This window comes from Intrasporangium calvum DSM 43043, from assembly GCF_000184685.1.
GTDB lineage: Bacteria > Actinomycetota > Actinomycetes > Actinomycetales > Dermatophilaceae > Intrasporangium > Intrasporangium calvum.
Genome location: NC_014830.1, coordinates 1369635 through 1483081 on the forward strand (window position 1 = coordinate 1369635; position 113447 = coordinate 1483081).

The 113447-nt window shown below is 71.2% G+C and carries 109 protein-coding genes, 1 other RNA gene, 1 pseudogene and 1 riboswitch (2 of these 112 cut by a window edge); of the genes and pseudogenes, 68 read left to right on the forward strand and 43 right to left on the reverse strand.

All coding sequences use genetic code 11. The features are described from left to right. On the reverse strand, positions 1-410 hold the 5' portion of the coding sequence (gene deoC, locus INTCA_RS06145) for a deoxyribose-phosphate aldolase (protein WP_013492056.1). The gene continues 577 nt to the left of window position 1, outside the view; 410 of the gene's 987 nt are visible here — the first part of the coding sequence; it begins with the start codon at positions 408-410; the stop codon falls past the left edge of the window. A 121-nt stretch (positions 411-531) separates the two neighbouring features. Here deoC and INTCA_RS06150 point away from each other — a divergent pair, with 121 nt between their 5' ends. Further along, positions 532-1200, forward strand: coding sequence for a PH domain-containing protein (locus INTCA_RS06150; protein ID WP_234424013.1), 669 nt, complete (start codon positions 532-534; stop codon positions 1198-1200). A gap of 302 nt (positions 1201-1502) precedes the next feature. Here the strand turns inward: INTCA_RS06150 and INTCA_RS06155 are convergent, their stop codons facing one another. Further along, entirely contained in the window at positions 1503-3191 is a 1689-nt protein-coding gene (locus tag INTCA_RS06155; RefSeq protein ID WP_013492058.1) for a phospho-sugar mutase, read from the reverse strand. After that, entirely contained in the window at positions 3191-4024 is an 834-nt protein-coding gene (locus INTCA_RS06160; protein ID WP_013492059.1) for a purine-nucleoside phosphorylase, read from the reverse strand. Before INTCA_RS06160 ends, INTCA_RS06155 begins: the two co-directional genes overlap by 1 nt. 114 nt (positions 4025-4138) lie before the next feature. Here INTCA_RS06160 and INTCA_RS06165 point away from each other — a divergent pair, with 114 nt between their 5' ends. Continuing rightward, positions 4139-5548 (forward strand): NAD(P)H-quinone dehydrogenase, encoded by a 1410-nt coding sequence (locus tag INTCA_RS06165; RefSeq protein ID WP_041307325.1) that lies wholly within the window; start codon positions 4139-4141, stop codon positions 5546-5548. Between the two features lie 97 nt (positions 5549-5645). Further along, positions 5646-6053, forward strand: a complete 408-nt coding sequence (locus tag INTCA_RS19820) for an antitoxin (RefSeq protein ID WP_013492061.1) — start codon at positions 5646-5648, stop codon at positions 6051-6053. Positions 6054-6168: 115 nt separating this feature from the next. On the opposite strand, the gene INTCA_RS06175 is transcribed toward INTCA_RS19820, so the two are convergent. Next, positions 6169-7971, reverse strand: a complete 1803-nt coding sequence (locus tag INTCA_RS06175) for an acetyl/propionyl/methylcrotonyl-CoA carboxylase subunit alpha (RefSeq protein WP_013492062.1) — start codon at positions 7969-7971, stop codon at positions 6169-6171. Between the two features lie 117 nt (positions 7972-8088). Here INTCA_RS06175 and INTCA_RS06180 point away from each other — a divergent pair, with 117 nt between their 5' ends. Next, a complete protein-coding gene (locus INTCA_RS06180) occupies positions 8089-8958 on the forward strand; it encodes an aldo/keto reductase (RefSeq protein WP_013492063.1) in 870 nt (289 codons plus the stop codon). 62 nt (positions 8959-9020) lie between these two features. After that, positions 9021-9557, forward strand: a complete 537-nt coding sequence (locus tag INTCA_RS06185; protein WP_013492064.1) for a DUF3806 domain-containing protein — start codon at positions 9021-9023, stop codon at positions 9555-9557. Positions 9558-9677: 120 nt separating this feature from the next. On the opposite strand, the gene INTCA_RS06190 is transcribed toward INTCA_RS06185, so the two are convergent. From INTCA_RS06190 to INTCA_RS06200, 3 genes are read right to left on the reverse strand one after another with little or no spacing between them, the layout of a single operon-like run. Next, positions 9678-10133 (reverse strand): SufE family protein, encoded by a 456-nt coding sequence (locus INTCA_RS06190; protein ID WP_013492065.1) that lies wholly within the window; start codon positions 10131-10133, stop codon positions 9678-9680. Then, positions 10130-11008, reverse strand: coding sequence for a sulfurtransferase (locus INTCA_RS06195; protein WP_013492066.1), 879 nt, complete (start codon positions 11006-11008; stop codon positions 10130-10132). Before INTCA_RS06195 ends, INTCA_RS06190 begins: the two co-directional genes overlap by 4 nt. A gap of 12 nt (positions 11009-11020) precedes the next feature. Further along, a complete protein-coding gene (locus INTCA_RS06200; RefSeq protein WP_013492067.1) occupies positions 11021-11416 on the reverse strand; it encodes a MerR family transcriptional regulator in 396 nt (131 codons plus the stop codon). Positions 11417-11579: 163 nt separating this feature from the next. Here INTCA_RS06200 and INTCA_RS06205 point away from each other — a divergent pair, with 163 nt between their 5' ends. The 3 genes from INTCA_RS06205 to INTCA_RS06215 are packed head-to-tail and all read left to right on the forward strand — an operon-like array spanning position 11580 to position 15662. Continuing rightward, positions 11580-12767 (forward strand): acyl-CoA dehydrogenase family protein, encoded by a 1188-nt coding sequence (locus tag INTCA_RS06205; RefSeq protein ID WP_013492068.1) that lies wholly within the window; start codon positions 11580-11582, stop codon positions 12765-12767. A gap of 32 nt (positions 12768-12799) precedes the next feature. Continuing rightward, complete coding sequence (locus INTCA_RS06210) at positions 12800-14401, forward strand: acyl-CoA carboxylase subunit beta (RefSeq protein WP_013492069.1); 1602 nt, start codon at positions 12800-12802, stop codon at positions 14399-14401. Continuing rightward, positions 14355-15662, forward strand: a complete 1308-nt coding sequence (locus INTCA_RS06215) for a hypothetical protein (protein WP_234423943.1) — start codon at positions 14355-14357, stop codon at positions 15660-15662. Before INTCA_RS06210 ends, INTCA_RS06215 begins: the two co-directional genes overlap by 47 nt. Before the next feature lie 145 nt (positions 15663-15807). On the opposite strand, the gene INTCA_RS06220 is transcribed toward INTCA_RS06215, so the two are convergent. The 8 genes from INTCA_RS06220 to INTCA_RS06255 all read right to left on the reverse strand — a co-directional run bounded on the left by INTCA_RS06220 (position 15808) and on the right by INTCA_RS06255 (position 24736). Further along, the gene (locus tag INTCA_RS06220; protein ID WP_013492071.1) at positions 15808-16461 is read right to left on the reverse strand and encodes a Maf family protein; all 654 of its coding nucleotides are present in this window, start codon (positions 16459-16461) and stop codon (positions 15808-15810) included. Positions 16462-16533: 72 nt separating this feature from the next. Beyond that, the gene (locus tag INTCA_RS06225) at positions 16534-18264 is read right to left on the reverse strand and encodes a DUF885 domain-containing protein (RefSeq protein WP_013492072.1); all 1731 of its coding nucleotides are present in this window, start codon (positions 18262-18264) and stop codon (positions 16534-16536) included. Positions 18265-18327: 63 nt separating this feature from the next. Next, positions 18328-20085, reverse strand: coding sequence for a protein kinase domain-containing protein (locus INTCA_RS19825; protein WP_013492073.1), 1758 nt, complete (start codon positions 20083-20085; stop codon positions 18328-18330). A gap of 48 nt (positions 20086-20133) precedes the next feature. Further along, positions 20134-20430: a hypothetical protein gene (locus INTCA_RS06235; RefSeq protein ID WP_013492074.1), complete on the reverse strand. Its 297-nt coding sequence runs from the start codon at positions 20428-20430 to the stop codon at positions 20134-20136. Beyond that, on the reverse strand, positions 20427-22394 hold the full coding sequence (gene feoB, locus INTCA_RS06240) for a ferrous iron transporter B (RefSeq protein WP_013492075.1): 1968 nt from the start codon (positions 22392-22394) through the stop codon (positions 20427-20429). The genes INTCA_RS06235 and feoB overlap by 4 nt, the downstream gene beginning before the upstream one ends. After that, positions 22391-22714, reverse strand: coding sequence for a FeoA family protein (locus tag INTCA_RS20100; RefSeq protein ID WP_199921659.1), 324 nt, complete (start codon positions 22712-22714; stop codon positions 22391-22393). Before INTCA_RS20100 ends, feoB begins: the two co-directional genes overlap by 4 nt. A gap of 76 nt (positions 22715-22790) precedes the next feature. Further along, complete coding sequence (locus tag INTCA_RS06250) at positions 22791-23027, reverse strand: acyl-CoA carboxylase subunit epsilon (RefSeq protein WP_041307328.1); 237 nt, start codon at positions 23025-23027, stop codon at positions 22791-22793. A gap of 74 nt (positions 23028-23101) precedes the next feature. Continuing rightward, positions 23102-24736, reverse strand: coding sequence for an acyl-CoA carboxylase subunit beta (locus INTCA_RS06255; RefSeq protein WP_013492078.1), 1635 nt, complete (start codon positions 24734-24736; stop codon positions 23102-23104). Positions 24737-24759: 23 nt separating this feature from the next. Here INTCA_RS06255 and INTCA_RS06260 point away from each other — a divergent pair, with 23 nt between their 5' ends. The 8 genes from INTCA_RS06260 to purE all read left to right on the forward strand — a co-directional run bounded on the left by INTCA_RS06260 (position 24760) and on the right by purE (position 31968). After that, a complete protein-coding gene (locus INTCA_RS06260; RefSeq protein WP_013492079.1) occupies positions 24760-25644 on the forward strand; it encodes a biotin--[acetyl-CoA-carboxylase] ligase in 885 nt (294 codons plus the stop codon). Then, positions 25641-26789 carry an adenylate/guanylate cyclase domain-containing protein gene (locus INTCA_RS06265; protein ID WP_013492080.1) on the forward strand — a complete coding sequence of 383 codons (1149 nt, stop codon included), beginning with the start codon at positions 25641-25643 and terminating at the stop codon, positions 26787-26789. Before INTCA_RS06260 ends, INTCA_RS06265 begins: the two co-directional genes overlap by 4 nt. Positions 26790-26867: 78 nt before the next feature. Beyond that, on the forward strand, positions 26868-27650 hold the full coding sequence (locus INTCA_RS06270; protein ID WP_052337979.1) for an enoyl-CoA hydratase/isomerase family protein: 783 nt from the start codon (positions 26868-26870) through the stop codon (positions 27648-27650). A gap of 147 nt (positions 27651-27797) precedes the next feature. Then, complete coding sequence (locus tag INTCA_RS06275) at positions 27798-28475, forward strand: response regulator transcription factor (RefSeq protein WP_013492082.1); 678 nt, start codon at positions 27798-27800, stop codon at positions 28473-28475. Between the two features lie 2 nt (positions 28476-28477). Continuing rightward, complete coding sequence (locus tag INTCA_RS06280; RefSeq protein ID WP_013492083.1) at positions 28478-29509, forward strand: sensor histidine kinase; 1032 nt, start codon at positions 28478-28480, stop codon at positions 29507-29509. A 59-nt stretch (positions 29510-29568) separates the two neighbouring features. After that, the gene (locus INTCA_RS06285) at positions 29569-30225 is read left to right on the forward strand and encodes a GtrA family protein (protein ID WP_114609595.1); all 657 of its coding nucleotides are present in this window, start codon (positions 29569-29571) and stop codon (positions 30223-30225) included. 11 nt (positions 30226-30236) lie between these two features. Further along, positions 30237-31430 carry a 5-(carboxyamino)imidazole ribonucleotide synthase gene (locus tag INTCA_RS06290; protein ID WP_013492085.1) on the forward strand — a complete coding sequence of 398 codons (1194 nt, stop codon included), beginning with the start codon at positions 30237-30239 and terminating at the stop codon, positions 31428-31430. A 7-nt stretch (positions 31431-31437) separates the two neighbouring features. Then, on the forward strand, positions 31438-31968 hold the full coding sequence (gene purE, locus INTCA_RS06295) for a 5-(carboxyamino)imidazole ribonucleotide mutase (protein ID WP_013492086.1): 531 nt from the start codon (positions 31438-31440) through the stop codon (positions 31966-31968). Positions 31969-32117: 149 nt separating this feature from the next. On the opposite strand, the gene INTCA_RS06300 is transcribed toward purE, so the two are convergent. Further along, positions 32118-32576, reverse strand: coding sequence for a CoA-binding protein (locus tag INTCA_RS06300; protein ID WP_013492087.1), 459 nt, complete (start codon positions 32574-32576; stop codon positions 32118-32120). A gap of 70 nt (positions 32577-32646) precedes the next feature. On the opposite strand from INTCA_RS06300, the gene INTCA_RS06305 reads away from it, so the two are divergent. Next, positions 32647-33666, forward strand: a complete 1020-nt coding sequence (locus tag INTCA_RS06305) for an LLM class F420-dependent oxidoreductase (protein ID WP_013492088.1) — start codon at positions 32647-32649, stop codon at positions 33664-33666. Between the two features lie 27 nt (positions 33667-33693). Here INTCA_RS06305 and INTCA_RS06310 read toward each other — a convergent pair whose 3' ends face one another. The 3 genes from INTCA_RS06310 to INTCA_RS06320 are packed head-to-tail and all read right to left on the reverse strand — an operon-like array spanning position 33694 to position 36227. After that, positions 33694-34479 (reverse strand): SDR family oxidoreductase, encoded by a 786-nt coding sequence (locus INTCA_RS06310; RefSeq protein WP_013492089.1) that lies wholly within the window; start codon positions 34477-34479, stop codon positions 33694-33696. Between the two features lie 3 nt (positions 34480-34482). Continuing rightward, positions 34483-35229: an acylneuraminate cytidylyltransferase family protein gene (locus INTCA_RS06315; protein WP_013492090.1), complete on the reverse strand. Its 747-nt coding sequence runs from the start codon at positions 35227-35229 to the stop codon at positions 34483-34485. Continuing rightward, on the reverse strand, positions 35226-36227 hold the full coding sequence (locus tag INTCA_RS06320; protein WP_013492091.1) for a Gfo/Idh/MocA family protein: 1002 nt from the start codon (positions 36225-36227) through the stop codon (positions 35226-35228). Before INTCA_RS06320 ends, INTCA_RS06315 begins: the two co-directional genes overlap by 4 nt. A 40-nt stretch (positions 36228-36267) precedes the next feature. On the opposite strand from INTCA_RS06320, the gene INTCA_RS06325 reads away from it, so the two are divergent. From INTCA_RS06325 to INTCA_RS06365, 9 genes are all read left to right on the forward strand, one after another. After that, a complete protein-coding gene (locus INTCA_RS06325; protein ID WP_013492092.1) occupies positions 36268-37686 on the forward strand; it encodes a lipopolysaccharide biosynthesis protein in 1419 nt (472 codons plus the stop codon). A 106-nt stretch (positions 37687-37792) separates the two neighbouring features. Continuing rightward, a complete protein-coding gene (locus INTCA_RS06330) occupies positions 37793-39205 on the forward strand; it encodes a hypothetical protein (RefSeq protein WP_013492093.1) in 1413 nt (470 codons plus the stop codon). Then, a complete protein-coding gene (locus tag INTCA_RS06335) occupies positions 39202-40011 on the forward strand; it encodes a PglD-related sugar-binding protein (RefSeq protein ID WP_013492094.1) in 810 nt (269 codons plus the stop codon). The genes INTCA_RS06330 and INTCA_RS06335 overlap by 4 nt, the downstream gene beginning before the upstream one ends. Next, positions 40008-41045, forward strand: coding sequence for an N-acetylneuraminate synthase family protein (locus INTCA_RS06340; protein ID WP_013492095.1), 1038 nt, complete (start codon positions 40008-40010; stop codon positions 41043-41045). Before INTCA_RS06335 ends, INTCA_RS06340 begins: the two co-directional genes overlap by 4 nt. Further along, positions 41045-42262: a UDP-N-acetylglucosamine 2-epimerase gene (gene neuC / locus INTCA_RS06345; protein ID WP_013492096.1), complete on the forward strand. Its 1218-nt coding sequence runs from the start codon at positions 41045-41047 to the stop codon at positions 42260-42262. The genes INTCA_RS06340 and neuC overlap by 1 nt, the downstream gene beginning before the upstream one ends. Further along, a complete protein-coding gene (locus tag INTCA_RS06350) occupies positions 42259-43326 on the forward strand; it encodes a sugar phosphate nucleotidyltransferase (RefSeq protein WP_013492097.1) in 1068 nt (355 codons plus the stop codon). The genes neuC and INTCA_RS06350 overlap by 4 nt, the downstream gene beginning before the upstream one ends. Before the next feature lie 54 nt (positions 43327-43380). Further along, a complete protein-coding gene (locus INTCA_RS06355; protein ID WP_013492098.1) occupies positions 43381-44436 on the forward strand; it encodes an SDR family NAD(P)-dependent oxidoreductase in 1056 nt (351 codons plus the stop codon). After that, entirely contained in the window at positions 44433-45635 is a 1203-nt protein-coding gene (locus INTCA_RS06360) for a DegT/DnrJ/EryC1/StrS family aminotransferase (RefSeq protein WP_013492099.1), read from the forward strand. Before INTCA_RS06355 ends, INTCA_RS06360 begins: the two co-directional genes overlap by 4 nt. A 53-nt stretch (positions 45636-45688) precedes the next feature. Beyond that, the gene (locus INTCA_RS06365; protein WP_013492100.1) at positions 45689-46822 is read left to right on the forward strand and encodes an aminotransferase class V-fold PLP-dependent enzyme; all 1134 of its coding nucleotides are present in this window, start codon (positions 45689-45691) and stop codon (positions 46820-46822) included. Positions 46823-47051: 229 nt separating this feature from the next. Here the strand turns inward: INTCA_RS06365 and INTCA_RS06370 are convergent, their stop codons facing one another. Beyond that, complete coding sequence (locus tag INTCA_RS06370; protein WP_013492101.1) at positions 47052-47849, reverse strand: hypothetical protein; 798 nt, start codon at positions 47847-47849, stop codon at positions 47052-47054. A 139-nt stretch (positions 47850-47988) separates the two neighbouring features. Further along, positions 47989-48324, reverse strand: a complete 336-nt coding sequence (locus INTCA_RS19485) for a hypothetical protein (RefSeq protein WP_148236501.1) — start codon at positions 48322-48324, stop codon at positions 47989-47991. Positions 48325-48376: 52 nt separating this feature from the next. Here INTCA_RS19485 and INTCA_RS06375 point away from each other — a divergent pair, with 52 nt between their 5' ends. Next, on the forward strand, positions 48377-48613 hold the full coding sequence (locus tag INTCA_RS06375) for a hypothetical protein (protein ID WP_148236503.1): 237 nt from the start codon (positions 48377-48379) through the stop codon (positions 48611-48613). A gap of 118 nt (positions 48614-48731) precedes the next feature. Here INTCA_RS06375 and INTCA_RS06380 read toward each other — a convergent pair whose 3' ends face one another. Together INTCA_RS06380 and INTCA_RS06385 are read right to left on the reverse strand one after the other, a co-directional pair. After that, positions 48732-49787: a S66 family peptidase gene (locus tag INTCA_RS06380; RefSeq protein WP_013492103.1), complete on the reverse strand. Its 1056-nt coding sequence runs from the start codon at positions 49785-49787 to the stop codon at positions 48732-48734. A 65-nt stretch (positions 49788-49852) separates the two neighbouring features. Then, the gene (locus INTCA_RS06385; RefSeq protein WP_013492104.1) at positions 49853-51175 is read right to left on the reverse strand and encodes a bifunctional o-acetylhomoserine/o-acetylserine sulfhydrylase; all 1323 of its coding nucleotides are present in this window, start codon (positions 51173-51175) and stop codon (positions 49853-49855) included. A 14-nt stretch (positions 51176-51189) separates the two neighbouring features. Next, a riboswitch (SAM riboswitch) is annotated at positions 51190-51305 on the reverse strand. Between the two features lie 166 nt (positions 51306-51471). Here INTCA_RS06385 and INTCA_RS06390 point away from each other — a divergent pair. Together INTCA_RS06390 and INTCA_RS06395 are read left to right on the forward strand one after the other, a co-directional pair. Beyond that, complete coding sequence (locus INTCA_RS06390) at positions 51472-52641, forward strand: acyl-CoA dehydrogenase family protein (RefSeq protein ID WP_013492105.1); 1170 nt, start codon at positions 51472-51474, stop codon at positions 52639-52641. Between the two features lie 52 nt (positions 52642-52693). After that, complete coding sequence (locus INTCA_RS06395; protein ID WP_013492106.1) at positions 52694-53680, forward strand: glycosyltransferase family 2 protein; 987 nt, start codon at positions 52694-52696, stop codon at positions 53678-53680. Between the two features lie 88 nt (positions 53681-53768). Here the strand turns inward: INTCA_RS06395 and INTCA_RS19490 are convergent, their stop codons facing one another. Together INTCA_RS19490 and INTCA_RS19495 are read right to left on the reverse strand one after the other, a co-directional pair. Beyond that, complete coding sequence (locus tag INTCA_RS19490; RefSeq protein ID WP_013492107.1) at positions 53769-54407, reverse strand: CoA transferase subunit B; 639 nt, start codon at positions 54405-54407, stop codon at positions 53769-53771. 3 nt (positions 54408-54410) lie between these two features. Continuing rightward, complete coding sequence (locus INTCA_RS19495) at positions 54411-55220, reverse strand: CoA transferase subunit A (protein ID WP_013492108.1); 810 nt, start codon at positions 55218-55220, stop codon at positions 54411-54413. Between the two features lie 264 nt (positions 55221-55484). On the opposite strand from INTCA_RS19495, the gene INTCA_RS06410 reads away from it, so the two are divergent. Next, positions 55485-57524, forward strand: a complete 2040-nt coding sequence (locus tag INTCA_RS06410; RefSeq protein ID WP_013492109.1) for a peptidoglycan-binding domain-containing protein — start codon at positions 55485-55487, stop codon at positions 57522-57524. 127 nt (positions 57525-57651) lie between these two features. On the opposite strand, the gene INTCA_RS06415 is transcribed toward INTCA_RS06410, so the two are convergent. From INTCA_RS06415 to INTCA_RS06430, 4 genes are read right to left on the reverse strand one after another with little or no spacing between them, the layout of a single operon-like run. Then, complete coding sequence (locus tag INTCA_RS06415; RefSeq protein WP_013492110.1) at positions 57652-58422, reverse strand: TIGR03089 family protein; 771 nt, start codon at positions 58420-58422, stop codon at positions 57652-57654. A gap of 7 nt (positions 58423-58429) precedes the next feature. After that, a complete protein-coding gene (locus INTCA_RS06420) occupies positions 58430-59641 on the reverse strand; it encodes an LCP family protein (protein ID WP_013492111.1) in 1212 nt (403 codons plus the stop codon). Further along, on the reverse strand, positions 59631-60047 hold the full coding sequence (locus INTCA_RS06425) for a DUF2304 domain-containing protein (RefSeq protein WP_013492112.1): 417 nt from the start codon (positions 60045-60047) through the stop codon (positions 59631-59633). The genes INTCA_RS06420 and INTCA_RS06425 overlap by 11 nt, the downstream gene beginning before the upstream one ends. Next, positions 60044-60730: a glycosyltransferase family 2 protein gene (locus INTCA_RS06430; protein WP_052337980.1), complete on the reverse strand. Its 687-nt coding sequence runs from the start codon at positions 60728-60730 to the stop codon at positions 60044-60046. Before INTCA_RS06430 ends, INTCA_RS06425 begins: the two co-directional genes overlap by 4 nt. 94 nt (positions 60731-60824) lie before the next feature. On the opposite strand from INTCA_RS06430, the gene INTCA_RS06435 reads away from it, so the two are divergent. Then, a complete protein-coding gene (locus INTCA_RS06435; protein ID WP_013492114.1) occupies positions 60825-62813 on the forward strand; it encodes a glycosyltransferase family 4 protein in 1989 nt (662 codons plus the stop codon). Continuing rightward, positions 62814-63779 (forward strand): lysylphosphatidylglycerol synthase domain-containing protein, encoded by a 966-nt coding sequence (locus INTCA_RS06440; RefSeq protein WP_013492115.1) that lies wholly within the window; start codon positions 62814-62816, stop codon positions 63777-63779. It abuts the gene before it with no gap. Between the two features lie 49 nt (positions 63780-63828). On the opposite strand, the gene INTCA_RS06445 is transcribed toward INTCA_RS06440, so the two are convergent. Together INTCA_RS06445 and INTCA_RS06450 are read right to left on the reverse strand one after the other, a co-directional pair. Then, complete coding sequence (locus INTCA_RS06445; protein WP_013492116.1) at positions 63829-64263, reverse strand: nitroreductase family deazaflavin-dependent oxidoreductase; 435 nt, start codon at positions 64261-64263, stop codon at positions 63829-63831. Continuing rightward, positions 64260-65003, reverse strand: a complete 744-nt coding sequence (locus INTCA_RS06450; RefSeq protein ID WP_013492117.1) for a DUF3105 domain-containing protein — start codon at positions 65001-65003, stop codon at positions 64260-64262. Before INTCA_RS06450 ends, INTCA_RS06445 begins: the two co-directional genes overlap by 4 nt. A gap of 95 nt (positions 65004-65098) precedes the next feature. Between INTCA_RS06450 and INTCA_RS06455 the strand changes: the two genes are divergently transcribed. Further along, entirely contained in the window at positions 65099-66025 is a 927-nt protein-coding gene (locus tag INTCA_RS06455) for a DNA-3-methyladenine glycosylase family protein (protein WP_013492118.1), read from the forward strand. A 138-nt stretch (positions 66026-66163) separates the two neighbouring features. Here the strand turns inward: INTCA_RS06455 and INTCA_RS06460 are convergent, their stop codons facing one another. Then, positions 66164-70591, reverse strand: coding sequence for a type VII secretion EssC family protein (locus INTCA_RS06460; protein ID WP_169312906.1), 4428 nt, complete (start codon positions 70589-70591; stop codon positions 66164-66166). A gap of 294 nt (positions 70592-70885) precedes the next feature. Here INTCA_RS06460 and INTCA_RS06465 point away from each other — a divergent pair, with 294 nt between their 5' ends. From INTCA_RS06465 to INTCA_RS06495, 7 genes are read left to right on the forward strand one after another with little or no spacing between them, the layout of a single operon-like run. Further along, on the forward strand, positions 70886-72124 hold the full coding sequence (locus tag INTCA_RS06465) for a TadA family conjugal transfer-associated ATPase (protein ID WP_013492120.1): 1239 nt from the start codon (positions 70886-70888) through the stop codon (positions 72122-72124). Continuing rightward, a complete protein-coding gene (locus INTCA_RS06470) occupies positions 72124-72999 on the forward strand; it encodes a type II secretion system F family protein (protein WP_013492121.1) in 876 nt (291 codons plus the stop codon). Before INTCA_RS06465 ends, INTCA_RS06470 begins: the two co-directional genes overlap by 1 nt. Continuing rightward, positions 72996-73940, forward strand: coding sequence for a type II secretion system F family protein (locus INTCA_RS06475; RefSeq protein WP_013492122.1), 945 nt, complete (start codon positions 72996-72998; stop codon positions 73938-73940). Before INTCA_RS06470 ends, INTCA_RS06475 begins: the two co-directional genes overlap by 4 nt. A gap of 52 nt (positions 73941-73992) precedes the next feature. Then, the gene (locus tag INTCA_RS06480) at positions 73993-74220 is read left to right on the forward strand and encodes a hypothetical protein (protein ID WP_013492123.1); all 228 of its coding nucleotides are present in this window, start codon (positions 73993-73995) and stop codon (positions 74218-74220) included. Between the two features lie 22 nt (positions 74221-74242). Next, the gene (locus INTCA_RS06485) at positions 74243-74668 is read left to right on the forward strand and encodes a TadE/TadG family type IV pilus assembly protein (protein ID WP_280513534.1); all 426 of its coding nucleotides are present in this window, start codon (positions 74243-74245) and stop codon (positions 74666-74668) included. Then, the gene (locus tag INTCA_RS06490) at positions 74665-75135 is read left to right on the forward strand and encodes a hypothetical protein (RefSeq protein ID WP_013492125.1); all 471 of its coding nucleotides are present in this window, start codon (positions 74665-74667) and stop codon (positions 75133-75135) included. The genes INTCA_RS06485 and INTCA_RS06490 overlap by 4 nt, the downstream gene beginning before the upstream one ends. Further along, positions 75132-75611, forward strand: a complete 480-nt coding sequence (locus INTCA_RS06495; protein WP_013492126.1) for a pilus assembly protein TadG-related protein — start codon at positions 75132-75134, stop codon at positions 75609-75611. The genes INTCA_RS06490 and INTCA_RS06495 overlap by 4 nt, the downstream gene beginning before the upstream one ends. 85 nt (positions 75612-75696) lie before the next feature. Here INTCA_RS06495 and INTCA_RS06500 read toward each other — a convergent pair whose 3' ends face one another. Continuing rightward, complete coding sequence (locus tag INTCA_RS06500; RefSeq protein WP_013492127.1) at positions 75697-75918, reverse strand: hypothetical protein; 222 nt, start codon at positions 75916-75918, stop codon at positions 75697-75699. Positions 75919-76191: 273 nt separating this feature from the next. Here INTCA_RS06500 and prfB point away from each other — a divergent pair, with 273 nt between their 5' ends. From prfB to ligD, 7 genes and pseudogenes are all read left to right on the forward strand, one after another. Then, complete coding sequence (gene prfB / locus INTCA_RS06510; RefSeq protein WP_013492128.1) at positions 76192-77304, forward strand: peptide chain release factor 2; 1113 nt, start codon at positions 76192-76194, stop codon at positions 77302-77304. A 181-nt stretch (positions 77305-77485) separates the two neighbouring features. Beyond that, the gene (gene ftsE / locus INTCA_RS06515) at positions 77486-78376 is read left to right on the forward strand and encodes a cell division ATP-binding protein FtsE (RefSeq protein ID WP_013492129.1); all 891 of its coding nucleotides are present in this window, start codon (positions 77486-77488) and stop codon (positions 78374-78376) included. A 12-nt stretch (positions 78377-78388) separates the two neighbouring features. Beyond that, positions 78389-79294, forward strand: a complete 906-nt coding sequence (gene ftsX / locus INTCA_RS06520; RefSeq protein ID WP_013492130.1) for a permease-like cell division protein FtsX — start codon at positions 78389-78391, stop codon at positions 79292-79294. Positions 79295-79499: 205 nt separating this feature from the next. Continuing rightward, complete coding sequence (locus INTCA_RS06525) at positions 79500-80915, forward strand: peptidoglycan DD-metalloendopeptidase family protein (protein ID WP_013492131.1); 1416 nt, start codon at positions 79500-79502, stop codon at positions 80913-80915. A gap of 107 nt (positions 80916-81022) precedes the next feature. Further along, positions 81023-81502, forward strand: coding sequence for an SsrA-binding protein SmpB (gene smpB, locus INTCA_RS06530; protein WP_013492132.1), 480 nt, complete (start codon positions 81023-81025; stop codon positions 81500-81502). Positions 81503-81608: 106 nt separating this feature from the next. Then, positions 81609-83522, forward strand: coding sequence for a DUF2207 domain-containing protein (locus INTCA_RS06535; RefSeq protein ID WP_148236504.1), 1914 nt, complete (start codon positions 81609-81611; stop codon positions 83520-83522). Between the two features lie 159 nt (positions 83523-83681). Next, positions 83682-83873, forward strand: a pseudogene (gene ligD / locus INTCA_RS20570) (non-homologous end-joining DNA ligase LigD); the annotation flags it as partial. 17 nt (positions 83874-83890) lie between these two features. Here ligD and INTCA_RS19830 read toward each other — a convergent pair. Further along, positions 83891-84103, reverse strand: a complete 213-nt coding sequence (locus INTCA_RS19830; protein ID WP_041307349.1) for a hypothetical protein — start codon at positions 84101-84103, stop codon at positions 83891-83893. Positions 84104-84224: 121 nt separating this feature from the next. Next, positions 84225-87599: a pyruvate carboxylase gene (locus INTCA_RS06550; RefSeq protein ID WP_013492134.1), complete on the reverse strand. Its 3375-nt coding sequence runs from the start codon at positions 87597-87599 to the stop codon at positions 84225-84227. 271 nt (positions 87600-87870) lie between these two features. Here INTCA_RS06550 and ssrA point away from each other — a divergent pair. Together ssrA and INTCA_RS06555 are read left to right on the forward strand one after the other, a co-directional pair. Then, positions 87871-88237, forward strand: a transfer-messenger RNA (tmRNA) gene (gene ssrA, locus INTCA_RS19055). Positions 88238-88369: 132 nt separating this feature from the next. Then, positions 88370-89188, forward strand: coding sequence for a hypothetical protein (locus INTCA_RS06555; protein ID WP_041307351.1), 819 nt, complete (start codon positions 88370-88372; stop codon positions 89186-89188). 15 nt (positions 89189-89203) lie between these two features. Here INTCA_RS06555 and trxA read toward each other — a convergent pair whose 3' ends face one another. After that, a complete protein-coding gene (gene trxA / locus INTCA_RS06560) occupies positions 89204-89593 on the reverse strand; it encodes a thioredoxin (protein ID WP_013492136.1) in 390 nt (129 codons plus the stop codon). Between the two features lie 60 nt (positions 89594-89653). Then, complete coding sequence (locus INTCA_RS06565) at positions 89654-90313, reverse strand: SIMPL domain-containing protein (protein WP_013492137.1); 660 nt, start codon at positions 90311-90313, stop codon at positions 89654-89656. 109 nt (positions 90314-90422) lie between these two features. On the opposite strand from INTCA_RS06565, the gene INTCA_RS06570 reads away from it, so the two are divergent. Further along, positions 90423-90770, forward strand: a complete 348-nt coding sequence (locus tag INTCA_RS06570; RefSeq protein ID WP_013492138.1) for a VanZ family protein — start codon at positions 90423-90425, stop codon at positions 90768-90770. Between the two features lie 412 nt (positions 90771-91182). Here the strand turns inward: INTCA_RS06570 and INTCA_RS20280 are convergent, their stop codons facing one another. Then, positions 91183-91929 (reverse strand): hypothetical protein, encoded by a 747-nt coding sequence (locus tag INTCA_RS20280; protein WP_244859878.1) that lies wholly within the window; start codon positions 91927-91929, stop codon positions 91183-91185. A 111-nt stretch (positions 91930-92040) separates the two neighbouring features. Between INTCA_RS20280 and INTCA_RS20285 the strand changes: the two genes are divergently transcribed. From INTCA_RS20285 to INTCA_RS06600, 6 genes are all read left to right on the forward strand, one after another. Then, positions 92041-93459 carry a DEAD/DEAH box helicase gene (locus tag INTCA_RS20285; protein ID WP_244859879.1) on the forward strand — a complete coding sequence of 473 codons (1419 nt, stop codon included), beginning with the start codon at positions 92041-92043 and terminating at the stop codon, positions 93457-93459. Positions 93460-93502: 43 nt separating this feature from the next. Beyond that, positions 93503-94063, forward strand: coding sequence for a YqgE/AlgH family protein (locus INTCA_RS06580; RefSeq protein WP_013492140.1), 561 nt, complete (start codon positions 93503-93505; stop codon positions 94061-94063). A gap of 29 nt (positions 94064-94092) precedes the next feature. Next, positions 94093-94923, forward strand: coding sequence for a glutamate racemase (locus INTCA_RS06585; RefSeq protein WP_041308478.1), 831 nt, complete (start codon positions 94093-94095; stop codon positions 94921-94923). Beyond that, positions 94920-95249 carry a DUF3039 domain-containing protein gene (locus INTCA_RS06590; protein WP_013492142.1) on the forward strand — a complete coding sequence of 110 codons (330 nt, stop codon included), beginning with the start codon at positions 94920-94922 and terminating at the stop codon, positions 95247-95249. The genes INTCA_RS06585 and INTCA_RS06590 overlap by 4 nt, the downstream gene beginning before the upstream one ends. A 91-nt stretch (positions 95250-95340) precedes the next feature. After that, positions 95341-97098, forward strand: coding sequence for a DEAD/DEAH box helicase (locus INTCA_RS06595; RefSeq protein ID WP_041307354.1), 1758 nt, complete (start codon positions 95341-95343; stop codon positions 97096-97098). Between the two features lie 112 nt (positions 97099-97210). After that, the gene (locus INTCA_RS06600) at positions 97211-99067 is read left to right on the forward strand and encodes a bifunctional metallophosphatase/5'-nucleotidase (RefSeq protein WP_013492144.1); all 1857 of its coding nucleotides are present in this window, start codon (positions 97211-97213) and stop codon (positions 99065-99067) included. A gap of 111 nt (positions 99068-99178) precedes the next feature. On the opposite strand, the gene INTCA_RS06605 is transcribed toward INTCA_RS06600, so the two are convergent. Then, the gene (locus INTCA_RS06605; protein ID WP_013492145.1) at positions 99179-99694 is read right to left on the reverse strand and encodes an Lrp/AsnC family transcriptional regulator; all 516 of its coding nucleotides are present in this window, start codon (positions 99692-99694) and stop codon (positions 99179-99181) included. Positions 99695-99802: 108 nt separating this feature from the next. Here INTCA_RS06605 and hppD point away from each other — a divergent pair, with 108 nt between their 5' ends. The 5 genes from hppD (at position 99803) to INTCA_RS06630 (ending at position 104437) form a co-directional block, all read left to right on the forward strand. Continuing rightward, positions 99803-101035 carry a 4-hydroxyphenylpyruvate dioxygenase gene (hppD, locus tag INTCA_RS06610; protein ID WP_013492146.1) on the forward strand — a complete coding sequence of 411 codons (1233 nt, stop codon included), beginning with the start codon at positions 99803-99805 and terminating at the stop codon, positions 101033-101035. A 99-nt stretch (positions 101036-101134) separates the two neighbouring features. Continuing rightward, a complete protein-coding gene (locus INTCA_RS06615; RefSeq protein ID WP_083807871.1) occupies positions 101135-101566 on the forward strand; it encodes an LLM class flavin-dependent oxidoreductase in 432 nt (143 codons plus the stop codon). A gap of 56 nt (positions 101567-101622) precedes the next feature. After that, positions 101623-101814 carry a hypothetical protein gene (locus INTCA_RS18605; protein ID WP_052337982.1) on the forward strand — a complete coding sequence of 64 codons (192 nt, stop codon included), beginning with the start codon at positions 101623-101625 and terminating at the stop codon, positions 101812-101814. Further along, on the forward strand, positions 101811-102668 hold the full coding sequence (locus INTCA_RS06625) for an RDD family protein (protein WP_013492147.1): 858 nt from the start codon (positions 101811-101813) through the stop codon (positions 102666-102668). The genes INTCA_RS18605 and INTCA_RS06625 overlap by 4 nt, the downstream gene beginning before the upstream one ends. Positions 102669-102844: 176 nt before the next feature. Further along, positions 102845-104437, forward strand: a complete 1593-nt coding sequence (locus INTCA_RS06630) for a DHA2 family efflux MFS transporter permease subunit (RefSeq protein WP_013492148.1) — start codon at positions 102845-102847, stop codon at positions 104435-104437. A gap of 16 nt (positions 104438-104453) precedes the next feature. On the opposite strand, the gene fahA is transcribed toward INTCA_RS06630, so the two are convergent. Together fahA and INTCA_RS06640 are read right to left on the reverse strand one after the other, a co-directional pair. Then, entirely contained in the window at positions 104454-105683 is a 1230-nt protein-coding gene (gene fahA, locus INTCA_RS06635) for a fumarylacetoacetase (RefSeq protein ID WP_013492149.1), read from the reverse strand. Further along, positions 105680-106549: a hypothetical protein gene (locus INTCA_RS06640; RefSeq protein ID WP_013492150.1), complete on the reverse strand. Its 870-nt coding sequence runs from the start codon at positions 106547-106549 to the stop codon at positions 105680-105682. The genes fahA and INTCA_RS06640 overlap by 4 nt, the downstream gene beginning before the upstream one ends. A gap of 91 nt (positions 106550-106640) precedes the next feature. On the opposite strand from INTCA_RS06640, the gene INTCA_RS06645 reads away from it, so the two are divergent. Further along, on the forward strand, positions 106641-107912 hold the full coding sequence (locus tag INTCA_RS06645) for a homogentisate 1,2-dioxygenase (protein WP_013492151.1): 1272 nt from the start codon (positions 106641-106643) through the stop codon (positions 107910-107912). Further along, the gene (locus INTCA_RS06650) at positions 107912-108619 is read left to right on the forward strand and encodes an IclR family transcriptional regulator (RefSeq protein ID WP_013492152.1); all 708 of its coding nucleotides are present in this window, start codon (positions 107912-107914) and stop codon (positions 108617-108619) included. Before INTCA_RS06645 ends, INTCA_RS06650 begins: the two co-directional genes overlap by 1 nt. 13 nt (positions 108620-108632) lie before the next feature. On the opposite strand, the gene INTCA_RS06655 is transcribed toward INTCA_RS06650, so the two are convergent. Then, entirely contained in the window at positions 108633-109343 is a 711-nt protein-coding gene (locus INTCA_RS06655; protein WP_013492153.1) for an isochorismatase family protein, read from the reverse strand. A gap of 2 nt (positions 109344-109345) precedes the next feature. Beyond that, positions 109346-110596 carry a nicotinate phosphoribosyltransferase gene (locus INTCA_RS06660; RefSeq protein ID WP_244859895.1) on the reverse strand — a complete coding sequence of 417 codons (1251 nt, stop codon included), beginning with the start codon at positions 110594-110596 and terminating at the stop codon, positions 109346-109348. Positions 110597-110712: 116 nt separating this feature from the next. Between INTCA_RS06660 and clpS the strand changes: the two genes are divergently transcribed. The 5 genes from clpS to rdgB all read left to right on the forward strand — a co-directional run. Then, positions 110713-111036: an ATP-dependent Clp protease adapter ClpS gene (clpS, locus tag INTCA_RS06665; RefSeq protein WP_013492155.1), complete on the forward strand. Its 324-nt coding sequence runs from the start codon at positions 110713-110715 to the stop codon at positions 111034-111036. Next, positions 111036-111662, forward strand: a complete 627-nt coding sequence (locus INTCA_RS06670; RefSeq protein ID WP_013492156.1) for a DUF2017 domain-containing protein — start codon at positions 111036-111038, stop codon at positions 111660-111662. The genes clpS and INTCA_RS06670 overlap by 1 nt, the downstream gene beginning before the upstream one ends. Before the next feature lie 100 nt (positions 111663-111762). Continuing rightward, entirely contained in the window at positions 111763-112530 is a 768-nt protein-coding gene (locus INTCA_RS06675; RefSeq protein WP_013492157.1) for an MBL fold metallo-hydrolase, read from the forward strand. Positions 112531-112643: 113 nt separating this feature from the next. Beyond that, positions 112644-113396, forward strand: coding sequence for a ribonuclease PH (gene rph, locus INTCA_RS06680; RefSeq protein WP_041307360.1), 753 nt, complete (start codon positions 112644-112646; stop codon positions 113394-113396). Further along, on the forward strand, positions 113393-113447 hold the 5' end (the start) of the coding sequence (gene rdgB / locus INTCA_RS06685; protein ID WP_013492159.1) for an RdgB/HAM1 family non-canonical purine NTP pyrophosphatase. Its footprint extends 578 nt past the window's final position; 55 of the gene's 633 nt are visible here — the first part of the coding sequence; its start codon is at positions 113393-113395; the stop codon falls past the right edge of the window. Before rph ends, rdgB begins: the two co-directional genes overlap by 4 nt.

Here is a 113447-nt window from a genome sequence, read left to right on the forward strand (position 1 = left end):
GTCGCCACCGCCGCCACGTGGATCCCGCTGTCGCCGAGAGCCTCTTTGGCAGTGGCCACCATGTCGCCGTAGACGCAGATGGCGGCTGGGTGCGGTGTCGTGGGATCGAGCGGGTCGGGCACCCGAGCCTTGGCACACAGGGAGCGAACCTTCCCGCGCGTGTCCGCACCCTCGAGCGTGGTGAGGTCGATCATCGAGATCGCGGTGTCGATGGCCCAGGCCTTGGCGGTCGTCTTGATGGAGCGCGTGGCGAGTGAGGCCGCTCGCGCTTCACAGCCGACCTGGTCGACGCCGGGAAGCCCGTGGAGCCAGGAGGTGAGCGCCCGGTTGGTCAGCCGCGAGACGCCGAGCAGGTCCCGCGCCCCAGCTGTGAGGTCCTGGACGGCGTGTGCCGTGGTGCTGACTGTCACCCCGGGAGTCTACCGGTGAGTCGGGTGGGCCGCTCCCAAGTCGGGGGCCGCCAAGGTCCCGCGAGCGGTGGCCGTCGTGAGACAGTCGAAGGAGAGCGCGGGGAAGGACGAACGAGTGACGATGAGCGGGGGCGGGCCGTCGCCGATCGACCCCCAGCGCCCGGGGTCCGCCGACGGGGCGGGCACTGCGACCTTGCGCCCCGCATCTTCTGTTGCTGTGGGCGCGGTCGGTGCCCTTGCTGGGGTGGCTCTGCTCGTGCCGGCCCTCGCCACCCCGGACCGGGACTGGGTGGTGGTCGCCTCCATCGTCCTGGCCTTGGTTCTCTTGTGGCTGTTCGTCGTGCGCCCTCGTGCCCAGCTGAGCCCCGACGGCATCCGGCTGGTCAACCCGCTGCGCGTCGTCGACCTGACCTGGCCTGCCATCGAGGAGGTCCGGTCCCGGTGGGCGCTGGAGCTCCTGTCGGCCGGGCGACGCTACACGGCTTGGGGCGTACCAGCTGACCCGGGGCGTCCCCAGCACGGCAGGTCGACGCTCGCCTCCGCCTCGAACGCCGTGACCACCCACGCGGTGGAGGCGGGGACTGTGCGGCCCGCCGAGCACCGACCCAAGGCCGAGGCGCAGACGGTCGCCGCCGAGATCGAGCGGCGGATCGCCGCCGACCGGCTCCGGCCACGCGAACGGCCCTCCCCGGTGGTGCCACCGGGGAGGGTCCAGTCGTGGGACGGCTTCGCCGTCGCGCTCCTCGTGGGGGCGGTCGCGTTCTTCGTCGTGGCTGTGCTCGTCCTCTGACGAGTGCGTCCCGTCGGATGCCGCTGGGCTCGCTCCCGGAGTCCGGCGCTCCTTCGGCGTCGGCCGCGGGATGGCAGAGGACGCGGCAGAGGACGCGGCAGGAGACCGGCAGGGGAATCGGGATGGGTCATGTTCGCGAACCACAGATGCTGGCCGGCCTGGTTGGCGCTCAGGGCGGGGGGCGCGGGCTGGGAGGAGCAGCGTGGGGGTCGACGTGGACCCACACCGAGCGCGGTCTGGGCCCGGACCGTCATCGCGGTCTGGGCGCGGACCGTCAGCGCGGACACCGACGCATCCGGACCTTAGGGCAGTGCGGTGAGCTGCTCGAGCTCCGACCGGATCGTGGCCAGCCGGCCGGCGGCCGCCGCTTGTGCCTCCCGCAGCCCGGCGCGGTCCGGGACCGGCTCGATCACCTCGAGGTAGATCTTCACCTTGGGCTCGGTCCCGCTCGGCCGGACGATGATGCGCGAGGCGTCGTCGAGGTGGTAGCGCAGTCCTTCAGTGGGCGGGAGGGCTCCGAGACCGAGGGACAGGTCGTCCATCCGGGCGACGTCCCGGGCCGCCAGGGAGGTGACTGGAGCCTCGCGGAGTCGGCGCAGCAGGAGCTCGGACTGGGCCAGGTCGGACACGCGGACGGAGAACGAGTCGGTTGCATGGACACCATGGGCGACGGCCAGGTCGTCGAGGAGGTCGGTCAACCCCCGACCCTGCGACTTGAGGGTCGCCGCCAGCTCGGCCAGGAGGAGAGCCGCGCTCACGCCGTCCTTGTCGCGGACGAGGTGCGGGGCGACGCAGTACCCCAGAGCCTCCTCGTAGCCATAGCGCAGGCCCTCGACCCGAGAGATCCACTTGAAGCCGGTCAGTGTCTCCTCGTGCCGGATCCCCGCCGCGGCGGCGATGGCGCCGAGGAGTCGAGACGAGACGATCGAGCTGGCGAAGACGTCGCCGGGCTCGACGCCGCGGTTCACCAGGTGCGCGCCGAGCAGTGCTCCGACCTCGTCACCACGCAGCATCCGCCAGTCGCCGAGAGCGGGGTCGAGCACCGCTGCGGCGCACCGGTCGGCATCGGGGTCGTTGGCGATGACCAGGTCGCAGGCCTCGGAGCGGGCCAGCTCCAGGGCGAGGTCGATGGCGCCCGGCTCCTCGGGGTTGGGAAAGCGGACGGTGGGAAAGTCCGGGTCCGGCAGGGCCTGCGCGCCCACCGGTGTCGGCGGTCGGAAACCCGCCCGCACGAAGGCGGTCGCGAGCGTGGTGTGCCCGACGCCGTGCAGGCTCGTGTGGACGCAGCTGAGCTCTCGCGGGGAGTCAGGGGCGACCACGGTGACGATGGCTGAGATGTAGTCCTCGACGATGGAGTCGTCGAGCGTTCGCCACCCCTCGGTGGCTCGCGGAACGCTGGCAACGGACGGCACGGCGGCGATCCGCGCCGCGATCTCGCGGTCCGACGGAGGGACGATCTGGCTGCCGTCGCCGAGGTAGACCTTGTAGCCGTTGTCCTCGGGCGGGTTGTGGCTCGCGGTGACCATCACCCCCGCATCGGCGTCGAGGTGACGGATGGCGAAGGCGAGGACCGGGGTGGGCAGGGGCCCCGGGAGGAGGATGGCCCGGCCACCCATGCCCTCGACGACCGCGGCCGTGTCGCGGGCGAAGACGTCGGAGCTGTATCGCGCGTCATATCCGATGACGACGGTCGGAGCCGCCCCCGGCCGCCCCACCGCCTGCAGGTGCGCGACGAGCCCGGCCGCCGCGCGGATCACGACACTGCGGTTCATCCGGTTGGGACCGGCGCCGAGGGCACCTCGCAGACCAGCAGTGCCGAACTGCAGCATGCCGGAGAACCGGTCGGCCAGCTCGAGCCGTGACTGCGCCGACCCCAGCTCGACCTGGTCGATGAGCCCGTCGAGCTCGGCCCGGGTGGTGGCGTCGGGGTCGTCGTCGCGCCACGTGCGGGCGGACTGAACCAGGTCCGGCGCGCTGGCCGCCGTCCGCATCACAGCCTCCCCACGATGCCGGCGAGGAGCCGGGCGCAGCGGCCCGCCGCAGCCTGGCCTGCTTCGAGAACCTCCTCGTGGCTCAGCGGACGGTCGCTGATCCCGGCCGCGAGGTTCGTCACGAGCGAGATACCGAGGACGTCGAGCCCCACCTGACGGGCTGCGATCGCCTCGAGGCTCGTCGACATGCCGACGAGGTCACCGCCGAGGATCTTCGCCATCCGCACCTCCGCGGGCGTCTCGTACTGCGGTCCGCGGAACTGGACGTACACGCCCTCGTCCAGGGACGGGTCGACCTCGCGGGCGACCTGCCGCAGGCGTGGCGTGTAGAGGTCGGTCAGGTCGACGAAGTCGGCGCCCTCGATCGGCGACAGTCCCGAGAGGTTCAGGTGGTCGCGGATGAGGACCGGCGTGCCCGGCTCCCACGCCGGGTTCAGCCCGCCACAGCCGTTGGTGAGCACCACCGTGGTGCAACCCGCTGCGTGTGCGGTCCGGACGGCGTGCACCACCGGCCGGACGCCCCGCCCCTCGTAGACGTGCGTGCGGGTGCCGTAGACCAGCGCCCGTCGCCCCGTGTCGCCGATCGCGATCGACCGCATGGTGCCGGAGTGACCGGCGACGGCGCCCGCGTGGAAGCCGGGCACGTCCGCGTGGTCCACCGTGGCCAGGGTCTCGCCGATGAGCTCGCCCGCCTCGCGCCACCCCGACCCGAGCACGAGAGCGATGTCGTGGCGGTCGGCGCCGGTGCGCTCGGCGATGACCCCGGCGGCGTGTCGGGCCACCTCGAAGGGATCAGTGGTCGGGTCGTTCAGGTCGATGGCGCTGATGCTCACCCTCCGGACTCTAGCGACGCCAGCCGCACGGAGGTGATGGCCACGGCCCGGAAGGTGGCTTCTGCCGGGACCGAGCCCAGCGGCATACGGCTGCGTCGGTGGTTGGATGGACGGGTGATCACCCGAGAGACGTCCGTTGTCATCATCGGAGGCGGCCCCGGCGGCTACGAGGCGGCGCTCGTCGGCGCCCAGCTCGGCGCCGACGTCACCATCATCGAACGCCTGGGACTCGGCGGTGCGGCCGTGCTCACCGACTGCGTGCCGAGCAAGGCGCTGATCGCCACGGCTGACTACATGTCCGACTTCGAGGTGGCCGGCGGGCTCGGTGTCCACCTCACCGACCACGAGGGCGACGTGGTCGAGGACGTCGTCGCCCAACCCCAGCTGGTCAACGAGCGGATCCTCTCGCTCGCCGCGGCCCAGAGCGAGGACATCCACGGAAGCCTGACCGACGTCGGCGTGCGGTTCATCCGCGGCGCCGGTCGGGTGACAGCCAGGGACCGGGTGGTCGCCCGACCCGACGCGCCGGACGAGGCGACCCAGGAGCTCGCCGCCGACGTCATCCTCGTCGCCACCGGCGCGACGCCCCGCATCCTGCCCTCGGCCGTGCCCGACGGGGAGCGCATCCTCACCTGGCAGCAGATCTACTCGCTGACCGAGCTGCCCGAGCGCCTCGTCGTGATCGGCTCCGGCGTCACCGGCGCCGAGCTGGCCCAGGCCTTCCTCGGGCTCGGCTCTCAGGTCGTGCTCGTCTCCTCCCGCGACCACGTCCTGCCCGGGGAGGACACCGACGCCGCCACGGTGATCGAGGAGGTCTTCCGCAAACGCGGTATGGAGGTGCTCAGCCGGGCCCGCGCAGCCGGGGTCGACCGCACCGAGAGCGGAGTCGTCGTCCGCCTCGAGGACGGCCGGACCGTGGTCGGCAGTCACGCGCTGCTCGCCGTGGGAGCGATCCCCGCGACCCGTGGCCTCGGTCTCGAGGAGGTCGGCGTCGACCTCACCGACTCGGGCCACATCACCGTCGACCGCGTCTCGCGGACGTCCGTCCCGGGGATCTACGCCGCAGGCGACTGCACCGGCGTTCTCCCGCTCGCGTCGGTCGCGGCGATGCAGGGCCGGATCGCGATGTGGCACGCACTGGGCGACGCCGTCACACCCCTCAATGTCCAAGGGGTCGCCGCGACGATCTTCACGGAGCCCGAGATCGCGACGGTCGGCATCGGGCAGGTGGCCGCGGACGCCGAGCCCGACGTCGAGTCCGTCATGCTTCCGCTGGCGCGCAACCCCCGGGCCAAGATGCAGGGGATCACCGACGGCTTCGTCAAGCTGTTCTGCCGCAAGGGCTACGGGACGATCCTGGGTGGGGTCGTCGTCGCGCCGAAGGCGTCCGAGCTGATCCACCCGGTCGCGCTCGCCGTCCAGAACCGCCTCAACGTCGACCAGGTGGCCAGCACCATCACCGTCTACCCGTCGCTCTCGGGCTCGATCGCGGAAGCCGCGCGGCAGCTCCACCAGTCGCAGTGACGCGGTCGGCGAAACCCGGGTCAGGACGAGGGCCCCTGCAGTCCCGCGGCAGCGTAGCGTCAGGGTGACCCGAACCCGACACCAGAAGGCGGACACCATGAGCGGCTGGATCGACAAGGCCAAGGACTTCATCAAGGGCCATCCCGAACAGGCCCGAGACGCCCTCGAGAAAGGGGAGGACCTGGTCAACGAGCGCACTGGCGGGAAGTACTCCGAGCAGGTCGACCAGGGATCCGACGCCCTGGGGGACCAGCTGGGGCTCCCGCCGGAGGCCGAGGACGTGCCCGCACCTGCGCCGGCACCCGAGCCGGCACCCGAGCCGGCACCTGAGCCTGGGCCCGCGCCGGCACCGGAGCCCGTGCCGGCCCCGACCCCCACCGAGGCCGGCCCTACGGGGAGTGACACCGGCACGGCTCCGGGGACCGGTACGGCCGGGGGAGAGGTGCCGGACCTCCCGTCACAGGGCGACATCACCCTCGGCGACCCGCCGCCGTCCAGGTCCTGAGCCTCGAAGAGCACTTTGTCCCCCGACACGCGCCGGCCGAGACGGCCAGCGAGGGGACAACGTGCTCGTTCGAGGTGCGGTCAGCGAAGGGACGAAGTGCTCTTTCGATAGGCGGTCAGGCCTCGGGGGCGGCGTCCTTGATCTCGGCCAGGACGGCGCCCGAGGTGACCGTCTCGCCGACCGCAGCCTTGAGGCCGGTCAGGACCCCGGAGCGGTGGGCGTTGATCGGCTGCTCCATCTTCATCGCCTCGAGGACGATCACCAGGTCGCCCTCGGCGACCGTCGCACCCTCCTCGACGGCGATCTTGACGATCGTGCCCTGCATCGGCGCCGTGAGCGAGTCGCCCGAGGCCGCGGCGCCGCCCTTGCTGCTGCCGGAGCGCTTCGGGGCCTTCTTCTTGCCCTGGCTGCCCGCACCCGCGCCGCCGCCCAGGCTCAACCCTCCGGGCAGTGAGACCTCGAGCCGCTTGCCACCCACCTCGACGACGATGGTCTGTCGCTCAGCCACGTCCTCACCGTCGGTGTCCGCGGCAGCCGGCCCAGCCGCATACGGCGGAACGGTGTTGTCCCACTCCGTCTCGATCCACCTGGTGTGCACCCGGAACGGCGACCCGTCGGAGGGCGCGAACGCGTCGTCGGCGACGACGGCGCGGTGGAACGCCGTCACCGTCGGCATGCCCTCGATGACCAGCTCGTCGAGCGCGCGGCGGGCCCGCTCGATCGCCTGGGTGCGGTCTCGGCCGGTCACGATGAGCTTGGCGATCATCGAGTCGAACGCTCCAGCGACGGTGTCGCCCTCGACGATGCCGGCGTCCCAGCGGACACCCGGACCCTGCGGCACGACCATGCGGGAGACGGTGCCCGGGGCGGGCAGAAAGCCGCGCCCGGCGTCCTCACCGTTGATCCGGAACTCGATCGAGTGGGCGTGCGGCTCGGGGTCGGTGAAGGTCAGGGCCTCACCGTTCGCGATCCGGAACTGCTCGCGGACCAGGTCGACACCCGTGACCTCCTCGGTCACCGGGTGCTCCACCTGCAGGCGCGTGTTGACCTCGAGGAAGCTGATCCCGCCGTCCTGCCCGACGAGGAACTCGCACGTGCCGGCGCCGACGTAGCCGGCCTCGCGGAGGATCGCCTTGCTGGCCCGGACCAGCTCGGCGTGCTGCGCCTCGGAGATGAACGGGGCCGGGGCCTCCTCGACGAGCTTCTGGTTGCGCCGCTGCAGCGAGCAGTCGCGGGTCGAGACGACGACGACGTTGCCGTGCTGGTCCGCCAGGCACTGGGTCTCGACGTGCCGCGGCTTGTCGAGGAACCGCTCGACGAAGCACTCGCCCCGACCGAAGGCCGTGACCGCCTCGCGCACCGCCGACTCGTACAGATCCGGGATCTCCTCGATCGTCCGGGCCACCTTGAGCCCACGACCGCCACCGCCGTAGGCCGCCTTGATCGCCACCGGCAACCCGTGCTCCTCGGCGAAGGTGACCACCTCGTCGGGCCCCGCGACCGGTTCCTTCGTGCCCGGGACCAGGGGCGCGTCCGCCTTCGTCGCGATGTGCCGTGCCTTGACCTTGTCGCCGAGCGCATCGATCGCGGCCGGCCCCGGCCCGATCCAGATGAGGCCGGCGTCGATGACGGCCTGGGCGAAGCCGGCGTTCTCGGCGAGGAAGCCGTAGCCGGGGTGGACCGCGTCCGCGCCTGCCTGCTTCGCCACCTCGAGCAGCTTCTCCTGCACCAGGTAGCTGTCGCCGGGCGTGGACCCGCCCAGCGCGTACGCCTCGTCGGCCACCTTGACGTGCAGCGCATCACGGTCCGGATCTGCATAGACCGCGACGGAACCGATGCCCGAGTCCTTGCACGCGCGCGCAATGCGGACAGCGATCTCACCACGATTAGCGATCAGGACCTTGCTGATGGAAGCCATGCGAGGGACTCTAGCGCCTCGGCGGTGCCCCAAATTGGGCCGTCCCCGCCATACCCGGCCCGGTGAAAGTGAGGTCCGGCACACCGCCGGGATCCCGCACCGCCTACCGTGGAGCGCATGTCCCCAGACCATGAGGTGCCCACCAGATCCCCCCTCTCGCTGGCTTCAACCGTCCCGCTTCGCCACGCGTCGGCCCCCGGCCTGGCCGTCCCCGTGCTCGGGTTCGGGGTGTGGGAGGTCCCGGACGAGGTGGTCGACTCGGCCTTCGCTCAGGCGCTCGAGATCGGCTACCGACACATCGACACCGCTCGCCTCTACCGGAACGAACCGGGGGTGGGGCGCGTCCTTGCCTCCACCACCGTGCCGCGCGACGACATCTTCGTCACGACGAAGGTGTGGAACGACGACCACGACAACGTGCCGGCCGCGTTCGACGCCTCGATGGCCCGCCTCGGGATCGACGTCCTCGACCTCTACCTGATCCACTGGCCCGCCCCGGCCCAGGACGAGTACGTCCGAGCCTGGACGGCCCTGCTCGAGCTGCAGCAGTCGGGCCGGGTCCGCTCAGTGGGGGTGTGCAACTTCCAGGTCGCGCACCTCGAGCGGCTCCGGGCCGAGACCGGGGTGCTGCCCTCGGTGAACCAGGTCGAGCTGAGCCCCTACCTCCAGCAGGAGGAGCTGCGCGCGTTCCACGCCGAGAACGGGATCGTCACCGAGGCGTGGAGCCCCCTGGCCGCACGGGCCGGCCTGCTCGAGGACCCGGACCTCGCCGCGGTCGCCGCCAAGCACGGGGTGTCGCCGGCGCAGGTGGCGCTGCGCTGGCAGCTCCAGCTCGGCCACGTCGTGCTGACCCGGTCGGTCCAACCCCGGCGCATCGAGGCCAACGCCGACCTCTTCGGCTTCGAGCTCGACGAGGAGGACCTGACGACGATCACGAGCCTGGACCGCGGGCTGCGCACGGGACCGGACCCGGACGCGTTCGGCTGACGTGTCCGGTGTCGCCGCGGCGGCCCCTAGGCCACCGGAGGCTCCGGCAGTACGTTGGCGCCATGGGCTTCTTCTCGCGCAGGAGCAAGGAAGAACGGGCCGGTGCTGACGACGCGCCGCGGCGGGCCGGCACCGAGGACGATGCGACCGGGGGCGTCGCCGCCGGACCCGGCCCGACCGTCGAGCTCGTCGACGGCCGGCCCGTCTCCTCGCCCTTGACGAGTGCCGAACGAACCCGGATCGCCCACGGCCTCGAGGTGTTGCGCGGCCAGGGCATCGAGATCGACGACCTCGCAGCCCTGGACGAGGCGTACGACCGCGCCTTCTCGGCGTACCGCTCCGGCGTGGGCCAGGACCCGGCTGACGTGGTCGAGACGTTCGGCATCGTGATCGGCGAGTACCTCGCTCGCCACAGCCACCGCGACTGGGCCGTCGTCACCGATGTCTTCGGCACCGACCTCGGTCTGGTCGACGCACGCGCCGACACGGTCATCGTGCCCCACAACATCGTCAGCGCCCGATGGATGCGCGGCGAGACCCGCTGGATCCCCGGCGTCGTCGAGCACCTCGTGAGCCTGCGCCCCCGCCCACCGGCTTAGGCTGGCATCCCGGGCGCAAGGGGAGCTGCGTGACCCCGTGGCTTGAGAAGGCCGTATGCCGCTGGGCTGGGCTGCGCTGGAAGCCAACCCAGCGGCATACGGCTGAGCTGGGTTGAGCCGTCAGGCGGCTGACTTCTCGCGCACCTGTCGCTTGATCCGGGCGAGCATGGCGGCCATCCCGCGCAGCCGCAGCGGGGAGACCGCCTCCGCGAGGCCGAACCGCATCGGCGCGTCGTCGGGCACCGCGAGGACCTCCTCCGGCGACAGCCCGTCGAGTCCCGCATGGAGGATCCCGGCGAACCCGCGCGTGGTCGGGGACTCGGCGGGTGCGTCGAAGAAGAGGTGGACGCGCCGCTCGGCCGCAGCGGAGGACTGCTCGACCTCGACGACGAGGAAGAGCGGCGTCTGGCACTCGTCGACCCGCTCGAGTCGGTCGAGCTGGCCGGCGTAGCGCTCCGGAAGGGCCGGCAGCTCGTCGCTGAACTCGAGGAGCAGCTGGAGCTTGAGGTCGTTGCTCGCGGACCGGAAGTCGTCCGCGATCTCGGCCAGGGGCCCGGGGAGCTCGGTCGCGGTCACTTCTCGATGGGGACGCGGACGGCGTTGCCCCACTCCGTCCAGGAACCGTCGTAGTTGCGGACCGACTCGAAGCCGAGCAGGTGGGTCAGCACGAACCACGTGTGCGACGAGCGCTCGCCGATCCGGCAGTAGGCGACCACGTCGTCGTCGGGGGACAGGCCCTGCTCGGTCAGGTAGATGGCCTCGAGGTCCTCGCGGCTCTTGAAGGTCCCGTCGTCGTTCGCCGCGCGAGCCCACGGAACTGACGCGGCGCCGGGGATGTGTCCGCCGCGCATCGCGCCCTCCTGCGGGTAGTCGGGCATGTGCAGCAGCTCGCCGGAGTACTCGCCGGGGGACCGGACGTCGACGAGGGGCTTGCCGAGGTGGGCCAGGACGTCGTCCTTGAAGGCCCGGATCGGGGCGTCGTCCCGCTCGGCGACCGGGTACGTCGCCTGCTTCGGCGTGGGGAGCTCGCGGGTCACCTCACGGCCCTCGGCGACCCACTTCGCGCGCCCGCCGTCCAGCAGGCGCACGTCCTCGTGGCCGAAGAGACTGAACACCCACAGCGCGTAGGCGGCCCACCAGTTCGACTTGTCGCCGTAGATGACGACCGTGGTGTCCCGGGCGATGCCGCGGGAGCCCATCACCTCGGCGAACCGCGCTCCGTCGACGTAGTCGCGGGTCACCGGGTCGTTGAGGTCGAGGTGCCAGTCGATCTTCAGCGCACCCGGAATGTGGCCGGTGTCGTAGAGGAGGACGTCCTCATCCGACTCGAGCAGGGCGATCCCGTCCGGTCCGCCGACCCGTCCGGCCTCGATCTGCTCGGCCAGCCACTCGGTGGTGACGAGGCGCTCCGGGTGCGCGTAGGCCGAGGTCTTGCGGTCGTCGCCAGTCATGACCCCATCGTGTCACGGACGGGGCGGAGCGAGCCGGTCGAGGTCGGCCCGGCAGCTGCGCTCGAAGTCGCCCAGCTCGGCGATCGCATCCTGGACGTCCTTGAGCCGCTGCTCGAGGTCCGTGCGCCGCGCGTCGATCTGGTCGAGGACGTACTCGAGCTGGGCCCGGCGGCCGCGCGGGGCATCGAAGAGGTCGACGATGGTCCGGATCTCCTCGAGCGGGAAGCCGAGGCGTTTGCCGCGGAGGATGAGCTTGAGCCGGGTGCGGTCGCGGCGGTGGAAGATCCGCTGCGTGCCACGCCGCTCGGGGGACACGAGACCGAGGTCCTCGTAGTGGCGGATCGTCCGGTGGGTCACGCCGAACTCGTCCGCGATCTGCGCGATCGTCCACTCGGGCCCACTTGTCATGTCCGCGATTCTGCTTTACGTTTACGTTAACGTCAACCGTCAGGGGTCCGCCCCCCGACTGCCCCCCGACTGGCCGCGTGGCTGGGTCGGACTTCCTCCCGGCTGCAAGCCGGACCCCGGAGAGCACCGAGAAGCCCCTGTGGGCGTGGATGTGGAGAGAGCGATGTTCGAGCTGAGCCAGGAGCACGAGGACTTCCGCAAGGTCGTCCGGGACTTCGCCGAGAAGGAGGTCGCGCCCCACATCGCCGAGTGGGACCGCGCGTCGCACTTCCCGACCGACCTCGTCCCCAAGATGGGTGAGCTGGGGCTCTTCGGGCTCGTCGTCCCCGAGGAGTACGGCGGCAGCGCGGGGGAGGGGCAGGGAGACTTCACCAGCCTCTGCGTCGCGATCGAGGAGCTCGGGCGGGTCGACCAGTCCATCGGCATCACGCTCTCCGCCGGCGTCGGCCTCGGCATCAACCCCATCCTCACGTACGGCAACGAGGAGCAGAAGCAGCGCTTCCTGCCCGATCTCGTCGCGGGACGCGCCCTCGCAGGGTTCGGGCTCACCGAGCCCGAGGCGGGCTCGGATGCGGCGGCGACGAGGACGCGTGCGGCAGCAGACGGGCACGAGTGGGTCGTCAACGGTTCCAAGGCGTTCATCACCAACTCCGGCACGGACATCACGTCCGTCGTCACCGTCACGGCCCGCACCGGGACGAACGGCGACGGCACTGCGGCGATCTCCGCGATCATGATCCCGTCCGGAACGCCTGGCTTCACCGTCGAGCCGGCGTACCACAAGCTCGGCTGGCACGTCTCCGACACGCACGGTCTGACGTTCGAGGACTGCCGGGTCCCGCTCGAGAACCTCCTCGGCGACGAAGGGCAGGGCTTCAAGCAGTTCCTCAAGACCCTCGACGACGGCCGCATCGCCATCTCCGCGCTCGCGGTCGGCTGCGCGCAGGCCTGTCTCGAGCTCGCCACCGACTACGCCAAGACCCGGATCGCCTTCGGACGGCCGATCGGCGTGAACCAGGGCATCTCGTTCCAGCTCGCCGACCTCGCGGTCATGGTCGAGGCGTCCCGGACCCTGACGTACAAGGCCGCCTGGCTCAAGGACGAGCTGCACGAGGGCCGGCGCTCGGTCAAGGAGGTCAAGCACGCGGCCGCGATCGCGAAGCTGTACTCGACCGAGGCGGCCGTGTCGGCCACCCGGATCGCGACGCAGGTCTTCGGTGGGAACGGCTTCATGGAGGAGTTCCCCGTGGCCCGGTTCTACCGCGACGCGAAGATCCTCGAGATCGGCGAGGGCACCTCGGAGGTCCAGCGCATGCTCATCGCGCGCGGCCTTGGACTCCCGCAGTCCTGACCCCGCGCCCCCGAACCGGAAGGATGAGCCGTATGCCGCTCAGTGACCCGCCTGCCCAAGGACCCTTCGCCGTCGACTCCCCGGGCGACGACCCTCGGGTCGCCGACGTCCGGACCCGCCTCAACGCGGCCTACGCCGCCTCCGCCCGGGCGCCGGAGAAGGCCCAGGCCAAGCTCGACGCGCAGGGCAAGATCTACGTCCGCGACCGGATCGCCCTGCTCTTCGACGAGGGGTCCTTCGTCGAGGACGGCAGGTACGCGAACGCGCTGCAGCGCGGGCTGCCGGCCGATGGAGTGGTGACCGGTCGCGGCACCGTCGACGGCCGGCCGGCGATCGTCATCGCCAACGACCCGACGGTCAAGGCCGGCTCGTGGGGCGCGCGCACGGTCGAGAAGATCGTCCGCGCGACCGAGATGGCGCTGCGCGAGGAGCTGCCGGTCTTCTGGTTCGTCGACTCGGCGGGGGCTCGGATCACCGACCAGGTGGAGATGTTCCCGGGGCGGCGCGGGGCGGGACGGATCTTCCACAACCAGGTGGCGCTGTCGGGCAAGGTGCCGCAGATCTGCTGCCTGTTCGGGCCGTCGGCTGCCGGTGGCGCCTACATCCCCAGCTTCTGCGACCTGATCATCATGGTCGAGGGCAACGCCTCGATGTACCTCGGCAGCCCGCGGATGGCCGAGATGGTCGTCGGGGAGAAGGTCTCGCTCGAGGAGATGGGCGGTGCCCGGATGCACTGCACCGTCTCCGGGGTGGGGGACCTGCTGGCCCAGGACGACGTCGAGGCGATCGAGCTGGCCAAGCTCTACTTCTCCTACGTGCCCGGCAGCTGGCGTGACCGGCCCCCGAGCTACCACGCCGAGGCGCCGAGCGAACCGCTGACGAAGCACACCGTCCCGGAGCGCGAGTCGGTCCCGTTCGACATCCACTCGGTCATCGACGGACTCGTGGACGAGGACTCGTTCTTCGAGCTGAAACCACTCTGGGCCGCTGAGCTGGTCATCGGCTTCGGTCGGATGGACGGCGAGACCGTGGGGATCGTCGCGAACAACTCGATGGTCAAGGGCGGTGTCCTGTTCACCGACAGCGCCGACAAGGCGGCCCGGTTCATCTGGCTGTGCGATGCGTTCACCATCCCGCTGATCTACCTGGCCGACGTCCCCGGGTTCATGATCGGCTCCGAGGTCGAACGCGGTGGCATCATCCGGCACGGCGCGAAGATGGTCAGCGCGGTGTCGTCAGCGACGGTGCCCCAGGTGTGCGTCGTGGTCCGGAAGGCCTACGGTGCCGGGCTGTACGCGATGGCGGGCCCGGGCTTCGGCCCCGACGCGACGATCGCCCTGCCGACGGCGCGCATCGCCGTCATGGGGCCGGAGGCGGCGGTCAACGCCGTCTACGCCAACAAGATCGCCGAGATCGAGGCCTCCGAAGGCAGCGAGGCGCGGGAGGCCTTCGTCGCGGCCCGCCGTGCCGAGTACGAGGAGGACGTCGACATCGAGCGCCTGGCTGCCGACCTCGTCCTCGACTCGATCATCGAGGCGGACGAGTTGCGTGCGGACCTCATCCGCCGACTGTCCTATGCTGCCCGGCGTGACCGTCACTTCAGCGAACGACGCCGCTCCGTCCCCCCGGTCTGACCCCCGGCTGGTGGAACGGCTCGAGCGCGTGGACCGCGACGCCGAGGCGCGTCAGGCCTGGTGGCGCCGGTTCGGCTTCTGGTTCCCCGTCGCCGTCTACGCCGTCTCGCGGCTCTACGTGCTCGTCGCCGGCATCCTGCTCGCCAAGGGACAGATCGCCCTGCCGATCGGGTTGGAGCGGATCCGGATCTCCTACCCGCTCCCTGAGGACCCGGGCTACCTGGCGGCGATGACCAACTGGGACGGGCAGTGGTACCGCGTCATCGCCGAGCAGGGCTACCCGAGGGTCCTGCCCCGCGTCGGCCACGGCGGTATCGACATGAACCCGTGGGCCTTCTTCCCCGTGTTCCCGCTCACCGTGGGCGGGATCATGAAGGTGACCGGCCTGCCGTTCGACGTCGTCGGCCCGGTCCTGTCCACGCTCCTCGGCTTCGTGGCGATGTACCTGCTCTTCAAGCTGGTCGACCAGGTCGTCGGTCGCTGGGAGGCCATCGTCGCCGTCGTCGCGACCTGCTTCTACATGGCCTCGCCGGTCTTCTCGGCCGCCTACACCGAGTCGGCTGCCCTGCTGCTCGTCACGGCGATCCTGCTGTTGCTGCGGGCGCGCCGGTACTGGTGGGTCGCCGCGGCGCTCGTCGTCCTCTCTCTCACCAGGAACGTCGTCATCGCCATGGTGCCGGTGATCATCGCGCACGCGGTCGTCCGGTGGCGGCAAGAGGACGAAGGCTCGCACCCGGTCCGACTCCGCTGGGGGCTGGCCGCGCTCGCCGCGTGGGCCGGGCTGTTGACCTGGCTCTGGCCCACGATCGTCTCCGCCGTGACGCAGACCCCGGACGCGTACAACCAGACGATGCTGGCCTGGAACATCCAGACCAAGGTGAAGCTCTACATGTGGTGGGACCTGCTCTACGCCTACTGGGGCGTCATGGGGCAGGTCCTCGGCGTGCTCGGCGTCGTCGCGTTCGCGTGGTTCATGCTCTCGAGGCACTCGTGGCGGTGGGGCCCGGAGATCTGGGGCTGGGCCGGCGCCTACCCGGGCTACATCCTGCTCGTCACGAGCACGACGCCCAGCCGGGTCCGCTATGCCCTGCTCGCCTTCCCGTTCACGCTCATCATCGCGTGGTTCCTCAAGCTGCGGTGGTGGAGCCGATGGCGCTACTGGATCCTCGGGGGGATCGTCATCGTCGGCGCGATCCTCATGTGGTGGTGGCTCGAGCACTACCTCATCATCAAGGACCTCACCGACGACCTGTATCCGTAGCCCATCGCCGCCGGACCAGTATCGAAAGAGCACTTTGTCCCCCGGCCCGGAGTCGCAGAGCCCGGTGACAACGGGGGACAAAGTGCTCTTTCGATTGGGGGGCGAAGTGCTCTTTCGATTGGGGGGGCCGTGCTCTTGCGGCTGCTCAGCGGTTGACGATGTCGAACCAGCTGATGCCGGCGTCGGCCAACAGGTCCCGTAGCAGGGGCAGGGACAGCCCGACGACGTTGTGGTGGTCTCCTTCGATGCCGGCCACGAAGGGACCCCCGAGGCCGTCGATGGTGAAGGCGCCGGCGACGCGGAGCGGCTCGCCCGTCGCCACGTAGGCGTCGATCTCCTCGTCGGACAGGGCCGCGAAGTACACCGTCGTCGAGGCGGTCGCGCCGATCGTCGCGCCCCCCGACTCCCGGTCGTCGACGAGCCAGTGGCCGGTGTGCAGGATGCCGGAGCGGCCCCGCATCCGCCGCCACCGAGCGGTTGCCTCCCGCGCATCGGCCGGTTTCCCATGGACCTCACCCTCGAGCTCGAGGACCGAGTCGCACCCCAGCACCACGGACGGGGACTCCGTCCGGCTCGTGACGTCCTCGGCCTTGGCCCGGGCAAGGAGCAGCGCGATGTCGGGAGGCTCGATCGGCCCGTACCGGTCGATCGCCTCGGCCACGACGAGGTCCTCGTCGACGTCGCTCACCAGGACGACGGGCTCGACGCCCGCGCCGCGCAGGGTCTTCAGTCGTGCCGGTGAGGCGGAACCCAGCACGAACGGGACGGGAGAGTCAGGCGGGAGCGGGCTGAGCGGCATACGACGGAAGATACGGCACCTGACGCCGACGGCGCCGCTCCCACCAAGGGGAGCGGCGCCGGAGGGCGGTGCTCAGATCTCCCGGAGGACCGCGGACCGGAGCGTGTCCAGACCCACCCCGCCGATGTCGAGCGCACGCCGGTGGAACGCCTTGAGGTCGAACGCATCTCCCTCGCGGCGCTGGGCCTCGTCACGGAGCTGCAGCCAGAGGCGCTCGCCGATCTTGTACGACGGGGCCTGTCCGGGCCAGCCGAGGTAGCGGTTCAGCTCGAAGCGCAGCGTCTTCTCGTCCATGAACCCGTAGCGCGTCAGGTACGTCCACGCCTTGTCGTAGTCCCACGCCCCACCGCCCACCTCCGACGGCGCGTCGAAGCCGCAGTGCACCCCGATGTCGAGGACGACCCTCGCGGCTCGAAGGGACTGCCCCCCGAGCCAACCCATCCGGTTGCCCGGGTCGTCCATGTAGCCCAGCTCGGCCATGAGCCGCTCGGCGTAGAGCGCCCAGCCCTCCGCGTGCCCGGACGTGAACGACTCGAGGCGGCGCCACGCGTTGAGCAGCCCGGAGCGGTAGACGGTCTGCGCGATCTGCAGGTGGTGACCCGGAACGCCCTCGTGGTAGACGGTGGTCAGCTCGTTCCACGTCTGGAACTCGGTCTTGCCCTTGGGGACCGACCACCACATCCGCCCGGGACGGCTGAAGTCGTCGCTCGGGCCGGTGTAGTAGATGCCGCCGGTCTGGGTCGGCGCGATCATGCACTCGATCCGTTGGACCGGACCGGGAATGTCGAAGTGGACGTCCTTGAGGCTGCGGATCACCTCGTCGGCCCGCTCCTGCATCCAGGCCTGGAGCGCATCGGTGCCGTGGAGCTGGTAGCGCGGGTCGGCGTCGAGGATCTCGACCCCCCGCTGGACGGTGGCGCCCGGCTCGAGCCCCTCGGCGATCTCCCGCATCTGCGCGTTGAGGTCGGCGACCTCCTGCTGGCCCCAGGCGTACGTCTCCTCGAGGTCGACGGTCGCGCCGAGGAAGTAGCGCGACTCGAGCTGGTACCGCTCCCGCCCGCAGGCGTCGGTCTCCGGGGCGTGCGGCAGCAGCTCTCGCTCGAGCCAGTCGGCCATCTCGCCGTATGCCGCTGACGCCGCCTTCGCCGCGTCGGTGAGCTGGGCCGTGACGTCGCCGTCGAGCGGGCCGTCCGTGGTGCGGGCGCGGGCGACGAGGGTGGCGAAGTACGCGTCCTCGGAGGTCAGGTCCCTCGACTGCTCCGCGCACGCGGCGACCTGGCGGCGGGGGGACACGAGACCCCGCTCGCGAGCGGCGAGCAGTGACGCCTGGTAGGTGTCCAACGCGGCCGGGATCTGCGCCATGCGCGTGGCGAAGGTGCGCCAGTGCGCCTCGGTGTCCTGCGGCATGAGGTCGAAGACGTCGCGAACGGCCTGGAGGGGGGAGGCAAGGACGTTGAGTGACATCTCGTCGAGGCCCGCCGCGTAGCGCTCCTCGGCCAGCTCGAGCCGGTCGACGAGAGCGGCGAGGGTGACGCGGTCGACGTCGTCGACGGGGGTGGCCGTGGCCAGCTCGGCCAGTGTCCGCCTGCGCAGCTCGCTGTGGGCGGCGTGGCCGGCCGGCGACAGGTCGTCCAGCTCGTCCTCGCGCCCCGGGAGGCCGAGGTAGGTGGCCTGCATGGGGCTCAGCTCGACCGTGCCGTCGAGGTACCGCTCGGCGATGCGGTCGATCTCGGTCCGGGGGCGAGCATCGGGTGCTGTGGCAGTGGGGCTCGAAGGCGGGGTCGGAGTCGGGGTCTCAGTCACCGACCGAACGTATCCCACGCGGCAGTGCTGCCCGCCACTGGAATACGGTGGCGCGGCGACCGGCTAGTCGTCGCTCTTCTTCTTCTTGTCGGCCCCGCCCTTGCCATCGGTCTTGGGGTCGCCGGCGTCGCCGCTGCCGGCGGGGCCGTCGGACACGATGAGCACGACGACGCCGTCCGAGGCGGGCTCGCCGCTGGACGGCCAGCTCCCGAGGACCGTGCCCGGCGCGGCGTCCGACGGGATCGGCGCGGTGCTGAAGCGGAGCCCGGCGCCCTGCAGCGTTGCCGACGCCGCGTCCGCCGTGTTGCCGACGAGGCCGGCCGGCACGTCGATCGGCTCCACTCCGTCGGGGAGCTGTCCGCGGCTGACGATGATGACTGCCGTCTCCCCGCGCTGCATCGTCTCGCCGACCCGGGGGAAGGTCCCGATGACCGAGCCTTCGGGGGCTCCGGACCGGACGAGGGCCCAGCGCACGCTGAGGCCGCGCTCGTTGAGCTCCTTGACGACGTCGTCGCGCTCGCGGCCGACGGCGTCGCGGGGCATGGCGGGGCCGTCCGGGGTGACCGGCTCCTCGGCGGAGGGCTGCTCGGTCGGTGTGCCGGCTGTGGTGGGAGCGGTCGTGGGGGGAGGGGTCTCGTCCCCTCCGGACAGCGCGAAGGTGAGGGCGGCCGCCATGGCGACGGCACCGAGACCCGCCCCGAGCCAGCGGAGACGGGAGCGACGGTCGCCCCCAGCGTGCGTCGGGCGCACGCGGTCACGGCGTGTCGCAGGCGCAACGGCGGCCGCCGCGAGACCTTCCGAGCCGTGGGCCGGCCCAGGGCCTTGAGGGGGCCGAGTGGGGATGAGCGCCGGAGTCCGGTCGGAGATCGCCCGGGTCGCCGGGTGGGACTCCGGGTAGGACCCCGGGTGGGACTCCGGGTGGGACTGCGGGAGGGGGAGGACGCTCGTCGCCACGGCGTGGGCCGGCCGCCGGGCCGGTTCCGCCGCCGCCGCGCGAAGGGCGAGGGCCATCGTGCGGGCGTCCGGGAAGCGGTCCTCGGGGCGCGCCGCGGTGGCCCGGGCGACGATCTCGTCGATCGGTGCCGGGATGCCCGGCACCAAGGAGCCCGGCAGTGGGACCTCGCTGTCGAGGTGCCGGAGCGCGATGGTCACGGGCGAGTCCCCGTCGAAGGGGACCCGGCCGGTCAGCATCTGGAAGAGGAGCACCCCCACCGAGTAGATATCGGACGCCTGGCTCGCCGGCTCCCCGCGCACGATCTCGGGGGAGACATACTGAGCCGTTCCCATGATGGTGCCGGTCTGGGTGAGCGACGACCCGCCGAGGGCCCGGGCGATGCCGAAGTCGGTCACCTTGACGGACCCCTCGCGGTGCACGTCTGCCGCCCCGTCCCGGTGCGGGTGCGGGGTGGTGATGATGACGTTGCTCGGCTTGATGTCGCGGTGGACGAAGCCTGCGTCGTGGGCCGCCGCAAGGGCATCGCAGACCTGGGCGGCGATGCGGGCGGCCTCTGGAGCGGTGAGGGAGCCGCGGTGCGAGAGGAGCTGTGCGAGGTCCTGCCCCTCGACGAGCTCCATGACGATGAAGTGGGTGCTGCCGTCCTGGCCGTAGTCGAGTATCCGTGCGACGGAAGGATGGGTGAGGCGGGCCGACATGAGCGCCTCACGCCGAAAGCGCTCGATGAAGTCGCCGGACTCGGCCAGCTCGGCTCGGAGCAGCTTGACCGCCACCTTGCGATGCAGTCGCTGGTCGGTCGCGACGTGGACCTCGCCCATGCCTCCGGCGGCGATTCGGGACTCGAGCTGGTAACGGCCTGCGAGCATCACGACAGTTTGACCGGTAGAACGGGCACAAGCAGAGAGGCTAGACCACTAGGGCGTCCGGAGTGACATCAGCACGGCGCCACTTCCCGACCGCGGGCTGCCCGGGCCGGGACAGCTCCGGCTGGCCTCCGAGGAGAGGAAGCACGATCCGCACCCGGTGGCGGGACAGCCGAGCTGGACCGGCTCGCTCATGAGCCTGCCGAGGCGGCCGAGGTGGTCCACCACCGCCTCGACGACGTCGCGTGGCATGCCCGTGGCGCGCTCCAGTTCTGCGATCGTGCCGGATCCAGCCCGGATGGCTGCCACGACGGCCGTCAGCGGGCGGGTGGGAGCCGCCGTGCTCATGTGAGGAGCCGTCCTACCTGGAAGACGGCCACGGCGAGGAGCCAGGCCACGCTCAGCTGGACCCCGATCCCGAAGGCTGTCCAGCGGAGCCCGACTTCCCGTTTCTGAGCAGCGAGGGTGGCCACGCACGGCGTGTAGGCGAGGATGAAGACGAGGAAGGCGAGGACGGCGGGGATGGGGTGTCCTCCGGAAGAGTGGTCGAAGGCCTGACGCAGCTCCACGGCCAGGCCACCGGGCTGGGCGCTGCTCTCGGGCTGTGCGGTGGCGTAGGTCTGCGCCCACGACGACACGACGGCCTCCTTGGCGACGAAGCCGACCATGAGGGCGCCCGTCGTCTGCCACTCGCCGAAACCGGCCGGCTCGAAGACCGGAGACACCGCCTGCGCCGTGGCTGCATAGAGGCTGTCGCCCGGCGGGACCTGCGCGAAACCGGCGTCCCCGCGCACCGGCACCGACTGGAGGAGCCAGACCACGGTGACGGCGGCGACGATGATCCCCCCGGCGGTGCGGAGGAAGCCCTTGACGCGGATCCAGCTGACCATCCCCACGACGCGGAGGGTGGGTCGCTGGTAGGGCGGCAGGTCGATCATGAGCGGCTCACCGCCCATCGTGCGCCACAGCGTCGCGCGCAGGGCGAGCCCGACGAGGACCACGAGCAGGATCGAGACGACGTACATGCCGAAGACGACCAGTCCTGCTTGCGCCGGCATGAAGGTCGTGGCGAGGAGGACGTAGACGGTGAGCCGCGCGCTGCACGAGGTGAAGGGGACGAGGAGCACCGTGAGGATGCGGTGCCGGGCGTTGGGCAGGGCCCGGGTCGCGCTGATCGCCGGGACGTTGCACCCGAAGCCGACGACGAGTGGGAGGAAGGCCCGACCCGGCAGGCCGACGAGCCGCATCATCCGGTCGGTCACCACGGCGGCGCGAGCCATGTAGCCGGAGTCCTCGAGGATGGACAGGAGGATGAACATCAGGCTCATGACGGGGAGGAACGTCAGCAGCATCCCCACTCCGGCCACGAGCCCGTTGACGACGAGCCCGTGCACCGGCGTGCCCGCGAGCCCGACGGCCTCGAGCAGGGCCGTGGCAGCCGTGGTCACGGGACCGGAGAAGAGCGAGTCGAGCGCCGCCTGGAAGGGCGCGGCGACCGTCGTCGTCGTCTGGAAGACGACGAACATGGCGGCCAGGAACAGCAGCGGGCCGGAAACCGGGGCGGTGGCCCAGCGGTCGATCCGGTCGGTCCAGGTGCGCCGGCCTGCGCCGGCCGGCCGCGTGGTCCGGTCGACGACGCCGAGCACCCACGCGAAGCGCTCATCCGCGCGCTCGAGCTCGTCGCCGTCAGGGTCCGGGAGATCCGGCCGGGGCGGCGGTGCAGGGTGGTCGAGCACCCGCGCGACCGCTGCCTCCAGGGCGGCGCTGCCGAGGCGTCGGCGCGGGTCGACGACGACGACCGGCAGGCCCAGGGTCTCCTCGAGGGTCCGGTCGTCGATCTCGATGGCCCGCCGCGCGGCCAGGTCGGTCATGGTCAGCGCGATGACGACCCGCAGCGAGTGCTCGCGCAGCTGCGCCACCAGGTGGAGGCTGCGCGAGAGGTGGGCTGCGTCGACGACGGCGACGACGACGTCGGGCCGGTCCGCGACCGGGACGTCGACGAGGAGCCGGCGGGTCAGCTCCTCGTCCGGGGAGGCCGGGTCGAGGCTGTAGGCGCCGGGGAGGTCGAGCAGGGCAACCTCCCTGCGCGTTTCCTCCGTCCCGAGGAACCAGGCGCCCTCTCCGACCTCCACGGTCGTACCGGGCCAGTTGCCGACGGAGCGGCGAGCTCCGGTGAGCGCGTTGAAGAGCGTCGACTTGCCGGAGTTCGGAGCGCCGACCAGGGCCACCTCGGGGGACCCGGTCGACGCCTGCGCCTTGGCGGCCTGGCTCGCACAGGAGGGGCAGGCCGGCGCCGTGTCGTGCGTCGTCATCGGGCGACCTCCGCCGGCCAGGCGTCCAGGGTGGCCCGGTCCAGTGCGATGCGGGTCGTGCCGGTCGCGATGACCCGCCCGCGCCCGGCAGTCCGGTGGAGGATCACCACCTCGGTGCCCGAACGCAGCCCGAGCTCGCCCAGACGGCGGATGGCGGCCGTTCCGAGGCGAGGGGTGGCCAGGACCACCGTGCTCCCCAACGGGTGTCGCGCCAACGTGGGACTCCGGTCTGACCCCGGGGTGGGTGCGGATGGGTGGTCGCTGCCGGCGGGAGGCTGGGTGTCCGGCTGGCTCCGCCGGGTCAGCCCGATGAGGTTCACATCGCGGACGATACTCCCGCAGTTAGGTGTGCCTAACCTCTGACGGCCAGAAGTGGCCGGTATCACTCCCGCGACGTCAGCGCGGCAGGCTGGACCCGCGCCAGCCGCCGCGTCTCGCCTGCGGACCGACGAGGCGCCAGGCGGGGTCCGACCAGGCCGACCGGGCGCGCGGGAGGCCCGCTTCCTCGCCGCCACCGACCGCGGAGAGGACCGCGACCAACGCTGCGATCTCCTCCGCAGCCGGGTTCCCGCGCAGCACCCGCACCGCGTCACGCGCCTCGCCGGGCTCGCGCTGCTCGCGCTGCGCGCGCAACTGCTCGGAGCTCGCTTCGCTCGCGCGACCTCCTGTTCCGCCCGAACCAGGCTCGTTCCTCGCGGTTCGGGCGGTCACAGCGGAATGTTCCCGTGCTTCTTGGGCGGAAGTGTCTCCCGCTTGTTCTTCAGCGCCCGCAGGGCGCGGGTGACGTTCATCCGCGTGTTCGACGGGGTGACGACGGTGTCGATGTAGCCGCGCTCCGCCGCGATGTAGGGGTTGGCGAGGGTCTCCTCGTAGTGCGCGATGAGCTCGGCCCGCTTCGCGTCGACGTCGCCGCCCTCCGCCGCGACGGCGGCGAGCTCCTTGCGATAGAGGATGTTGACCGCTCCCTGTGCGCCCATGACGGCGATCTGCCCGGTCGGCCAGGCGAGGTTGATGTCGGCGCCGAGGTGCTTGGAGCCCATCACGTCGTAGGCGCCGCCGTAGGCCTTGCGCGTGATCACCGTGATCTTCGGGACGGTGGCCTCGCCGTAGGCGTAGATCAGCTTCGCGCCGCGGCGGATGATGCCGTCCCATTCCTGGGAGGTGCCGGGCAGGAACCCCGGGACGTCGACGAACGTCAGCACCGGCACGTTGAAGCAGTCGCAGGTCCGCACGAACCGGGCCGCCTTCTCCGAGGCGTCGATGTCGAGTGTGCCGGCGAACTGCATCGGCTGGTTGGCCACGACGCCGACGGACATCCCGTCGATCCGCGCGAAGCCGGTGATGATGTTCGGGGCGAAGAGCGGCTGCACCTCGAGGAACTCACCGTCGTCGACGATGTGCTCGATGACCTGGTGCATGTCGTAGGGCACGTTCGGTGAGTCCGGGATGCACGTGTCGAGCCACCGGTCCTCGTCGGTGACGGTCAGGTCTGCCTCGCCCTCGCCGTAGGACGGCGGCGTCTCCATGTTGTTGCTGGGCAGGTAGGACAGCAGCGCCTTGACGTAGTCGATGGCGTCCTGCTCGTCGGTGCCCATGTAGTGGGCGACCCCCGACTTGGTGTTGTGCGTCTTCGCGCCGCCGAGCTCCTCGAAGCCGACGTCCTCACCGGTGACGGTCTTGATGACGTCCGGGCCGGTGATGAACATGTGGCTGGTCTGGTCGACCATGACGGTGAAGTCGGTGATCGCGGGGGAGTAGACGGCCCCGCCGGCGCACGGCCCCATGACGAGGCTGATCTGCGGGATCACGCCGGACGCCCGCACGTTGCGGAAGAAGATCTCGCCGTAGAGCCCGAGGGACACGACTCCCTCCTGGATCCGAGCGCCACCGGAGTCGTTGAGCCCGACCACCGGGCAGCCGATCTTCATCGCGAAGTCCATCACCTTGACGATCTTCTCGCCGAAGACCTCGCCGAGCGACCCGCCGAACACGGTGAAGTCCTGCGCGAACACGGCGACCTGGCGGCCGTCGACCGTGCCGTAGCCGGTCACGACGCCGTCACCGTAGGGACGGTTCTTCTCCTGGCCGAACTGGTTGGACCGGTGGCGGGCGTACTTGTCCATCTCGATGAACGTGCCCTCGTCGAGGAGCATCGCGATCCGCTCGCGGGCGGTCTTCTTGCCGCGGGCGTGCTGCTTGTCGATCGCTCGCTCGGAGCCGGCATGCGCCACCTCGGCCACCCGACGCTTGAGGTCGGCGAGCTTGCCCGCCGTCGTCGTCAGGTCGATGGTCTGATCTGCCTGGTGGTGATCTCCCTCGGCGGGGGCCTGCTCCGTTGCCATGGCGGCACTCTAGCCTTGGAAGGGTGCGCGAACCGATCGACCCCGACGTCATCCATGCGGCATTGGTCACGTCCGGCCAGCCCTGGCGGTCAGTCGAGTTCCATCCGTCGATCGGGTCGACGAACAGCCGGGCTGCCGAGCTCGTCCGGACGCCTGATCCCCCCCCGGGCGCCGGTTCCAGTCAGTCCGCGAGGCCGTATGCCGCTGGGCTCGCTCCCCACGGCAGCCCCCTCTGGCGCATCGTCCTCACCGACGACCAGACGGGTGGCCGTGGCCGGCTCGGGCGGTCCTGGCAGGTGCCCCCGCGGGCCTCCGTGGCCGTCTCGGCGATCGTCCCGGCGCCCGCCGACCTGGGCTGGGCCCCGCTTCTGGCCGGGGTCGCGCTCGGGCGCGCCATCGGGGGCGTCACCACGGCGACCGGAGCCCGACTCCGGCCCCGGCTCAAGTGGCCCAACGACGTGCTGCTTCCGGAGGACGACGACCGCAAGGTGGCGGGGATCCTCTGCGAGTTCGCCGAAGGGCCCCACGGCCGGGCGGTCGTGGTCGGTGCCGGGGTGAACGTCGACCAGACCCGCGCCGAGCTGCCGGTCCCGACGGCCACCTCGCTCCGGGTCGCCGGCGCCGTCGTCGCACGGGAAGACCTCGTCATCGCCTTCCTCAAAGAGCTGGCCGCCGTCCTCAACAGCGGGTCGTCGGCTCGGTCCGCGTACCGCTCGCTGTGCGCCACCGTCGGATCCCAGGTCGACGTGCACCTCCCGACGGGTGGTCTCGTCTCGGGGCGGGCGGTCCGGGTGGACGACTCGGGGGCGCTGGTCGTCGAGGTCGCCGGGAGCGAACGGGCCTTCTCGGCGGGCGACGTGGTGCACGTGCGGCCCGGTGCTGAGGCGGCTGGCATGATCGGGCCATGACCCAGGCCGGCGGCTCCGAGGGCACCGGGCCGTGGCCGGCAGAGCCACCGCCTGCCTCCCTGCCTGAGACAGCGCCTGAACCAGAGCCCGAGCCGCTGCCCGGCGTCGACGTCGACGCGAAGGAGGTCATCGAGCGGCTGCTCGGGCAGACCCTCGAGATGGGCCGCAGGGACGTGACCCGCGAGGCCGGCGTCTCCCTCCTGTCCGCCCAGAAGTTCTGGCGCGCCCTCGGCTTCCCGGTCGTCTACACGGACGACGAGCTGTTCACCGGGGCCGACGTCGACGCGCTGCGGGCCGTCGCCGGGATCGTCCGGGACGGGGACATCGACGAGACGCTCGCGCTCGCGATGACGCGCGCCGTCGCCCGGTCCGCCGACCGGCTCGCCGTGTGGCAGGCCCAGCTCGTCGCCGAGGCGGTCGAGACCGAGAAGTCCGAGCAGCGGGCCACCGAGTCGGTGGCCGGGGCAGAGACGCGGGTCGTCCCGTCCCTCGGAACGGCCGCCGAGACGGCCCAGCGCATGGCCGACCTGGCCGACCGGTTCGAGCCCCTGCTCGTCTACGCCTGGCGGAGGCACCTCAGCGCCGCGATCTCGAGGATGCTCGCCGACGCCGATCCCGCGAGCTACGGCCTGGTGAAGATGCGCTCGGTCGGGTTCGCCGACCTGGTCAACTTCACCTCGCTCGTGCGCAAGATGTCCGAGCGCGACCTCGCCCGGCTGGTACACCGCTTCGAACGGCTGTCGGCCGATGTCATCACCGCGCACGGTGGTCGCCTCATCAAGACCGTCGGCGACGAGGTCCTCTTCACCACCGTCCAGGCAGCCCCCGCTGCCGCGATCGCCCTCGACCTCGTCGAGACGATCTCGCAGGACGACGTGCTGCCCGAGGTCCGGTGCGGGATGGCACGCGGCCCGATCGTCTCCAGCCTGGGGGACGTCTTCGGCACGACCGTCAACCGCGCGTCGCGCCTCACGGCCGTGGCGCAGTCCGGGAGCGTACTCGTCGATGCCCCGATGGCCCGCGAGCTCGCCACGTTGTCCGGGTTCCAGCTCACGGGCCAGCGCCGCCGGATCCTGCGCGGCGTCGGACCCGTCTCGCCCTCGATGCTCCGCCGGGCCCCCGCCGAGGGCCGCCGGCCGACCTGACCACCCTCGCCCACCTGCACCCCAACCGAACCCCACCCAGAGGAGCCCGCCGTGACCCAGCCCGCCAGCCATAGCCTCGTGCGTGTCGAACGGTTCGACGAGCCGGGCCTCGCCCACGTCGCGGAGCTCGTGCTCGACCGCCCGGAGTCCCTCAACGCCGTCTCGACCGCGATGGCCGAGGCCATCCGCGACGCGACCTCCTCGCTCGCGGCCGACGACGGGGTGCGCTGCGTCGTTCTCACCTCGAGCCATCCCAAGGCCTTCTGCGTCGGCGCCGACCTCAAGGAGCGCAACGCGTTCACCGACGCGGACCTCGTGCAGCAGCGACCGCTCGCTCGCTCCGCCTACGGCGGCGTCCTCGCTCTCCCGATGCCCGTCATCGCCGCGGTGGACGGTTTCGCCCTCGGCGGCGGCTTCGAGCTGGCCCTCTCGTGCGACGTCATCATCGCCGGGGAGGGGGCCCTCGTCGGGCTGCCGGAGGTCGGCGTCGGTGTCATCCCCGGTGGCGGTGGGACCCAGCTGCTCGTGCGCCGCGTCGGCTGGTCCAAGGCGGCCAAGGCGATCTTCTCGGCGGCCAAGATGCCGGCCACCGAAGCCCTCGGGATGGGTGCCGTCGACGAGGTCGTCCCCGCAGGTCGGGCCCGCGACCGCGCCCTCGAGCTCGCCCGCGCCATCGCCGCGAACTCGCCGGTCGGCCTGCGCAACGCCAAACGAGCCATGCGCCTGGGGTCCGACGTCGACCTCGCCTCCGGACTGGAGATCGAGGACGCCTGCTGGCGCGCCACGGCCTTCTCCGGTGACCGCAAGGAGGGCGTGGCCGCCTTCGCCGAGAAGCGCACGCCCAACTGGCCCGGCCGCTGAGGACGGGCCGCTGGGAGCGAGCCCAGCGGCATACGGCATCCCGGACGGGTGGCGTCGGCCCGCGATGTCGGTAGGCTGCGGTCGGGCCCCGCCCACGGGCCGCGGATCCTGGCGAGACGCAGTTCGACGTTGACCGAGGACGGTGACATGACGCGAGTTCTCCTGGCGGAGGACGATCCGGCGATCTCCGAGCCGCTCGCCCGGGCCCTGCGACGCGAGGGTTACGACGTCGACGTCCGCGAGGACGGCGCCGAAGCGCTCGAAGGAGCCAAGGACAACCCGGACCTCGTGCTCCTCGACCTCGGGCTGCCCAAGGTCGACGGACTCGAGGTGTGCCGCCGGCTGCGGGCGGAGGGACGCAGCATCCCGGTCCTCATCCTCACCGCGCGGGCCGACGAGGTCGACACCGTCGTCGGTCTCGACGCCGGCGCCGACGACTACGTGACCAAGCCGTTCCGGCTCGCCGAGCTGCTCGCCCGCGTGCGGGCCCTGCTCCGGCGCACACCCACCGATGTCGGACCGACCGGAGAGCTGGTCCGGATCGACTCCGACGGTCGACGCGCCTGGTTCAAGGGCGAGGAGCTGCAGCTGACCGCCAAGGAGTTCGACGTGCTCCGCGTGCTCATCCGCGAACAGGGCAAGGTGGTGCCTCGCGAGCAGCTGATGCGCGAGGTCTGGGACACGGCATGGTTCGGCTCGACAAAGACCCTCGACATGCACATCTCGGTCCTGCGCCGCAAGCTCGGCGACGACGCGACCTCGCCGCAGTACATCGCCACCGTGCGTGGCGTCGGCTTCCGCTTCGAGCGACCCAAGCCCGACTGACCATGCGGCGGACGCTCGAGCGGGTCGCGCTCGTCACCGCGACGACGACAGCCGGCGTGGCCGCCCTCGGGACCACCGGGGTCATCGCCTACCTCATCACCCGCCGGCCCGACGTCATCAGCGGGTGGCTCTCCGAGGAGCCGTCCGTGGTGACCGCTCGCTTTGCCGCCGCCGCCGCCGCCGCCGTCAGCCTCGTCGCGCTCGCCATCGGACACCTCGCGAGCCGGCCCCTCCGACGCCAGCTCGAGGCCGCCGCCCACGCACTGGTCGTGCTGGCCGACCGGTTCGCCGACGGCGAGGCCAGGCTCAAGCCGCTGCGTTCCGGCACGGCCGAGCTCGACCACGTCTCCGACGTCATCACCCGGCGGGCCCACGACATGACTCGCTCCCTCGCCGCGGAGCGCGACTTCGCCGCGGACGCCTCGCACCAGCTGCGCACCCCGCTCACCGCTCTCCTCATGCGACTCGAGGAGATCGCCGAGACCGACGACGTGGCCGCGGTGAAGGAGGAGGCCAACATCGCCATCGCCCAGGTCGAGCGGCTGACCCGGGTCGTCGACGACCTCCTCGGGCGCTCTCGGGCGACGGGTGGGCCGGTGCCTGCCGTCTCGCTCGACTCGGTCATCGCAGCCCTCCAACGTGAGTGGCAGCCCGCCTTCGAGCAGGCGCGGCGCTCGGTGCGGGTGCGTGGGGAGCGGGGGCTCTTCGTCCGGTCGACACCCGTCGCGCTCTCGCAGGTGCTCTCCACGCTCCTCGAGAACTCCCTCGTCCACGGACGCGGCACCGTCGACGTCCATGCGCGTCGCTCCGGCCCGTCGGTCATCGTCGAGGTGAGCGACCAGGGGGAGGGGGTGGCGCCCGCGATCGCCCCGCACATCTTCGAGCGGTCCGTGAGCAGCGGCGCCGGTGGCAGCACCGGCCTGGGCCTCGCCCTGGCCCGCGACCTCGCCGAGGCAAACGGCGGCCGGCTCGACCTCGTCCAGGCCCAACCCGCACGGTTCGCCCTCTTCCTCTCCGAGGCGGAGTCCGACTGACGAGGGCAGTGCGCTCTCAGGTTCCGCGGGGCTCGCCGGACCGGCGTTACGCTGCGCGGGTGAGTCGGCTCCGGGAGTACCTGTTCGTGCGCCATCGGCACAACTGGCTCCTGCTCGTGAGGTTCGGCCTGGTCGGCGCCTCCGGCGTCGTGGTCAACCTCGCGACGCTCATTCTCGTCAAGCGGCTCGGGACCGACCCGGACCACGCCATCATCGGCCTGCCCTGGTCCGACTACAACCTGCGTTGGTACCACGCCTACTCGACCGTCGCCTTTCTCGTCGCGAACCTCTGGAACTTCCAGCTCAACCGGACCTGGACCTTCCGGAGCGAACGCCATCCCGCGTGGTGGCGCGAGTACTGGCCCTTCCTCACGGTCGGGCTCCTGGGGCAGGTTGCCGGGTTGCTGCTCCTGACTCTCCTCATGCACCCCCACTCGCCCCTCGCCCTGCCGACGGACCTCCTCGACGACACGACCGGACTCCGGACCCGGCTCTACTGGGCCCAGCTCCTCGTCATCGCCGTCGTCACGCCGCTGTCCTTCGTCCTCAACAAGCTGTGGACCTTCGCCGCCGTCCGCACCCGGCACAGCGAGCTCGCCGACCCCGTGCACACCGAGGCGGTCCTGCACGGGTCGATGGCTGACTCGGTCGGCGAGGCGGACGCTGACCTGGGAGAGCCGACCGACACGCAAGCGACTGAACCGGCGGCCCACTAGGCTTGGGCGTCGTGACCGAGCCGAAGCGCGCCCCCGGAGGATTTCCCGTCGTCGGTGTCGTCGGCGGCGGCCAGCTCGCCCGGATGATGCAGGGCCCCGCGATCGAGCTCGGCATCCAGCTGTCCGTGCTGGCCGAGGACGAGGTGGCCGCCGCCGCTCTCGTCGTCCCCTCGTCGCCGGTGGGTCGGCACACCGAGCTCGACCACGTGCTCGAGTTCGCGCGCTCGTGCGACGTGGTGGCGTTCGACCACGAGCACGTGCCCCAGTCCGTCCTCGAGTCGCTCGAGAACGAGGGCATCGTCATGCACCCCAGCCGGACGGCACTGCGGTTCGCCCAGGACAAGCTCGCGATGCGCCGCCGGCTGACTGACCTCGGCATCGCCTGCCCCCGGTGGGCCGTGGCCCGCGTGGCAGCAGACGTCGACCGCTTCGGCGCGGAGGTCGGGTGGCCGGTCATCGTCAAGACACCGCGCGGCGGCTACGACGGCAAGGGAGTCATGCTCGCCTCGTCGAGCGCCGACGTCGCCGACTGGCTCACCCACGTCGGCGAGCCGGGTCCCATGTCCGAGGGTCTACTGCTGGAGGAGCGGGTCGACTTCACCCGCGAGCTCGCCGCCCTCGTCGCCCGCAGCCCCTCGGGACAGGCGGCCGCCTGGCCGGTGGTCGAGACGGTCCAGACCGGCGGCATCTGCACCGAGGTCCTCGCGCCGGCGCCCGGCATCGACCCCGACCTCGCGGCGGTGGCGACCGAAGCGGCCCTCCGGGTGGCCGGCGAGCTGGGAGTCACCGGCGTCCTCGCAGTCGAGATGTTCGAGGTGCCCGGGCCGGACGGTCGCCCCGGGTACGTCGTCAACGAGCTGGCCATGCGCCCCCACAACAGCGGCCACTGGTCCATGGACGGCGCAGTCACCGGCCAGTTCGAGCAGCACCTGCGGGCGGTCCTCGACCTGCCGCTGGGCGACCCGCGACCCCACGCTCCGTGGACGGCGATGGCCAACGTCCTCGGCGGCGACTACCCCGAGCTCTACCCGGCCTACCGGCACATCATGGCCAGGGACCCCCAGGCCAAGGTGCACATGTACGGCAAGGGGGTCCGGCCGGGCCGCAAGCTCGGGCACGTCAACGTCAGCGGGCCGGACCTGGCCGAGGTGCGGGACCGGGCGCGGCACGCGGCCGACTTTCTCCAGGGCGTGATCACGGAATGAGGCGAGGATGACCGAGCAGAGCAAGCAGCCCGTGGTGGGCATCGTCATGGGCAGCGACAGCGACTGGCCCGTGATGCGCGAGGCCGCCGCGGTGATGTCGGACTTCGGGATCCCCTACGAGGCGGACGTCGTCTCGGCGCACCGGATGGCCGAGGAGATGATCGCCTACGGCACGTCCGCCGCCGACCGTGGGCTGCGAGTTGTCATCGCCGGAGCCGGGGGAGCGGCCCACCTGCCCGGAATGCTCGCCTCGGTCACGCCGCTGCCCGTCATCGGCGTGCCGGTGCCGCTCAGGTACCTCGATGGCATGGACTCGCTGTTGTCCATCGTCCAGATGCCGGCGGGGGTGCCGGTCGCCACGGTGTCCATCGGGGGCGCTCGCAACGCCGGACTGCTCGCCGCCCGGATCATCGGGACGTCCGACGACGACCTCGGGCGCGCGGTCCGCGACCGGATGCGCGACTTCCAGGGGGCACTCCGCGACCAGGCTCACGCGAAGGGAGCAGCGCTGCGCGACGAGGTCGCCCGCGGCCTCTGACCAGCAAGCCGATCGAAAGAGCAGTTCGTCACACCTCGACGGGGAGAATGCCCCGGCCGGGTCACGAAGTGCTCTTTCGATTGTGACGAACTGCTCTTTCGATTGGGACGAACTGCTCTTTCGATCGTGACGAAGTGCTCTTTCGATGGTCAGCCGGAGAGCGCGCCGGCCGAGTCGCCGGGCTCGATGCGCGGCCACTCGATCTTGGGGCAGGTGTCCATGACGACCGCGAGCCCCGCCTCGACCGCGCGGGCGGCGGCGTCCTCGTCGACGACGCCGAGCTGGAGCCAGAGCGCGCCGATGCCGAGGCGCTCCTTCTGCGCGATGGCCTCGTCGACGCAGGCGCCGACTCGTGAGCTGTTGACGTAGAAGTTGACGACGTGGACGGTGGTGCCGTCCGGGATGTCGGCGAGGCGGGCGTGGCCCTGGAAGCCGTGCACCGTGGGCGCGCTCGGATGGATCGGGATGACGTTCATCCCGATCTCGCGGGCGAGCCACAGCGAGACGCTGTAGGCGGTGCGGCTCGGGTTGTCACCGAGACCCACCACGGCCCAGGTCGCGGGGGTGTGCAGCAGGTCCCTGATCACGGCTGGGTCGTTGTGGTGCATGCCTCATCCTCACACGCCGACCGGCGCCAGTGTCGTGAAGGGGCCCGGGGGGCGTGACAGGATGACCGGCATGAGATTCGGACTCTTCGTGCCGCAGGGCTGGCGGATGGACCTCGTCGGGATCGAGCCGGACCGCCACTGGGAGACCATGGCCGGTGTGGCGAAGCACGCCGACGACGGTGACGTCTTCGAGTCCATCTGGGTCTACGACCACTTCCACACGGTGCCCGTCCCGTCCGACGAGGCGACCCACGAGGCGTGGACCCTCATGAGCGCCTTCGCTGCGTCGACCAGCCGGGTTCGGCTCGGCCAGATGTGCACGTGCATGAGCTACCGCAACCCGGCCTACCTCGCCAAGGTGGCCGCCACGGTCGACATCATCTCGGGCGGCCGCCTCGAGATGGGCATCGGCGGTGGCTGGTACGAGCACGAGTGGCGGGCCTTCGGCTACGGCTTCCCGTCGGCAGGTGAACGGCTCGGCCGGCTGCGCGAGGGCGTGCAGATCTTCCGTGACATGTGGACCACGGGATCGGCGACGCTCGACGGGAAGTACTACCAGGTCGACGGAGCGCGCTGTGCTCCCCGCCCGCTGCAGGGCACGTCGCGGCCCGGTTCCGAGAGCAACGGCATCCCGATCTGGATCGCCGGCGGCGGCGAGAAGGTGACGCTGCGGATCGCGGCGCGCTACGCGGACTACACCAACTTCTTCGACGACGCCGAGACCTTCTCGCGCAAGAGCGACGTCCTGGCCGGGCACTGTGCTGACGTCGGCCGCGACTTCGGCTCGATCGTGCGGACCGGCAACTTCAACGTGGTCCTCGGCGAGAACGACGCGGAGGTTGAGGACCGGCTGCGCTTCCACGGCGACCTGCTGCGCCGGGCCGGCGTGTCCGACGAGCGAGTCGAACGGCACGTCGCCAACCTCCGCACGCAGCCGGCGGTGGGCACTCCCGAGCAGGTGGTCGAGGTGCTTCGTGACATGGCGGGCCGCGGGATGGCCTACGGGATCCTCTACTTCCAGGAGGCCGCCTACGACCGGTCGGGCATCGAGCTCTTCGAGAGCGCGGTGGCGCCCGAACTGCGCGGCTGAGGGCGCGGACCGGCCCAGCCGCCGGGCCTACCAGGCGGTCCAGCCGCCGTCCACCGCGATGACCTGTCCGGTGACGTAGGCGGCGGCGTCGGAGGCGAGCCAGGCCGCCACACCCCGGAAGTCGTCCTCGGTCCCCATCCTGCCGAGCGGGGTGAGGCGCTCGTACCGCGCGACGAAGGCTTCGTCCTGCCCCCGCGCGATGCCGCCCGGGGCGAACGCGTTGACGCGGACGTCCGGGGCCAGGACGGTCGCCAGGTAGCGGGTGAGCTGCGCGATCCCACCCTTGGAGGCGGCGTACGCGGCCGGGTTGCCCATCCGCGTCCCCTCGTAGAGTCCCATGTTCGGCCCGACGAGGCCGTAGATGCTCGAGACGTTGATGACGCTGCCGTGCCCCCCGGCGCGCAGCAGCGGGGCGAGCTGCCGGGTCAGGGAGAAGGGCGCCGTGAGGTTGAGCGCGAGCGCCAGGGCGAAGGCCTCGTCGGTCTGCTCGTCGAACGGCACCGCGTAGCCCGGCACGCCGGACGTGCCGGTGAAGGCGGCGTTGTTGACGAGGACGTCACACGCCCCGAGCTCGTGGAGGGCGTCGACCACGGTCGAGATGCCCTCGGGCTCGAGCAGGTCCGCTGCGAGGGGGAGGTGGCCACGGCCCGGGAGGGCGCCGGCTGTCGCGGCGCAGCGCTCCTCCTCGACGTCGCAGACGACGACGCGCGCTCCGGCCTCCGCGAGTGCCGCCGAGAGGACGGAGCCGAGCGGTCCCGCTCCACCCGTGACGACGGCAGTGCGTCGGCTGAGGTCTCCCTGGGATGTCGTCACGGGCTAGCTCCTCTCGAGCCAGGGCAGGGTGATGATGTCGGCGGCCACGAGCGCCTCGATGAGGCGGAACTCGTACTCGTCGTCGATCGAGAACGCCTGCGCCTCCGGGATCTCCGCGCCCGCATGGCGTCCCTCGTCGAACCAGGACTGCTCGAGCCGCCGCACGAAGTCCGCTCGCCACAGGTAGAAGTTGCCGTTGATGCGCCGGAAGCGCTCGGTGTCCTGGCGGCGAGTCACCCCGGTGCCGGCCGCGAAGTAGCGTTCCAGCGCCCCGTCGGGGGACGACCCGGGGCGCACGCCCACCCAGACCGGGTTGAACGTCGGCTCGGAGACGCTGATGACGCCGTCGAGGCCGTCACTCGAGAACAGCAGGTCGGCGGCGGCAGCGAGCTGCTGGGGGACGCGCGCGGGGGAGGTGGGGTCGAGAAGGAGCACAGCGGCATACGGCTCGCCCTCCTCCCGCTCACACCACTCCAGGGCGTGCCGGACGACGGGAGCCATGGGGGTGTCGTCCCGCGCGAGCTCCGCCGGGCGGAGGAACGGGACGTCGCCGCCGGACTGGCGGGCGACGGCGGCGATCTCCGTCGAGTCGGTGGACACAACACACCGCGACACCTGCGGCGTCAGGGCGGCGGCGCGGATGCTGTGGGCGATGAGGGGGAGCCCGGCCAGGGGTCGGATGTTCTTGCCCGGCAGGCCCTTCGAGCCGCCACGGGCCGGAACGACGGCGAGGATGCGAGGCCGGGTCATGACATCGCCCTTGCGCGGTCGCAGAGCTCGAGCGTGGCCAGCCCTTCGGCGAGGGTGGCAGGAGCCCCGGCCGTATGCCGCTGGGCTCGGTCGGCGTCCGGCGTGAGCTCGAGTGCCGCGCGGGCCTGCGTCGCCATCACGGTGTCGCGCTCGAGGTCGGCCGCGAAGGTCTCGGTCGTGGCGTTGCCCGCGGCATCTCGCCTCGTCACGGTGGCGGTGGGCAGATCCCACTCGAGCGAGCCGTCCGGCCCGTGGAGGGCGATGCCGCGGGTGGTGGGTCGGGTGACGTAGTCGAGGCGGCAGGTGACCGTCGCGAGGTCCGTGCGCCACAACAGCGTCGCCGCCTGCTCGGCCTCGATCTCGAGTGGCCCGGTGTGGTCGAGGCCGGCGCCGAGCAGGGTCGGCCGGCCGAGGAGGACCTCGGCGTAGTCGAGCTCGTGCACGAGGTCTCGCAGCACGCCGCCCTCGTCTGCGCGGGCCGAGTAGGACTCGCGGTAGTCGCGGTCGGGCCGCCAGTCCGGCAGCCAGGACTGGCACCGGACGTGCGCGAAGAGCGGCCGGCCGATGGCGCCGACCTGGGTGAGCAGGTGGCGGAACCCCTCGTGGGCCCGCAGCGGTGCGGCGACCCACACCTCCGCCGCCCTGCGGTGGGCGGCCAGCGGCTCGGCGGCGGCGCGGCTCGGAGCGGCCGGCTTCTCGAGGAGCACCCGGCCTGCGCCGGCGTCCAGTGCCTCGATGGCGTCCGCGACATGACGGCCCGTGTCGGTGGCGACGACGACGAGGCTGGCCGCGGCCAGCGCAGCGGGACCCGTGCTGTCGTCGAGGAAGCGGACGGTGGTGCCACCCGAGGGGGAGGTGCGGGCGCGGACCGGCCAGAGAGCGGCGTCGGCGCCGACGAGCTCGAACACCCGCAGGTGCCGCAGTCCGATCGACCCGCCCCCACGGACGACGACGCGCGGCCTGGGCGGGCCGGGACACTCGGCGCGGTGGTCGGACACGACAGCACCCTCTCACGCACCGGGCCGGTACGGTCTCACTGTGACGTGCGACCCCGAGGCCACGGCCCACCCGACGGGAGCAGCGCCCTCGCTCGCCGGGCACTCGGCGGTCTATCTCGTGGGCACGGCGCTGCAAGGGCTCGGGATCCTCATCATCCTGCCGTTCGCGACCCGGCTGCTCGGCGACGCGGAGTACGGCAGGGTCGCCACCGCTCTCGTCGTCATCCAGATGGTCGGCACCATCGCGGCCGCGGGACTGCCGCAGGTGATCCTGCGGGAGTACCACCGGGGACCCGACGGCCCGACCGCCGGCCGGGCGTTGGCCGGGACCATGACCCTGCTCGCCCTGGGGGTGGCCGTCGCCGGGCTCGTCGTCGGGGCGGTCCTCGCGGCGACGGACCGGGTCGACTTCGGTGAGTGGGCCCTCGTCGTCCTCGCGTCCGCAGCCCTGACCGTCGTCGTGGCGGGCCAGTCGCTGTCGCGGGCCCGGCTCCGGCCGTTCGAGTTCCTCACCCTGGCGGTCTCCGCCACCGTCGTCGCACACCTCGCCGGGTTGCTCGCGGCACTGGGCGACCCCACCGGCCGGACCTACCTCACGGCCTACACCACGGCACTCGTCGTCGCTGCCCTCGCGGCCGTGCTGGTCGGTCGCCCGCTGCTGCCCACGGCGGCCCGACAACGGACCCGCGCCGGGGTCCGGCTCGCCGCGCCGCTCCTCCCGCACGCCGTGGCCATGCTCGGGCTGCTCATGGGAGACGTCCTGCTCGTCAGCCTCCTGCTCGGCCAGGCGGAGGCGGGCGCCTACCAGGTCGCGCTCCAGCTCGCCAACATGCCCTTCGTGCTCGCCGTCGCGCTCTTCAACGCCTGGAGCCCGCTGGTGCTGTCGCACCCGCTCGAGAGTCGCTGGGACTGGACCGCTCGCACGGCCTCCGCCCTGGTCCTCGTCGTCGGGGTCGGCGCAGCGGGGGTGGCGCTCCTCGGCCCGTGGCTCGTCCGGCTGATGGCCCCCGACTTCCCGCAGCGCGCGATGTGGACGTCGCTCGCGGTCATCACCGTCGTGTCGATCGCCTACATGGTCTACCAGGCGGCCTCTCTCGCCGTTCTCGACCACGAGCACACCGCACGGCTGGCCGTCGCCGCGGTCGTCGGGGTCGCCGTCCTCGTCGCGCTCGCGGCCTCACTCAGCAGCCCCGCCGGCCTCGCCGGGGTCGCCCTCGCCAAGGTCGCCGCCTACGTGGTGCTCATGGCGCTCACCGTCCTCACCGCCCGGTCGCTGACCTCGCTCCGGCTCCCACGTCCGCTCTGGTTGGCCGCCGCGGCCACGGCCGCCACGTGCACGGCCGGGGCCCTGCTCCCCGCCACGGGCGCCGGGGCCGTCGCGCGGGTGGCGCTCGCCGTGACCCTCGCGGCGGCCGCTGCCGCGCTCGCGCCCCGCGTGCTGCGCACCCTGCGCGGCTAGGATGACGACGGCCTGAAACCCCGCAGCCGCCCACCGCGCCCGGTCCCTGGGAGCGGGCCCAGCGGCATACGGCATCGAACGACGACAACTCGAGGAGCACGCCTTCGTGGTGACACCGCTGGTCCACATGGGGCTCGGCTACGACGACCTGCTCGTGCCCGCGCTCGTCCACGCGGGGTTCGAGACGAAGGACCTCATCCTCGTCGTGCGCACCGACGCCAACCTCGCCTGGGTGCGGCGGCACGCGCCGCTCGCCACCACGGTCCGGCTGCCCTACGCGGCGGCCTGGAAGGCCAACGTCGTCAGCGGGCTGGCGCCCCACGCCGCCCTCAAGCGCGCCTGCGCCGGCGTGGGTCTGGACGTGCTCGACCTGCTCGTCTCGGAGCGTGCGCTGCGCCGCAACCGCGTCGACACGGCGATGAACTTCCTCAACCTCGCGGCCGAGCACCTCGAGCAGGCGATCGCCGGTCGCGGGCCGGTCCTCGCGCTCACCGAGTTCACCGTGACGTCCGAGTTGCTCACCGCCGGGCTCGTCACCCACCACGGAGGGCTCGCGACGTGGCCGCGAGGGATCCGGCTGCCCTCGGACCGGTTCGGGCTGATCGGGGCGCCGCAGGGCATCACCCTGTTCGAGCGGGCCGTGGATGACCCCGCTGCCCTCGACGCCGGCAAGCGCTTCATCGACACGTGGCGGACGGAGCAGGGGCGGCCGATGGGGTACGCCCGCAACCTCAAGGTCGAGTCCGGACAGGAGATCTGGCGGCTCGCCAGCGACCGCGTCCGGGAGTTCGCGGTGGACCGGGGGGCGAACCTCCAGCTGCCGAAGCCGAGCGACTACGCGCGCCTGCCCTGGCTCAACCCGGTCAAGGCGCGGCTCAACCTGCGCGAGTACCGGACCCGCCGCTGGGACCCCGTGCCGGAGCAGTTCGTCTTCCTTCCCCTGCAGGTGCAGCCCGAGTCGAGCGTCGACGTCATGGGGCAGGAGTGGCGCGACCAGGCCTACACCGCAAGGGTGCTCGCGGACGCGTTGGCGCCCATGGGGATCGGCGTCGCGGTGAAGGAGCACGCCCACTTCATGTGGCGCCGCGACCCCGACTACTGGCCGCAGTTCGACGTCCACCCCAACATCGCGACGATCGACCCGTTCGCCGACTCGCGCGAGCTGATGAAGCAGGCCGTCTTCACGGTGACCGCGACCGGCACCGTCGGTCTCGAGGCGGGGCTGCTCGGCCGGCCGGTCGTGACCGGCGCCGCGATGCCGTGGAGCGCGCTGGGCAACGTGCGGCGGCTCGCGACCCCTGACGACCTCGTGCCGTTCGTCGCGGAGCGAGGGTGGGAGACGTTGCGCGCCACCGAGTCCGAGATCGACGAGTGGTTCGTGCACTCCTACGTCCGCAACTCCTGGGAGGGGCTCGTCCTCGACCCGCCGCGGGTGCCGGCCGTGCTCGAGCCCGCGAACATCCGCCGCGTCGGGGACGCCTTGGCCGAGGCCGCGGGCACGCTGGGCGGGCTGTCATGAACGACAGGCCGGATGCCGCTGGGCTCGCTCCCGCTGCCGGTGACGGTCCCCCCACGGCTGGGTGGGTCGTCTTCGGTGCCGGTGGGCACGCCCGCTCGGTGGTCGACGTCCTGGAGCGGCTCGGGGCGTCGGTCGTGGCGGTGGTCGGCGACGCCGGCGGGCGTGCCTGGCCCGTCGACGTGCTCGAGGACGAGGACGCCGGGATCGAGCGGGTCGTCACCGAGGGGTTGCACGCGGTCGTCGCGATCGGTTCGTCCGAGGCTCGACTGGCCGTGCTCGGGCGGCTCCGCACGGCGGCGCAGCGCGCCCGCACCGCAGCAGCTGCACCCTCGACCGAGTCGGGGGCTGAGGTCCCGTCGAGTGTGCAGAACGTGCCGGCACGAAGTGCGCAGTCGACGGGGGGAGGGGACGAGGTGGCGCCTGCCGTCGTCGCTGCCACCGCGACCGTGGCCGTCGGCGTCGAGCTCGGCCCTGGCACCGTCGTCCTCGAGCACGCCCACGTGGGCCCCGGCTCCCGGCTGGGGGCCGGTGTCATCGTCAACACCGGTGCGATCGTCGAGCACGACTGCGTCGTGGGGGAGGGCTCCCACGTGGCACCCGGGGCGGTGCTCCTCGGTGCAGCACGGATCGGAGCCCGGTCGTTCGTCGGGTCGGGCGCCCGCATCCTGCCGGGCGTCGCGCTCGGCGCCGGCGTGACGGTCGGGGCGGGGGCCGTCGTGACGCGCTCGGCCCCGGATGGCCAGACCATGGTCGGCGTCCCCGCACGCTCGGCCCACCAGAGGCTGGGAAGAGGGACGAGCCAATGAGCACCGTGACCATCGCCGGGACCGCCATCCCCACCGAGGGCGACGTCTACGTCATCGCCGAGGCGGGCGTCAACCACAACGGTGACCTCGACCTCGCTCATCGCCTCGTCGACATCGCGGCCACCTCCGGCGCGGACGCCGTGAAGTTCCAGACGTTCTCCCCGGACAAGCTCGTCTCCTCGACGGCGGCGACGACCCCCTACCAGCGCGACCGCGGCGGCAGCGCCGACCAGCGCTCGCTCCTGGAGGCCCTCACCCTGCCGCAGACCGCGTGGGCCGAGCTGCGCGACCACGCGGACGACCGCGGAATCACGTTCCTGTCCACGCCCTTCGACCTCGACAGCGCGGAGCTGCTCGTGGGCCTGGGGCTCCCGGCCCTCAAGGTGAGCTCGGGCGAGCTGACCAACCTGCCCTACCTCCGCCAGCTCTCGCGGCTGGGCGTGACGCTGCTCGTGTCGACCGGGATGGGCTCGGCGGAGGAGGTCGCCCTCGCCGTCGACGCCTGCGGCGAGGCGCCCGGCCTCGTGCTCTTCCACTGCGTCTCGGCCTACCCCGCCCCCATCGAGGAGTGCAACCTGCGTGCCATCTCGGTGATGGCCTCCGCCCACGGGGTCCCGGTCGGCTGGTCGGACCACACGCCCGGTCTGACGACCGCCCTCGGGGCGGTGGCCCTCGGCGCGCCCATCCTCGAGAAGCACTTCACGGCCGACCGCACCCTGCCCGGTCCGGACCATCTCGCCAGTCTCGAGCCGCAGGAGCTGACCGACTACGTCGCAGCGACCAAGCAGCTCTCCCGCGCGCTCGGTGACGGGGTCAAGCGGCGGATGCCTTCCGAGCAGGAGAACGCGACACTGGTGCGCCGCTCCTGGCACGCCGCGGTCGACCTGCCGGCCGGCACCGTCCTCGGGGGAGAACATCTGTCGCTGCTCCGACCAGAGGGCGGCCTCAGCCCGGCGGTCGACCTGCGCGGTCGCGTCGTCGCCACCGCGGTCCCGGCCGGCGCGCCGATCACCGACGCGGACCTGGGAGCCTGATGCCCGAGCCGCGCACCGTCGCCGTCTTCGTCGGCACCAGGGCCGACCTCGGCCCCCTCACCCCCGTCATCGGCGTCCTGGCCCAGGCTCCCCAGGTGGACCTCCACCTGCTCACCGGCGTGATGTACGACGCGGCTGAGCTCGAGCAGGCCCTACCCGAGGCGACCGGCTCGGGTGCCCGCGTCCACGCCCTCGCCGAGCCGATGGGCGAGATGTCGACCGCGGCCCAGCTCGAGCAGGGGGCGCTGCTCTCCGCCGCCGCCGGCAGGGTGCTCGCCGAGATCGGGGCCGACTCCATCGTCGTCCTCGGCGACCGGTGGGAGCTGCTCTACGTCGTGCCCCCGGCCTTCCTCCTCGGGGTGCCGATCGTCCACCTCCACGGCGGTGAAGTGACGGAGGGGGCGGTCGACGAGCGGATCCGGCACGCGGTGACCAAGCTCGGCGACGAGCACTGCGTCGCCTCGCCCGACGCGGCCCAGCGGCTCGCCCAGATGGGAGAGCCGGAGGAGCGGATCCACGTCACCGGAGCCCCCGGCCTCGACCGACTCGCAGCGGCCCAACCCCTCGACGACGCGGCCCTCGCCGGCCTGCTCGGCGTCGAGCGGGTCGAGCGGCCCGTGGCCCTGTTCACCTACCACCCACCGACGGCGAACGCCGAGGCTCCCGTCGGCGACTGGGCGGTGGCCGCCGCAGAGGGAACCCTCGCCGCGTGCGGCACCGTCATCGGGACCCACCCCGGGATGGACGAGGGCCGGGACGAGATCATCGCCGCTCTCTCGGCGCTCGCCGCGCGGGAGCCCCGCTTCCGCTTCGTCGACGCCATCGGAGCCCAGTATCCTGCCGTGCTCGCGGCCGTCGACGTCGTCGTCGGCAACTCGTCCTCCGGCGTCATCGAGGCCGCCACCCTCCACCTGCCCGCGGTCGACGTGGGCGAACGGCAGCGCGGCCGCCTCCGCGGGGACAACGTCATCCAGGCGGCCGATGACCGGGCCGATGTCGAGCGGGCCGTGCGATCAGCCCTGTCACCCGAGTCCCTCGCTCGCGCTCGGCTGGTGGTCAACCCGTACGGCAGCGGGGACGCGAGCGGCCGGATCCTCGATATCGTGCGGAGGGCCGGCGGTGCTGGACGGGTCAAGTCGTTCGTCGACGCCGCAGCGAACGGCCGACCCGACGACAGCGTGCAGGACCGGACACCGGGCGAGGAGGTGGCACCGTGAGCGGAACCGCGATCTCCGGTGACCTGGAGCGGTCGACCGCCCCGACCACGGCGACGCTGCGCGACGCCCTGCTCGTCATCGACCGGAGCGGAACCCGTGTCTGCCTCCTCGTCGACGTCAGGGGACGGCTCGCTGGACTGCTCACCGACGGAGACCTCCGTCGCGCCATCCTCAGGGGCCGCAGCCTCGAGGAGCTCGCCATCGAGCACGCGACGACCTCGCCGCACACGGTCACGGCCGGATCCCCCCGAGCCCTCGTCGTCGACCTGCTCACCGCCTTGCACGTGTCAGCAGTCCCGGAGGTCGCCGAGGACGGCACGCTGCTCGGGCTGCACACGCTGTCCGACGTCGTCGGTGCCCCGGCCCGGCCCAACGTCGCGGTGATCATGGCCGGCGGCCGCGGTTCCCGCCTGGGCGACCTGACCCGACACACCCCCAAGCCCCTCATGTCCGTGGCCGGCCGCTCGATCATCGAGTGGATCGTCCTCGGCCTCGTCGGAGACGGCATTCGCGACATCCACGTCAGCGTCAACTACCTGGCCGACCAGATCGAGGACCACCTCGGCGACGGCTCCCGGCTCGGCTGCTCGGTGCGCTACCTCCGTGAGGACCCGGAGCGGCCCCTGGGCACCGCCGGCTCGCTGACCCTGCTCCGCGCCGAGCGGCCGGACCTGGCCGATCCGGTGCTCGTCATGAACGGCGACCTCATGGTCCAGTTCGACGCCGGAGATCTGCTCCGCACCCACCGGCGCACCGGGGCCACGCTGACCATGGCGACGCGCAGCTACCAGCACGAGGTGCCCTTCGGCGTCGTCGAGACCGAGTCGGGGCGGGTGACCGGGGTCTCCGAGAAACCGACCCTGTCCCTCGACATCAACGCCGCCGTCTACGCCGTGGAGCCGCGGGCCCTGGCCTGGGTCCCGGCGGGACGGCCCAGCGGCATGCCCGACCTGGTCGAGACCTGCCTCCAGAAGGGTGAGATCGTGACCGCCTGGCCGATCGGCAGCGACTGGATCGACGTCGGCACCCCGACCGACCTGGCCCGCGCCAAGGGCCACGCCTGAGCGGCCCTGAGCCCAGCGGCATACGGCATCGACGAACCCAACGAGAAGGCAGCTGTGACCACGAACCCCGACTCCGGCCCCGACCTCCGCCCGCGACCCACGGAAGGCTCGGTCGCGGGCACGACGGTCCTCGTGACCGGTTCCGACGGCTTCATCGGCAGCCACACCGTCGAACGGCTCGTGGCCGACGGAGCCCGGGTCAAGGCGTTCTGCCTCTACAACTCCAACGGCTCGCTCGGCTGGCTCGACCAGAGCGAGGTCTTCGCGCAGGCGCTGCGGGACGGCCAGGCCGAGGTCGTGCTCGGCGACATCCGCGACCCGGAGCACGTGGCGGCCTCGATCGAGGGAGTGGACGTCGTGCTCCACCTCGCGGCACTCATCGCGATCCCCTTCTCCTACGTCGCGCCCCGCTCCTACGTCGAGACCAACGTCATCGGCACGCTCAACGTCCTCGAGGCCGTCCGCCGCCATGGCACTCCGCGTCTCGTCAACACGTCGACGTCCGAGGTCTACGGCACGCCGGAGGAGGTGCCGATCACCGAGCACCACCCGCTGCGCGGTCAGTCGCCCTACTCGGCGACGAAGATCTCGGCGGACAAGCTGTGCGAGTCCTACGCGCTCTCGTTCGAGACTCCCGTCGTGACGCTGCGACCCTTCAACACGTTCGGTCCACGACAGTCCGCCCGGGCCGTCATCCCGACCGTCCTGTCCCAGCTGCTCGCCGGCGCCGACCAGGTCCGACTCGGGGACCTGACGCCCAAGCGCGACTTCACCTACGTCACCGACACCGCGGACGGCTTCGTCCGGGCCGCCCTCTGCGACGTGGCGCCCGGGACGACGATCCAGCTCGGAACCGGCCGGACCGTGTCCATCGGTGAGGTCGTCGAGCTCTGTCGCACCGTCACCGGAAGCACGGCCGAGATCGTCACGGAGGAGGCACGGATCCGGCCGGAAGGCTCGGAGGTGCAGATCCTCCTGTCGGATCCGACCCGAGCCCACGAGGTGCTCGGATGGGCGCCCACGGTGTCGCTCGAGGAGGGCTTGGCCCGCACGGCGGAGTGGCTCCGGCCTCGCGTCGACCCCGAGACGGCAGCGCGGTACCACCGATGAGCGACCGACTGGCCGCAGGGGGAACGGAGCGCGAGGCGCATGCTCCCGGGTCGCACGGCGTCGCCGGGACGATCCCCCTCGCGGTGCCCAACATCGGCCCGCTCGAGCGGCACTACGTCGTCGAGGCGGTGGAGTCGGGCTACGTGTCGTCCGTCGGGCCCTTCGTCGCCGAGTTCGAGGACCGTTTCGCGCACCGGGTCGGCGCTCGGCACGCGATCGCCTGCGCCAGTGGCACCGCCGCGATCCACATCGGTCTGATCCTGCTCGGCGTCGAGCGCGACGACGACGTGTTCTGCTCCGACTTCACCTTCGTCGGGTCGGTCAACCCGATCGCCTACCTCGGGGCTCGGCCGGTCTTCGTCGACTCCGAACCCCGGACCTGGAACCTCGACCCGGCTCTCGTCGCCGCGGAGCTGGACCGTCGGGCGGCGGCCGGGGAGGAGCTCCCGAAGGTCGTCGAGGTCGTCCACGTGCTCGGCCAGCCCGCCGACATCGAGCCGATCGTCGACGCGTGCGACCGCCACGGGGTCGCCATCCTCGAGGACGCCGCAGAGTCCCTCGGTGCCGGCTGGTCCGCCGGACGCTACGCCGGCAGGCACACGGGCACCGTCGGGCGAGTCGGGTGCTTCTCCTTCAACGGCAACAAGATCGCGACGACGGGCGGCGGCGGCATGATCGTCACCGACGACGACGCGCTCGCCGAGCGGGCTCGGCATCTGACGACGCAGGCCAAGGTGCCCGACGTCGGCTACCTTCACGACGAAGTCGGCTACAACTACCGCCTCACCAACATCGCCGCCGGCCTCGGCCTCGCGCAACTGGAACGTCTCGACGAGTTCGTCGCGGCCAAGCAGCGACTCGCCCGTCGCTACGACGAGGCGCTCGCGGACCTGCCGTTGGATCTGCCGCCCCGGGTCACGGGGTTCGATGCCACCTACTGGCTCTACTCGGTCATGGTGTCGCCGGCCGATGGTCGAGGTCGCGACGACCTGCTGGCGCACCTTGCACGGCGCGGTGTCGGCGCGCGGGCCCTGTGGCGGCCCCTCCACGCCCAGCCGCCCTTCGCCGCGGCGCGCGTGCTCGCCGGCTCAGTCGGCGACGGCTTCTTCGAGCGAGGGCTGTCACTGCCCTGCTCCACGGACCTGAGCGAGAAGGACCAGGGGCGGGTCATCGAGGCGGTGCGCTCCTTCTTCGGCTGACCGATGGGCGGCCACTGCTCTCGGCGATCGAGCGGGGACCGTAGGTTGGGTCCATGCAGCTTCCTCGCGCAGACGTTGACCCGGACGGCCTCCTCGAGTACTCGGTGGTCTTCTCGGACCGGTCCCTCAACCACATGTCCCGCCGCTTCGTCGGCGTGATGCAGGAGATCGTGGAGGTTCTCCGGGACACCTACCACGCAGATGCGGTCGCCGTGGTCCCCGGCGGCGGAACCTTCGCCATGGAGGCCGTGGCACGCCAGCTCGCCACCGGTCGCCGAGTGCTGGTCCTGCGCAACGGGTTCTTCTCGTACCGGTGGTCGCAGATCTTCGAGGCGGGCTCGATCCCCAGCGCCGTGACCATCTGCAAGGCCCGGCCCGACAGCCCGGCCGTGGATGCGTCGTGGTCACCGGCTCCGATCGAGGAAGTCGTCGAGACCATTCGTCGCGAGCGTCCCGAGGTGGTCTTCGCGGCTCATGTGGAGACTGCCTCCGGGATCCTGCTGCCGGACGCCTACGTGGAGGCCCTGGGCCGTGCGACCCGCGAGGTGGGTGGTCTGCTCGTACTCGACTGCATCGCTTCGGGAGCCATGTGGGTCGACATGGCGACCGCCGGCGTCGACGTGCTCCTCAGTGCTCCCCAGAAGGGGTGGAGCGGGTCACCCGGCGCCGGGTTCGTGATGCTCGGGGAGCGGGGCCGGGCGGCGGTCGAGGGCTCGAGGTCGACCAGTTTCGCGGCCGACCTGCGCACGTGGCTCTTCGTCACCGACGCGTACGTCGAGGGACGGGCCACCTACCACGCGACCCTGCCGACCGACGGCCTCGCCCACAATGCCGCCGTCATGCGGGAGACCTACGACCGTGGGCTCGAGGTGGTGCGGGCGGCCCAGGCTGACCTCGGCGCCCGGGTCCGCGCCCTCCTGGCCGAGCGGGGCTTCGTGTCCGTGGCCGCCCCTGGGTTCGAGGCCCCGGGGGTGGTGGTCGTCCACACGGACGATCCGGCACTCCAGTCAACCGCCCGTTTCCGTGAGGTCGGGATCCAGGCTGCCGCCGGGGTTCCGTTGCAGTGTGACGAGCCTGCCGGGTACTCGACGTTCCGAATCGGCCTGTTCGGTCTCGACAAGCTCGCCGACGTGGACGGCACCGTCGCCCGGCTCGCCGCTGGCCTCGACCGGCTCGGGATTCGCTGACGCGCCGCCCCGGGCTGACCCGCTGGGGCCTCAGCTGACCCGCTCGGCGGGTTCGCCACCACCGGCTCACACACTGACCCGTCCCACGGGTCAGTGTGTGAGCCGCGTCGCTGCCCCGGGCTGACCACCGCACCGGCCCTGCCCCCAGCGCTCGAGTGTGCTCTTCGCCCCCAGCGCTCGAGTGTGCAGTTCTTCGCCCCCAGCGCTCGAGTGTGCAGTTCGTGCCGGGTCACTGGTTGACCAGGACGGACCGGGCCTGCTTGACGGTGATCGTGGTGGCCGGCTGGCGCACCGTGACCTGGTCCGGGACCTCGATCCACGGCCCCCCGTTGACCCGGAACTGCGCCCCGAACCGCACCTGCACGAACGAGGCGAACTGACCCGCCTCGCGGTAGGTGTGCACCACCTGCCCGTGCGGGTAGGTCCCGCCCGGCGAGTCGGTCGGCCCGAACGAGTCCCCGTCCCCGAAGTGGTAGCGGTAGCTGACCAGCCGGGGCCGGATCTGCACCCGGTAGCCATACATCCGCGCCGGGTCGACCGTGTCGACCTCACCCGGCTCGAACCCCTCGCTCGACCACTGCACCCGGTAGAAGGTCTCGAGGTTGACCAGCGTCGTGTTCCCCTCCGGCTGGGTGGCCACCCGCGCGGTCGCCCACCGCGTCTGGTGGAACGCCGCCACGATCATCTCGACCGTCGGCACCGGGCGCACCCCCGGCACCAGGTTCGGCAGGCAGGTGGTACCGACCAGCTGCTGGCCCAACGGACCGGCCGGGCGGCTGCCGGCGGGCCACTCCTCGGCCGGCAACGGGTCGCCGTCCCGATCGACCCACCACCGGTACACGTCCGAGAGCGGCCCCAGCCCCTGCCGCGGGCTGTTGTCCGCGCACGCCGCCGTCGCCGCCGCCAGGCAGTGACCACTGAGCGCCGGACCCCCCTCGAGATCACACCCCGAGATCGCGATCCGATACCTCCAATGCGCCTGAGGCTTCACCAACAACCGCGCATACTCCGCGTCCAACGCTCGCATCTGAACTGCGTTGAGCGAGGCCGTGACTCCAGTTCCGTCTGTTTCGCAAGTCCAGCCGCTACCGCAGTCGGCAGCAGCCGGAGTGGCCACTGCCAGAGAGAACGCAAGGATTGGCAGCGCAAGAAGAAACTGCGCGCTCCTACGCATTGCTGACCTCTCGAACACTCCACCCCTTCGTTCCCCAGACGAGAGAGAAGATGTTCTTTACAGTCTCCTTCCGGTCTTCCCGCACCGTGTCGCCGCTGTCATTGACGACGCGCGCACCTAGGACCTTAACCGTCGCGTGGATTCGGGAGATCCCATCCGAATCGGCGAGGGTGACGAGGAGGCCGACGTCGATCGGGTCCGACTCGTAGCGTCCCTTGCCGTTCAAGAGCCGCTCTGCCAATGATGCGTAGCCCGAGCATGACTCGGACTCACGCTGGCACAGGCTTCGAATGGCTTCGGGGTTCGGCTTCCTCCAGGACGCGTTCACGACATCGACGAAATGCCTGACAAACGCCTTTGCGCCGTCCTTGGTGTGCTTCTTGGCGGCTGCTGGCAGCCCGTCCGGGAAGTCCGGCGCCGCACTCGTCGGTGACGCGGCCGGCGCCGCCGGCGCCGACGTGGCGACCGAGCTGCTCGGCGCGGACACCGTCGGCACCGGAGTCGTCGGCTCCGGTGCAGCGGACTCAGCCGCGCACCCGGTGAGCGTGACCGCGAGGGCGAGCCCAGCGGCATACGGCAGGAAGGTTTGTCTCGACACGGCTCTTCAGATCCCCTGACCTTGAACGAGGCACGCCACCGGCGTGCAAACGGGCGCAAACGTGACAGAACGGTCCCATGATCCTGCCCGATCCGCACCCCGAACCGCGCCCGCCATCCACAGGACGCTGGCCGAGGTCAGGCCAGCGTCTGGGCGATCGACTGTTCGGCCGTGCTGAAGCGGACCGTGGTGAGCGCCCCGTTGACGAGGGCGAAATGGGGGGCCACGTGCCCGCACTCGACGTCGGCGATGATCGGCACACCGAGCTCACCAAGCGCCTCGACAACGGCGTCGTGCTGGGACAGGTCACCGGCTGAGGGCGCCGTGGTCCGGGAGACCAGGATGCCGTTACTCCGATCGAACCAGCCGTGCAGGCGCATCGCGTGCAGCGCCCGGCAGATGTCGTAGGCCGCCCACTCCGCCACATCGAGGACGTGGATGATGCCCTCCGGAGCGCAGGCGTCGGCGAACCCACTGACGTCGCCGTACGCCCCACCGGCGAGGAAGCTCACCGTCTCGACGCATCCGGCGACCAGACGCCCCTGCAGCGCCACGGGCTCGCCACCGGCACCCGGGTCGATCCGGGTCCACGTGCCCGGCTGGTCGAGGTGGTACTCGGCGGCGCCGGGGTCGGCGGCCCAGTCGTCGAACCCGGTGCTGCGCCAGCGGCCGGGGGACTGCTGCCTGATCTCGGCGCCGACGGCTGACCCGGCCACGTCGAGCCAGTGGGCGACCCCGACGGGGGTCCGATACAGGGTGTCCATGAAGTTCTGGCCATGGATGGTCGCGATCCCGGTCCGCAGGGTGAGCGGGGTGAGCCACGTCGACGTGTCGGAGTACCCGACGCACCACGTCGGCTCGGCGTCGGCGATCGCCTCGAAGTCGAGCAGCCCCAGAAGGTCGATGCCGGTCTCTCCGCCCCACGGCGGCACGACCGCCCGGATGTCAGGGTCGGTCAGCATCCGCATCAGCTCCGCAGCGCGCTGCTCCTTCGGGGCGCTGACCTGCGAGGGCGTGTGCATGCACTCGCCGATCTCGACGTCGAAGCCCTCGCCCTCCAAGAAGGCCCGAGTCACCTCGACCCGAGGCCACAGGCGGTCCGGCACACCCGAGCTGGGCGCGGTCACGCCGATCCGGTCACCCGGGCGCAACGGGACCGGATAACGGACGGCGGTCGCGTTCTCGGCGGGCATGGGGGCCAGCGTACGAGCGGGAGGGGGTGAGCGGCATACGGGCTGCCGCCCACCCCGCGGGACGGTCAGCCCTTGGCGGCGGCGAAACCCTGCTCGAGGTCGGCGATGATGTCGTCGATGTGCTCGATCCCGACGGACAGACGGACGAGGCCCGGCGTCACGCCGGCAGCGAGGCGGTCCTCGTCCGGTCCCTGCGAATGAGTCGTGGACGCGGGGTGGATCACGAGCGAGCGGACGTCGCCGATGTTCGCGACGTGGCTGTGCAGGGTCAGGCCCTCGACGAACCTCTTGCCGGCCTCCAGGCCACCCGCGATCTCGAAGGCGAGAACGGCTCCCGCACCCTTCGGGACGTACTTCTGCGCCAGCGCGTGGTTGGGATCGTCCGGCAGCGAGGCCCAGACGACCTTCTCGACCTGGTCGTGGCCCTGCAGGAAGGCGGCGACCCGGTGGGCGTTCTCGATGTGCCGCTCGACCCGCAGCGACAGCGTCTCGATCCCCTGGCCGATGAGGAACGCGTTGAACGGCGAGATGGCGTTGCCGAGGTCGCGCAGCAGCTGGACGCGGGCCTTGAGGATGAAGGCGAGGTTGACCCCGAAGGCGCCGTCCTTGCCGAGATCTCGGGCGTAGACCAAGCCGTGGTAGCTCGGGTCGGGCTGGTTGTAGTTCCGGAAGCGCTCGGGGTCAGCGCCGAAGTCGAAGTTGCCCGAGTCGACGATGACACCCGCGATCGTCGTGCCGTGGCCGCCGAGGTACTTCGTCGCGGCGTGGACGACGATGTCGGCGCCGTGCTCGATCGGGCGGAGCAGGAACGGCGTGGCAATGGTGTTGTCGACGACGAGCGGCACGCCCACCTCGTGTGCGACCCGCGCGACGGCCTCGATGTCGAGGATGTCCGACTTGGGGTTGGCGATGGTCTCGCCGAAGAACAGCTTGGTGTTCGGCCGCGTCGCGGCACGCCACGACTCGGGGTCGGCGCTGTCCTCGACGAACGTCACCTCGATGCCGAGCTTGGGCAGGGTGTTCTGGAACAGGTTGTACGTCCCGCCGTAGAGCGCCGGGCTCGCGACGACGTGGTCGCCGGCCTCCGCGATGTTGATGATCGCCAAGAACGTCGCGGACATGCCCGAGCTGAGCAGCAGGGCGCCAACCCCGCCCTCGAGGGACGCGATCCGCTTCTCGACGGCGTCCTGGGTGGGGTTCATGATCCGGGTGTAGATGTTGCCGAGCTCGGACAGGGCGAAGAGGTTCTTCGCGTGGTCCGTGTCGTTGAAGACGTAGCTCGTCGTCTGGTAGATCGGCAGGGCTCGCGCCCCGGTCGCCGGGTCAGCCTGCTCCTGCCCGACATGGATCTGGCGGGTCTCGAACGACCAGTCGGGGTTGTCACTCATGGCGTGCTTCCTCACACTCGCGCTTGCACGCCGGCGAATGCCGGGTGCCAGGTCTTCACCCGGGGCACCCCGCCGCGTAGCGAGGGTTGCCGGTCAGCGAGCCGGGGCCGTGACGCTGACACTCATGACCTTTCGGGGATGGTATGCCGCTGAGCTCCTCCCAGCCCGACGTGTCCTCATCGTGGACGCTGAGTCCCCATGCTGGACAGGGCCGGTGCGTGCGGGCAGACCCGCGGCGCCGCGCGTGGTCTCAATCACTTGGACGTCCTACTAAATGTGTCTCGCGAGTAGCATGGGTGACCGTGACCAGCACTGACTTCGACCTGTTCCGTATCAGCGAGGACCACGAGGCGCTCCGTGAGGCGGTGCGCGCGGTGGCCGAGGACAAGATCGCCCCCTACGCGGCAGCCGTCGACGAGGAGGCCCGCTACCCCCAGGAGGCGCACGACGCGCTCGTCGCATCGGACTTCTTCGCTCCGCACGTCCCGGAGGAGTACGACGGGGTCGGCGCGGATGCCCTGGCCACGTGCATCGTCATCGAGGAGGTGGCTCGCGTCGATGCGTCGGCGTGCCTCATCCCGGCCGTCAACAAGCTCGGCTCGCTGCCGCTGATCCTCGCTGCGAGCGAGGACGTCAAGCGCAGGTACCTGCCGCCGCTGGCCCACGGTGAGACGACGTTCTCGTACGGCCTGTCCGAGCGGGAGGCCGGATCCGACACCGCCTCGATGAAGTGCCGCGCCCGCCGGGACGGCGACGACTGGGTGCTGAACGGCCAGAAGTCGTGGATCACCAACGCCGGCGTGTCCGAGTACTACACGGTGCTCGCGGTCACGGACCCCGACGGTCCGCGGGGCAACAACGTCACCGCTTTCGTCGTCGAGAAGTCGGATGCGGGCTTCACGTTCGGGGAGAAGGAGCGCAAGCTCGGGATCAAGGGCAGCCCGACCCGCGAGCTGCACTTCGACAACGTGCGGATCCCCGGCGACCGGGTCGTCGGGGAGGTGGGCGACGGCCTGAAGATCGCCTTGCGCACCCTCGACCACACCCGCGTCACGATCGGCGCCCAGGCCATCGGCATCGCCCAGGGCGCCCTTGACCAGGCGGTCGCCTACGTCAAGGAGCGCAAGCAGTTCGGCAAGCGGATCGCCGACTTCCAGGGCATCCAGTTCATGCTCGCCGACATGGCGATGGAGGTCGAGGCCGCACGCCAGATGGTCTACGTCGCCGCCGCGAAGTCGGAGCGGGGGGACAAGGACCTCACGTTCTTCGGGGCGGCGGCCAAGTGCTTCGCCTCCGACGTCGCAATGAAGGTGACCACGGATGCGGTGCAGCTGCTGGGCGGCGCCGGGTACACCAAGGACTTCCCGCTCGAGCGGATGATGCGCGACGCGAAGATCACGCAGATCTACGAGGGCACCAACCAGATCCAGCGCGTCGTCATGGCGCGTCAGCTCCTCAAGGGTTGAGGGGTAGTCTCCTCAGGACCGAGTCCCCGAGCCCCCGGAGCGGACGCACCCCGTGGACCATGCCCCACCCATCAGCGTCATCATGCCCCTGCTCAACGAGGAGCAACACCTGGGTGAAGCCGTCGAGGCGATCCTCGACCAGCGCTACCCAGGCGAGCTGGAGCTCGTCCTCGCGATCGGTCGCGGCCATGACGACACGCTGGGCGTCGCCCGGGAGCTCGCCCGCCGGGACCACCGGATCATCGTCGTCGAGAACCCCTCAGGCCGCACCCCTGACGCACTCAACCTCGCCGTCGGGGCAGCCAACCACGAGATCATCGTGCGGGTCGACGGGCACGGGTTCCTCAGCCCCGGCTACATCGAGCGGGCCGTGACGGTGCTCGAGGAGACCGGGGCGGCCAACGTGGGCGGCGTGATGTACGCCGAGGGGTCCTCGTCCTTCGAGAAGGCAGTCGCCATCGCCATGCGATCGTCCCTGGGCGTGGGGGGAGCGCGGTTCCACACCGGGGGTCACGCCGGGCCGGCCGACACCGTCTACCTCGGTGTCTTCCGACGCAGCTGGCTGACGACTGTGGGTGGCTACGACGCACGGTTCTCGCGGGCCCAGGACTGGGAGCTCAACTACCGGCTCCGGCAGGCCGGCGGCACGGTCTGGTTCGACCCCGAGCTGCGCGTGCGCTACCGCCCCCGTCCGACGTTCCGCCGACTCGCGCGCCAGTACCGGGACTACGGACGCTGGCGCCGCGTCGTCGCCCGCGAGCACCAGGGCTCGATCAACGCTCGCTACCTCGCGGCGCCGACCGCGCTCGTCGCCAACGTCGTCGGCCTGGTCGGCGGCTTCGTCTGGGCACCGCTCTGGATCGTCCCCGGGACGTACGCCACGGCCATCACCGTGGGAGGGCTCGTCATCGGCAGGCGCGATGGGCTGGCCGTCGCCGCGCGGGTCCCGGCCGTGCTGGCGACGATGCACGGCAGCTGGGGGTGGGGCTTCCTCACGAGCCGACCCGGACAGCTCCTCCCCGAGACCGACGAGGGCTGAGCTCCGACCTGTCGACTCTGCCGTTCGGGCGCGGACCGGACGACGGCCCCGGACGTTCCGCGCCCGGGGCCGGCCAGGAGCGGTGGGGTCAGCCGAGGTCGACGGTGAAGTCGGGCTCGGTCTTCTCGCGGACCTCGTCCTCGGTGACGTCGGGCGCCAGCTCACGCAGCACGAGCCCGTCGTCGGTGACGTCGAAGACGGCCAGGTCGGTGATGATCCGCTGGACGACGCCGCGGCCGGTGTAGGGCAGCGAGCACTCCTTGACGATCTTGTAGGAGCCGTCGCGGGCGTTGTGCTCCATCAGGACGATGACCTTCTTGGCGCCGTGGACCAGGTCCATCGCGCCGCCCATGCCCTTGACCATCTTGCCGGGGATCATCCAGTTGGCGATGTCGCCCTTCTCGCTGACCTGCATCGCGCCGAGGATCGCGGCGTCGACCTTGCCCCCGCGGATCATCCCGAAGGACGTGGCCGAGTCGAAGAAGGAGGCGCCCTTGCGCAGCGTGACCGTCTCCTTGCCGGCGTTGATCAGGTCGGCGTCCTCCTCACCCTCGTACGGGTAGACGCCGATGCCGAGGATGCCGTTCTCGGACTGGAGCACGATCTCGACGTCGTCGGGCACGTAGCTCGGCACGAGCGTCGGCAGGCCGATGCCGAGGTTGACGTAGGCGCCGTCGGACAGCTCGGCGGCCGCGCGGGCGGCCATCTGCTCACGGGTCATCGCCATGGCTCAGGCCTCCTGCTTCTCGGTCTGGGTTCCCGCAGCGTCGGGGCGGGGGCGGACGGTCCGGCGCTCGATCCGCTTCTCGGCGGCCTGCTCCGGGCTCAGCGGCAGCACCCGGTGGACGAAGATCCCCGGCAGGTGCACCTCGTCCGGGTGCAGCTCGCCGGGCTCGACGAGCTGCTCGACCTCGGCGATCGCGACCTTGCCGGACATCGCGCAGAGCGGGTTGAAGTTGCGGGCGGACTGGTTGAAGACGAGGTTGCCGTGCCGGTCACCCTTGGCGGCGCGGATCAGCGCGTAGTCGGCGCGGATCGCCTCCTCGAGCACGAACGTCTTCGTCTCGCCGTCGACCTCGAAGTCCTGGGTCTGCTTCGGCGGCGAGGCGAGCACGACGTTGCCGTCGGCGTCGTACTTCCACGGCAGGCCGCCCTCGGCGACCTGGGTGCCGGCACCGGTGATCGTGAAGAAGGCCGGGATGCCGACCCCACCGGCGCGCAGCCGCTCGGCGAGGGTGCCCTGGGGGGTCAGCTCGACCTCGAGCTCGCCGTGCAGGTACTGCCGCTCGAACTCCTTGTTCTCACCGACGTAAGAGGCGACCATCCGGCGGATCCGCTTGTCCTTGAGCAGGATCCCCAGCCCCCAGTCGTCGACGCCGCAGTTGTTGCTGATCGCTTCGAGGTCCTGGATGCCGGCATCGTGAATGGCGGCGATGAGCACACTGGGGATGCCACAGAGACCGAAACCGCCGACCGCCAGTGACATCCCGTCACTGATGCCGGCGATGGCCTCCTGAGGTGTGGAGACGACTTTGTCCATGGTCCGGACTCTATCGGTCACTCGAGTCGGCCCAGGGGTGGGGTGCCCCCACATCGACGCACCGCCGGTGGGGGCGCGCCACGTGATGCAGGCAACACCGACGGCCTTAGCGGAGCCTCGGGTGGGCAGCCATCGGGAAATTACAGGTTTGTAGTTCAGGCGATCGACTTGTTAACCGTGTGACTGGAGTGCATAAATGGTGCAGTTGCACACTCGAGGGGAAGTGAGCTTCCAGAACTCCAGCGCTCCTGAATCGAGTCCGCCATGGCCCTCGGCCGTCACCCCCTTGCGCTCGCCCTCGCGGCTCCGCTCCTCGTCGTCCCGAACGTCGTCCAGGTGGCAACGGTGGCCCATGCCTCCACGCCGCCCGCCCCTCCCACGCGGACGCTGCCCAAGGCGCTGGACGTGTACGTCCCCTACCAAGGTCAGACGGTGTGCGACCCCGTGGCGCGGCCCGGCGTCCTGGCCTTCGCGAAGCTCATGACGAGCCACTACCAGATGGGGTCGACCAGCCTCATCGGCCGCACGTGCTCGAGCGACACGTCGGAGCACTACGACGGCCGGGCCTGGGACTGGATGCTCGATGTCGACGACTCCGAGGAGTCGGCCGTCGCGCGCAGCGTCCTGTCCTGGTTGACCAAGGCCGACGCCGACGGCGTCCCCGGCGCGATGGCCCGACGCTTCGGGATCATGTACATCATCTACGACCACAAGATGTGGCGCTCGTACGCACCGGAGCGGGGCTGGGCTGCCTACTACGGAAGCAACCCCCACACCGACCACATCCACTTCAGCTTCAACTACAACGGCGCGGCCGCTCGCACGTCCTGGTGGACGGGTGTCGCCGCGACGACCGTCCTCACCTCGCTGCCGTCCTCCGGCACGACGACGACCGTCACGGTCCCGTCGACGCCCACCGTCCTGTCCTTCGGGATGCAGTCCGAGGCGGTGCGCCAGCTGCAGGTCCGGCTCGGCAACCTGCCGACGACCGGGTACTACGGGGCCATGACCCGGGACCGCGTCACGGAGTACCAGCGGTTCGCCGGGCTCCCGCAGACGGGGGTCGCCGACCTCAGGACCCAGGAGATCCTCGCCAAGCGGGGATGGCGCACCGTCAGTGCGGCCTTCCCGACCCTGTCCTACGGGATGACCTCGAGCGCCGTGCGCACCCTCCAGACGAAGCTCGGGTCACTCCCCACGACGGGCTACTTCGGCTCGCTGACGAAGGACCGGGTGCTCGCGTACCAGAAGTTCGTCGGCCTGCCTCAGACCGGAACCGCTGACCCCGTCACCCAGTACCGGCTGTGGGTGCGCGGCTGGGCGGCACCTGCGACATCGGGAGGGGGCACCGCGACGACCTATCCCACCCTGTCGATCGGGACGACCTCCGCTGCAGTGAAGAACCTCCAGGCCGAGCTGGGCAACCTCCCCACGACCGGCTACTTCGGCTCGATGACCCAGGCCCGCGTCACCGAGTACCAGAAAGCCGTGGGGCTGCCGGCGACGGGGATCGCCGACCAGACCACCCAGGAGCTGCTCTACACCAAGGGCTGGCCGACGACGTACCCCACGCTGTCCGTCGGGATGACCTCGACCGCGGTGCAGAACCTCCAGGCCCGGCTGGGCAACCTGCCGACGACCGGCTACTTCGGCTCGATGACCCGGGCACGCGTCATCGAGTACCAGCGGTTCGTGGGGCTCGCGACGACGGGGGTCGCCGACAACCGCACCCAGCAGCTGCTCTACACGCGGGGTTGGTCCGTCGTCGCCCCCGCCAGCACCACCGTCCAGCAGGAAGGAGCCGTGATGACCGCCTTCACCACCTCATCGCCGACCAGCACGGCCGGTCCCGCCGTCTCGACCGTCTCGACCGCGACGACGTTCACGCCGTTCAAGGATGTCGTGCTCGCGATGGGCTCTCGCGGTGCAGCGGTCCGAACGCTGCAACGCGCACTGGGAGGAGTGGCCGTCGACGGTGTCTTCGGGTCGCTCACCCGGGACAAGGTGGCGGCCCTCCAACGCTCGCTGGCGCTCCCACAGACCGGTGTCGTCACGCCGGAGGTGTGGGAGGTCCTCGAGTCCAGGGAGTTCCCCTTCGCGGCGCACCGCACGACGGTCCTGCGGCTCGGGGACACCGGGCCCCAGGTCTCCGCGGTGCAGCGAGTGCTCGGCGTGCGCCCCACGGGCGTCTTCGACGAGCGGACCCGAGCGGCGGTCAAGGAGGCGCAGGCCCGCGCCGGGCTCGCGAGCACCGGGGTGGTGGCCTCCCGGACGTGGTCCCTCTTCGACCGGCTCTCGGCGTAGCCGTCCCCGGCCGCTGGCGGCCCGACATGACTGATGTCGTATGCCGCTCAGCGCGCCTCCGCTCTCGACAGACCCGAGCGGATGGCGGGGTTTCCCCGAAGAGCGAGCCCAGCGGCATACGGCGTGCTCAGGGGGAGGAGGGCACCTGCGGTCCACCTCGGGCCGGAAGGAGGGAGAGGGTGACCCCCTCCGCCTCCAGCCGCCGAGCGAGGGCGTCGGGGTCGACGGCGGCAGAACCGCGCATCGCGACGACGGAGCCGTCCGCTGCCCAGGCACTGAGCGTCACGGCGAGCAGGCGTCCGAGCCCGTCGTCCACCGCGACCCTGGGCCCCCGGCCCCAGGCCGGCTCGGGCACCACGAGGTCGCCGTAGGGCGTGTCGGTGCCGTCCACACTCAGTGCGAGGTCACCGGGCTCGGGGTCGGACATCGGGGAGAACTGGTCACCGTGCGTCGCCAGCTCCCTCGCCTCGTCCACGGCACCACCGGCGGCCGCTGCGTCAGGGTTCGAGCGTGCGAGCGCAGGCAGCGTGACGAGAACGGCATCACCGCCATGGGCGGCTGCGGCGGCCGGGTCGATCGTCGCGAGGACGTCGGCATCGCCGGCGGCCGCCCCGAGGACGACGGTGGCGCCGACCGACCACGACGCCCACGCCCAGTAGACACCCCGCCAGTGCGCCGGCAGGTCGAGCCCGACCGTCGTGCCGGGACCGGCGGCGCAGTCGTCCTGGAGGAGGTTCGCGGCCTTCGAGACCCAGTTGGCGAGCACTCGTGCACTGAGCTCGATGCGCTCGCCCCGGGTCGGGCCGGGCTCGTCGTCGTACCAGGTCAGCCGGGGCCGGCCAGAGTCGCTCGCCAGGAGTCGGGCCAGCACGTCGGAGGGGTAGAGCGGCCCGGGCATCAGTGCCTCACTTCGGGTCCTCGCCGGGTGTCGTGCCCGGTGGCGGCTCGGTCAGGGGCTGGTCGTCCCTGAGAGTGTGGAAGAGGGCGAGCGCCCGCTCGCTGTCCCACTTGACCGCCACCCCGGCGTTGTCGGTGGGATAGGCCATGTCCGCGATGGGGACGGTCAGGGACAGCCCCTCGTCGCTGCTCACCGCCCGCATCGCCTGCAGGACCCGGTAGGCGTCGAGCAGGGAGGTCTCCTCCCCGACCGCCACTCCGCCGGAGGCTGCGTCGACGAACGTGGTGTAGCGCCAAGGGATCAGGACGGTGGAAGGGGTCGCGGACTGCTTCATCAGGGCCCCGAGGAACTGGCGCTGACGAGTCGCCCGGCCGATGTCCCCGAGTGGGTCCTCGTACCGCGACCGGACGTAGCCGAGCGCGTTCTTGCCGTCGAGGACCTGGCACCCCTTCTGGAGGTCGATGCCCGCCTTGTCGTCCTTCATGTCACGGGGCACGCAGATCTCCACGCCCCCGATCGCGTCGACCATCCCGGCGAAGCCACCGAGTCCGATCTCGAGGTAACCGTTGATGTGCAGGCCGGTCACCTGCTCGACGGTCTGCGTGAGCAGCTTGGGCCCGCCGAACGTGAAGGCCGCGTTGATCTTGTTGGTCCCGTGCTCCGGGATGGGCACGTAGGAGTCCCGCGGGATGGAGATGAGGACCGGCTTGCCGCCGCTCTCCGAGACGTGGACGAGCATGATCGTGTCGGTCCGGTTGCCCTCCGCCGACCCGGTCTTCAGCTGCCGACGCTGCGCAGCCGTCAGCCCCTCGCGGCTGTCCGACCCGACGAGGAGGTAGTTGTGGCCTGACGTGTCCTTCGGCCGCTCGCCCGCGGGCACGTTGTCGACGCGGGAGATCCCCGTCCACGCGGCCACCGGGACCCAGATCATGAAGGCCAGCCAGCCCACCACGAGCAGGCCGACCACGAAGAGGGTGAGTCGTCCCTTCCGCCGCCGGGTCCGTGGCCCCGGCCTCACCTGCCGCAGGGCCTCGGGACTGGCCTCCCGTCGGGGGTCAGGGCGCACCTCCCCTCGGGGATCGGGGCGGACCTCCCGTCGCGGGCTCGGTCGGGCGGCAGCGGCGGCGGGTCGCCCCTTGCGTGTGTCGACCACGTAGACGTCGTCCTCGGGGCCGCCGGGGCTGCCGGCGCCGTGGGGCGGGCGAGGTTCAGTCGGCATCGGTGCCCTTCGGGGTCGGTGTGGATGGGGTGGGGCGCGCCGGTCGGTCGGGAGGGAACGCATCCCTGACGGGGACCGCCTCGTCGAGCGCGATCCGCCGGGCGAGCCGCGTGTAGCGAACCTCCATCTCGCGGAACCGCTTGAACGTCGTCACGACGAAGCCGAGGAAGGCGACGACCAGCCCGTAGAGGATGAGGTCGGCGCCTCGCCCGACGCCCAGGGCCTGTGCCAGGCTCGTCCACGTCTTGCTCGGGTCGATGATCGAGTAGACGGCCAGGCCGGCAAGGGCGAGGAGCCCGAGCCGGCGCACCGCCTGGGTCCGCTGGCCGGAGCCCGCGAGCAGCCGCCAGGCGATCGCCAACGTCGCAGCGATGAGGATGATCTGGATGACGCTCTGTCGACTCATCGCCAGATCAGCTCCGCGAGGATGTTGACGGCATTCCACAGCGACTGGCCCTTGGCCTTGCTGTAGTCCGTGTAGAGGATGTGGACCGGCGCCTCGGCATAGGTGACCGGCTCGCCGTCGAAGCGCATCGCCCCGATCTGGGCGACGATCTCGGAGGCGTGGGCCATCCGGTTCTGCGTGATGTCGAGACGCTCCACGACGCCGCGCTCGAGGACGCGCAGGCCGTTGTGGGCGTCGGTGAGCCGGGTGCCCGTGCTGAGGTTGGTGTAGGCGACCGCCATCCGGAGGACCAGCCTCTTGAGACGTGACGCCTCGGTGCGTTCGTCGAGGAAGCGGGACCCGAACACCACGCGGACCGGCCCCTCGCGGACGAGGTCGACCATGGCCTCGACGTCGGCGACCTGGTGCTGCCCGTCGGCGTCGAAGGTGACGCAGTAGCGCATCGCCGGGTCGGTCAGTGCGTAGTCGAAACCGGTCTGCAGCGCCGCGCCCTGGCCGAGGTTGACGGGGTGCCGCACCACGACGGCCCCGGCCTGCTCGGCGCGTGCGGCCGAGTCGTCGGTGGAACCGTCGTCCACGCAGACGACCTTCGGGAAGGACGCGCGGGCGGTGCGTACGACGTCGCCGATGACCTTCGCCTCGTTGTAGAGCGGCACCACGAGCCACACGTCGTTCGCTTGCATCACCACCAGAGTAAAGCGGAGCCGCCCGTGCCCTGTCCCGGCGCCACGCAGACGCGGCGGTTCGGGGCCCGGCTCGGGGCTAGAGTCGGTCACGATGACGGACCTGAGGCTCGATCACGTGGCACCGGCGCCCGCCGGTTCCGCCGCCCTGCGGATCGCGGTGGTCGGCCCGACGCATCCGCACAAGGGCGGGGTCGCCGCGCACACGACGATGCTCGCGCACCACCTGAGCGAGGCGGGCCACGACGTGACGTTGGTGTCCTGGGCGCACCTCTACCCCTCGAGGCTGCACCACGCCGACGCCACCGTCCCCCAGGGCGCGCCAGAGGTGCCTCCCTATCCCCGGACCGTGCGCGCCCTGAGCTGGGCCCGTCCCGACACGTGGGTCCGCGCCGGTCGCCGGCTCCGTGATGTCGACGCCGTGCTCGTCGTCCACGTGATGCCACCCGTCGTCCCGGCCCACCTCGCGCTGCTCCACGCAGCCGGGGCTCTCCCGGGTGTCCCGGGCCTCCCGGGCCTCCCGGGTGTCCCGAGCCCACGCCCCCAGTCGATCGTCGTGTGCCACAACGTGCTCCCGCACGAGTCGCGGCCGGGTGACACCCCCCTCATGAGGATGTTCCTCGCCAAGGTCGACGCGATCCTGGTCCACAGCGCCGACCAGGCCACCCTCGCCCACGAGCTCGGTGCGCGCCGGGTGTCGGTGGCCGACCTCCCGCCGCACCTGCCCGGCGGTGAGCCGATCTCCCGAGGCCAACGCAGCGGACCGACCCGACTGCTCGCGCTCGGTCTGATCCGCGAGTACAAGGGCATCGACGTCCTCTTGCGGGCCATGCTGGACGTGCCCGACGTCAGCCTGACGATCGCCGGCGAGGTCTGGCCCTCCCAGCGAGAGGTCATCGGGCGGCTCGTGACCGACCCGCGCCTCGCCGGACGCGTCGAGCTGCGCGAGGGATACGTGCCGGCCGACGAGCTCGCGGCGCTCCTCGCCGACCACGACGTCCTCACGCTGCCCTACCGGTCGGCCACGGCCTCGCAGAACGTCATCCTCGGACACGCCCACGGCCTACCCGTGCTCGCCTCGGACATCGCACCGTTCTCGGGCCAGATCGAGGACGGGGTCAACGGACTGCTCGTGCCCCCCGAGGACGAGCGGGCGCTCGCCGGGGCGTTGCGGCGGCTCCGGGATCCCGAGGTTCGTGCCCGGTTGGCCGAGGGGGTGCAGACCCCCGACCTGTCCGGGCCCTGGGCCAACTACCTCGGCACGATCGAGGCGCTCGCCGCGGATGACGAACGGTCGTCGGTTCCCGGCTGGCGCGGAGGATCCCACTCGGCCGCCGCCCCGCGAGCACCGCACCTGGCCGTGGCCGCCGGCGTCCGCGCGGCCGGCTCGCGGCTCGCGGGGGGACTGCGGGCCGGCATCCGGTCGCGTCGGCCCGTCGTCGCGTTGGACCGGTCCGACCTGCCGGACTGGGTCCTGCCGACCGACGTCCTCAGCGACCCGCTCGAAGCCGAGGAGGCCCGCCGACTGGCCCGTCGGCTCGGCCTGCCGCTGTCGCTGGACAAGGTCGAGGCGTGGGCGGCGCTCGGCGCGCTCGCCGCGATCCTGCGGGTCCGCGACGACGGCCGTCGAAGCGCCATCATCGTCGACGAGACCGGGACCCGGTCGGTGTTGTCGCGCTGGGCCAGGGCCATCGGCTTCGCTCCCGTCGAGATCGACTTCACCGGTTCGGAGCCGAGCGTGGCAGCCCTCGACGTCGACACCGGCTCCCTCGACGTCATCGTGCGGATCCACCCCCGGGGCTGCGACGGCACCGACGTCGACCACGTCCTCGAACAGGCGTCATGGGCACTCCGCTCCGGTGGTCTGCTCATCGTCACGATCCCGATCGGGCCGCCGTCCGCCCCCGGGGCGGTCGGGCCTGCAGACGTCCGCGGCATCCTCGCGCGGGCCCACGACCTCGGCTTCGTCCTCGTCGGCGACCTCGACGGCGACGTCAACGCGCGCATGCGCGAAGCCGGCGCGCGAGCGCGAGCCGACTCAGCGGCATACGGCCTCGTCCGGCTGACGTTGAGGAGGCGCTGAGTGTCCCGCGGGCGACTCCTCATGGGGCTCCGCGTCCTCGTCGCAGTCGTCACGCTCGCGGCAGTGGTCTACGCGGTCGCCCGCAACTGGGGGGACGTCTCCGTGCACCTCGGCAAGGTCTCGGTGGTGACCTTCGCGTGGTCGACGTTGGCCGCGGCGGTCGGCACGTGGCTGACCATGCTCGGGTGGCGCATCATCCTGCGCGACCTCGGCTCGGACCTGCATGTGGCTCCCGCCTCCGGCGTCTACTTCGTGGGCCAGCTCGGCAAGTACCTCCCCGGGTCGCTCTGGTCGGTGCTCGTGCAGGCCGACATCGCCGCCCACCTGCGCGTGCCTCGGCGGAGGACCGCGGTGACGGGGCTGCTGGCCCTCGGCTTCGCCCTGCTCACCGGGCTGCTCGTCGGGCTGCCATCCGTCGGGTTCCTCCTGCGCCAGACCTCCGGCGGGTTCCCTTGGTGGCTGGTGCTCGCGGCGCCCCTCGTCGTCGTGCTGCTCGTGCCCCGGCTGCTCAACTGGTCGATCGCCACGATGCTCCGGCTGATCCGCCGACCCCCACTCGAGCACGACCTGTCGGCGCGAGCGGTTCTCAAGGCCGTGGCCACCTTCGTGCTCGTGTGGCTCTGCTTCGGGGCGCACACCTGGCTGCTCGCGGCCGCGGTCGCCGGAGATGCCCCGCACCCCGACCTCTCGACGGCGGCGTTGACCGGCTATGCGCTCTCGGTGTCCCTCGGCATGCTCCTCATCGTCCTGCCGGCCGGTCTGGGCGCTCGCGAAGGGCTGCTCACCCTCATCCTCTCCGCGGCGATCCCGACGCCGGCAGCGGCGGCGGTGGCGATCATGTCGCGCTTCATCGTCACCATCCTCGACGTGGCAGCCGCCCTCGTCGGCTGGTTCTACGCCCGCTCCCACGACCTCGTCAGCGAGCGGCGCGAACGGGCCCCGGACGCGCAGCTCGGTTCGAGGTGACGCGCGACCACCAGGAGTCGACGATCACCTCGGGCCACGTCTCGACGGTCTAGACCCGCTCGAGGAGGAAGACCGGGATGACCCGATCCGTCTTCTCCTGGTACTGGGCGTAGGGCGGGAAGGCGGCGACGCAGACGGGCCACCACTCGGCGCGCTCCTCGGGTCCGAGCTCACGGGCGTGGGCCCGGAACCTGTCGGTGCCGTCCTGCAGCTCCACCTCCGGGTGGGCGCGCAGGTTGTGGTACCACTGCGGGTGGTCCGGTCGGCCGCCCTGGCTCGCGACCGCGGCGTAGACGCCGTCCCGCTCGACGCGCATGAGCGGCACCTTCCGGACGGCCCCGGTCCGTGCGCCGCGCATCGTCACGAGCACGACGGGGCGACCGAGGATGTCGACCGAGGCGGTCGTCCCGGTCTCCGCGATCTGCTCGACCTGATGCCGCACCCAGTCGGACGGGCTGGGGAGGTAGTCGTCCACGCTGGTCACGCCGCGCCGGGCTCGGGCGCAGAGGACCACGGGAACTTCTTGACGAAGTCCTCGACCACCGTGACGTTGAGGCCGCCGCAGTACTGGCGCTTGCCGCTCTGCTCGCCGACCTTGCCGGTCTGGAGGTCGACGTCAGCAGCCCAGTGGGTCAGCGCGTACTTCTTGCCCTCGGGGAAGGCGCCCCGCGTCGTGTCCCATGGCGTGATGATGAACTTGTTCTGCGACTCGGGCATCGCGTTGACCCGCTCGGCCAGGGCTGCGAACTGCGACGCCTGGCTCTGCTCGACGGACGGGTCGTACCAGAGGACCGTGTAGCCGTGCTCGAGGTTGTGCACGAGGGCCTCGACCTCGGGAGCGTCCGCGACGGTGTAGACCCGGCGCTCCGAGAGGGCGGGCTGGGCGAAGTGCTGGCCGCTCGCGGGGGGCGCCGTGTCGTACTCGACCCGCTCGGTGTCCGCGACCGACGTGCCCGGCCCGACGTGGTCGGACGAGCCGGTGGCCGGGTCGTCGATGACCGGGTCGCACGCCGCGGCAGCGACATCGCCCGCCATCCCCTGGAGCGCGGCGTCCTTCTTGCTCTGCTCGCCCATGATCGCCCACGCCACCGCCCCGCCGATGAGGGCGATGACGAGCACCACTGCACCGACGACGAGCAGGAAGCGTCGGCGCTCGGACTGCTTGGCCTTGGCCTGCATGGCGGCGACGCGCTCGCGTCGTTCTCGGCTCGTGTCGCGGGCCATCGTTCCTCGTTCCGGGGGTCGGGCTGGGCGGGGCAGGGGCTCAGGGGTCGGGTCGCATTCAACGACCGGGGTCGAGTGTAGGCGAGACTGTCCCCGTGACCGAAGTGAAGGTGCGCGTCTGGAGGGTCGATCGGGAGATCAACCTCCGTGCGCAGCTCTCCGCTTTCCAGCGAGGCGCGGGGGACCCGACCAGCCGTTGGGGGGCGGACGGCTCCTTCACCAGAGCGGCTCGGACACCGGCGGGGCCGGGCACCCTCCAGGTCGTATGCCGCTCAGCCGGCTCCGCGGTCGAGTGCACAGCGTGGGGTGCTGGGGCGGAGTGGCTCCTCGAGTCGGTCCCTGACCTGCTGGGCGCCGCCGACGACGTCTCGGGCTTCACGCCACACCACCCCGTCATCGCCGATGCGTGGCGCCGCTTCGCGCACTGGCGGGTGCCCCGTTCGGCTCTCGTCATGGACGCGCTCGCACCGGCCGTCGTCGAGCAGAAGGTGACCGGGCAGGAGGCCTTCTCGGGATACCGGCGGCTCGTGCGTCGCTACGGCCAACCTGCGCCGGGTCCGCTCGGTGACGCGCTCTGGGTCCCGCCGGCGCCCGCCGACTGGGCGAGGATCCCGTCCTGGGCCTGGCTGCAGGCCTCCGTCGACGGGGCCCGGTCGCGCACCCTGGTCGGAGCCGCCCACGTGGCAGGCAGGTTGGAGCAGTGCGTGGACCTCCCGCTGGACCGCGCCCGATCTCGCCTCCGGGCGTTGCCGGGTGTCGGTGTCTGGACGGCCGCCGAGGTCGCCCAACGAGCACTGGGAGACGCCGATGCGGTCAGCTTCGGCGACTACCACGTCGCCAAGGACGTCGGCTGGGCACTCCTCGGCACGCCCGTGGACGACGCCGGGATGGCCGAGCTGCTCGAACCTTACGTCGGCCACCGGTACCGCGTGCAGCAGCTCCTCGCGCTGGCCGGTCACCGCAGGCCCCGGCGTGGTCCGCGGATGGCACCGCGCACCCATCTGCCGGTCCGCGCCCGCTGAGCCCAGCGGCATACGGCCCCATCGGAGTGGGGATCTGCTGAGGGCGCCCCCCTCACCCGGCGGCTACGTGGGCCCGGCGCCCCCTGGCCACCGGGCCCACGAGTCTGCACCGGGCCGCCGGTGGGCGCGCTTGGGACGCTACCGATCCCGGGGGACAGGACCGGGGGGCACCGAGTCGCCAGGTGGTGAACAACCCGTGTCCGCTCGGTCTTTCGTCGACCTGCCGAGGTCGGACCGCGGGTCTGGCGGCAGTCGTGGGTCGGCCACCTGGATCGGGAGGGTAGCTCCGTCGAGCACGATGACGCCGCGGCCGGGGAGCCGATGTCGTGCGATCTCCACCCGGATGCCGAGGACGTCGCCGTCGTTCGGGGAGACCGGTGACAGGACCACGCCGGTGGCGTGCCGGGCGAGCTCGGGAACGACCCCGCGGTAGAGGCTCGCCGCGCGTCGGGCGTCGACCGCCGCGACGCACCAAGAGCTGGGGTGTCCGAGGTCGTGCGCCACCTCCAGGACCACTGGCTCAGCCGGGCTGCCGTCGAGCCCCTCGGCATCGTCGACGAGGACGGACAGGTCAGGGTGAGCCTCGCGCAGCTGACGCAGTCGCCCTCCGTCCTGGGCCGACACGAGGTGGAACTGGGGTGTGCCGGCCAGCCAGCTCAGCGGCGTGCGCCGGGTGGCGACCACGACGGTGGGGCGCCCAGCGTCGGCCAGCTGCCGAGCCATCGTCGCCAGGACGGTGCTGCGCCCGCTGCGCGGGCCCCCGACGACGAGGGCGCGGCGCCCGACCCAGCCCGCCTCGAAACCGAGGGGTCGCGCGTCGTCCCCGCCCAGCCCGAGGACCAGCCAGTCGGGTCCGGCCGGGGGCAGGTCGTTCCAGGCCACCGCGTGGGGGAGTGGGGCCACCCGCCACGGAAGGCCACCGGCAGCACCGGCAGCACCGACTGCGCTGTCGCGCCAGAGGCCCGCCCGCAGCCGCTCGGCGACGGCCACGGTGGTGCGAACCTGTGCCCCGCTCTCGGGGTCGGCGCCGACGTGCGCCAGCTGGACCTGGTGGCCGGTTGCGACGTCGATGGCCCGGCCCACGCCGTGGTGCCCTTGGGCCAGCTCCGGCGACAGCCCGGCCAGGGTGAGGTCGATCGGGTCTGTCATGGGCAGCACGAGGCGGTGCTGGACGAGGCTGGAGACCCGGCCGGAGATGAGCCCCCGGCCGCCCGTGACGACGAGGCGCAGGCCCGCTGCCATGCCGTCCCGCGCGAGGCGCAGCAGCGCCTCCGCCGGAGCTCCGTGGTCCACCGCCTCGAAGGCGTCCTCGACGGACTCCCAGCCGTCGACGAGGAGAACCGTGTGGCAACGTCTGTCGTCGCTGGTCGTCGGCGACCCGGTGCCGGCGGGATCGTCCGGCAGCTGGTGCCCACGTGTCGTCGCATCGGTGAGGCGTGCGATGACACGCGCGGCCAGAGCGGGGTCGGCGGTGCTCGTGACGGAGCCGACGTGCGGGAGGGAGGCGAGGTCGCGGAGTGAGCCGGGCGTTCCCTCGATGACGTGCAGATGGAGCTGTGTGGGTGGCCAGTGCTCGGCGAGGCCGACGGCGAGTGCCCTGGCGGTCGTGGTCCGACCGGTTCTCGCCCCGCCGGCGATCGCGAGGTTCCCGTCGCTCACCGGGTGCCAGGTGTAGGGCATCTGGGCCTGGAGAGCGGGGGCGTCCTCGAGCCCGAGGGCGACGGCGCCGGCCGGACGGTCCCCCGTGAGGGTGGAACGGGAGAGCGACGCCGGCAGGGGAGGCAGCCACGGAGAGGGCGGGCCCACCACGCCCAGCGCCGCGGCGGCCTGCTTGGCAGCGGCCACGACGGCCTGCAGCTCGCTCGAACCGGTGTCCGCGCCGGCCGGCCGGTCGACCGTGAGAGGCCTGGCGAGGTCGGCCCAGGTCAGCTCCCGGACCGACACGAGATGCGGCTGGGTCGGGCGGCACGGCGAGGTCGACGCACCCGCGAAGGCGGTCTGGACTTCGGACAGGCGGCCCCCGCCCGTGCGGACCCACGCGCGCCCCGGCGTCTGGTCGCTGACCGCCGCCGCCACCGGGCTCTCGATGACGTCGTCGCTGTCGCTGCGATCCCTGACCCGGAGGGCGATCCGGAGCGAGACGTTCGCTCGCATGTCACCGGTGATGATGCCCGCGGGCCGTTGGGTGGCGAGCACCAAGTGCACCCCGAGAGAGCGGCCCACGGCGGCGATCCGCACGAGTCCGTCGACGAAGTCGGGCAGCTCGTCCGCCAGCATCTTGAACTCGTCGACGACGATGACGAGCCGGGCCAACGGCTCCAGCTCGCCCCTCTGGGAACGGACCCGACGGTAGTCGTCGAGGTCCTTTGCGCCCGCCTCGGCCAGGAGGGCCTCGCGCCGCTTGACCTCGGCCCCGAGCGACTCGAGCGCTCGCCGGGTGAGGTGCTCGTCGAGGTCGGTGACGACGCCGAGGCAGTGTGGCAGCTGGGCGCACTCCTTGAACGCGGAACCGCCCTTGTAGTCGACGAGCACGAACGCCAGCTCGTCCGGAGGGGTGCTGACGGCGAGCCCCACGACCAAGGTCTGCAGGAGCTCGGACTTGCCCGATCCCGTGGTGCCCCCGACGAGGCAGTGTGGCCCGTCCTGCGCGAGGTCGACGACGAAGGGCCCGTCCTGGGCGACGCCGAGCACGGCGCGAGGGCGGCCGTCGGAGGTCGACCACAGCTGGACGAGAACAGGGGCCTGCGTCGGCTCGTGGCCAGTGAGCGCGTGGGCCGCAGCGAGGGTGATGGCGTCAGGAAGGGCACTGGAGCCGGTTTCGGGAGTCACGTCCTCGAGCGGCGCCAGCGACCGGGCGAGGGAACCGACCCACGCCGGGTGCGGCAGGTCGGGGACGATGTCCCGGATCGTCGCGTCGTCGAGGTGGAGCTCGGCTCGGGGAGCGGGCCCCTCGTCGAGGACCAGCTGGGCCCGGCATTCCGCGGGGAGCCGCTCAGCCGTCTCGTCCAGGGCCACGACGTGCACCCCGGCGCTCGGGGCGGCTTCGAGGATCGCTGCGATGCCCGCCCGTCCGCGCAGCTCCGCGGCGCCATCGAGGACGACGAGGAAGCGCGGGACCGCACGCGCCTGCACGCCGACGCCGTTCGCAGGTCGGGTCCGCGAGTCGATCACCGTCAGCAGCTCGGCGACCCGTGCCACCACGGCCGCCTCGTCATCCACTGAGGCCACCAGGGCAACGGGTCCGCTCGGCGGGCCGGCGGCGTGGGGGAGCCAGGTCGCCCAGGCCCAGTCCCGTTCCGCGTCGGGTGCGGCCGAGATGATGACGACCCGCGTTGAGCGTGGAGAGTGCCAGACCGAAGCCTGGGCGACGAGGCTGCTCACGGCAGCCCGCGTCCTGGCGCGGGGACCAGCGACCCCGATGACGCCGACGCCCAGGTCGAGGACGACCGGGACGTCGGGCACCGTCGGGTCGGCGCGGGACTCGTCTGGGGCCTCGACTCGCGTCCTCGCCGCCTGTCGAGCGGTGCCGACCCGCAGGACGAGGTGGTCGGTGTCGCCGGTCCGCCGCTCCCACAGGCGAGCGTCCCGATGGGTGGCGACGGAGGCGACGAGGGCCAGGTCCGGCTGCTCGTCATGGCGCGCTTCGCGCTCTGCGGCCAGTGCGTCGTCCAGCAGGCTCTCGGCCTCCGCGGTCAGGCGAGCATGGTCGGCCAGCTGGGATCGGTGGGACACCCGCCCGTGCCGGCGGTCGCCCCACCACTGCGTCAGGAGCATGACCGGAGACATCAGGGCGAACAGGAGCATCACGGGAGAGCGAAGTGCGGCGGCCAGCGCCACCGAGATGGCCAGGGGGGCCAGGGCGGCGAGGACAGGAGCACGGGTGGCCGGGGGGCGTGTGGGTCGCTCGGGAAAGCGGATCGTCACCGGCTCGGTGTGCGGTGTGAAGCGCGGCCGGCGGTTGACCCGGACGGAGCCCCGCGAGCACTCGCTCGCGGCAGGCGTCGTGTCTGGGCGTCTCAGGACGAGGGTGGTCGACGCAACCCTGATCCGGTCGCCGACGCTGAGCGCTGCACCATCGGGCGGGACCCGTGCCTCATCCACGTAGGTGGGGTTGGTCGCCTCGAGCTCGCGCAGCCGGATGCCCGCGTCGTCGATGGTGATCGAGGCATGGGCTCGCGACACGCCATGGTCGTCCAGACGGACCCCGCTCGACGTGGCTCGGCCCACGACGTGCTCGCCGCGTGCCAGGTGGATGACTCGCCCGGCCCCGGGGCCGCCCACGACGTGCACCTGGACGAGCCCAGGTGGGAGGACTTCCCCCGGGGCGGCGTCACGCGCCTCGTCATCCGCGCGCAGCAACGCACCCCGAATGAGCCGTCCCTCGCCGAGGACCGCCTCGTCCGTGACGGGGTGGCCGTCGATGAAGAATGTGCCGGGTCTCCGGTGGAGCAGTTCCGCGAGCCTCGGGCGCACCTCTTTGAAGGTGACGGGATGCTCGCCCGGGGTGTCTCCGTTCTCGTCGGTGTCGATGACGACGTCTCGCACCCTGGCGGTGCTGGGGTCCACCAGCCCCATCCGAAGTCTCATCCCGCTCCCTCGCTCCGACCACTCCGCCACCCGCGGACTCTCCACTCTGGCCGACCACGCCTCCCGCGAGCCGGAGTTCTCCACAGGCTGCCGGGCCCGCGAACCCGCTCTCCATCGTTGGTGTTGGACCCGGTTTGCTCGCCCTGGACTACGTTTTCCACAGTTCACGTTCGTCCAGCTGGTTCGGAGTCGATCTGGCGCCATGGTTTCGACGCGACGAATCGGGCATTTCGGGTCAGGATTAGATGTCAGCAGTCGAGTCAGGGGGAGCAGGTGTCGACTCAGCAAGCGGTGCGCCACGTCGAGGGCGAGGTGCGTGAGCTCATCCGGCGAACCGGGCTCGATCCCTCCCGGGACACCCGGGAGGTGCAGCGGCTCGTTCAGGACGCCGTGCACGACTACGACGAGCGGTCGCTGCACGGCGGCCTGCCCCAGCTCGGGGACACGAAGGCCGCCGTCCACTCGATCCTGGCTGTCGTGGCCGGCTATGGGCCGCTGCAGCAGTACTTCGACGACCCCGCGGTCGAGGAGATCTGGATCAACGAACCGAGCAAGGTGTTCGTCGCTCGCGGTGGCGTGGCCGAGCTGACGCCGACGATCCTCACCTCCGAAGAGGTTCGGGACCTCGTCGAACGGATGCTCAAGACGAGCGGTCGTCGCGTGGACCTCAGCTCACCCTTCGTGGACGCGACCTTGCCGGACGGGTCCCGTCTGCACGTCGTGATCCCCGACATCAGCAGGCTGCACTGGCAGGTCAACGTCCGCAAGTTCGTCGTCAAGGCGGACCACCTCGACGACCTGGTCCGCCTCGGCTCGGTCACCAAGCAGGCGGCCGACTTCCTTGCGGCGGCTGTCTCGAGCGGGCTGAACATCCTCGTGGCCGGCGGCACGCAGGCCGGCAAGACCACCTTGCTCAACTGCCTCGCCGCAGCCATCCCGCCCCGGGAGCGCGTCATCACCTGCGAAGAGGTCTTCGAGCTGAAGATCCCACTCCGCGACGTCGCGTCGATGCAGTGCCGCCAGCCGAGCCTCGAAGGAACCGGTGAGGTCCCGCTGCGCCGGCTCGTCAAGGAGGCGCTGCGGATGCGCCCCTCGCGCATCATCGTCGGTGAGGTGCGCCAGGAGGAGAGTCTCGACCTTCTCATCGCCCTGAACAGCGGCGTGCCGGGGATGTGCACCCTGCACGCCAACAGCGCTCGGGAGGCCGTCACCAAGATGTGCACCCTCCCGCTCCTGGCCGGGGACAACGTGTCCAGCCGCTTCGTCGTGCCCACGGTCGCCTCGTCGGTCGACCTCGTCGTCCACGTTGCGCTCGAGCGGGACGGGCGACGGCGGGTGAGAGAGATCGTGGCGGTTCCGGGCCGGGCGGAGGGCGACGTCATCGAGGTTGCCGACCTCTTCGTGAGCCGCGGTGGGATGCTGCAGCGGGCCGACGGCTTCCCGCCCCACCGGGAGGCCTTCGACCGGGCCGGCTACGACGTCACTGCCCTGCTCGCTCAGCGGGGTGCGTGATGTCGCCCCTCGTCGTGGGCCTTGTCCTCGGTGCCGGGGTGTTCTGCATCTACTGGTCGTTCTGGCCCCAGTCAGCCGGGCCGGGTGCAGCACGTGTCGGGCGACGGTCCGGCCTCGTCGAGGACCTGCGTGACCACCTCCGCCAGGCCGGCTATCCCACCGTCACGCCCACCAACGTGCTGGTCGGCTCGGTGGTCCTCTTCGTCCTCGCCTTCCTCCTGTTCATGCTTCTCACGGCTGTCGTGCCGATCGCGTTGTGCTTCGGGGCGATTGCCGCCGCGTCGCCCATCTCCCTCATCCGGATGCGCGCCCGCAAGCGGCGCGGCAAGCTCCGCGATCTCTGGCCGGACGCGGTCGACAACATCACCTCCGGAGTGCGCGCCGGCCTGGCCTTGCCTGAGGCCCTCGCCCAGCTGGCCGTCCGAGGACCCGAGGAGCTCCGTCCCCCCTTCGCGCGTTTCGCCGAGGACTATCGCGCGACCGGCCGGTTCCACGACTGCCTCGACCGGCTGAAGGACGCGATGAGTGACCCGGTGGCCGACCGACTGATCGAGTCGCTGCGGATCGCCCGGGAGGTCGGTGGCAGCGACCTCGGACGCCTGCTCCGGACCCTGTCCGCGTTCCTGCGCGAGGACGCTCGGACCCGGGCCGAGCTCGAGGCGCGCCAGAGCTGGACCATCAACGCTGCCCGGCTCGCGGTTGCCGCACCGTGGGTGGTCCTGGCCATGTTGGCCCTCCGGGGTGGCTCCCTCCAGGCGTACGCCACACCGACCGGGTGGCTGGTTCTCGCATTCGGAGCCGGCTTGTGCATCGTCGCCTACCGGCTGATGGTCTGGATCGGTCGGCTCCCCGACGAGGAACGGGTGCTGCGGTGAGCGTCGGGTGGTCCTGGGCCGGAGCGGCCGTGGGGGTCGCCATGCTCGCGGGTCTGTCCCTCATCGGTGCCGGCCTGCCGTGGCGCCGGAGGGCGACCTTGGAGCAGCGGCTCGCGCCCTACCTGCGGGACGCCCCGATGCCGTCGCGCCTGCTTGGCAGCGGGCCGTCGACACTGACGATCTTCGGGCTGGGGGATCTGCTCGCTCCGTACCTGCGCAGCCTGGGAGCGGGTTTCGAACGGGTCCTCGGAGGCGGACCATCCGTGGTGCGAAGGCAGCTGCGCGCCGGTCGCGGCGCCGACCTCGAACGGTTCCGGGCCGAGCAGGTTCTCTGGGCCACGGGCGGCGCGGCTCTCGGGCTCCTGGGCTCGGGTGTCCTTGCGGTGTCCAAGCGGAGCTTCTCGGTGCCGATGCTCGTTCTGCTCACCGTCATCGGCGTCGCCGTCGGAGCAGTCCTGCGCGACTATTCGTTGAGCCGTGCGGCTCGACGCCGGGAGCAGCGGATGCTAGCCGAGTTCCCCACGGTCGCAGAGCTGCTCGCGCTGGCCGTGAGCGCTGGCGAAGGGGCCACCGGTGCGCTCGAGCGCGTCTGCAGACTGTCGGACGGCGAGCTCGCCGACGAACTGCGCCGCTGCCTCGCCGATGCGCGGGCGGGAGCGAACCTGCCCACCGCACTCCAGGGACTGGCCGACCGCACCGGACTGCCCAGCCTCAGTCGCTTCGTCGACGGCATCGTCGTCGCCGTCGAGCGAGGCACCCCGCTGGCGGACGTGCTCCGTGCCCAGGCACAGGACGTTAGAGAGGACGGGCGCCGGGTGCTCATGGAACAGGGTGGCAAGCGCGAGATCGTGATGATGGTTCCCGTGGTCTTCCTCATCCTGCCCGTGACGGTCCTCTTCGCCATCTACCCGGGCCTCAGCTTCCTTCGGTTCGAGCTGTGACCGCCCGCTGACTGAACGACCTCAACACCACAGGGAAACAGGAGATCTCACGATGAGCACGCATCTGACGCCGACGATCAGTCACCTCACCAAGCGGGCGGTCCACAGGGTCACGGCCGCCTTGAGCGGGCCCAGGGACCGCGGTGACGTTCCCGGCTGGGTCCTGATCACGATCATGACGGCGGGTCTGGTCACGCTGCTCTGGGGGGTGGCGGGAGACCAGCTCGAGTCGCTCTTCACCAACGCGATCAGCAGTGTCAGCGGTCCCAGCGGCGGCTGAGCCGTTGCGCCTCACTGACCGGTTGCCGAGAGGGGATGCCGGCGGTACCGACGACGGGTCAGCGATCGCCGAGTTCGTCATGGTGTCTGCGCTGCTGCTCTTCGTCGTCCTCGCGGTTCTCCAGCTCGCCGTCGCCCTTTACATCCGAAACACGTTGATCTCCGCCGCGTCGGAGGGTGCCCGGTTCGGCGCCCGAATGGATGCCTCGCCCGATGACGGGGCTTTCCGGGCCGAGGGTCTGATCGCGGCGTCCCTCAACGCGTCCTTCGCACAGGACGTGTCGGCGGGCGTGGCCCGCACGATGGAGGGCGTCCAGGTGGTCGTCGTGACGGTCACGGCGCCGTTGCCGCTGATCGGTCCGATCGGTCCCGCCGGCGGTCTCACCGTGAGTGGCCGCGCCTTCAGCGAGACCCAGGTCTCGGGACCTGCGGGCGCGGGGTCCCGATGATGCGCTCCCGGCGCGGGGCGCCGGATCGGGCCCACGGCGACGAGAAGGTCGGCGACGACGGCCGAGCCATCGTCGAGTTCATCTTCCTCGGCGTCCTGCTGCTGCTTCCGTTGACCTACCTCGTGCTCACCCTCGCCCGGATCCAGGCGGCAACCTTCTCGGCCTCACTGGCCGGCCGTGAGGCGGGACGCGCGTTCGTCACCGGAGCGGACGACGAGGAGGCCCGGGGCCGGGCCGCCGATGCGGCGCGAATCGCCTTTGCGGACTTCGGCTTCGACGAGGGTGCGACCCTGGTGGTGCAGTGCGACGGCACCCCGTGCCTGCGCCCTGACGGCGTGGTGACGTCGACCGCGGCGATCGAGGTGCACCTGCCGCTGGTGCCCGACGTCGTCGCGGGGAGCCTGCCGGCATCGGTCTCCATCTCGTCGACCCACGTGGCGGCCGTCGACACGTACGTGGCCCGATGAGCCGGCTCTTCAGCTCTTCGTCGCGAACCCGCATGGTGTCGGGTGAGGACGGTCAGATCGCCGTCCTCATCCTCGGACTGTTCGTCATCGTCCTCGTCTTCATCCTCGGGGCGGTGGATGTGACGGCAGCTCAGCTGGCGCGGATGCGCCTGCTCGACACCGCCGACGCCGTCGCGCTCGACGCCGCGGACGCCCTCGACGCCACGGCCGTCTACCGCGGAGGAGTCGCCGGACCGCTCGTCCTGACCGATGCGTCCGTCAGAGCGGCAGCCCAGGAGCACCTCGCGCGGACTCCCACCCCGCCCGGGATCACGGAGTGGTCGCTGGTCGCCGCGACCGGCAGCAGGGACGGGCGCACCGCCGAAGTGACGCTGCGGGGCAGGGCCGCGCTGCCCATGACCGGTTGGATCCTCGAGTCGCTGGGCGGCGGCGTCACGGTCACCGTGACCTCCCGGGCGCGTGCACCCGTCAGCTGACCGCCGGTCAACCGGGCGCGGGCTTGCTCCATGGGCAGCCCGCGCCCGGGCCGGCGCCGGGATCCGGCTGCTCCGGCTGCTCCGGCTACTCCGACGGCTGTGGCACCGAGCAGCCGATCTCGGGGTCCAGCCCCAGATAGTTCAGGGGTCCCGTGATGATCGTCAGGGCGGCGCTGCCGATCCTGCTGCAGCTGGGCTCCGCAGAGCCGAAGTAGCCCCTCTGGACGGCGGCTAGCACGCCGATGAGCAGCCAGATGACGACAACGATGGTGCTGATGCTGGCGCGGGACCTGCGACGGACGGCCATGGTCACCTTTCGTGGGGAGGGCGCGCCACCCCGTCGGTGACGCGTGCGCGGGCCGGGACCGGCGTGCCGTTGGCCTCCGACCCCTTTGCAGCCCAAGCGCGCCCGTCCCATACCCACCAACCATCAGAACGACCAACCGTCAGAGCGCGGCCGACGGAGGGGACGAGCCAGGATGCGTGGGCCCGGCTCAGCCACCTCGCTCCGGCGGCGGCCCCGGGGAGCGAGCCCAGCGGCATACGGCCATCCGGATGAACTGACGTAGGCTGTTCCATCGTGGCTGTTGACTTCACGCAAGAGATCAAGGACCTGCGGGCGACGATGGACTCCGTGCGCGGGGTCACGGACCTCGACGTGCTCGCCAAGCAGATCGTCGAGCTCGAGCGGCAGGCCTCCGAGCCGAACCTCTGGGACGACCAGGACAAGGCGCAGCAGGTCACGTCGGCGCTCTCCCGAGCCAACGCAGAGCGTGACCGGGTGCTCAGCATGGACAGTCGCATCAACGACCTCGAGACCCTCGTCGAGATGGCCACCGAGGAGTCCGACCAGGACACCATGGACGAGGCCCTGCGCGACCTCGCCAAGATCAAGAAGGACCTCGGGGAGCTCGAGGTCCGCACGCTCCTGTCCGGCGAGTACGACGAGCGGGAGGCCGTCGTCACGATCCGGGCCGGGGCCGGCGGTGTCGACGCCGCCGACTTCGCCGAGATGCTGATGCGGATGTACCTCCGCTGGGCCGAGCGGCACGGCTACCCGACCAAGGTGATGGACACCTCCTACGCCGAGGAGGCAGGGCTCAAGTCGGCGACCTTCGAGGTCAACGTCCCCTACGCGTTCGGGCACCTCAACGTGGAGGGTGGCACCCACCGCCTGGTGCGGATCAGCCCGTTCGACAACCAGGGCCGCCGCCAGACGAGCTTCGCCGCGGTGGAGGTCATCCCGCTCATCGAGTCCGACGACTCGATCGAGATCCCCGAGAACGAGCTGAAGATCGACGTGTTCCGATCGTCGGGACCGGGGGGCCAGAGCGTCAACACGACCGACTCCGCCGTGCGCATGACGCACCTCCCCACCGGCATCGTCGTGTCGATGCAGAACGAGAAGTCGCAGATCCAGAACCGCGCCGCCGCCCTCCGGGTCCTCCAGTCGCGGCTGCTCCTGCAGCGCAAGGCGGAGGAAGCCGCGGTCAAGAAGGAGATGGCGGGCGACGTCAAGGCGAGCTGGGGCGACCAGATGCGCTCCTACGTCCTCAACCCGTACCAGATGGTCAAGGACCTCCGGACGGACTTTGAGACGGGCAACCCGGCAGCGGTCTTCGACGGCGACATCGACGGGTTCATCGAGGCCGGCATCCGCTGGCAGATCGCCCAGAAGAAGGCTGCGGTCTGAGCCCCCGGAGGCGCGGCACGCCACGCCCGGCCGGCCGGGTGCCCACGATTCGGGCCGTCGGCCCGTAGCCTCGGAGACGGCTGCGGACCATGCCGTATGCCGCTGAGCCCGGTCCCAGCGCAACGCTGGCTCCGCGTTCGGCACCCTTTGTCCCCGACGAGTGAGGTCCAGGGAACTGGCGATGATCCTCTTCGAGAACGTCACGAAGACGTACCCACGGACACAGCGGCCCGCCCTCGACGACGTGTCGCTCGAGATCACCCGCGGCGAGTTCGTCTTCGTCGTGGGCACGTCGGGCTCGGGAAAGTCGACGCTCCTCCAGCTGGTCATGAAGGAGCAGGACGTGACCGCCGGACGCATCCTCGTGGCCGGGCGGGAGCTGGGGCTGCTCGCCGACCGGAAGGTGCCCGCCCTGCGCCGGGAGATCGGCTTCGTCTTCCAGGACTTCCGGCTGCTGCCCAACAAGACGGTCCACCAGAACGTCGCCTACGCCCTCCAGGTGCTGGGCGCGTCGCGGGCGCGGATCCGGCAGACCGTGCCCGAGACGCTCGAGCTGGTCGGGCTCGGTGGGATGGGCAAGCGCCTGCCGCACCAGCTGTCCGGCGGTGAGCAGCAGCGGGTCGCGATCGCGCGGGCGTTCGTCAACCGGCCACCGATCCTGCTCGCGGACGAGCCGACCGGCAACCTCGACCCGGACACCAGCCTCGAGATCGTCAAGCTGCTCGAGCGGATCAACCACACCGGCACGACGGTGGTCATGGCCACTCACGACACCGCGACGGTCAACGCGATGCAGAAGCGGGTGATCCGCCTCGACCGTGGGCTGCTCGTCGCCGACGTGGAGACCGGGGACTACACGACGGGCTCCATCCCCCGAGTCGTGCTCGAGCCGGCCCAGCCGGATGACCTGCCCGACCCCCTCCAGGCGGAGGCCCTCGACGCCGTGGAGGCGTACGAGGAGGAGGAGGGTGAGCTCCCGCCGATCGGCCGCGACGCCGACGCGCCCATCGCGCGGCCCGAGCGGTTTCCCCTCTTCCGCCGTCGCCAGCCAGAGCGTTCCACCACCCACTGATCGAGACGAGCCATGCGACTCCAGTTCCTCCTCGGCGAGATCGGCAACGGTCTCCGGCGCAACCTCTCGATGGCGGTCTCCGTCGTCATCGTCACGATGATCTCGATGTACCTCCTCGGCCTCGGCCTGATGGGTCAACGCCAGGTCGACACCATGAAGGACTACTGGTACGACCGGGTCCAGGTCACCGTGCTGCTCTGCGCGGAGAAGACCCGCTACGCCAACTGTGCCGGCCAGGCCACGTCGGAAGAGCAGCGGGCGACGATCAAGCAGGAGCTCGAGTCGCTCCGACCCACCGTGAGCGAGATCTTCTACGAGTCCCGCGCCGAGGCCTTCGGGCGGTTCAAGGAGACGTACAAGAACTCACCGTTGGCGCGCGCGGGGGAGTCCTACTTCGCGGACTCGTACCGGGTCAACCTCGCTGACCCGAACAAGTTCGACATCGTGGCGAGCTCGGTCAAGGGGATGCCAGGGGTGGCCGACGTGCAGGACCAGAAGAAGCTCCTCGAGAAGTTCTTCACCTTCATGAACACCGTGTCGTGGTCGGCGATCGCGCTCTCGTCCCTGATGGTGCTCGCGGCCGTGATGCTCATCTCGACGACGATCCGGCAGGCCGCGTTCAGCCGGCGCCGCGAGACGGGCATCATGCGCCTCGTCGGCGCCTCGAACTTCACGATCCGGTTCCCGTTCGTCATGGAGACGGTCCTCGCCAGCGTCGTCGGCGCCGGGCTGGCGATGGTCATGCTGTGGGGCACGGTCAAGTACGGAGTCGTGGGCTTCCTCAGCACGACGTTGACGGACACCGCGTTCATCGGCGAGGTGGATGTGCTGTCGGTCGCCCCGATCGTCATCCTCGGGGTCGTCCTCCTGGCCACCGTGACGTCCTGGGTGACGCTCCGCCGGTACCTCAGAGTGTGACCTCCGGCAGAAATATTCCGGTTTGTCACGCATCGACACGCGAAGTTCGCCACAATTTGCTCACGTTCTTCTCCCGTTAGGGGTGGTGCCTGTGGTACCAATGATCCATATGTGGCGAGTGAGACGGTCGAGCAAGCCCACTGCGAAGACTCGTTGGACGGCGATCGCAGCGGCTGCCGCCTGCACTCTGTCCCTGGTCGGGGGCATGGTCGCCCGAGCCGATGACGTCCAGGACCAGAAGCGGCGGGCCGACCGCCGCATCGCCGCGCTCGGCCAACAGCTCGAAGGGACGAACGCCGCCCTCGCGAAGGCCTACGTCAACCTGGAGAGGACTCGCGCCGCCATCCCCGCCGCCCAACAGCGGGTGGCCCAGGCCCAGTCAGCGCTCGCCCGAGCCCAGCAGGCTCAGGCGCAGGCTGAGGCAACCGAGGCCCGCGCCGTCGCCGCGGAGGCAAAGGCGCGCGCCCACAACGACGACGTGGCCCAGAAGCTGGCCGAAGCCCAGGCCAACGAGTCCCGCGCGGCGGAGAAGCTGAAGCGAAGCGGGCGCGAGCTCGTGACGTCGCAGGACGCCCTCGATGCCTATGCAGCCGAGGTCTTCCAGGGCGGGTCGGTGACCGAGTCCCAGCTCGGCATGGTCTTCGGCTCCACCTCTCCCCAGGACTTCGCGAACCGGCTGGTCATGGCCGACACCGCGAGCGCGGTCGCGAGTGACACGATCGACAAGCTCGCCGCGATGACCGCCGACAACACGGCCACGAAGGCGTACCTCACCTCGGTGCGCGGTGAGGTGGCCGCACTCAAGATCCAGGCGGAGAAGGCACTGAAGTCCGCGGAGGCCGCGAGTGCCGCCGCGACCCAGGCCCGCGAGCAGGCGGTCGTGGCCAAGAACAACGCCACGACGGCGACGCAGAACGCGTCCGCGGCCAAGGCCGACCTCGAGTCGCTCAACACGAAGCAGACCGCCTACGCGGGCGACCTGCGCAAACAGCGGGCCGACGAGAAGGCTCAGCTCGCGGCTGCCGAGCGAGAGGCCTCCCGGCTCAAGGCGGTGCTCCTGGAGCGGGCCCGGCTGGCCAAGATCGCCGAGCAGAAGCGGCTGGCCAAGCTCAAGGCCGAACGAGACGCGAAGATCCGGGCGGAGCGGGCGAAGGCGGCCGCGGCCGCGCGGGCGGGTCGAAGCTACACCCCGAGGATCCCCGCGCCGGTCCAGAGTTCCACGCCGAGCAACTACCTCTCCTACCCGGCCAACGGTCCGACGACGTCCGGCTTCGGCATGCGCTGGCACCCCGTCCTCCAGAAGTGGATGCTCCACGACGGCCTGGACTGGGGCGTCGCCTGTGGCACGCCCGTGTACGCCGCCGCTCCGGGCTCGGTGATCCGCGCCGGGTGGCGCGAGAGCGGCTGGGGCAACCAGGTGCTCATCGACCACGGCATCCACCGGGGCATCGACCTCGTGACCAGCTACAACCACCTGTCGAGCATCGTCGCGTGGGGTGGCAGCGTCCAACGGGGGCAGCTCATCGGGTACAGCGGCACCACCGGGTACTCCACCGGCTGTCACCTGCACTTCGGCGTGTACGAGGACGGCACTCCGGTCAACCCGCGCAACTGGCTCTGAGCAAACCGAGTCCGGGTGAGACCCCTCCTCGGGGTAGCGTTGACGTCGTCGCCCCGGGACCCAGCCCAGCGGCATACGTCCTGCTGTGGAGTGAAGGGAACGGTCCGGTGCCGAAGGAGAAGGGGCGGTCGCTCGTCGCGAGCAACCGCAAGGCGCGCCACGACTACCACATCGAGGACACCTTCGAGGCCGGCATCGTCCTCTCGGGCACCGAGGTCAAGGCGCTGCGCATGGGGCGGGCCTCGCTCGTCGACGGGTTCGCGATGTTCACCGGTGACGAGCTCTACCTTGAGAACGTCCACATCCCCGAGTACCTCAACGGGACGTGGAACAACCACGCACCACGGCGCAAGCGCAAGCTGCTGCTCCACCGCTCCGAGCTGGAGAAGATCTCGGGCAAGACCCGGGAGAGTGGCCGGACGATCGTCCCGCTGGCGCTGTACTTCAAGGACGGCCGCGCCAAGGTCGAGATCGCCATCGCGACCGGCAAGAAGCAGTACGACAAGCGCCATGCGCTGCGCGAGCGACAGGACCAGCGCGAGACCGCCCGTGCCATGAGCGCGGCGCACCGCGGTCGCCAGGCCTAGGAGCCACCCGATCCGGCCCGGATAAACTGCCGGAGCGACGAAGGACGTTACGGTGTTGTCCCGCCGTCCGCGTGAGTGGACCGACCGGAATCGAGACTGTGGGGGCATGACGGTGCGAACGCAGCGATGGATCGTCACGGTGTTCTCCGCGCTGCTCGGGGCGTTCTGGCTCGCAGTCCTGCCCGCCGGCAGCGCCCATGCCGTGGGGGACGAGGCGATGGAGCGCTTCTCGGTGGTGTACGACCTCCAGCCGGACGGGAGCGTCGCCGTCGAGGAGACCATCACGTGGCGGTTCCCGGCGGGGGAGCGGCGCCACGGCATCTTCCGCGACATCGTCGTGCGGATGGGCTTCAACGACGAGGCTGGCAGGTACCGCTACTACGACCTGACCGACGTGCAGGTGTCGAGCCCGTCGGGCGCCCCTGCGACGTTCCGGGTCAGCGACAACGGGGCGGCCAAGGAGATCCGGATCGGCAGCGCCGACCAGTGGACCGAGGGAACCCAGGTCTACGAGCTGCGCTACACCCTCCACGACGTCCTCAACCCGATTGCCGCGACCGGGGGAGCCGGCGACACGGTGGAGTTCCACTACAACGTGTTCGGCAGCAACGAGCTGACGCCCCGCGAACGGGTCAACGTCGTCGTCAGAGCGCCGGCGCCGTCGACGCAGGTGGCCTGTTACAAGGGGGAGGCCGGAGCCGACACGACGTGTCAGGCGGTCGCCGGTGACCCCACGACGTTCGCGACGATGGGCCTTGAGCCCGGGGAGGCGATGACGGTGATCGCCGGCTACCCGGCCAGCGCCTTCGCGAACCCACGGCCGGACGTGCGCGAGGGCAACGCCGAGTCCAGCTACGGCGGCAGCGCAGCGACCGCGGCCAACGGGGCCGCCGTCGCCGCCGGGGTGGGCGCGCCGGTTCTGGCGCTCGCCGTCATGGGGGTGCTCGTCTGGACCCGTGGACGGGACGAGCGCTACGCCGACCTCACCCCCGGGCTGACCCCCTCCGCCGCAGGCGGGCCGGCGCAACCGACCACGCGTGGCGGCACGGGAACGATCGCCGTCCAGTTCCACCCGCCCGCCGGCGTCCCACCGGGCCTCGTCGGGACCATCCTCGACGAGCGGGCGAACCCGATCGACGTGTCCGCGACCGTCATCGACCTGGCGGTCCGGGGCCACCTGCGCATCGAGGAGGTGGAAGGCGGCGGCGTGTTCCGACGAACGGACTGGAACCTCGCCCGGCTCGCCCCGCCTCGCGATGACACCCTGCTGCCGTTCGAGCGGCGCCTCCTCGACGGCATCTTCGGGGCCCACGGTGACGTCGTGGCGCTGTCTGACCTCAAGAACACCTTCGCCAGCACGCTGAAGAAGATCCAGTCCGACATGTACGACGAGGTGGTGACCCGTCACTGGTTCCGGTCGTCCCCGCAGCTCCAGCGGGGAGTGTGGCAGGGCTTGGGGGTCGTCATCGCGGTCGTCGGGGGCATGATCCTCTTCTACGGCCAGGGCGCCGTGGCAGCCCTCATGGGGGCCGGGTTCAGCGGTGGGGCAGTCCTCGGCGTCGGCCTGGTCATCGCGGGAGCGATCGTCTGGTTCCTCGGCGGCCGGATGGCGGCGAAGACGGCCGAGGGCTCCGCGGTGCTCGCCCAGTCCCTCGGCTTCAAGGAGTACCTCACGACGGCGGAGGCCGGGCAGATCGCCTTCGAGGAGGCGAGCAACATCTTCAGCCGCTACCTGCCCTACGCCGTCGTCTTCGGCGTGGCCGACCGGTGGGCGCGGACGTTCGCCGAGGTGGCGCAGGCCGCCGAAGCGGTCGGCCGCACGGTCGTGATGCCCAGCTGGTACGTCTGGAGCGGCAGCGCCTTCCCCGACTTCACCAGCATCGCCAACGGGGTGGAGAGCTTCTCGACGACCTCGACCGGGACGTTCACATCGACTCCTGGCTCGTCCGGCGGCTCGGGGTTCTCGGGCGGCGGGTTCAGCGGGTCAGGCGGCGGCGGGTCCTCGTCCGGTTCGTGGTGAGGGCGTCGTCGGCCGGGTAGGTCACCGGTATGCCGAAGGACCCGCACGAGCTCCTCGAGCCATACCGTCGCAAGCGCGATTTCGGTCGGACGCCCGAGCCGGCCGGCCAGGGCGGCGCTGTCCCGGCTCGACCACCTGGGCCTGAGGGCCTACCCCAAGCTGACCGGGAAACGCGGGATCCAGATCTGGGTGCCGATCGCCCGGGGTCCGAGCTTCGACGAGAGCAGGGAGTGGGCCGAGCGGGTGTCGAGGACCGTCGGCGCGATCCACCCCGAACTTGTCAGCTGGAAGTGGCAGAAGCAGCAACGCCAGGGGCTCGCCCGTCTCGACCACACCCAGAACGCGGTGAACAAGACTCTCGTGGCTCCCTACAGTCCTCGGGCGGCGCCGGGCGCCCCGGTCTCCGCCCCCTCACCTGGGAGGAGCTCGACGACCGGGACCTGCGCCCCGATCGCTTCACCATCCGCAGCATCCTCGACCGCCTCGAAGAGAGCGGCGACCTCTTCCGGGGTGCGCTCGCGCAGGACCAGCCCCTCCCGGTTCTCTGCTGACGGCCGTCGAAAGAGCAGTTCTCCACCCATCCCGTATGCCGCTGGGCCCAGTCCCGATCGAAAGAGCAGTTTGGGACATGTCGGGATCGGGTCTCGGCGGGACGAACTGCTCTTTCGATGGGTCGGCGGGACGAACTGCTCTTTCGATGGGTCAGGTGATGACGACGAGGAGGTCCCCACCCTCGACCTGCTGCTGCGCCCCGATCGCCACCCTCGACACCGTGCCGCCGGCGGCTGAAGTGATGTTGGCCTCCATCTTCATCGCCTCGATCGTCGCGACGACCCCTCCCGCCTCGACCGTGTCGCCCACTGCGACGGTGAGGGTGACGACACCGGCGAACGGGGCAGCGACCTGCCCCGGTGCGGCGGGGTCGGCCTTCTCCGCCGACTTGACGTCAGCCTCGATGGAGCGGTCCCGGACCTGGATCGGGCGGAACTGCCCGCCGAGCGTGCACATCACGGTCCGCATGCCCTTCGAGTCGGCGTCGCCGACGGACTGGACCCCGATGATGAGGCGCTTGCCCTGCTCGATGTCGACCTCGTACTCCTCGCCCTGGACGAGGCCGTGGAGGAACTCGACGGTACCGAGGACGGAGAGGTCGCCGTAGGCCTCCCGGGAGGCTTCGAACTCCTTGGTCGGCCCCGGGAAGAGGAGCTGGTTGAGGGTGCGCCGCGGCTCGGTGGCCAGCGCCTGCTCCTGTTCGGCGGTCAGCTGGGTGAGCCGCGGGCGGGCCTGGCGCCCCGCGAGGGCCTTGGTCCGGAACGGCTCGGGCCAGCCACCGGGCGGGTCGCCGAGCTCGCCGTTGAGGAAGCCGATGACCGAGTCGGGGATGTCGTACTTCTGGGGGTCGGCCTCGAAGTCGGCGGGATCGGCGCCGGCACCGACGAGGGCGAGGGCGAGGTCGCCGACGACCTTGCTGCTCGGCGTCACCTTGACGATGTTGCCCAGGATCCGGTTCGCGGCGGCGTAGGTGTCCTCGATTGCTTCGAACCGGTCGCCGAGCCCGAGAGCGATGGCCTGCTGCCGGAGGTTGGACAGCTGCCCGCCGGGGATCTCGTGGAAGTACACCCGGCCGGTCGGCGACTCGAGGCCGGACTCGAACGGCCGGTAGAGGTGCCGGACCGCCTCCCAGTAGGGCTCGAGGGAGAAGACGCGGTCGATGTCGAGACCCGTGGGTCGCTCCGTGTGGTCGGTCGCGGCGACGAGCGCCGACAGCGACGGCTGAGACGTCGTCCCGGCCATGGTGGCGGTCGCGGCGTCGACCGCGTCGACCCCCGCGCCGATGGCGGCGAGGAGGGTGGCGACCTGGCCGCCCGCCGTGTCGTGGGTGTGCAGGTGGACCGGCAGGTCGAACCGTTCGCGCAGCGCGGTGACGAGTCGAGCGGCTGCCGGCGCGCGGAGCAGCCCGGCCATGTCCTTGATCGCGAGTACGTGGGCGCCCGTGTCGACGATCTGCTCGGCCAGCCGAAGGTAGTAGTCGAGGGTGTACAGCGTCTCCGAGGGGGAGAGGAGGTCGCCGGTGTAGCACAGGGCCACCTCGGCAACGGCCGTTCCGGTCTCGAGGACCGCTTCGACGGCGGGCCGCATCTGGGAGACGTCGTTGAGCGAGTCGAAGATCCGGAAGATGTCGAGCCCGGTCCGGGCCGCCTCGTGCACGAACGCGTCGGTCACGGCCGTGGGGTAGGGCGTGTAGCCGACGGTGTTGCGCCCACGCAGCAGCATCTGCAAGGGGATGTTGGGCATGGCCTCGCGCAGGGCAGCGAGGCGCTCCCACGGGTCCTCGGCGAGGAAGCGGAGGGCGACGTCGTAGGTCGCCCCGCCCCAGGCCTCCATCGACAGCAGCTGCGGCGTCAGGTGGGCGACGTGACCGGCGACGTGGAGCAGGTCACGGCTGCGCATCCGGGTGGCGAGCAGCGACTGGTGGGCGTCTCGGAAGGTCGTGTCGGTGACGGCCACCTGGGTCTGCTCCCGCAGCCGGCGCGCGAACTCGGCGGGGCCGACCTCGAGGAGCAGGTCGCGCGACCCGCGGGGCAGCGGAGCGTCGGGGAGGGCGGGCAGCTTGGCCCGGGGGCGCACCCGTGTCGTGGCCGGGCCGTGCGGCTGGTTGACGGTGACGTCGGCGAGGTAGGTGAGCAGCCGGGTGGCACGGTCGGCCGAGACCTTGGCCGTGAGCAGCTCGGGTCGTTCGTCGATGAACGAGGTCGTCGCTCGTCCGGCCTGGAACGTGGGGTCCGCCAACACCGCTCTGAGGAAGGGGATGTTGGTCGAGACGCCGCGGATCCGGAACTCCGCGAGCGCCCGCTGCGCCCGGCGCACGGCCATGGGGAAGGTCCGCCCGCGGCAGGTCAGCTTGACGAGCATCGAGTCGAAGTGGGCGCTCACCTCAGCGCCGACGAAGACGGTGCCGCCGTCGAGCCGGACGCCGCTGCCACCGGCCGACCGGTAGGTCGTGATGGTGCCCGCGTCGGGGCGGAACCCGTTGGCCGGGTCCTCCGTCGTGATCCGGCACTGCATCGCGAACCCTCGGGTCCGGATGTCGTCCTGGCGCAGGCCGAGCGACTCGAGCGTCTCACCGGAGGCGATCTGCATCTGGGTGACGACGAGATCGACGTCGGTCACCTCCTCGGTCACCGTGTGCTCGACCTGGATGCGGGGGTTCATCTCGATGAAGACGTAGCGTCCGTCCTCACCGAGCAGGAACTCGACGGTCCCGGCGTTGCGGTAGCCGATCGAGCGAGCGAAGGCCACCGCGTCCGCGCACATCTGCTCCCGCACCTGCGGGTCGAGGTTCGGTGCCGGCGCGATCTCGATGACCTTCTGGTGGCGGCGCTGGACGGAGCAGTCGCGCTCGAAGAGGTGGATGACCTCCCCGGTCCCGTCGGCCAGGACCTGGACCTCGATGTGCCTCGGGTTGACGACGGCCTCCTCGAGGTAGAGCGTCGGGTCCCCGAAGGCGGACTCGGCCTCCCGCTGCGCCGCCTGCAACGCCTCGGCGAGGAGCTCGGGCCGGTCGACCCGGCGCATGCCACGTCCGCCACCACCGGAGACCGCCTTGACGAAGACGGGGAACCCGATCTCCGCGGCTGCCGCCTCGAGACTGGCGAGGTCCTGGCTCGCGCTCGAGCCGTGCAGCGTCGGCAGGCCGGCCGCGCGGGCCGCTTCGATGGCCCGGGACTTGTTGCCGGTGAGGTGCAGGACGGAGGGTGGCGGGCCGACGAAGGTGATGCCCGCGCGCTCACAGGCCTCCGCGAGGAGCGGGTTCTCCGAGAGGAACCCGTAGCCCGGGTAGATCGCGTCGGCGCCGGCCTCGACGGCCTGCGCCACGATGGCCTCGTGGTCGAGGTAGGACCGGACCGGGTGGCCCTCCTCGCCGATCTGGTAGGCCTCGTCGGCCTTGAGGCGGTGCTCCGACTTGCGGTCCTCGTAGGGGAACACGGCTACGGTGCGGGCGCCGAGCTCGGTGGCGGCCCGGAAGGCCCGGACGGCGATCTCACCGCGGTTTGCGACGAGGACCTTGCGGAACATGTGACCTCCAGCGTGGGTGGCGTGGCGGTTCGCAGCCTAGTGGCGCACCTCACAGGGGGCACGGGTGGTTCCATCCTGAGACAGCCCGGATGAGACGCGAGCCCATGAGCTCACGGGGGCCCGCCCCGCGCGGTGCCCGGGGACCGCGCGGAGCGAGCCCAGCGGCATACGGCCGGGAATGTGCTTGGCCGCACTGTCGTTGCCAAGGCATACTGTGATCTCGCAGTAGCGACGGTTGAGAACTGAACAGCGTGACGTGGACACCCCTCATGGGGGTGATCGGTTTCGACGGTGGTCGACACATCAGGGGAAGCGGGTCGAGGATGCAGGGTTATCTCGTAAACGCTCCTTGCAAACCAATAGGTGCCAACTCAAAGCGCACCGACTTCGCCCTCGCCGCCTGAGCGAGCTCCGAAGTCCGTCAGCCTGAGCTAGTTTCCGACTCAGTGTCTGGCGTCAGCTAGGAAACTTGCTGCGTGGTCATGTTGGGGGGCCACGCGGGACTCGTACTCAACTGGGCCTGTCAGGGAACGTGTGCGCGCGAGCCCTGGGGCCGAGAAAAGCCATAGCGCACTGCACCCGGAGAAGCCCTGGTTTCTCGTCATCGGACGCGGGTTCAATTCCCGCCACCTCCACCACTTCGTGGTGGCCACGTCACGCTGTTGCCGTCACGGCGCAAGGGCACCCGCTCAGCTGGGTGCCCTTTCTCGTGTCGTATGCCGCTGGGCTCGGGCCCGGACGCCCGCGCGCTGCCGCTTAGGCTGGGGCGCGTGCTGCGCGATCCGGACCTGACTCCCCGGCCGTGGCGGGCTCGTCGGCGGTTCACGTTCCATCCCCTCCTCCTGCTGCCCCTCGCTCCCCTCGTGGCGCTCGGGTTCCTCGTGCCGAGGGTCCTCGACGACCCGGTCCTCGAGCAGTGGGTCGCGGTCAGCCACCTCGTCGCGCTGGCCATGGTCGCCTCGGTGGCCTCGCCGTGGCACGTGCCTCGACCGCCGCTCCACGACCCGGTGGGGCGGACCATCACCTTCCGGGCCCGTGCGACCCTGGGGCTCCTGCCGCTCGGGCTGGTCCTCTGGGGCATCGTCCTGCTCGTCCACTTCGAGCTGATGCGCTCGGACCGGGTCTCGCGCGACGTGGTCATCGGGGCGCTCGAGGTGCCCTGGGGGCTGACGCTGCCGCTGGGCTTCCTCATGGTGGGAACCGGGCTCTACGTTTCCCGCCCGCCACGGCGCCACGACCTCACGGTCGGCGTCGACGGGCTGCATCTCCAGCATGGGCGCCGGAGCTTCTCCGCACAGTGGGACCAGACGCTGCAGCTCGTGCCGACCCTGAGAGGCGGAGTGCACCGCCGGATCGAGGTCCACGGCCCGGGTCTCGTCGCCCTCGACGGGCACGGGCACCTGGTGCGGCCGGTCATCGACGCCGACGTGCTCGACTCGGATGCGGTGCGGTTGTGGCTCACTCTCGAGCACTACTTCCGCCACCCCTCTCACCGCGAGGAGCTCGGCACTCGTGCGGGGCGGTGGCGACGTGCGGAGTGGCGCCGGGTCATTCCCCGCGCGGCACCTCAGCCGGGGACCCGCCGCTGACGGGCCCCTCGCTCGTCACTCCTGGGACGCGCCCTTGGCGGACGCCTCCTTGGCGATCTCTTCCTTGATCGGGGCCATGTCGAGCGCCTTGACCTGCTCGATGACGCTCTGGAGGGCTGACTGCGGCAGGGCGCCGGGCTGGGAGAACACGAGGACACCCTCCTTGAAGGCCATCAGCGTCGGGATCGACGTGATGTTGGCTGCTCCCGCGAGGGCGGGCTCCGCCTCGGTGTCGACCTTCCCGAAGACGATCCCCTCGTTGCCGCTCTCCTGCGACGCCGCGTCATAGACCGGCGCGAACTGCCGGCAGGGGCCGCACCAGGCCGCCCAGAAGTCCACGAGGACGATGTCGTGGTCGAGCACCGTGCGCTCGAACGTCTGTCCGGTCAGGTCTGTCGTAGCCATGTCTCTCCCAACGGATCGGTTCCTGACTTCATTCCGGGCCCGCTCGGCCCGCCTCAATCACTAGCGGGTCTGCGCGGCCGGCTCTCGCGGGGCCTCGGGGGGCTGGAGCTCCCAGGTGACCGCCACCGCCACGGTGATGTCCAGGTCGCCCCCTTCGACCGGCATGGCAGCGGCCATCTCGCGGGCGGCGAAGGCCATGCCGCGGGGTCCCGGGAAGGGCGTGGCGCCGCCCTCGGACACCGTGAGGACGCTTCCGAGCCGGGCGGCGGACAGCCCGGCGTACTGCTCCGCCTTGCCGCGGGCGTCCGCGAAGGCGGCGTGGCGGGCATCCTTCAGGCCGCTCGACCGGTCCGACACGTCCAGGACGACCTGGTCCACGAGGAGAGCGTTCCCGACTGCACCGGCTGCTGCGGCGAGGATGTCGCCCACGGCGTCGAGCCGACGGACCGTCACGCGAAGGCGCTGCTGGGCCGTGAACCCCACGGGAGATCCGGTCTGGTCGTAACGCTGCCCCACGGATGCGTCCAGCGTCCGGATGTCAGCGTCGGCCACCCCGCTGGCTCGCACGACGCTCCCGACCGCGGCGATGCCCCGGGAAGCGCCGGTCAGCGCGGCTGCGACGTCGGCAGCATCATGACCGATCCGGAGGTCGACTCGGACGACGTCGGGTGCAGCAGACGCCGTGCCGGTCCCGGTCACGCTCACCGTTCGCCTGGCCATGAACCCAACCTAACCGCCCCTCCGCCCCGGGCAGGTTCGCAACGTTCATCATGTTCAGCACGTGTGCGCCCGCTGCGGCCGCCGGGGTGCAACCTAGACTGCGGGCGACATGGACGGCGGTGCGAGGCGGTGGTGGACGGCAGCAGCCGTGGTATCGCTCCTTGCCCATCTCGGTGCCCTGTACTGGCCGGTCGTCACCGTGGCGGGACCGGTTTCGGGGACGGACAAGGTGGTCCACGTGCTCCTTTTCGCCGTGCCGACCTATCTGGTGGGCCGACTCGTCGCGCGCCCCGGGTGGGTGGTGCTCGGCTTCGCCGTCCACAGCATCATCAGCGAGCTCTCCCAGCATCTCTTCCTGACCGGGCGGTCGGGCGACCCCTGGGACGTCGTCGCCGACGTTGCTGGGGTCGCGCTGGCTGCGCTGGCTCTCGTGGTCGGGAGCCACCCGAGGCGCTGATAGAATCGTGCGGTCCGTCTCCGAGCATTCCGGAACCTTGGACGAGTGGACCGCCGTGGCGCGGTTCGGCTCGGCCGGCGGGATGACGACAAAGGCAGCTCGCACCACCGGTGCGACCCGAACAACGCGGAGCGGACCATTCCACCGGGGCACTGATGCCACCCGGTCCACTGGGCGCCCGGAGCGCCTGAGGCTCGTCTGCATGGTCGTGGTTCGACTCACGGCTCGAGACGAAGTCTGCTCGAGTCAAGAGAGTTGAACACGTATGTCCAAGAAGCCCACCTCCAGCGCGCCCAAGAAGGCCCGCTGGACACCCGCCGAGAAGAAGTCACGCGCCGCCGTCGGCTCCAAGAAGCCCCACCGCGGACGCGGCGCTGCTCCCATGACCGACCCCAGGTCTGCTGCGCGGACCTCACGCCCGTCCACGACGTCTACCGCACACGTCGGAGGTCGCGACTGGCGAGGTCCCCGCGACGAGCGTCGTGATGACCGCACGTCTGAGCGTCGTCCGTCTGAGCGTCGTGATGACCGCACGTCTGAGCGTCGTCCGTTCGAGCGTCGTGACGACCGTCGTCCGTTCGAGCGTCGTGACGACCGTCGTCCGTTCGAGCGTCGTGATGACCGCACGTCTGAGCGTCGTCCGTTCGAGCGTCGTGATGACCGCACGTCTGAGCGTCGTCCGTTCGAGCGTCGTGATGACCGCACGTCTGAGCGTCGTCCGTTCGAGCGTCGTGATGACCGCACGTCTGAGCGTCGTCCGTTCGAGCGTCGTGACGACCGCACGTCTGAGCGTCGTCCGTTCGAGCGTCGTGACGACCGTCGTCCGTTCGAGCGTCGTGACGACCGCACGTCTGAGCGTCGTCCGTTCGAGCGTCGTGACGACCGTCGTCCGTTCGAGCGCCGTGATGACCGCACGTCTGAGCGTCGTCCGTTCGAGCGCCGTGACGACCGCACGTCTGAGCGTCGTCCGTTCGAGCGTCGTGACGACCGCACGTCTGAGCGTCGTCCGTTCGAGCGTCGTGACGACCGCACGTCTGAGCGTCGTCCGTTCGAGCGTCGTGACGACCGTCGCCCGTTCGAGCGCCGCGACGACCGCGGCCCGTCGGACCGCCGCAACGATGGCCGGGATGCGTGGCGTCAGCGGAGCCACCAGGGCCACCAGAGTGATCGTTTCGCAGCCAGCTCCTTCGATGAGGCCGAGGCCGAGCGCCTCGATGCCGACACGTGGACCAAGGCCACGCGCAAGCCGGTCTCCGACGGCCCCGTCGAGGTGGCGGCCGACAACGGCTTCGCGGCGCTCGGGCTGTCCGAGCGGCTCGTCGAGCGGCTCGCCCGCGACGGCATCACGGCCCCGTTCCCGATTCAGGCGGCCACCATCCCGGACGCGCTCGCCGGCAAGGACGTGCTGGGCCGAGGCCAGACGGGGTCGGGCAAGACCCTGGCCTTCGGGCTGCCGATGATCACGCGCCTCGTCGAGGCGGGCCTTCGCCGGGCGCCGCGTCGTCCGCACGCTCTCGTGCTCGTCCCGACGCGTGAGCTCGCGATGCAGGTCTCGGACGCCTTGGAGCCGCTGGTCCACGTCGCTGGGCTGCGGCACAAGCTCGTCGCCGGCGGACTCAGCTACACGACGCAGATCGCGGCGCTCAACAAGGGCGTGGACATCCTCATCGCCACGCCGGGTCGGCTGAACGACCTGCTGGAGCGCGGCGCCGTGGAGCTCGACGACATCCGGATCACCGTCCTCGACGAGGCCGACCACATGGCGGAGATGGGGTTCATGGCGGAGATCACGACGAGCCTCGACCGGATCCCCGCCGAAGGCCAGCGACTCCTCTTCTCCGCCACCCTGGACAATGGGATCGATGCGATCGTCGAGCGCTACCTCACTGACCCGGTGATCCACTCGACGGACGACGCGACCGCCTCGGTCGAGACCATGGAGCACCACGTGCTGCTCATCGACCCCCAGCACAAGAAGGTCATCACCGCCGAGGTGGCCAACCGCCCGGGCCTCACGCTCGTCTTCTGCCGCACCAAGCTCGGCGCGGACCGCATCGCCACCCAGCTGCGCGAGCAGGGCGTTCTCGCCGCCGCGCTGCACGGCGGCCTCAGCCAGGGGGCCCGGAACCGGGTCCTCGGGGCGTTCCGCGACGGCTCGCTGCCGGTGCTGGTCGCGACCGATGTCGCCGCGCGTGGAATTCACGTCGACGACGTCTCGGTCGTGCTCCAGGTCGACCCGCCCGCTGACCACAAGGACTACCTGCACCGGTCCGGCCGAACGGCTCGGGCGGGAGACCGCGGCACCGTGGTCACCCTCGCGCTGCCGCACCAGCGCCGGACGATGGAGCGTCAGCTTCGTGAGGCCGGCGTCGACATCGTGGTGGTCAAGGCCGCGCCGGGTGACGCGATCATCGCGGCGACGGGCGCCACCGCTCCCAGCGGCATTCCGATTGCGGACGCTGACTTCGCGCGGCTCGTGGAGGGTCCCAAGTCGCACCGACGCGGCCCGGCGGGCGCACGTGGGCCACGCCCGGGTGCGCGCGGCGGTCACCGCCCCCACCAGAGGCGGGGTGACGACCGCGGCCAGCGTGCTCCTCAGGGCCGGGGCCGTGACGCCCGCGGAGGCGAGCCGCTCGTCGGTCGCTGGGGTGACGAGGACCGCCCGCGGGGCTCCCGCCGCAGCTTCTGACTCCCGGCGCGCTGCCCTCACCCGGTGTGGAAGGCTTGCTCTCGTGAGCTCGACCTTCCACACCGGCCGCCTCCTCGTGGCCACTCCCGCCGTCGAGGGGGACGTGTTCCACCGGTCGGTCATCCTCGTCCTCCATCATGACGAGGCCGGCGCGCAGGGCGTCGTCCTCAACAAGCCCCTCGCGGCGGAGGTGGACTCCGTGCTGCCCGGGTGGCAGCGCGTCGTCACGGCGCCGCATGTCCTCTTCCAGGGTGGGCCCGTCTCGACGTCGTCGGCGCTCGGCCTCGTCACCGTCCCGGGTGACGAGCCCGAGCCGCTCGGCGTCAAGCGGCTCTTCGGCTCGATCGGGCTCGTCGACCTCGACGTCCCCACCCCGGTCGTGGCGGCGGAGCTCGCCGGGATGCGGATCTTCGCCGGCTACGCGGGTTGGGAGGCCAGCCAGCTGGAGGGCGAGATCCTTCGAGGTGACTGGTACGTCGTCGACGCGGAGGCCCGGGACGCGTTCACGCCCGATCCCGGCGGCCTCTGGCGTGCCGTCCTGCGCCGGCAGCGTGACGGCCTCGCCTTCGTGGCGAGCTTCCCCGACGACCCTTCGATGAACTGATGGTGTCGTATGCCGCTGACCTCGCTCCCATGACCACGCGACCTCCCCGTCGGGTGGCGTTCGTCGACAGCGGCATCGGTCTGCTCGGCTACGCGGACGCGCTGCGTGCCCTGCGTCCGGACCTCGAGCTGGTCCTGGCGCTCGACCCGGACCACATGCCGTACGGGCCTCGCTCGCCGGGTGAGGTGAGGGAGCTGATCCTGGCGTCTGCTGCAGCGGCCGCTGAGCTCGAACCCGTCGCGCTGGTCGTCGCGTGCAACACCGCTTCGGTGCACGGCCTGGAGGCACTCAGGGCCGAGCTCGAGCCGGGGCTGCCCGTCATCGGCACGGTTCCCGCCATTCGGCCGGCGGCGACGACGGGCGGGCCGGTGTCGATCTGGTCGACGGCGGCGACGTCCTCCAGTGACTACCTCCGCGGCCTCGTCGATGCGTTCGCGTCCGAGGTCGAGACCCACTCGATCGCGGCACTGGGGCTCGCCGAGGCCGTCGAGGCGGTCGACCCCGCCGAGATCGACCGGGCGATCGGTGCGGCTCTGGCGGAGACCCCGGCGGACACCCGGGCGCTGGTCCTGGGGTGCACCCACTACGGCCTGGTGGCGGACCGGATCTCCGCGGCACTGAACAGCCGGGGGAGCGAGGTGACGATCTTCGACTCGCCCGTCGCCGTGGCGCGCCAGACGTTGCGCCGCATCGGTCTGGAGCCCGAAGAGGCGGCGGTGCCGACGAGAACCGCGCCCATCGTCCTGTTGAGCGGGCGACGAGGTGAGCTGCCCGAGCGGCTGCGCCTCTATCCGCAGGGCGCCCGCCTGCTCGGAGGCCCCGCCCCGGGCGCTGGCCCACGGCCTACACTCGCGTCATGACTGCGATGCCTCCCGATCCCTTCGAGAACGATCCGCAGCCGCTGCGCAGCACCGGCACCGCGACCATCGAGCGCGAGGAGGTCCGGGAGCAGCTGCAGGAGCCCGGCGACCACGAGCGGTTCTCGCACTACGTCCGCAAGGAGAAGATCCTCGAGAGCGCGCTGACGGGCGAACCGGTGGTCGCGCTCTGCGGCAAGATCTGGATCCCCGGCCGCGACCCGCAGAAGTTTCCCGTGTGCCCGGTCTGCAAGGAGATCTACGACGGCCTGCGTGACCCGCAGGACGGCGGTGGCGGAAGCGGCGGCGACGGAGGCAGCGGCGGCTGACGGTCGCCCCCGATACCACGACACCGAGGCCCTGCCCGCGAGGCGGGGCCTCGGCATGTCGTCCCGCGAAATCCCTTACGGTTGGGGGCCTATGAGTTCTGGGGCTGCGTTTCATCTGTCACCCGCCTTCCCGGAGCGGGCTGCGTGGGGTACCGCGAGCAAGCTGCGGGCCTGGCAGCAGGCGGCGCTCGACGCCTACCTGCGAGATGACCCGCGGGACTTCCTCGCGGTCGCTACCCCGGGCGCCGGGAAGACGACCTATGCCCTGCGGGTGGCGACCGAGCTGCTGTCCCGCGGTGTCGTCCAGCGGGTGACCGTGGTCGCACCGACCGAGCACCTCAAGACCCAGTGGGCCGACGCTGCGGCCCGGGTGGGGATCAGCCTCGACCCTCGCTTCAGCAACGCGGTCGGGCGCCACTCAGAGGACTACCACGGCGTCGCGGTGACCTATGCGCAGGTGGCTTCCCGCCCGGAGCTCCACCGAGAGCTGACCCAGTCGCGCCCGACGCTCGTCATCCTCGACGAGATCCACCACGGCGGCGACAGCAAGTCGTGGGGTGACGGCATCCGCGCGGCCTTCGAGCCGGCCGCCAGGCGGCTCTCGCTCACCGGCACACCCTTCCGCTCGGACACCTCGCCCATCCCGTTCGTCCGGTACGAGCTGGACACGGACGGCATCCTGACCTCCTCGAGCGACTACTCCTACGGCTACGCCGAGGCGCTCCGCGACGGCGTCGTCCGGCCGGTCCTGTTCCTCGCGTACGGCGGCAACATGCGCTGGCGCACCAAGGCCGGCGACGAGATCTCCGCGAGCCTCGGCACGCCGATGACGAAGGACCAGATCGCCCAGGCGTGGCGCACGGCACTCGACTCCAAGGGGGAGTGGATCGGCTCCGTCCTGGCCGCGGCGGACAAGAGGCTCACCGAGGTCCGACGCGGGGTGCCCGACGCCGGAGGGCTGGTCATCGCCTCCAACCAGACGCAGGCGCGGGCGTATGCCGCTCACCTCCGCGCGCTCACCGGCGAGGCTCCCACGGTGGTGCTGTCCGACGACGCGGGCGCCTCCCAGCGGATCGAGCAGTTCGCCGGCGACACGTCCCGGTGGATGGTGGCGGTGCGCATGGTGTCCGAGGGTGTGGACGTCCCGCGGCTCTGCGTGGGGGTCTACGCCACGTCCACGTCGACGCCGCTCTTCTTCGCCCAGGCCGTGGGCCGGTTCGTCCGGGCCCGGCGGAGGGGGGAGACCGCCTCGGTGTTCCTGCCCTCCGTCCCCGTGGTCCTCGACCACGCGGCGCGGCTCGAGGAGCAGCGCGACCACGCCCTGGACCGCAGACCGGCGGCCGAGGACGACGTCGCCGCGATGTGGGCGGAGGAGCAGGCGCTCATCGACGAGGCCAACCGCGAGGTGCGCAACGTCGGCCCGGACGAGGGGGTCTTCGAGGCGCTGGAGTCGGACGCCCACTTCGACCACGTGCTCTTCGACAAGCAGCAGTGGGGGATGCATGCCCAGGTGGGGTCGCAGGACGAGGAGGACTACCTCGGGCTTCCGGGGCTCCTCGAGCCGGAGCAGGTCGCCGCGCTGCTCCACGAGCGGCAGCGTCGGCAGGTCAAGCGGGCCCCGAAGCCGGACGGGCCGGCTCCGGTCGCCCAGCACCGTGCGCTCGCGGCCCAGCGCAAGGAGCTGAACCAGCTCGTGTCTGCGTACGCGCGACAGAAGGGCTACCCGCACGCGAACGTCCACCTGGACCTCAGGCGGGCGTGCGGCGGCCCCGACCTCGCGGCGGCGTCCTCCGAGCAGGTGGCGGAGCGGATCGACAAGGTCCGCAACTGGCTCGTCGGCCGTCGCTGAGTCTCACCAACAACAGGGGTCAGCCTCGTCAGGTTCTGCCAGGACGCAGATCCCCGGACGACCGCACTGAGGACTAGCGTCGAGCCCGTTCACTGCCGGCGAGATGCAAGGGATGCTCATGACGAACGACCTGTTCGAGTCCGAGACGACGCGACGACAACTGCTCACCCTGGCCGCTGTCGGCGGCGCCGGACTGTTCACCGTGGCCGGGGCCTCCACCTCGGCCGCGCAAGGGCGCGGCGACGGCAGCAACGGCAAGCCGTTCCGCCTGACGGTTCTCGGCACGACGGACCTGCACGGCAACGTCTTCAACTGGGACTACTTCAAGGACGCGAGCTACAGCGACTCCAGGGGAAACCACGTGGGGCTCGCCAAGGCCGCCACGCTCATCCAGGCGGTCCGAGTCGAGCGCGGCGCGGACACGTGCATCACCCTCGACGCCGGGGACACCATCCAGGGCACGCCCCTCGCGTACTACTACGCGAAGATCGACCCCATCACCCGCGGCTCGAAGCACCCCATGGCCGAGGCGATGAACCTCGTCGGCTACGACGCCGCAGCCCTCGGCAACCACGAGTACAACTACGGCCTCGACACGTTGCACACCTTCGAGAGCCAGCTCAACTTCCCCCTCCTGTCGGCCAACTCGGTCGACTGGGACTCGGGGCAACCCGTCTTCCGACCGTACGTCATCAAGACCATCCAGGTGCCGGGGTCCAAGCCGATCCGGGTCGGCATCCTCGGCCTCGTCACTCCCGGCGTCGCGATCTGGGACAAGGCCAACGTCGAGGGCCGCGTGCGGTTCCCGGGCATCGTCGAGCAGGCCAAGGTCTTCGTTCCGCGCCTCAAGGCGGCCGGAGCGGACATCGTCATCGTCTCGGCGCACTCCGGCGCCGACACGTCGTCGTCCTATGGTGACGCCCTGCCCTTCCCGGAGAACGCGAGCACGCTGCTCGCCGAGCAGGTGCCCGACATCGACGCCATCCTGGTTGGTCACGCTCACCGGGAGATCCCGCAGCGCCTCGTCACGAACGCCCAGACCGGGCGAGACGTCCTCCTCTCGGAGCCGCTCTACTGGGGGATGCGGGTCACCGTCATGGACCTCGACCTGGTGAAGGTTCGCGGACAGTGGCGGGTCGCCTCCTCCTCGGCCACGACGCTCAACTCCAACACCGCGCCAGAGGACGCTGAGATCGCCGCACTCCTCCGGTCCTCGCACGAGACGGTGCGGGCCTACGTCAACAGCGTCATCGGCACGTGCACCGAGGCCATGTCCGCGGCCACGTCGCGCTACGAGGACACGGCTGCGATGGACTTCATCAACCTCGTCCAGGCCGAGACGGTCAAGGCGAGCCTGGCCGGCACCGCTGGGGATGGACTGCCGGTCCTGTCCATCGCGGCGCCGTTCAACAAGAACGCGGCGATCCCCGCGGGCGACGTCACGGTCCGCGACGTCGCGGGGCTGTACATCTACGACAACACCCTCCTCGGCATCGTCCTCACCGGTGCCGAGGTCAAGGACTACCTCGAGCAGAGCGCGGTCTACTTCAAGCCCGTTCCCGGGCCGGGCACCTACCCGGCGGACGCCGTCACCAACGCTGTCACCACCAACGCGCCGAACGGCACCCCGGACTACAACTACGACATCATGGGTGGGCTCGATGCGGCCCTGACCTACGACATCGACCTGACGCAGGCCGTCGGGTCGCGGATCAGCGGCCTCTCCTATGCCGGCGCGCCGATCGACGTCGACGGCGAGTTCGTCGTGGCGATCAACAACTACCGCCAGTCCGGAGGTGGGAGCTTCCCCCACGTCACGACGGCTCCGGTGGTCTACAACCGGCAGGTCGAGATCCGCCAGCTGATCATCGACTGGGTCACGGCTCGCGGGGTCGTCGACCCGCCGTCGTTCGCCAGCGTCGACTGGCGGCTGGTCGCCGGCACGACGCCCCTGACGATCACCCCCTGACCCCAACGATCGAAAGAGCAGTTTCTCCCCGCCTGAGAGCGCCCGTGACCTCGCGCGCGAACGGGGAGAAACTGCTCTTTCGATCAGACGGGGGAGAAACTGCTCTTTCGATCAGGCGTTGAGCAGGTGCTCGACGAGGGGCACGACGCGGTGGTCGAGGCGAGTCGCGAGCGAGATCACCGTCGAGGCACGGGTCACGTGCGTGTCGTCGACGACCTGGTCGATGACCCGCTGCAGGTCGGCGTTGTCCCGGCCGACGATGCGGATCAGCACATCCCCGGAACCGGTGATGGTGTGCGCCTCGAGGACCTCCGGGATGGCAGCCAGGTGGTCGACGACGGGGGAGTGGCCGCCCTTGCCCTGTCGGATCTCCAGCGTGCAGAAGGCGGTCACGGGATAGCCCAGCGCCGCCGGGTCGACGTCGGGGGCCATGGACCGCAGCACGCCCCGTGCCTGGAGTCGGTCGAGCCGCGCCTGGACGGTGCCTCGGGCCACGCCCAGCCGCCGGGACGCGCCGAGGACACCGATCCCGGGCTGCGTGAGCAGGAGCAGGAGGATGCGGCAGTCGAGGGCGTCGACCGGCGCCTTGGCGCCGGCTGGTGAAGTCGGGGACGGCTGGAAGGTCATGGACAAAGTGTCCGGTACTCAGCGGCATACGGCCAGCACTGTGTGCATGCTGCCCACTTTGTGCGGATTCTGTTGACCGATCGGGCCCGGTTTGCGACCCTCCCGCCCATGACCTCCGACACCCATCTCGACCTCACCGACCAGGAGCGCGAGGCCAGCCTCGACCTCGAGCAGCTCAAACAGCTGGTCGGGCTCGTGGAGTACGACGAGGACAAGGACGTCTTCCCGGTCACGGGATGGGACGCCATCGTCTTCGTCGTCGGCAATGCCACGCAGACCGCTCACTATTACCAGAGTGCCTGGGGGATGGAGCTCGTCGCCTACTCGGGACCGGAGCACGGCAACCGCGACCACAAGGCCTTCGTGCTCCGGTCCGGCTCGATCCGCTTCGTCGTCAAGGGTGCAGTCAGCCCCGACAGCCCACTCGTCGAGCACCACGCGAAGCATGGCGACGGAGTCGTCGACATCGCCCTCGAAGTCCCTGACGTCGACCGCTGCATCGTCCAGGCGCGGCGTGCGGGCGCGACCGTCCTCGAGGAGCCGCACGACCTCACCGACGAGCACGGCACCGTGCGCGTCGCGGCGATCGCGACCTACGGGGAGACCCGCCACACGCTGGTCCAGCGGCACGGCGCTGCGGGCCCCGGCTCGGGGTACGCCGGCCCCTACCTGCCGGGCTACCTCCCGGCCCAGTCGGGCTACATCAAGCGCGACGGTGCGCCCAAGCGCCTCTTCCAGGCTCTCGACCACATCGTGGGCAACGTCGAGCTCGGCAAGATGGACGAGTGGGTCGGCTTCTACAACAAGGTCATGGGCTTCGTGAACATGGCCGAGTTCATCGGCGACGACATCGCCACCGACTACTCCGCCCTGATGTCCAAGGTGGTGGCCAACGGCAACCACCGGGTGAAGTTCCCGCTCAACGAGCCGGCCATCGCCAAGCGCAAGAGCCAGATCGACGAGTACCTCGAGTTCTACCGCGGCCCGGGGGCCCAGCACCTGGCGCTCGCCACGAACGACATCCTCACAACGGTGGATGCGCTCCGAGCGGAAGGCGTCGAGTTCCTCGACACACCGGACACCTACTACGACGACCCCGAGCTGCGAGCGCGGATCGGTGAGGTGAGGGTGCCGATCGAGGAGCTGAAGAAGCGCAAGATCCTTGTCGACCGGGATGAGGACGGCTACCTCCTCCAGATCTTCACCAAGCCGCTCGGGGACCGCCCGACGGTCTTCTTCGAGGTCATCGAGCGGCACGGCTCCCTCGGCTTCGGCAAGGGCAACTTCAAGGCTCTCTTCGAGTCGATCGAGCGAGAGCAGGACAGACGCGGCAACCTCTGACCGGGCCACCCGCCGTATGCCGCTGGGCCCGCCCTCCGAGGGAGGGCGGGCCCAGCGCGTGGTCGGTCTTCCCTCGGCGATGGCCGCGGAGGAGCATAGTTGCAGTGGGAACTCGGCGCGCTCATCCTCCAGACCGAACCGTGGTCTTGTGCAGCTGGGCGGTGGCGCGCTATCGAGGAGTGCGGCGTCGATAGGGCCTACGTCGCGGACCACCTGACCCATCCGGCCATGGTGGGCGAGTGGATCCCCGACCCGTGGGTGACCCTCGGCGCCGCGGCGGCCGTGACGACTCGGCTCGGTCTGGGGACGCTGGTGGCCTCCGCAGCAACCCGGTCGGCGGTCCTGCTCGCCCGCGCCGCCTCGACGGTGCACGACATCAGCGGTGGACGGTTCGTGCTCGGTCTGGGGGCGGGCACCGCGTTCGACGCCAAGGCAGAGCGCGGCGCCGAGGAGAGCCCCGGCATACCGTCGCGCCGGTTCGCGGACGTCGTGCACGGGCTCAAGGCCGTCTGGGCCAGGTCGCCACCCTGACCGAGTCCTGCGAAAGGGTCGGGCGCGACCCGGCGACCCTGAGCCGCTCCGTCCTCGTGGGCTACGCCGGATACCGGCCACTCGAGTCGGTCAGTTCCATCGAGGACGAGGCGGCGGCTGCCGAGGCGGCTGGTTTCGACGAGCTGTGCTTCTACTGGCCGACGGACGTGATCGGCGGGGTGCTGGCTGCAGACCTCGACGTCGTGCGTCAGGGGGTCGCCGCCGTTCATGGCAGAGTTGGGGTATGACGCAGCAGCCCTCCGGGTGGTACGACGATCCCAGCGACCCCACGATGCTCCGCTACTGGGACGGGGTGACCTGGACCAGCCACACGGCGCCGAGGAAGTCGCCGACTGCCTCGCAGTCCACCATCGGGCACGCTGACCAGGCCCCGACGACGCCCCTGCCTCAGGGCGGCTGGCGGGCCCACAGTCCTCAGCCGGGACCGCCGCCGCAGTACCCCGGCGATTACCCGGGCGCCGGACAGCAGAACCCCTACGGGGGCCAGAACCCCTACGGCGGGCAGTACCCGGTCGCGCCGCAGCCGCAGGCCTGGATGCGTGGTCCCGTCACGGCGGACGGCGTGCCGTTGGCCTCGTGGGGCAAGCGGTTCGGCGCCTGGCTCATCGACGGGCTCATCCTCGCCGCCCTGTCGTACTTCGCCCTCCAGCTCTTCGCGCCGGGCTACTGGGACACGGTGCAGCAGTTCGTCGACCTCGCAAGCACCGGGGACCAGACCGCCGTGGAGGGTCAGATCGGCAAGCTCACCGAGGAGTCGCTGAAGGCATCCATCGTCACCTGGCTCACCATCACGGCCTACTGCGTGGCCTTCTGGACGACCACTTCGCAGACCCCGGGGAAGATGGTGCTGCGGATCAGCGTCCGCAGGGCCGATCGACCGGGAGCCCTCGACCTCGCAACGGCTCTACGCCGTCGACTCCTCAGCCTGATCCAGCTCATCCCGTTCATCAGTGGCATCTACGCCGTCATCTGGCTCCTGGACGGGTTGTGGCCCCTGTGGGACAACCAGCGCCAGGCCCTGCACGACAAGGTCGGCGCCACCCAGGTGGTCGAGGGCAGGCAACCCCGCCGACCGAGCTGAGCCCCACGCACCCCCTGTCGCGATAACCCTTTGCGATGAAGGGCAGGCTCCCGGGGACAATGGCGTGTGCGCCGGGCCCCGGTCTGCGGGGCCGTCGCCGACGGCCGTCCAGGCCGCCCTCCACCACCGATCATCTCCACCACCTTGGGGGACCTGTGTCAGCTTCACCCGACTCGATGGCGACCGCACCCGCGGCGCCGTCCGCTCACCCCGACAAGATCGATGCTGCCGTGCTCAAGGTGGCGGGCGTCGTCGTCCTCGGCTCCATCATGTCGATCCTCGACATCACTGTCGTCAACGTGGCGCTGCCGACGTTCGTCCAGGCCTTCTCGACGAACCCGGCTGACCCGCTCCCGTACTCGACGGTGGCCTGGACCATCACTGCCTACACGCTGGCGCTGGCAACGGTCATCCCGCTGACCGGCTGGGCGGCCGACCGCTTCGGCACGAGGCGGCTCTACATGCTGGCCCTCACGCTGTTCACGCTCGGGTCCGCGCTCTGCGCAACCGCAGACTCCATCGGCATGCTGATCGTCTTCCGTGTCCTGCAGGGCCTCGGCGGCGGCCTGCTCATGCCCCTCGGCATGACGATCCTGACCAAGGCCGCGGGGCCGCAGCGCATGGGACGGCTCATGGCCATCCTCGGCGTCCCGATGCTGCTCGGCCCGATCTTCGGGCCGATCCTCGGCGGCTGGCTCATCGACCACTACTCGTGGGAGTGGATCTTCCTCATCAACCTGCCGATCGGGGCCGCCGCCGTCGGCTACGCGTGGTTCGCGCTGCCGAAGGACCGCCCGGAGCCGTCGGAGTCGTTCGACGTCGTCGGCATGCTCCTCATGTCGCCCGGTCTGGCTGCCTTCCTCTACGGCGTGAGCTCGATCCCGGGTGAGGGCACCTTCTTCTCGGCGAAGGTCGGCGTGCCGGCAACCGTCGGCGTGGTCATGCTCGTCGCCTTCGTGCTCTACAGCTTCCGACCCAGGCACCCGCTGCTCGACCTTCGCCTGTTCGCCAACCGCAACCTCACGGTCGCGACGGTCACGATGTTCCTCTTCGCCGCGTCCTTCTTCGGGGCGCTCTTCCTCGTGCCGACGTACTTCCAGCTCGTGCGCGGCGAGCTCCCAGTCGACTCGGGCTGGCTCGTCGCTCCGCAGGGCGTGGGCGCCATGGTCACGATGCCGATCGCGGGGGCGCTCGCCGACCGGTTCCCGGTCGGACGGATCGCGCCCTTCGGCCTGGTGCTCATCGTCGGCGGCATGTTCGCCCTGACGCAGGTGACGGCAGACACCTCGTACTGGGGCTACCTCATCCCCGTTCTCTTCGTCATGGGTCTCGGAATGGGCGCGACGATGATGCCCATCATGACGTCGGCACTCAAGACGCTCACGTCCCACCAGGTGGCCCGTGGCTCGACCTTGCTCAACATCACCCAGCAGGTGGCGAGCTCGATCGGGATCGCCGTGATCTCGGTCGTCTACACGAACATGCTCGCCCAGAAGCCACTCGCCGGGCCGGCCATCGCCTCCTGGCGGAACCCGTCCATCGCCGACCAGATCGGCGGGCCGGCCGGCGTGGCGCAGGGCCTGGGCCAAGCGGCAGACGCCTTCGGCGACACGTTCCTCGTCGCGGCGGTCCTCGTCACCCTCACGCTCGTTCCGGCACTGCTGCTGCCGCGCCGGCGCGAGCCCTCGCACCTGCTCGATGACGTCTCGGCGAGCGCCGCGCCCAGCGACGACCCGGACCTGAGGGCCGCCAACCGCGTCCTCCACTGAGGACGCGGTTGGCGGCCTAACGGGCCGGGCGGATCGTCCCGGAGACCTCGCCGAGGGCGATGCGTGCGCCGTTCGGCCCGGGAGCCCAGCCCTTCATGGTGACGGTGTCACCGTCCTCGAGGAAGCCCCGGCAGGTGCCATCGGCGAGCGTGAGCGGCTCGGTACCGTTCCAGGTCAGCTCGAGGAGACTGCCCCGGGCGCCTTTCTCCGGACCGCTCACGGTCCCCGACCCGAGAAGGTCTCCGCTGCGCACCGACGCCCCGTTGACGGTCAGGTGGGCCAGCATCTGTGCAGGCGCCCAGTACATCCCTGCGTACTCGGGCCGAGACACGACCGTGCCGTTGAGGTCCACCTCGAGGTGGATGTCGAAGCCGGTCGCCTCCCCGGCGAGGTAGGGCAGGACGGGCGGCTCGGTCTGCCCCGGGAGCGGCACCCGTGCCGCGCGGAGCGCGTCGAGCGGAGTCACCCAGGCGGAGATCGACGTGGCGAAGGACTTCCCGAGGAAGGGGCCCAGCGGGACGTACTCCCACGCCTGGATGTCGCGGGCGCTCCAGTCGTTGAGGAGGACGACGCCGAAGAGGTGGTCCTCCGCATCGCCCACCGAGACGCTGCTCCCCAGCTCCGTGGGACCACCGATGACGTAGCCCAGCTCGGCCTCGATGTCGAGGCGGAGGCTCGGCCCGAAGGACGGGGCGGGGTCGGCCGGCGCCTTGCGCTGGCCCCTGGGTCGGACGACCTCGGTGCCGGAGACGACGACCGTCCCGGAGCGGCCGTGGTAGCCGATCGGCAGGTGCTTCCAGTTCGCTGGAAGCGCGGGACTGTCGGGACGGAAGATCTGGCCGACGTTCGACGCGTGGTTCTCGCTGGCGTAGAAGTCGACGTAGTCGGCCACCTCGATCGGCAGGTGCAGGGTGACGTCGCTGAGCGGGAGCAGGTGCGGCTCGACGCCCGCGCGGTGGACCTCGTCCGTGAGGATCTCGGTGAGCCACTCCCGGGCCGTCGTCCACGCGGGCCGACCCAGGTCGAGGAAGGCGTTGAGGCTCCGCGTCTGCCAGGCCGATGCGAGGTCGGGGCCGTCGCCCACGAGCCCGGCGTCCCGGCCCACGGCGGCAACGGCGCCCGCGTCGAGGACCAGGTCACCGATCCGGACCCCCACCCGCGGCGGGCCGCCGACGGAGAAGACGCCATAGGGGAGGTGGTGGATGCCGAAGGGGTGGTCGGTCGGCAGGTCGAGCCACGTGATCACGCAGTGGTCCTTTCGGGGAGGAGGCCGAGGGCCTCCAGCTCGGTGAGGGGGTCGAGGACGCCGCAGCAGCCGAAGCCCGTGAACGAGGCGCGCAGGCGATCGACGCGCTCGCCGTCGAGGACGGTGACGCGACCGACGAGGTGCTCGACGTCCGTGATCGACAGGAGGGTGGCCAGATCATCGGCCTCGGCCCCGTCGAGGGCCTCGTCCGTGGCGACGAGGACGTTGAGGAGCCCGTGCATCGGCTCGCCTCCGTGGTCGCCCCGGACCACGTGGTGCAGGCCGCCGGTCAGCTTGAAGGCCAGGCCGCGCAGGACGGTCGCGTCGAGGAAGGCAGCCAGGGCGTTCTCGTCGGGCCACGCCCAGGTCGGGGTCGCCCCGGTGCGGAACTTGGCCCGGACATCGGGTCCCGAGTCGACCGCCCGCGCGATGTCGTCCAGGGCCCACTCCTGTTCCACCCCGAGTCCCACCTCGACGACGACGGGCACCCCGAGACCGACGGCTCGGCGCCACTCCTCGCTCCACCCGACCTCGACGCTCGCCACGTCGACCGACGGCCGGTCGCGGAGGTGCTCGACGCCGTCCACCAGGGGCCCGAGAGATCCCCCCGGTCGGACGATGAGGCCCACCCGCAACGGGCGGTCCGCTGGGCGGGGGTCCGCCTCGGCGAGGGCGGCGACCTCAGCCGCAGCGGAAGCGGGCACGAGGAGGGGACCGAGCCCAGCGGCATACGGCCCGTCCCGGAGGTCGAGGTGCTCGCGAACGGCCACGTCCGTCGGGGCGAGCCCGGGAGGGAAGACCGCTGCGTCGTCGACGAGATGGTCGAAGAGCCGCGCCTGGTGCGGGAAGCCGGTCGACCTTGACATGAGCCGGAGCGTACTCCAATGTGTCAATGGAGAGACACCGACGTCCGGAAATCGGACGTGCGGCCAGTCCCTGAGCGACCGAGAGGGAGAGATGGCGTACTACCGGGCGGCCGGGAACATCCCGCCGAAGCGGCACACCCAACACCGCCGCGCCGACGGCGAGCTCTACTTCGAGGAGCTGATGGGGGAGGAGGGCTTCTCGTCCGACTCGTCCCTCCTCTACCACCGCAACATCCCGTCGACCGTCTCTGCTTCCCGAGTGTGGGACGTCCCCGACCAGTCGACGGCACCGAACCACCCGCTGACGCCGCGTCACCTCAGGCTGCACGACCTCTTCGACGACGCCGCTGTGGCCGCGACCGACGTCGTGACCGGCCGACGGCTCGTCCTGGGCAACGGAGACGTCCGGATCTCCTACGCCGTGGCGGGACGGCCCAGCCCGTGGTACCGCAACGGCATCGGCGACGAGTGCGTCTACGTCGAGCGCGGCGCCGCCCGCGTCGAGACGGTGTTCGGTGCGTTCGAGGTCGCCGAGGGCGACTACGTCATACTCCCGCGCGCGACCACCCACCGGTGGCTCCCGGTCGAGGACGCCGCGGACCCGCTCCGCGCCTACTGCATCGAGGCGAACAGCCACATCACCCCGCCGAGGCGCAATCTCAGCAGCTACGGCCAGCTGCTGGAGCACGCGCCCTACTGCGAGCGCGACCTGAGGGGCCCCGCCGGCCCGCTCTTGGCCGAGGACGTCGGCGCGGACGCGGCAGCCGAGACCGACGTCTACATCAAGCACCGCGGCAACGGGCCCGGCGGAGTGGTCGGGACCGTCCACACGCTGCCCTTCCACCCGCTCGACGTCGTCGGCTGGGACGGCTGTCTCTATCCGTTCGTCTTCAACATCCGGGACTTCGAGCCCATCACCGGCCGCGTCCACCAGCCACCCCCGGTGCACCAGGTCTTCGAGGCGACGAACTTCGTGGTGTGCAACTTCGTCCCCCGCAAGGTCGACTACCACCCGCTCGCCATCCCGGTGCCCTACTACCACTCCAACGTGGACAGCGACGAGATCATGTTCTACGTCGACGGAGACTACGAGGCCCGCAAGGGCTCCGGCATCGGGCGCGGCTCGATCTCGGTCCACCCCGGCGGACACGCCCACGGGCCGCAGCCGGGGGCGACCGAGGGCTCCATCGGCGTCGAGTACTTCGACGAGCTCGCCGTCATGGTCGACACGTTCCGGCCACTCGAGCTCGGAGAGGCCGGTCTCGCTGCCGACGACGGGATCTACGCCCTTTCGTGGTCCCGGGGCGCCGGCCAGCTGGGGAGCGGAAACCCCAGCCCGGGCCCCGCCCGTTCCGAGCGCTGATGAGCGAGCGGGCCGAAGCGGCCGACCACCCCCCACGCGGCACCCGCGCACCTGAGACCTCGAAAACGCTCGACCGGGGGATCCGGCTGCTCGAGGTGCTCGCCCGTCCGGACCTCGGCGGCGGGCTGACCATCACCGAGCTCGCTGCCCAGCTCGACGTCGGTCGGCCGGTCGTCTACCGTCTGGTCACCGCCCTCGAAGCGCACCACCTGGTCGCCCGGCGCCCCAACGGGCGGGTCCGGCTCGGCCTCGGTGTCAGCCGGCTCGCTGCCGCGGTGCGGCCCCTCGTGCGGTCCGAGGCCCGGCCGATCCTCCAGGAGCTCGCCGACGCCGTCGGTGCCACCGCCCACCTCACCGTCGCGGAGGCGGACGAGGCGCTCGCCCTCGTCGTCGTCGAACCCACGTGGACCGACTTCCACGTCGCCTACCGGGCCGGCACGCGCCACCCGCTCCACCTGGGGGCGGCCGGACGAGCCATCCTCGCGGGTCGGTCCGGGTCGTCCGAGCTCGTCATCTCGGGTGGGGAGATCCAACCCGGGGCGCACGGGCTGGCGATCCCCGTGCTCGCCGCCGCCACCGACGCCGGCGAGCCGGAGCGCGTCGTCGATGCCTCGGTCGGCGTCGTCGCGCTCGGGCCCATCGACCCCGTCACGACCCGGCCCCGGCTCGAGCGCGCTGCTCGGGCGTTGTCCACCGTCCTGCGGTGACGACCGCGCGGCGTCAGTCGGCCAGCCGCGGCGCCCCCGTGAGGCGTACCCCAGCCCCGCCGAGCTGCCTGAGGGCTGCGTCGGTCGTGGTTCTGGCGACGCCAGCGGTGAGGTCGAGCAGGACCGTCGTCTCCAGCCCCTCACGCCGTGCGTCGAGGGCCGTGGCGCGGACGCAGTGGTCGGTGGCGATGCCGACGACATCGACCTGTGAGACGCCCCGCTCCTCGAGCCAGGCCGCGAGCGTCGCCTGCTCGGCGTCGGTGCTGCGCCCCTCGAACCCGCTGTAGGCGGCGGCGTGCTCGCCCTTGCGGAAGACGGCCTGCACCGAGCCGAGCGCGGGAGCGAGCGCGGGATGGAACGCCGAGCCAGAAGTGTCGGCGACGCAGTGCACCGGCCACGAGTCGACGAAGTCGGGGGACGGGGAGAAGTGTCCGCCCGGGTCGACATGCCAGTCTGCCGTCGCGACGACGGCGTCATAGTCGCCGGCGTGATCCTCGACGTGGTCCGCGATGGAGGCCGCGACGGCGGCGCCGCCGGCCACCGCAAGGGAGCCGCCCTCGCAGAAGTCGTTCTGGACATCGACGATGATGAGCGCGCGCCGGCGCCCGGCGGGTCGGCTCGGGGTCGAACTCGGGGTCGAACTCGGGGTCGAACTCGGGGTCAAGCCCGCGCCGGGGCTCGGCCCGGCACCGGGGATCGGAGCGGGAACTGGGCTGTCGGACATCGTCAGTCCTCCTCGTACACCGTGGGGATCACGGGCTCACCCCGGGACAGCTGGGTGGCGGCGCGCGGTAGCTCCGCCCGTGCGGCGGCGTGCCGGGACCGGGCCTCGTGGATGTCCTGGTGGTCGACCACCTCGCCGTCGCGGACCAGCTCGATCATGAGGGGACGGTCGTTGCCGTCGTCCTGGGGACGCTCGCCGATGCCGATCACCTCTGCCTCGGCGACGCCCCCGGCGTTGCGGCGGCGCATCGCCCACTTCCGCCCCCCGACGGAGGCCTTGTCCTTGCTCTTCTTGGCGACGTTCTCCATCTCGCCCGCGCCGTTCTCGCGCTGGACGAGCTTGTAGACCATCGACGCCGTGGGCGCCCCCGAACCGGTGACGAGGGCCGTGCCCACGCCGTAACCGCTCACCGGGCCGGCGGCGAGCGCGGCGATGGCGTGCTCGTCGAGGTCGGAGGTGACGATGATCCGGGTCGCGGTGTTGCCGGCGGCGTCGAGCTGCGTACGGACCTCCTTCGCCTGGATGAGCAGGTCGCCCGAGTCGAGGCGCACGGCTCCGAGCTCGGACCCGGCGATCTCCATGGCGAGGTCGACGGCCGTCCTGACGTCGTAGGTGTCGACGAGCAGGGTGGTGCCCTTGCCGAGCGACTGGACCTGCGCGGTGAACGCCTCCCGCTCCGAGTCGTAGAGAAGGGTGAAGGCGTGCGCGGCCGTGCCCGCGGTGGGTACCCCGTAGCGGCGTCCGGCCTCGAGGTTGCTCGTCGCCTCGAACCCCGCGACGTAGGCAGCTCGGGCGGCGGCCACGGCGGACTCCTCCTGGGTGCGGCGCGAACCCATCTCGATGCAGGGTCGGTCGCCGGCAGCGGCGGTCATCCGTGAGGCCGCGGACGCAATGGCGGTGTCGTGGTTGAGGATCGAGAGGACCACGGTCTCGAGGAGGACGCCCTCGGCGAAGGTCGACTCGACGACGAGGACGGGTGAGTAGGGGAAGTAGCACTCACCCTCGGGGTAGCCGCTGATCGTCCCGCTGAACCGGTATCCGGCCAGCCAGTCGATCGTCGCCGCGTCGACCACGTTCCGGTCCGCCAGGAAGCGGATCTCGTCGTCTCCGAAGCGGAACTGCTCAAGGGCCTCGAGGAAGCGTCCGGTGCCGCCGACGACGCCGTAGCGTCGACCGTCGGGCAGGCGCCGGGAGAAGGCTTCGAAGACGCACCGGCGGTGGGCCTCGCCGGAGGCGAGGGCAGCCTGCACCATGGTCAGCTCGTAGTGGTCGGTCAGCAGTGCGGTGCTCACGCCGGCCAGCCTACGGTCCTGACGGCTGCCGGCGCCGTCCCGGGGCGGTCACGGAGCGGTCATAGGGTGGACGGGTGATGTCGACCAGCCTGTCCCTCGCGCCTCCTGCGCCGGTCCGCAGCCCCGAGACGGAGGAGGTCACCGGGACCGATGACCTGGTGGCCCCCGACGTCCCCTGGGTGACCATCGTCTGGAACGACCCGGTCAACCTCATGAGCTATGTCACCTGGGTCTTCGAGACATACTTCGGCTACCCGAGGCCGAAGGCGGAGAAGCTGATGATGGACGTCCACACCAAGGGTCGCGCGGTCGTGTCCCACGGGCCGCGTGAGTCCATGGAGCGCGACGCCGAGTCGTTGCAGGGCTACGGGCTCTGGGCGACCTTCGAGAAGGACGAGTGATGGCCCGCGCTTTCCTGATGGAGGACGGGCGCTACGTCGCGGTCCTCGACGAGACCGAGCGCTTCATGCTCCACGGCCTCATGGAGCAGACCCGGGTCGTGCTCTCGCCGGAGGTCGAGTCCACCGGTGACGCCTTCGCCGACCTCGTTGCCGCGATGGGCGTGTCGCTCGGCCAGGACGACCAGGAGCCGCGGGCGTCGGCCGACCCGCCCGATGCGGAGGCGCACCCGGGGGAGGAGCGTGACCCCGCCCTGGACCGCCTGCTCCCGGACGCGCACCGGGGGGACGATGCCGTCGCGGCCGAGTTCCGGCGCCTGACGGAGGAGGGACTGCGGCAGCGCAAGAGCGCGAACCTCGACGTGGCGATGGACCGGATCGCCAGCGCATCGGGGGACCGGGTGGAGCTGGATGCCGTCCAGGCCCCGGCCTTCCTCACGGCCCTGACGGACGTCCGTCTCCTCCTCGCCGAGCGGATGGGGATGCGCACCGAGGAGGATGCGGACCGGCTCCACGCGGCGATGGAGGTGATGGGAGACGACGACCCGCTCGGCTACGCGATGGCGTGGTACGACTTCCTCACCTGGCTCCAGGAGACGCTGACCCAGGCGCTCATGGGGGAGGCCTGAGGGTCGCCTCCGCCCGGGGTTCCGTCGGCGGGGTGCCCGTGTGACACACCCGACGAGCAAGTCGCGGGCCCCCGGCGGACGGGGCACCTAGGCTCGGTTCGTGGACCTCACCATCGTCGGATGCTCCGGATCGTTCGCGGGGCCGGACTCGCCTGCGTCGAGCTATCTGGTCCGGAGCGAGCACGAAGGCCGGACGTGGAGCATCGTTCTCGACCTCGGCAACGGCGCGCTCGGCCACCTCCAGCGGCACGTCGACCCGCTGACGGTGGACGCGGTCCTCGTCAGCCACCTCCACGTGGACCACTGCATCGACCTGTGCGGTCTCTACGTCATGCTCAAGTACGTCCCCGGAGGCTCGGGCCGGGAAGGGCTGCCGGCCTACGGCCCGGAGGGGACGGGCGACCACCTGGTCCGCGCGTACGGCAACGAGGAGATCGAGGACGTCCCGGGGGTCTTCGACTTCCGGACGTTCACCGATCGGGAGCCTGTCGTCGTGGGGCCCTTCACGATCACTCCCGTCCGGGTGGAGCACCCGATCGAGGCCTACGGCTTCCGCGTCGAGGCCGACGGCCGGGTGCTCGTCTACACCGGGGACACCGACCTGTGCGACGCCTTGACCCCGCTCATGACGGGGGCCGACCTCGTGCTCGCGGACGCGGCCTTCGTCGACGGCCGGGACGAGGTCCGCGGCATCCACCTGTCGGGCAGCCGCGCCGCCGAGGCGGCCGTCCGAGCGGGTGGCGTCCAGCGGCTCATGCTCACGCACCTGCCCGCGTGGAACGACCCCGAGCAGTGCCGGGCCCAGGCGGCCGCCGTGTGGCCGGGTGAGGTCGAGCTCGCCAAGCCGGGTGCCACCTACACCGTGTGACGGGATTCCGTATGCCGCTGGGCTCGGTCCAACGGCTCCGTGACCTCGGGCGCGGGGCCGGGCTGGGTGGACGACCGGCGACCTACCGTTGAGGGATGGCTAGCCTCAGGGGCATGACTGCGACACGACATGACGGACGGGCCCCCGACGAGACCCGGGAGGTGCGGATCACCCGTGGGTGGCTCGACCACGCCGAGGGCAGCGTCCTCGTGGAGTTCGGGCGCACCCGGGTGCTCTGTGCGGCCTCCTTCACCGAGGGCGTGCCGCGCTGGCTCAAGGGTCGGGGAACGGGGTGGGTGACGGCCGAGTACGCCATGCTGCCCCGGGCCACGAACACCCGCTCGGACCGCGAGAGCGTCAAGGGGCGCATCGGCGGCCGGACCCATGAGATCTCGCGGCTCATCGGCCGCAGCCTGCGCGCCGTGATCGACACCAAGGCGCTCGGCGAGAACACCATCGTCCTCGACTGCGACGTCCTCCAGGCCGACGGCGGCACCCGGACCGCGGCCATCACCGGCGCCTACGTCGCGCTGGCCGACGCCATCGAGGACGCTCGAGCCAGGGGCCTCATCGCCAAGGGAGCCCAGCCGCTGACCGGCTCGGTCGCCGCGGTCTCCGTGGGCATCGTCGGTGGCCGGGCCGTCATCGACCTCGACTACCCCGAGGACTCGACCGCGGAGACGGACATGAACGTCGTCATGACGGGCGACGGGCGCTACATCGAGGTGCAGGGCACCGCCGAGGGCGAGCCCTTCGACCGCGCCCTCCTCGACGACCTGCTGGAGCTCGCGGCCAAGGGGTGCGCCGACCTCACCGCAGCCCAGCGAGCCGCCCTCGCCTCCGGTTCGGAGGGGGTCGCGTCATGACCAGGCTCGTCCTCGCCACCCGGAACCACCACAAGGTCGAGGAGATGCGCG

Coding starts and splice junctions, on each gene's coding strand:
- INTCA_RS06150 (WP_234424013.1), top strand. CDS start 532: ATGAGCGGGGGCGGGCCGTCGCCGATCGACCCCCAGCGCCCGGGGTCC.
- INTCA_RS06155 (WP_013492058.1), bottom strand. CDS start 3,191: ATGCGGACGGCGGCCAGCGCGCCGGACCTGGTTCAGTCCGCCCGCACG.
- INTCA_RS19820 (WP_013492061.1), top strand. CDS start 5,646: ATGAGCGGCTGGATCGACAAGGCCAAGGACTTCATCAAGGGCCATCCC.
- INTCA_RS06175 (WP_013492062.1), bottom strand. CDS start 7,971: ATGGCTTCCATCAGCAAGGTCCTGATCGCTAATCGTGGTGAGATCGCT.
- INTCA_RS06180 (WP_013492063.1), top strand. CDS start 8,089: ATGTCCCCAGACCATGAGGTGCCCACCAGATCCCCCCTCTCGCTGGCT.
- INTCA_RS06185 (WP_013492064.1), top strand. CDS start 9,021: ATGGGCTTCTTCTCGCGCAGGAGCAAGGAAGAACGGGCCGGTGCTGAC.
- INTCA_RS06195 (WP_013492066.1), bottom strand. CDS start 11,008: ATGACTGGCGACGACCGCAAGACCTCGGCCTACGCGCACCCGGAGCGC.
- INTCA_RS06200 (WP_013492067.1), bottom strand. CDS start 11,416: ATGACAAGTGGGCCCGAGTGGACGATCGCGCAGATCGCGGACGAGTTC.
- INTCA_RS06205 (WP_013492068.1), top strand. CDS start 11,580: ATGTTCGAGCTGAGCCAGGAGCACGAGGACTTCCGCAAGGTCGTCCGG.
- INTCA_RS06210 (WP_013492069.1), top strand. CDS start 12,800: ATGCCGCTCAGTGACCCGCCTGCCCAAGGACCCTTCGCCGTCGACTCC.
- INTCA_RS06220 (WP_013492071.1), bottom strand. CDS start 16,461: ATGCCGCTCAGCCCGCTCCCGCCTGACTCTCCCGTCCCGTTCGTGCTG.
- INTCA_RS19825 (WP_013492073.1), bottom strand. CDS start 20,085: ATGCTCGCAGGCCGTTACCAGCTCGAGTCCCGAATCGCCGCCGGAGGC.
- INTCA_RS06235 (WP_013492074.1), bottom strand. CDS start 20,430: ATGAGCACGGCGGCTCCCACCCGCCCGCTGACGGCCGTCGTGGCAGCC.
- feoB (WP_013492075.1), bottom strand. CDS start 22,394: ATGACGACGCACGACACGGCGCCGGCCTGCCCCTCCTGTGCGAGCCAG.
- INTCA_RS06255 (WP_013492078.1), bottom strand. CDS start 24,736: ATGGCAACGGAGCAGGCCCCCGCCGAGGGAGATCACCACCAGGCAGAT.
- INTCA_RS06265 (WP_013492080.1), top strand. CDS start 25,641: ATGACCCAGGCCGGCGGCTCCGAGGGCACCGGGCCGTGGCCGGCAGAG.
- INTCA_RS06275 (WP_013492082.1), top strand. CDS start 27,798: ATGACGCGAGTTCTCCTGGCGGAGGACGATCCGGCGATCTCCGAGCCG.
- INTCA_RS06280 (WP_013492083.1), top strand. CDS start 28,478: ATGCGGCGGACGCTCGAGCGGGTCGCGCTCGTCACCGCGACGACGACA.
- purE (WP_013492086.1), top strand. CDS start 31,438: ATGACCGAGCAGAGCAAGCAGCCCGTGGTGGGCATCGTCATGGGCAGC.
- INTCA_RS06300 (WP_013492087.1), bottom strand. CDS start 32,576: ATGCACCACAACGACCCAGCCGTGATCAGGGACCTGCTGCACACCCCC.
- INTCA_RS06305 (WP_013492088.1), top strand. CDS start 32,647: ATGAGATTCGGACTCTTCGTGCCGCAGGGCTGGCGGATGGACCTCGTC.
- INTCA_RS06315 (WP_013492090.1), bottom strand. CDS start 35,229: ATGACCCGGCCTCGCATCCTCGCCGTCGTTCCGGCCCGTGGCGGCTCG.
- INTCA_RS06335 (WP_013492094.1), top strand. CDS start 39,202: ATGAACGACAGGCCGGATGCCGCTGGGCTCGCTCCCGCTGCCGGTGAC.
- INTCA_RS06340 (WP_013492095.1), top strand. CDS start 40,008: ATGAGCACCGTGACCATCGCCGGGACCGCCATCCCCACCGAGGGCGAC.
- neuC (WP_013492096.1), top strand. CDS start 41,045: ATGCCCGAGCCGCGCACCGTCGCCGTCTTCGTCGGCACCAGGGCCGAC.
- INTCA_RS06360 (WP_013492099.1), top strand. CDS start 44,433: ATGAGCGACCGACTGGCCGCAGGGGGAACGGAGCGCGAGGCGCATGCT.
- INTCA_RS06365 (WP_013492100.1), top strand. CDS start 45,689: ATGCAGCTTCCTCGCGCAGACGTTGACCCGGACGGCCTCCTCGAGTAC.
- INTCA_RS06370 (WP_013492101.1), bottom strand. CDS start 47,849: ATGCGAGCGTTGGACGCGGAGTATGCGCGGTTGTTGGTGAAGCCTCAG.
- INTCA_RS06380 (WP_013492103.1), bottom strand. CDS start 49,787: ATGCCCGCCGAGAACGCGACCGCCGTCCGTTATCCGGTCCCGTTGCGC.
- INTCA_RS06385 (WP_013492104.1), bottom strand. CDS start 51,175: ATGAGTGACAACCCCGACTGGTCGTTCGAGACCCGCCAGATCCATGTC.
- INTCA_RS19490 (WP_013492107.1), bottom strand. CDS start 54,407: ATGGCGATGACCCGTGAGCAGATGGCCGCCCGCGCGGCCGCCGAGCTG.
- INTCA_RS19495 (WP_013492108.1), bottom strand. CDS start 55,220: ATGGACAAAGTCGTCTCCACACCTCAGGAGGCCATCGCCGGCATCAGT.
- INTCA_RS06410 (WP_013492109.1), top strand. CDS start 55,485: ATGGCCCTCGGCCGTCACCCCCTTGCGCTCGCCCTCGCGGCTCCGCTC.
- INTCA_RS06415 (WP_013492110.1), bottom strand. CDS start 58,422: ATGCCCGGGCCGCTCTACCCCTCCGACGTGCTGGCCCGACTCCTGGCG.
- INTCA_RS06420 (WP_013492111.1), bottom strand. CDS start 59,641: ATGCCGACTGAACCTCGCCCGCCCCACGGCGCCGGCAGCCCCGGCGGC.
- INTCA_RS06425 (WP_013492112.1), bottom strand. CDS start 60,047: ATGAGTCGACAGAGCGTCATCCAGATCATCCTCATCGCTGCGACGTTG.
- INTCA_RS06430 (WP_052337980.1), bottom strand. CDS start 60,730: ATGCAAGCGAACGACGTGTGGCTCGTGGTGCCGCTCTACAACGAGGCG.
- INTCA_RS06435 (WP_013492114.1), top strand. CDS start 60,825: ATGACGGACCTGAGGCTCGATCACGTGGCACCGGCGCCCGCCGGTTCC.
- INTCA_RS06450 (WP_013492117.1), bottom strand. CDS start 65,003: ATGGCCCGCGACACGAGCCGAGAACGACGCGAGCGCGTCGCCGCCATG.
- INTCA_RS06470 (WP_013492121.1), top strand. CDS start 72,124: ATGTCGCCCCTCGTCGTGGGCCTTGTCCTCGGTGCCGGGGTGTTCTGC.
- INTCA_RS06480 (WP_013492123.1), top strand. CDS start 73,993: ATGAGCACGCATCTGACGCCGACGATCAGTCACCTCACCAAGCGGGCG.
- INTCA_RS06490 (WP_013492125.1), top strand. CDS start 74,665: ATGATGCGCTCCCGGCGCGGGGCGCCGGATCGGGCCCACGGCGACGAG.
- INTCA_RS06495 (WP_013492126.1), top strand. CDS start 75,132: ATGAGCCGGCTCTTCAGCTCTTCGTCGCGAACCCGCATGGTGTCGGGT.
- INTCA_RS06500 (WP_013492127.1), bottom strand. CDS start 75,918: ATGGCCGTCCGTCGCAGGTCCCGCGCCAGCATCAGCACCATCGTTGTC.
- ftsE (WP_013492129.1), top strand. CDS start 77,486: ATGATCCTCTTCGAGAACGTCACGAAGACGTACCCACGGACACAGCGG.
- ftsX (WP_013492130.1), top strand. CDS start 78,389: ATGCGACTCCAGTTCCTCCTCGGCGAGATCGGCAACGGTCTCCGGCGC.
- INTCA_RS06525 (WP_013492131.1), top strand. CDS start 79,500: ATGGTCGCCCGAGCCGATGACGTCCAGGACCAGAAGCGGCGGGCCGAC.
- INTCA_RS06535 (WP_148236504.1), top strand. CDS start 81,609: ATGACGGTGCGAACGCAGCGATGGATCGTCACGGTGTTCTCCGCGCTG.
- INTCA_RS19830 (WP_041307349.1), bottom strand. CDS start 84,103: ATGGGTGGAGAACTGCTCTTTCGACGGCCGTCAGCAGAGAACCGGGAG.
- INTCA_RS06550 (WP_013492134.1), bottom strand. CDS start 87,599: ATGTTCCGCAAGGTCCTCGTCGCAAACCGCGGTGAGATCGCCGTCCGG.
- trxA (WP_013492136.1), bottom strand. CDS start 89,593: ATGGCTACGACAGACCTGACCGGACAGACGTTCGAGCGCACGGTGCTC.
- INTCA_RS06565 (WP_013492137.1), bottom strand. CDS start 90,313: ATGGCCAGGCGAACGGTGAGCGTGACCGGGACCGGCACGGCGTCTGCT.
- INTCA_RS06570 (WP_013492138.1), top strand. CDS start 90,423: ATGGACGGCGGTGCGAGGCGGTGGTGGACGGCAGCAGCCGTGGTATCG.
- INTCA_RS06585 (WP_041308478.1), top strand. CDS start 94,093: ATGACCACGCGACCTCCCCGTCGGGTGGCGTTCGTCGACAGCGGCATC.
- INTCA_RS06590 (WP_013492142.1), top strand. CDS start 94,920: ATGACTGCGATGCCTCCCGATCCCTTCGAGAACGATCCGCAGCCGCTG.
- INTCA_RS06595 (WP_041307354.1), top strand. CDS start 95,341: ATGAGTTCTGGGGCTGCGTTTCATCTGTCACCCGCCTTCCCGGAGCGG.
- INTCA_RS06600 (WP_013492144.1), top strand. CDS start 97,211: ATGCTCATGACGAACGACCTGTTCGAGTCCGAGACGACGCGACGACAA.
- INTCA_RS06605 (WP_013492145.1), bottom strand. CDS start 99,694: ATGACCTTCCAGCCGTCCCCGACTTCACCAGCCGGCGCCAAGGCGCCG.
- hppD (WP_013492146.1), top strand. CDS start 99,803: ATGACCTCCGACACCCATCTCGACCTCACCGACCAGGAGCGCGAGGCC.
- INTCA_RS06625 (WP_013492147.1), top strand. CDS start 101,811: ATGACGCAGCAGCCCTCCGGGTGGTACGACGATCCCAGCGACCCCACG.
- INTCA_RS06630 (WP_013492148.1), top strand. CDS start 102,845: ATGGCGACCGCACCCGCGGCGCCGTCCGCTCACCCCGACAAGATCGAT.
- INTCA_RS06640 (WP_013492150.1), bottom strand. CDS start 106,549: ATGTCAAGGTCGACCGGCTTCCCGCACCAGGCGCGGCTCTTCGACCAT.
- INTCA_RS06645 (WP_013492151.1), top strand. CDS start 106,641: ATGGCGTACTACCGGGCGGCCGGGAACATCCCGCCGAAGCGGCACACC.
- INTCA_RS06650 (WP_013492152.1), top strand. CDS start 107,912: ATGAGCGAGCGGGCCGAAGCGGCCGACCACCCCCCACGCGGCACCCGC.
- INTCA_RS06655 (WP_013492153.1), bottom strand. CDS start 109,343: ATGTCCGACAGCCCAGTTCCCGCTCCGATCCCCGGTGCCGGGCCGAGC.
- INTCA_RS06660 (WP_244859895.1), bottom strand. CDS start 110,596: ATGGTGCAGGCTGCCCTCGCCTCCGGCGAGGCCCACCGCCGGTGCGTC.
- clpS (WP_013492155.1), top strand. CDS start 110,713: ATGTCGACCAGCCTGTCCCTCGCGCCTCCTGCGCCGGTCCGCAGCCCC.
- INTCA_RS06670 (WP_013492156.1), top strand. CDS start 111,036: ATGGCCCGCGCTTTCCTGATGGAGGACGGGCGCTACGTCGCGGTCCTC.
- rph (WP_041307360.1), top strand. CDS start 112,644: ATGACTGCGACACGACATGACGGACGGGCCCCCGACGAGACCCGGGAG.